Here is a 112,648-nt window from a genome sequence, read left to right on the forward strand (position 1 = left end):
GCCCGCCATGTTGCCGAGCGCCTGCTTGACCGCCTGGCCGAGCGCGATGCCGGTGTCTTCGGTGGTATGGTGGTAATCAATGTGCAAATCGCCCACCGCCTTGACCGTGAGGTCGATGCGGGAATGGCGGGCGAGGAGATCGAGCATATGGTCGAAAAAGCCGATGCCGGTCGCGATATTGGCCACGCCGGTGCCATCGAGGTTCACGGAGACCTCGATGTCGGTTTCCTTGGTCTTGCGCTTGATCGTCGCGGTGCGCATTGAAACTAGCTCTCATCCTGGCTCGGGGCCGAAAACGCCGGTCTTTTAACAGCCTAATGACGCCTTCGCTACCGCGGGATCGCCTTGGCTGGGCGGCACTTCCACCTATGGTGAGCGAATTGGGGCCGGAGCGGCCCGTTGTGCCCAGGTTGTCCCCTTGCCTCCGACCGCCTAAATCAGGCCGGACAACGAGGTACCTCATGCAGGATTCCAAGAACAGCTCGCCGGGCTGGCACGGCACCACGATCTTGACCGTCCGCAAAGGCGGCAAGGTGGTGGTCGGCGGCGACGGCCAGGTCTCGATCGGCCAGACCGTGATCAAGTCCAACGCCAAGAAGGTCCGGAAACTCGGCAAGGGCGACGTGATCGGCGGCTTTGCCGGCGCGACCGCCGATGCCTTCACGCTGTTTGAGCGGTTGGAAGCCAAACTCGAGCAATATCCGGGGCAGCTGACCCGGGCCGCGGTCGAGCTGGCCAAGGACTGGCGCACCGACCGTTATTTGCGGCGGCTGGAGGCCATGATGATCGTGGCCGACAAGGACGTCTCGCTGGTGCTGACCGGCACCGGGGACGTGCTCGAACCCGAGGCCGGCGTGATGGCGATCGGCTCCGGCGGCAATTACGCGCTGGCGGCGGCACGGGCCCTGCTCGACACCGACAAGGACGCCGAGACCATCGTCCGCCGCTCCCTCGACATCGCCGCGGATATTTGCGTCTACACCAACCGCAATTTGACCATCGAGAGCTTGACGGCCGGATAGGACGGAGTGGGACGGACTCGACCCGCGTTCCGATGAAGGTGCGTTCCCTCCCCCTTGTGGGGGAGGGTTAGGGAGAGGGGTAGCCCAGGAAAAGGTGCCGGTGATGATGCACCGAGTGCAGTCGTGCGACTCGAAAGAATCCCCGTGTGATACCCCCCTCCCTGCCCCTCCCCCACAAGGGGGGAGGGAACGGAGAGAGCGCTATTGCCGCTTGGACTCAATTCGACTTCAGCTAGTCACGCCTTAAACTATGGCTGTTACCTACACCTTCCGCTCCATGACCACCGCCGACCTGCCGCTGGTCCGGCGCTGGCTGCGTGAGGCGCATGTGCGGGAATGGTGGGGCGATCCGGACGGGCAATATTCGCTCGTCAGCGGCGACCTCGACGAGCCGGCGATGGACCAGTTCATCGTGTTGGCTGGCGACACGCCGTTCGGCTACATTCAATGCTACCAGCTCACCGCCTGGAATACGGGCTTCGGGCCGCAACCGGAGGGCACGCGTGGGATCGACCAGTTCATCGGCGAGAGCGGCATGATCGGACGCGGTCACGGCTCGGCCTTCATCCGTCAATTCGTCGATGAGCAGTTTCGCAGCGGCCGGCCCCGCATGGTCACCGATCCGGATCCGCTCAACGCGCGCGCGTTACGTGCCTATGAGAAAGCGGGCTTTGTCCGCGACCGCATGGTCGAGACGCCGGACGGGACAGCGCTGTTGATGGTGCGCGAGCCGTGACGTTGACGAGCACGCACGAAAGCAAGGTCGCGGTCCCGCCGCTCGCCTGGGCAGGCATCGCGCTGTTGCTGCTGGCGCTGCAGGCCGCGATCCTGTTCGGCATGGGGCGGGTGCCGATCTGTACCTGCGGTTATGTCAAGCTGTGGCACGGCGTGGTGAACAGCTCGGAGAATTCGCAGCATATCGCCGACTGGTACACCTTCTCGCACATCCTGCACGGTTTCCTGTTCTACGGCCTGACCTGGCTGCTGTTCGTGCGGCTGCCGTTCCTGTCTCTCTCCTGGCCGGCACGGCTGATCGTCGCGATGCTGATCGAAGGCGCCTGGGAGATCGTCGAGAACTCGCCCTTCATCATCGAGCGCTACCGCGCCGGCACGATCTCGCTGGATTATTTCGGCGACAGCATCGTCAATTCGGTCTCCGACAATCTGGCCATGAAGCTCGGGTTCCTCGTCGCGCGCGTTCTGCCCGTATCAGCGACGATCCTGATCGGCCTCGCCTTCGAGGTCATGCTGGCGCTGCACATTCGCGACAATCTGACGCTCAATATCCTGATGCTGATCCATCCGATCGAGGCCGTGAAGCAATGGCAATCCGGCCCGCCCATCATCTGAACCTAAAAAGCGACTTGTCCTTGACCGCCTCCCGCCCTAGCTAGACAGACATGACAGACTTCTCTCCCCGTGAAATCGTTTCCGAACTCGACCGTTTCATCGTCGGCCAGGCCGACGCCAAGCGCGCCGTCTCGATCGCGCTGCGCAACCGCTGGCGCCGGCAGCAGCTCGAAGGCTCGCTGCGCGAAGAGGTGCTGCCGAAGAACATCCTGATGATCGGCCCCACCGGCGTCGGCAAGACGGAAATCGCGCGGCGGCTCGCCAAGCTCGCGAATGCGCCGTTCCTGAAGGTGGAAGCGACCAAATTCACCGAGGTCGGCTATGTCGGTCGCGACGTCGAGCAGATCGTGCGCGATCTCGTCGAGGTCGCGATCGCCCAGGTCCGCGAGAAGAAGCGCAAGGACGTGCACGCCCGCGCGCAGCTCGCCGCCGAGGAGCGCGTGCTCGATGCGCTGGTCGGTGCCAATGCCAGCGCGGCGACGCGTGAATCCTTCCGCAAGAAGCTGCGTGCCGGCGAGCTCAACGACAAGGAAATCGAGATCGAGACGCAAGGCGGCGGCAGCGGCATGCCGATGTTCGAGATCCCGGGCATGCCGGGCGCGCAGATGGGCGCGATCTCGATCGGCGACATCTTCGGCAAGTTAGGGGGCCGCAGCAAGACGCGGCGGCTGACGGTCGAAGGCTCACACGAGATCCTCGTCAACGAGGAGTCCGACAAGCTGCTGGACACCGATCAGCTGACGCTGGAGGCGATCAACGCGGTCGAGAACAACGGCATCGTGTTCCTCGACGAGATCGACAAGATCTGCGCGCGCGAGGGCCGTGCCGCCGGCGACGTCTCGCGCGAGGGCGTGCAGCGCGATCTGTTGCCCTTGATCGAGGGTACCACGGTCTCGACCAAGCACGGCGCGGTCAAGACCGACCACATCCTGTTCATCGCCTCCGGCGCCTTCCACGTCGCCAAGCCGTCGGACCTGCTGCCGGAATTGCAGGGCCGGCTGCCGATCCGCGTCGAGCTGCAGGCGCTGACCCGCGACGACATGCGCCGCATCCTGACCGAGCCCGAGGCCTCGCTGATCAAGCAATATGTTGCCTTGATGCAGACCGAGGGCGTGACGCTCGACATCACCGACGGCGCCATCGACGCGCTCGCCGACGTCGCGGTCGCCGTCAACTCCACCGTCGAGAACATCGGCGCGCGGCGGCTGCAGACCGTGATGGAGCGGGTGCTCGACGAGATCTCCTTCACCGCCCCCGACCGCAGCGGCGAGACCGTCAAGGTCGATGCCGATTTCGTCCAGAAGCACGTCGGCGACCTCGCCAAGAACGCGGATCTGAGCCGGTTCATTTTGTAATTCTGGGCGGTCACGCTATTGATGCGGCGTGACCGTACGCATCCTGCAAAATCCCTGGCGACTCCTGCTCGCGATCAACGCGGCGGTCATCGTCGGCGTGTTCATTCACAAGATCCAGCTGCCGCCTTACGTCCCCTACATCCACCTCCTGGTCGACTACCATTTCGGCTTCATCAAGCGCGCGCTGATCGGAGCCATCGTCGCGCTGGTCACGGACAAGGTGCCGGTCTGGTCGGTGTTCGCGATCGGCGGGGTGACGTGGCTGGTGACGCTGGCCCTGTACGCAAGGCTGTTTCAGAAGAGCTTTGGCTTCACCGCGAAGACGCTGCCGCTGTTCGTCTTCATCGCGGGCTCGCCGTTCTTCCTGAAGAACTTCATGCACACGCTCGGCCATTTCGACATCTATGGCTGCGCGCTGGCGATCGTGCTCTTGCTGATGCCGGCGGGGTCGCTGCTGTTCGTGGCTTTGGCTGCGCTGTTCTCGATCGTCCTCGTGCTGATCCACCACATTCATCTGCTGATGTATGTGCCGACGATCGCCACCATCGTCGTGGTCAGGCACTATCTCGCTTGCGGGCTCAATCGCAGCAACGTCGCCTTCGGCATCGTCGTCCTGCTCATCGTCGCGGTGCTGTTCTTTGCGGCGCAATTTTGGGGAACGATGCCGATCCCCGAAGCGGACTTCGTCGCCTATCTGAAGAGCCGGATGGCCGATCCCTCGCGCACCGACCTGCTGCAATTCGCCTACATCTGGTACCAGCCGCTGGCGAAGGAGGTTTCGGACACCTGGGGACGCTTGCCGCACAACCTCCTCGGCGTGCCCGTGTTCGCGCTGCTGATCTGGCTGCACACGCCGCTGTGGCGCTTCTTCGCGAACCTGATCGGCGCGCTCGCAAGCGAGACGCACCGCCGCCTGGTGCTCGCGGCGCTGACCGGAATCAGCCTCGCTTATCTCGTGATGTTTGCGATGGTATTCGATTATTCGCGCTGGATCTCGAACTGGGCGGTCTGCATGTTCCTGATCCTGCATGCGGTCAAGATGCTGCCGGCCGCGCGGGAGATCTCACCGATTCCGTCAGAGGATCGGAAGACCAATATCTTCGGCCTGATCCTCACGCTGATCCCGCGCGTCGGAATCATCCGGCCGTTTTAAAACCTCGCCCGCCTGATCCGCACATACAGCGCGCCCTCGCCGCCATGGCCGATATGCGCCGTCTCGAAGCCGACGACGAAAGCGCGGAATTCCGGCAGGCTCAGCCATTCCGGCACCAGGCGGCGCAGCACGCCGCTTTCGCCGCCGCTGCGGCCCTTGCCGGTGATGACGAGCACGAAGGTCAGGCCGTCGTGATGGGCGCGGTGCAGGAAGCCGGTCAGGGCACGATGCGCGCGCGTCTGGGTCATGCCGTGCAGATCGAGCCGCGCCTCGATCTCGCTGCGGCCGCGCGACAGTTTGGTGCGCTCGCGTTTGCCGAGCGGCGCCAAGGGCGGGACGGCCGGTTTAGCGGCACGCGGCGCCGGTGCAGCCGCAACCGGCCGTGGCGATGACGCAGGCCGCGTGACGGGTGCTGCGGGCAAAGGCTCGGTGCGCGGAGCGGCATGCGCCTTCGTCGCGCGGTGCTTCCTCAGCGGCTTGACCTGTTTGGCAACGACCTCCCACAGCGCGCGCTCCTCCTCGCTCAGCGCGCGGCGGCGCGGCGAGGGGCGAGGCTCCAGCACGGGCGGACGGGACGATCGCTTCATTGCTGCCGATGGGGACGTTTCTTCGCCGGCCGCTGCGGTTCGGAAGCAGGCTCGATCACGGGACGCGGCGCCGGCAGCGGGACTGGACCCGCGATGGCGACCGTGTCGCTCTTGGTTTCCACAGCGCCGGCGGCCGCAGCCGGCTTCGCCGTCCCCTTCCCGGGATCGGTTTGCGGAAACAGCTTTGCGATCTTCTCCGAGGGGCGCGGATCAGGCACCGGCAACCGCGCGCCGCGTGCCGTGGGATCGAGGCCCTTCGGCACCAGCATCACGAAATGCATGGGATGGCGCAGCCGGCCGGAGATACGGCCGGCATCCGCGCCTGCGCCGAAGAACAGATCGGCGCGCGCGGGCCCTATGATGGCAGAGCCGGTGTCCTGCGCGATCATCAGTCGATGGAACGGCGTCTTGGCGCGCTCGGACTCGATCGGCAGCTCGCCCTCGATGAAGAATGGCGTGCCGTAGACATGCAGCGCCTTGTCGACCGCGATCGAGCGTCCCGCCGTCAGCGGGATGCCCTGCGCGCCCACCGCCTCGTCCTTGTCGGAGAGGTTGACCTCGCGGAAGAAAATATAGGCGCGGTTCTGGCGGCGCAGATCCTTGGCACCGTCAGGATTTTGCGCCATCCACTCCCTGATCTTCTGCATCGACATCTCTTCCTTCGGAATGATGCCGCGCTCGATCAGGACGCGCCCGACGGCGGTGTAGGGATAGCCGTTATAGGCGTCGTAGTTCAGCCGGACCGTGCCGCCGTCATCGAACTTGATCCGCGCCGAGCCCTGGATCTGCGCGAACAGCAGGTCGGTCGGATCCTTCAGCCAGGCGATCTCGAGCCCGCGGCCGGCGATCTTGCCGTCCTCGATCTCGCCGCGATCGTAATAGGGCACCAGCTTGCGGCGGCCGATCTTGCGATAGACCGGGCCCTTGTTGGGCAGGCTGACCGAATCCTGCTTGTAGCCGCGCACGAACAGATTCGAGGGACGCCGGTAGACCGGAACATTGTAGACGTCGGTCTGCGTGCGCGATCCCTCCAGCACCGGCTCGTAATAGCCGGTGACGAAACCGTCGGGCTCGCCGAGGCGGGAGATCCGCAGCGGCGCGAAATTCTCCTCGAAGAAGCTCTTTGCCTTGGCGTCGTCGGTGAGATCGAGCGATTTCGCCGCCCGGCAAGGTTCGCTTAGCGAGCCTCCCAGCGCCTTCGGTTCAGTCGTGCCGGTTTGTGCATTGATCGGCTTGCAGCTGGCGCGAAACGTCTTGTACGCCGCGAGATGATTGTCATCACCCCAACCCTTCACGTCCGCCCAGGCCAGCGGCAGATATTGCGCGCCCGGAATTTCGAACGGCAGCGGAAGCTGCGGATAGGGCAAGGCCCGCGGCGGAGCGGCAGGCAATTGCGGGGGATGATGGTGATGGCTGCGATAGTGGCGCCGCGCCGCCTCGGCGCCGAGCGAAAACGACGACAGCACGACGGCACCTGCGCAAAGCGCCGTCGCGCCGGTCTTCAGATAGACCTTAATTCGCGCTTCCGGTGCCAACCAGCTTCCAGTTCGGATCGCGAGAGGTGATGTCGCGGGCGAAAGTCCAGATGTCGGTGATGTCGGCGACCGTGTCGGCGCTGCCGTCGACGATGTTGCCGGCCTTGTCTCGGGTGGCCGAGATCATCTGCGAGACGAAGCGGATCGTGAGCTGCGCGGTACGGTCGCGCAGCTCGGCGCCGACGAGCTCAGCCTTGTCGATCGAGACGAAGCGGGTCTCGGTCTTCTGCTCGTTCTTCTCGCGTTCCCTGATCGCGGCTTCGAAGCTGTCATAGACCTCCGACGACAGCAGGTCGCGTAGCGCGCGGCGGTCGCCATTGGCAAAAGCCAGCACGATCATCTCGTAAGCGCCGCGGGCGCCCGAGATGAAATGGCGCGGGTCGAACGTGGAATCCTTGTCGACGATGGCATCCAGGCCCTGCGCCAGCGCGGTGCCCGGCTCGGTCAGGCCCTTCCAGCGATCGGAAGGCGGGGTCGGCTCTGCGGTCGGCGCCAGCGGGGCCTGGTCGATCACCTTGCCCGGCATGGTCACGACGTTGTTGTCCTGGGCACCCCCGAGCGCATTGCGGGCGGCAGTCCGATCGAACGGCGGCCGCTCGTTGCCTGTCCGCTGCCCAAGCACGCTGCGCAGCCGCAGAAAGATGAAGACCGCCAGCGCCAGGAAGATGATGGTGTAGATGTCCACGTCGGATTCGCTTTCTGGTCTTTGCTCTGGGTCTTCGCTGTGGGTCGTCGCCGGGAAAATCAATCCGGCCAGTAGACCGTTCCATACGGGAACGGCAAGTCTACATCGCCATTTTAGGTCCGCGTCAGGTCCGTGGGATGTAGGCACGAAATCTTGCCCGGCCAATGGCGCCTTTTGGCACAGCACCGAGTGTAGCGCGTTTTATGCTTAAGGGGAAACCCGATCCTGCCCGGAAATCGCGCATCTTCAATCATTTAAGGCGCAGTTTTGCGGAAAAGGCGGGATGAACGCGACAGTTGCAGCGCGGCCGGAATCCCGCCTCCGGGACCGTTCGTCCTTGTGGAATGAGGCGGCCCTATGTTAGCCAACCGCCGCGAAATTCAGCCCAAATCGGGTAAGGAGAGACTCTCATGACCAACGGTAACGGCACCCCTCCCGAGGCGGCCCAGGCCCCCCAGCTCAACGTGCTGGCGCAATATACCAAGGACCTTTCGTTCGAAAATCCGAACGCGCCCAGCTCGCTCCAGCAGCAGAGCCAGCCCCCCCAGATCAACATCCAGATCAATGTCAGCGCCAACAACCTCAGCGAACAGGAGTTCGAGGTGACGTTGTCGGTCGAAGGCAAGGCCGAGACCGCGGGCAAGATCATGTTCTCGTTCGAGCTTGCCTATGCCGGCGTGTTCCGCATCGCCAATGTGCCGAAGGAGAATCTGCATCCGCTGGTCATGATCGAGTGCCCGCGGCTGCTGTTCCCGTTCGCCCGCGAGATCATCGCAACCGCAGTGCGCGACGGCGGGTTCCCGCCCCTGATGCTGGACCCGGTCGATTTCGTCGGTCTCTATCGTCAGAACATGGAGCGACAAATGGCCGCCCAGCCGAGCGGCCAGGCCTAACCAGACGGAGGAGCTGGAGCGGGCAGAAACTCGTTCCAGATCGCCTTGTCGCCCAGCGTTGCGATAAAGGCCCGGTGGGCCTCGCGCTCAGCATCGGAAACCCGCGGCACAAGCGGCACCAGGCGCTGCCGCCGTGGCGCATCGCCAGCCGCATTGAGGCGAATTTCCTGAGCGTCCGACGCCAGGAGCAGCTGCGACTGCCGCGCCCCGACCAGATCGACATAGACCTCGGCCAGCAGTTCGGCGTCCAGCAGCGCGCCGTGCTTGGTGCGGCGTGAATTGTCGATCGCATAGCGCGAGCAGAGATCATCGAGCCGGTTGGACACGCCGGGATGCTTGCGGCGCGCCAGCAGCAGCGTATCGACCAGCCGTTCGCGCGGGATCGCCGCGCGCTTGATCTTGTCGAGCTCGGCATTGATGAAGCCGATGTCGAACGAGGCGTTATGGATCACCAGCGGCGCATCGCCGATGAACTCCAGAAACGCATCGACGACCTCGTGGAACAGCGGCTTGGTCGACAGGAATTCGGCTGACAGCCCATGCACCGCGAACGCTTCCGCCGGCATGTCCCTCTCGGGATTGATATAGACGTGATACGTCTGCCCCGTCGGCATGCGGTTAAGGATCTCGACACAGCCGATTTCGACCAGACGATCGCCGCGAAGCGGATCGAGGCCGGTGGTTTCGGTATCGAGAACGATTTCGCGCATGTCTTGAGATCAGTCGCTTGAGAGCCGTGTGAGACGGCGAATCAGGCTCGCCGCTGCGGCATCTTAACGACCTCGGCCAGGATGTGGGCGATTTGGGCGCGCACCGGGTCAAGTCCGTGTGACGTATCCACCACGAAATCGGCCCGCTTGCGCTTCTCGGCGTCGGGCGTCTGCTTGGCGATGATCGCGTCGAGCTTGGCTTCGTCCATGGTGCCGCGCGCCAGCACCCGCTCGCGCTGGAGTTCCGGCGTGGTCGAGACCACGACCACCGCGTCGACCCGCTTCTCTCCACCGGTCTCGAACAGCAGCGGGATATCCAGCACCACCACTGGCGCCTTGGCAGCTTCCGCCTCGGCGAAGAACTTTTGCCGGGACGCACCAAGCATCGGATGGACGATCTGCTCGAGCTGCTTGATGGCGGCGGGATCATGCACGACGCGCGCCGACAGCTTTGGCCGGTCCACCTTGCCGTTCACCGTGGTGCCGGGGAAGGCGGCCTCGATCGCGGGCGCGGCTTCGCCCTCATAGAGCTGATGCACGGCGGCATCGGCATCGTAGACGGGCACACCGGCCTCCGCGAACAGTTTCGCGGTGGTGGATTTTCCCATCCCGATCGAGCCGGTCAGTCCCAGGATCCGCATCAGCGCTCAGCCATGTCTGTCATTCACACCGCAACTAGCCGTTCGCGTCGCAGGAACGCAAGCAGCGGCAGCAGCGGCAGGCCGAGAATGGTGAAATGATCGCCCTCGATCCGCTCGAACAGATGGATGCCCAGGCTTTCAAGCTGATAGGCGCCGACGCTGGTGGTGACGGCGTCGCCGGCAGCGTCCAGATAGGCTGAAAGCTCGTCCTCGGTCATCTCGCGCATGGTCATGCGGGCGACCGAGACGTCTTCGAAAACAATCTTGCCATCATGCGCCACGGCCACGGCGGAGTTCAGCTCATGACTGTTGCCGGCGAGATCGCGCAACTGGGCCAATGCCTGCGGACGACCCGCGGGCTTGTTGAAAAGACGATTGCCAAGAGCCAGTGTCTGATCGGCCCCGATCACGTAGCTCCCGGGATGACTGGCTGAGATCGCCTTGGCCTTTTCGCGCGCCAGCAGCAGAGCGATCTCGCGCGGATTTGAAAGCGCAGAAGCTAATTGAATACCGCGCTCGTCGATATCGGCGGTAACAGCCTTGAACTCCAGCCCGGCATTGGCCAGCAGCATTTTCCGGGCACTGCTCTGCGAGGCCAGAATCAACGGATGTTTGCCGAGCCACAGACCCATCGCGAAGACTATCCGGAAGGCCGGTTACGCTGGCGATCGCTATAGAGCTTCATGATCGCCGCCGCGGTTTCCTCGATCGAGCGACGCGTGACGTCCAGCAGCGGCCAATCGTGCTTGGCGCTGAGCTTGCGCGCAAACGCGACCTCCTCGGTGACCGACTGCCTGTCGGTATAGGTGTCGTTGCCGGAGTCGGTCCCCATCGAGAGCAGGCGATTCTGACGGATCTGGATCAGGCGTTCCGGCGTCGCGTGCAGGCTGACGACCAGCGGCCGTGTCAGCGTCTCCAGTTGCGAGGGCACCGGAATGCCGGGAACCAGCGGCACGTTGGCGGTGCGGATGCCGCGATTGGCGAGATAAATCGACGTCGGCGTTTTCGACGTTCGCGACACGCCAACGAGCACCACGTCGGCATCGTCGAGGCCTTCGACGTGCTGGCCGTCGTCGTGAATCATGGTGTAGTTCAGCGCGTCGATGCGTTTGAAATATTCCGCGTTGAGGACGTGCTGGGCGCCGACGCGGCCCGTGGTCGCAGCCCCGAGATAAGCTTCGAACAGCTGCATCACCGGGCCGATGATCGATAGGCTCGGAACATTGATCCCCTTGCACTTGTCCTCGAGCCTGGAGACCAGATCCTTCTCCAGCAGCGTGAACAGCACGATCCCCGGCGCTTCCTCGATCTCGTCGAGCACGCGGTCGAGCTGCTTCTGGCTGCGCACCAGCGGATAGACGTGCTCGACCGGCGTCACGTTGGCGTATTGGGCCGCAACCGCCCGTGCCACGGTGATTAGCGTCTCGCCGGTGGAGTCGGAGACCAGGTGCAGATGGAAATAATTGTTCGAGGTTGGCACAAAATCTCTTTGTATGGAGTCGGTGTGGATTGTGGATTTCTGTGGAGCTTAACCCCTCGGAAAGGGTTGCGCGACACCAGGGGCGGGACAAGTGCCAATTTTCTTCACACCGCTGCCCGTCAGGACAAGTCCGGCGGCCCTGCCGATTGGGAAACGGGATTGCGCGGACAACTCCCTTGATAAGCTGCCGACAGAAAGGCGCAAGCCTTTGAAGCTGACCGACTTATCGCAAGTCGCCAGATCGATCAGGGATATGTTGATGGATGTGAACAAGCGCGCGTGAACGTGCGGACGGAATCTTGTGAGTCAAATCCACGGTCACATAGACTCAAACCTTAAGAATCTAAGATTCTAGATTTGAGGAAGGCGCTTCGGACGGATATGTGTGCAGGCAAGACCTTAACGAGTTCTTACTATCCCCAGCGTTCCCTCGGCTGGGTCAGAAATCCGGACGCAGAAAATGTTTGAAGACGTCTATCTCTGGATCAAGGCGCTGCATGTCATCGCCGTCATCTCCTGGATGGCGGGCATGCTCTATCTGCCGCGGCTGTTCGTTTATCACAGCGAGGCCGAAATCGGCTCGAAGCAGTCCGAAACGTTCAAGATCATGGAACGCCGGCTGCTCAAGGCCATCATCAACCCGGCCATGATCGTCACCTGGCTCGCCGGGCTCTATCTCGCTTGGTCCGGCCACTGGTTCTCCTTCGGCTGGCTGCACGTAAAACTGGCACTGGTCCTGGTAATGTCGGCGGTACACGGCTTTTTTTCCCGCTGGCTGAAGGATTTCGCCGCTGACCGGCGCCCGCGGAGCCAGAAATTCTATCGGATTATCAATGAGGTGCCGACCGTTCTGATGATTCTCATCGTCATCATGGTGATCGTGAAGCCGTTCTAGGCAAGACGCGCGACGATTAGCTCAGCGCTTCTGCTTGCGGAGCGGGGAGCGATTTTCTATATTGTCGATATCCCACCCAACGCAGGCGGATGTGGTTGTGTCTGAGCTTTCCAGAGGCCGGACACCGCATCAGGTTTGAAGCCTCATCGGCACTTAACCTTGCCAGACCTGCGGACTTCATCTTCTCACGTCCGCATTTCAGAGCCTCCTCGCACCCCCTCCCAAGGTTACCCCACAGGACCACCCCAATGCGGGAAATTAAACTCGAAGACCTCAAGTCCAAAACGCCGGCCGAGCTCGTCTCGTTCGCGGAGGAGAATGGGGTCGAGAATGCCAGCACCATGCGCAAGCAGGAGCTGCTGTTCGCCATCCTCAAGCAGCTCGCGCTCGCCGAGACCGATATTGTCGGCCAGGGCGTCGTCGAGGTTCTCTCCGACGGCTTCGGCTTCCTCCGCTCGCCCGATGCGAATTATCTGCCGGGCCCGGATGACATCTACGTTTCGCCCTCGCAGATCCGCCGTTTCGGCCTGCGCACCGGCGACACCATCGAAGGCCACATCCGCAGCCCGAAAGAGGGCGAACGCTATTTCGCGCTGCTGAAGGTCAACACGCTCAATTTCGAGGACCCGGAAAAGGCCAAGCACAAGGTCAATTTCGACAACCTCACGCCGCTGTTTCCGAATCAGCGTTTCCGCATGGAAATCGACGATCCGACGCGGAAAGACCTTTCTGCACGCGTGATCGACATCGTCGCGCCGATCGGCAAGGGCCAGCGCGCATTGATCGTCGCGCCGCCGCGTACGGGTAAAACCGTGCTGATGCAGAACATCGCGCACTCGATCACGCACAATCACCCCGAATGCTATCTGATCGTGCTGCTGATCGACGAGCGTCCGGAAGAAGTCACGGACATGCAGCGCTCGGTGAAGGGCGAGGTGGTGTCGTCGACCTTCGACGAACCGGCGGTGCGTCACGTCCAGGTCGCCGAGATGGTGATCGAGAAGGCCAAGCGCCTGGTCGAGCACGGCCGCGACGTCGTGATCCTGCTCGATTCGATCACGCGCCTCGGCCGCGCCTACAACACCGTGGTGCCGTCATCCGGCAAGGTGCTGACCGGCGGTGTCGACGCCAACGCGCTGCAGCGCCCGAAGCGCTTCTTCGGTGCCGCGCGCAACATCGAGGAGGGCGGCTCGCTGACCATCATCGCGACCGCGCTGGTCGATACCGGCAGCCGCATGGACGAAGTCATCTTCGAAGAGTTCAAGGGCACCGGCAACTCGGAGCTGATCCTGGACCGCAAGGTCTCGGACAAGCGCACCTTCCCGGCGATCGACATCTCGCGCTCCGGCACCCGTAAGGAGGAGCTCATCACCGATCCGCAGGTGCTCAAGAAGATGTACGTGCTTCGCCGCATCCTCAACCCGATGGGCACGATGGACGCGATCGACTTCCTGCTCGACAAGCTGCGGTCGACCAAGAGCAATTCGGAGTTCTTCGACTCCATGAATACCTGAGTGCAGTGCAATAAGAAATTTGAGGGCGCCTTCGGGCGCCCTTTTTCGTTGTGCGGCTTTGCTGCGGCGTAGATGCAGCATGAAGCTGGTGTCGAAGCGCAGATCCAGATTTATCGTAAGATGTTGATATACCCACAGAATGCTTGACATTGGCTGACGGACATCCTGCCAAGCGGCGAGATTTTTGCAGCAAAGTTCCCGGTCTATATTGCGCTGCAACATGGTCTTTGCTGCGGCAAAGGCGCAGCAAAACGGACCCGCCGCGGTCCTGGGAGCGGCCCATTTGCGTTTTCGTCGCGAGCCGGACAAATAGGCCATGCATCCGCGAGACCAGACCATCTTTGCGCTCTCGTCCGGCCGGACGCCGAGTGCGATCGCCGTGGTGCGCGTCTCGGGTCCGCAAGCCGGTCTGGCGCTGACGACCTTGGCGGGGAAGCTGCCGGCGCCGAGGCAGGCCAGCCGCCGGCTGCTTCGTGACGGTGCTGGCCAGCCAATCGATGATGCGGTCGTGCTGTGGTTTCCGGGGCCGGCCAGCGCGACCGGCGAGGACGTCGCCGAATTCCACGTTCATGGCGGCCGCGCCGTGCTCTCGGTGCTGTTCGCCGAATTTTCGGTTGTACCGAATACGCGAGCCGCCGAGCCGGGCGAGTTCACGCGGCGCGCGTTCGAGAACGGCAAGCTCGACCTGACCGAAGCCGAGGGTCTCGACGATCTCATCCACGCCGACACCGACCGCCAGCGGCGCCAGGCGCTGCGCCAGTTGCAGGGCCTGCTCGGTGACCGCGCGCGCGACTGGCGCGAGCGCATCATCGAGGCGTCGGCGCTGATCGAGGCCGGCATCGATTTTTCCGACGAGGGCGATGTGCCGGCGGAATTGAGGTCGCCGGCGGTGAAAGCGATCCAGGCCCTGCGCGACGAAATCACAAAAGTCCTTGCGGCACAGGGACATTCTGAACGGCTGCGTGAGGGCCTGGTGGTTGCGATCGCGGGCGAGCCGAATGTCGGCAAGTCGACGCTGATGAATCAGCTCGCGCGCCGCGAGGTCGCGATTGTCTCGCCGCATGCCGGGACGACGCGCGACGTGATCGAGGTCCAGCTCGATCTCGACGGCTATCCCGTCACGGTGATCGACACCGCCGGCATCCGCGAGACCGATGATCCGGTCGAGCAGGAGGGCGTGCGCCGCGCGAGAGCGCGGGCCGAGGACGCCGACCTCGTGCTGTGGCTGGTGGAGGGGGAGCAAGCCGTCAATCCGGACGCGCTGCGTTCCCTTCGGAAATCCGAAGGCGGCGATCGGTCGGCGGGGTCCGTCTGGATCGTCCGTAACAAGATCGATCTCGGGGGCCGGGGTATCAAGCCGGGCGGCGAGTTCGGGATCTCGGCGAGTCGGGGTGATGGCATCCCCGAGCTGGTCGATGAGTTGGTAAAATTCGCTTCCGAATTTTTCGGAACCACCGAGGGCGCGCTGGTGACTCGGGCTCGCCAACGGGAACTGTTGGTCCGGACGTCAGAGAGCTTGCGCCGGAGCCTGGACCTTGTAGAAGACGGCGAGGAGCTTGCAGCCGAAGAGCTGCGCGCCGCCGCTTATGCCTTGGGCCGGTTGCTGGGCCGGGTGGATGTCGAAGACGTCCTCGGCGCCATCTTCCAAAAGTTCTGTATCGGAAAGTAAGGCTAGTTCTTCATTGTAGAACTAGCGCTTGTTCCATTCCTTGTGTTTCACGTGAAACAGCTCCACCGCCCGTGTTAAGCTTGATATTGATCGGGGAACCCCGCTTCGGAGTCGGGGGGCGCGAAGCGTGATCTGGAACCTCCGGCTTCTTCGCCCGGCTCGAGCCGGCCTTGCCTGCCCGGATGTTCACGTGAAACTGCCTGTGGCGACCAGCGGATCCAACATCCACCAGGCGTCACCTTGCCCGGTGGAATGCCGATTTCGTTTCACGTGAAACACGAAGCAATTCAATGGCCATTCTACTGTGCATGGGGTTGTTTTCGCAAAATCGCTTTCGGCCCCTGGTCCGTGTTTCACGTGAAACATCGCCTCGCCAGTTTCTACTTCCGGCTTTCCCGACACTGAGCTAGAAGTTCGCCCCATGCGAACAGAGCGAGAGAGCTTCGACGTCATCGTGATTGGCGGCGGCCACGCCGGCTGTGAAGCCGCGGCTGCGTCTGCCCGGATGGGTGCGGCGACGGCTCTGGTAACGCACCGTTTCGCTACCGTCGGCGCGATGTCCTGCAATCCGGCGATCGGCGGCCTCGGCAAGGGACATCTGGTTCGCGAAGTCGATGCGCTGGACGGTCTGATGGGTCGCGTCGGCGATGCCGGCGGCATCCAGTTTCGCGTGCTCAATCGCCGAAAAGGTCCCGCCGTCCGCGGTCCTCGGGCCCAGGCTGACCGGAAGCTCTACGCTGCAGCGATGCAGGCTGCGATCCGTGAGACCCAGGGTCTTGCTGTCATCGAGGGCGAGGCCGACGAGCTGATCGTGGTCGAGGGACGGGTCACCGGACTGCGCCTGGCTGACGGCCGGGAGCTTCGGGCAGGGGCTGTGGTTGTCACCACCGGCACCTTTCTCCGTGGTCTGATCCATCTCGGTGAGAAGAACTGGCCGGCCGGCCGCGTCGGTGAGGCGCCCGCGATGGGTCTTTCCGGCTCCTTTGAGCGCGCCGGCTTCACCCTTGGACGGCTCAAGACCGGCACTCCGCCGCGTCTCGACGGCACCACGATCGATTGGTCGGCGGTGGAAATGCAGCCCGGGGACGAGCCACCGGAGCCGTTCTCGGTCATGACCGAGCGGATTACGACCCCGCAGATCCAGTGCGGCATCACCCGGACCACCTCCGCGACCCATGAGGTGATCCGGGCCAACGTCCATCGCTCCCCGATGTACTCCGGTCAGATCAAGAGCTCTGGTCCCCGCTACTGCCCCTCGATCGAGGACAAGATCGTCCGCTTCGGCGACCGCGATGGTCATCAGATCTTCCTGGAGCCGGAAGGGCTCGACGACAGCACGGTCTATCCCAACGGCATCTCGACCTCGCTGCCGGAGGAGGTCCAGCTCGCAATCCTCGCCAGCATCCCTGGCCTTGAGCGAGTGAAGATGGTCCGGCCGGGCTATGCCATCGAATACGACCACATCGATCCCCGCGAGCTCGACCCGACCCTGCAGACCAAGCGCCTCCGCGGCCTGTTCCTGGCCGGGCAGATCAACGGCACGACCGGATACGAAGAGGCTGCCGGGCAGGGCATCGTGGCCGGCCTGAACGCGGCACTGGCTGCGAGCGGGGCCGCATTGACGGTGTTCGACCGAGCCGACGGCTATCTCGGTGTGATGATCGACGACCTCGTCACCCGCGGGATCAGCGAGCCTTATCGGATGTTCACCTCGAGGGCCGAGTATCGCCTGACGCTGCGAGCTGACAATGCCGATCAGCGTCTGACCGAGAAGGGGATTGCCCTCGGTTGCGTCGGCAGTGCCCGGACCCGGCATCACCGCGCCAAGATGGACGCCCTGAACGCGGCTCGAACACTGTCGAAGTCGCTGACCATCACCCCGAACGAGGCGATCAAGCACGGATTGTCCCTGAACCGGGATGGCCAGCGCCGGTCGGCATTCTCGCTGATGGCCTATCCGGATATCGGCTGGAGCCAGGTCCGCGCGATCTGGCCGGAGCTGTCCGCCATCGATCCCGTTATCGCCACCCATCTCGAGATCGACGCCAAGTACGATGTCTACCTCGAGCGCCAGAGCGCCGACGTCGAGGCCTTCCGGCGCGACGAGGGGATGGCGCTGTCGGAGGTCGATTACCAGCAGGTGCCTGGGCTCTCCAACGAGGTGCGCGCCAAGCTGGAGAAGGCACGGCCGTTCACCGTCGGGCAGGCTGGCCGGATCGACGGCATGACGCCGGCCGCGCTCGGCATCCTTGCGGCCTATCTCCGCCGCGAGGCACGGAAGACCTCCAAGGCAATCGCATAGGCGTTTCACGTGAAACAGCGCGGACCGGGCGGGGATAGACCGCTAACGCGGCGACCAGGGACAGGTGAGGGCGCGCATCGTCGATCTGAACCGGGACCGGCCAAGCCCAAGCTCGACAAAGCCAGTGCCAACGATCAGTCGCTCGATTCGGTCATCGCTGCCGACAAGCGTGAGGCGCTGAAGCTCGCCCCCGTTTCACATGAAACGGAAGCCCGGCTCGATCGCTACATCGCGCTGCTGCGGGAGTGGCAGGCCAAGACCAATCTCGTCGCGCCCTCGACCCTGCCAAACCTCTGGACCCGGCACATCGCCGACTCGCTCCAGCTCGTCGATCTCGCGCCCGCTGCAAAGCGCTGGGCGGATCTCGGCAGTGGCGGTGGCTTTCCCGGCGTCGTGCTCGCCTGCGCGATGGCCGGAACTCCAGGCACCAGCGTCCATCTCGTCGAGCGAATCGCCAAGAAGGCTGCATTTTTGCGCGAAGCGATTCGCGTCACCACATCTCCGGGAGTCGTACATCTCGCTGAGATCGGGGATAATGTGGATAGAATCACCGGCCCCGTCGATTGCGTCACCGCGCGTGCGCTGGCTCCGCTACATCAACTCATCGGCTTTGCGGAGCCGCTGATGCGCCAGGGCGCAAAGGCGTTGTTTCTTAAGGGTCAAGATGTAGAGGCTGAATTGACCGAAGCCGCTAAATATTGGAATATCGAGTCTCGGCTCCACCATAGCCGCACGGGCGACGGCTGGATCGTGGAGCTCGATGCCGCCGAACGGCGCAGTTGAGGCTCAGGGGTTGAGTGGGGAAATTTCGATGACCGTGATTGACGAGCCGCAGCAAGAGCAGACCCAAGAACCGACCCAAGAACCGACCAGCGAGGTGCCGCACGGCCATCCGCGCATCCTGGCGCTGGCGAATCAGAAGGGCGGCGTTGGAAAAACAACCACAGCGATCAACCTCGGCACGGCACTCGCCGCGATCGGCGAGCGTGTGTTGATCGTTGATCTCGATCCGCAGGGCAACGCCTCGACCGGTCTCGGCATCGATCGCCGCAACCGCTCCTGCTCGACCTATGACGTGCTGATTGGTGAAGCCCCGCTGCGCGAGGCCGTGGTCTCGACCGCGGTGCCGCGGCTGCACATCGCGCCCTCGACCATGGATCTCTCCGGCCTCGAGCTCGAGCTCGGCACCACGCCCGGCCGCGCCTTCAAGCTGCGCGACGCGATCGGCGCGCTCAACAACAACGTCTCGCCGGATGCCGACTACACCTATGTTCTGATCGACTGCCCGCCCTCGCTCAACCTGCTCACGGTGAACGCGATGGCGGCCTCCGACGCGATCCTGGTGCCGCTGCAGTGCGAGTTCTTCGCGCTCGAAGGTCTGTCGCAATTGCTGCAGACCGTGGAGCAGGTGCGCTCGACGCTCAATCCGAACCTGTCGATCCACGGCATCGTGCTGACCATGTTCGACTCGCGCAACAATCTCTCCAACCAGGTCGTCGCCGACGTCCGGCAGTTCATGGGCGAGAAGGTCTACAAGACCATGATCCCGCGCAACGTGCGTATCTCGGAAGCGCCGTCCTACGGCAAGCCGGTGCTGGTCTACGATCTCAAATGCGTCGGCAGCGAAGCCTATTTGCGGCTCGCCACCGAGGTGATCCAGCGCGAGCGCGAGCTGCGCGTCACGCATTGACGAGGCCGCAGTCCGTAGGGTGGGTTAGCCGAGGGCGTAACCCACCACTGTCTATCTCCGCGAAAACAGAAGAGGTGGGTTACGCCGAGCAGATGCGAGGCGCATCTGCAGGGCTAACCCACCCTACGATTCGAAATTCAGTTCTGGAGTGCTGCACCGTGAATCCAAGGGAGCTGGCGATGGCCGACGAAGCGCGTTCGCGACTGGGCCGGGGTCTTGCAAGTCTGATCGGTGACGTCGGCGGCGAGGCTCAACATGTCGATCGGCCGCGCGCGCAGCGCAAGGTGCCGATCGAGTTCATCAAGGCCAATCCGCGCAATCCGCGCCGCACCTTTTCGGACACCGAGCTGAAGGAGCTCAGCGAGTCGATCAGGCAGCACGGCGTGATCCAGCCGATCGTGGTGCGTCCGGTGAAGGGCGCACAGGACCGCTTTGAGATCATCGCCGGCGAACGGCGCTGGCGCGCCTCGCAGATGGCCGGCCTGCACGAAGTGCCGATCGTCCCGGTCGACATCAGCGACAGCGACGCGCTGGAGTTCGCGATCGTCGAGAACGTGCAGCGCGAGGACCTCAACCCGATGGAAGAGGCGCAGGGCTATCATGCGCTCGCCAACGAGTTCAAACGCAGCCAGGACGACATCGCAAAGGTCGTCGGCAAGAGCCGCAGCCACGTCGCCAACATGATGCGACTGACGAAGCTGCCGGCCGAGGTGCAGGCCTTCATCGCGACCGGTGAGCTGACCGCAGGCCACGCCCGCGCGCTGATCGGCGTGCCCGATCCGCTGGCGGCCGCCAAGCGCATCGTCGAGGAGGGCCTCAACGTCCGCCAGGCCGAAGCGCTCGCGCACGAGGAAGGCGTACCGGAGCGCAAGCCGCAAAAGGCGCGCAGCACCGGCGGTAAGGAAAAGGACCCCGACACGATCGACCTGGAGAAGCGCGTCAGCGATGCGCTCGGCCTCAAGGTCACCGTCAATCACCGCGATCCCGGCGGCTCCGTGCAGATCAGCTACAGCAACCTCGATCAGCTCGACGAGGTGATGAAGCGGCTGGCGAAGGGCGCGATTTAGGCGCAGACCTCGCTGTCGTCCCCGCGAACGCGGGGACCCATACCGCGTGATCTCTCGATTGATCAGGTCGCAGTATGGCCTGCCAGTTTTCGCTAAACCGCTTCCTGTGATTCTGGGTCCCTGCGTTTGCAGGGACGACAGTGGAATGCGTGGCGCGCATCGGCCGCCACATCGTCATTGCTTCGTCGCTTGCGCTCCTCGCAATGACGTGGAGAGAGTTGTGCGCGCCGGACGTTGGAGCGAACGTCGGCCTATCCCCGCCGCTTCGCGTTCGCGGCGATCGCCATCAATGTGCGCTGGGCGATGGCGGCGGCTAGCGTGGATTGCTTGCGGGTGTCGAGCGCCGCGGTCGCGAGCTGCTCGATGATGGCGGCGAGCCGCGCCACGCTGAAATTTCGCAGCGCCGTTTCGACCGCGGGCTTCCGTGAAAAATGCAGGCGCGGATAGCCGCCGTCGAGCACGGCGGAGGCAGGCTGGCCGTCGGCGATCGCGAGCGCCGATTTGTGCAGCCACGCAGCCTGACGCTGCGCGGCGGAGATGATCACGCCGGGATAGGTGCCGGCGATCATGGCCTTTGCGAACTCGGTCTCGACGATGTCGGGCCGTCCGGCAAAGGCCCCGTCGACGATCGGGTCGAGCTTGAGCTCGGACGCATCAGCGACCACGGCCATCACGTCGTCCAGCGTGACCTCGCCTTTGCCGTGGGCGTAGAGCGTCAGCTTGCGCAGCTCGTTGCGCGAGGCCTGGCGGTCGCCGCCGAGGAACGACATCAACGCCGCGCGGGCGTCCTGAGCGATGCGCAAATTCGCGATGCGCAGCTCGTCCTCCATCAACTTGGCGAGGTCGCGCTCGGTGTCGGGATAGCAGCCGATCGCCACGGCCGTCTTGGCGCGCTCGCAGGCCTTGCGCAGCGGCGATTCCGGGCGGAGCTCGCCGGCCTCGATCACGATGCGGCAATCCCTCACGTTCATCTCAGCCAGCGTGTCGATGCCGCTGGCAAAGCTGCGCGACCCGGCGCGAATGCGGATGGCACGGCGGCCGCCGAACAGCGGCACCGTCATGGCTTCGTCGACGAGGCGCGAGGGCTCGGCGGAGAGCTCGTCGCCGTCGAGCTTGACCAGCGAGAACGGATCGTTGGGATCATCGACGGCAGAGGCGATCAGCGCATTGGCGCGTTCGCGCACGAGGCCGGCATCGGGACCGTAGAGCAGGATGATCGGACGGCCCGCATCGGGGCGGGCGAGGAAGGCGTCGATCTCTTTTCCACGCAGCGCGACCATGGTCCAGATCGTCATTCCGGGGCGCGCATCGCGCGCACCCGCAATCCAGAGGTTTGGGATCGAGATTCCGGGCTCACGCTATGCGTGCCCCGGAATGACAAGAGCATTAAGTGCCCGCGGTGAAAAACGAGGCGAGCCGGGTGGTGATGTTCTCGGCGATCTCGTTGGCGGCACGATCCTCCGCGTCGCGTACGGCGCGGGTGCGGGAGAAGCGCTGATAGGACCCGGGCATGTCATAGGACACGCGCGAGAACGTGGCGCCGGTCATCACCGACTTGCCGGTCGCGACCTCGATCAGATTGTACTGGGCATCGATGCCGAGATTTTCGCTGGTCGGCAATCCCGTCGTGGCGCTGACGATCAGCGAAGAACGGCTGGTGGTGAAGCGGATGTCCAGCCGATGGGTCGGCGGCATGCCCGTCGCGGAGCCGTAAAGCTTGAAAGCCAGCGCGTTGCGGATTTCGACGCCGACGCGAGCCTCGCGGGAGGCATTGGGCTTGCTGATCGGGGGCAGCTCGATGCCCATCAGCTTCTCGCGCAGGCCGGGGGTACCGTCACTCCGCTCGGCGTACATCGGCTGGAAGCAGCCGGCCGTCAGCGCGGCCAAGGCGGCGACCGCCAGCAAGCGGGCTGCGATGCGGATCCTAGCCGACAACATTTACGATCCTCTTGGGGACGATGATCACCTTGCGGACGGGCTTGCCGTCCAGGGCCAGCTTTACCGCATCGAGGGCCAAAACGGCAGCCTCGATTTCCGGATTCTGGGCCGCTGTTGCAACTGTGACGTCACCCCGCTTCTTGCCGTTGACCTGCACCACGAGGGTCACGCTGTCTTCAACCAGCAAATCGCGTTCGATTTGCGGCCAATTGGCCTCGGAAACCAGCCCGCTTTGGCCAAGACCATTCTTAAGGAGAGCCTGCCAGCACTCTTCGGCAAGGTGCGGCATCATCGGGGAGAACAGCTGGACCAGGATCTGACTGGCTTCCCGGATTGCCCAAGCCAAATCTGGAGCCAAATCTGGAGCGGGTTGGCCGGGTCGCTGCAAGATCTCCGAGAAGGTATTGGCGAATTCGCGGATATGGGCCAGGCAGACGTTGAAGTGCAGCCGCTCGATCCCGGTGGTGACCTTGTCGAGCGCGCCATGGGCGGCCTTGCGCAAGGCGGTCGCGTCCGGGCCGAAGCTGGCCGGCCGGGCCGCCGGGGCGGCTTTGCCGAGCTCGACGGAATCGTTCACCAGCCGCCATAGCCGCTGCACGAAACGCGAGGCGCCCTGGACGCGCTCGTCGCTCCAGATCACGTCGCGGTCGGGCGGGGAATCCGACAACATGAACCAGCGGGCAACGTCGGCGCCGTAGGTCTCGATGATGTCGTCGGGGTCGACCGTGTTCTTTTTCGACTTCGACATCTTCTCGATCGGGCCGATCTGGATGTCTTCGCCCGACGTCAGCAGCGTCGCGCGCCGGCCGTTGCCGCCAACCTCGACCTTCACCTCGGCCGGCTGCACATAGGTGCCGTCGGCCTTCTGGTAGGTCTCGTGCACCACCATGCCCTGGGTGAACATGCCGGCGAACGGCTCGTCCAGCGCAATGTGCCCGGTCGCCTTCATCGCGCGGGTGAAGAAGCGGCTGTAGAGCAGATGCAGGATCGCGTGCTCGACGCCGCCGATATATTGGTCGACCGGCAGCATCCGGTTGGCGACAGCGGGCGTCGTCGGTGCGTTCTCGTTCCAGGGATCGGTGAAGCGCGCAAAGTACCAGGACGAATCCACGAAGGTGTCCATCGTGTCGGTTTCGCGTTGGGCCTTGCCACCGCATTTCGGGCAGGTGACATGCTTCCAGGTCGGGTGATGGTCGAGCGCGTTGCCCGGCTTGTCGAAGGTCGCATCGTCAGGCAGCGTCACCGGCAAATCGGCATCCGGTACCGGCACCACATCGCATTTCGGGCAGTGGATGACGGGAATCGGGCAACCCCAATAGCGCTGGCGCGAAATGCCCCAGTCGCGCAGGCGGAAATTCACTTGGCGCTCGCCGACCGGGACGTTGCCGCGCAGCTCGCCCTCGAGACGCTTGGCCACCTCTTCCTTGGCCTGCTCGATGGTCATGCCGTCGAGGAAGCGCGAATTGATCATGCGGCCGTCGCCGTCATAGGCGGTGTCGGTGATGACGAACGACTTCGGGTCCTGGCCCTCGGGGCACACCACCGGCGTGTTGCCGAGGTTGTACTTGTTGACGAAGTCGAGGTCGCGCTGGTCATGCGCCGGACAGCCGAAGATCGCGCCGGTGCCGTATTCCATCAGCACGAAATTCGCGACATAGACCGGCAGCTTCCAGGACGGATCGAACGGGTGCACCGCGCGGATGCCGGTATCGAAACCCTGCTTCTCCGCGGTGTCGATGATCGACTGCGCGGTGCCGATCTTCTTGATGTCGGCAATGAACTCCGCAAGTTTTGGGTTCTTCGCGGCGGCGGCCTGAGCCAGCGGATGATCCGCTGAGATCGCCATGAATTTCGCACCGAACAGCGTGTCCGGGCGCGTCGTGAAGATCTTCAGCTCGCTCTCGCCGGCGGGCGTCGTCGCCTGATCCAGCGCGAAGCGGACCAGTAGCCCTTCCGAGCGGCCGATCCAGTTGCGCTGCATCAGCCGCACCTTGTCAGGCCAGCGATCGAGCCCGTCGAGCGCGGACAGCAGCTCCTGCGAGTACTTCGTGATCTTGAAGACCCATTGGCTCATTTCCCGTTGTTCGACAACGGCGCCGGAGCGCCAGCCGCGGCCGTCGATCACCTGCTCGTTGGCGAGCACGGTCATGTCGACGGGGTCCCAGTTGAGCTTGCGCTTCTCACGCTCGGCGAGGCCGGCGCCGAGCATGTCCAGGAACATCTTCTGCTGATGCTTGTAGTAGCTGGGGTCGCAGGTCGCGAATTCGCGTGACCAATCCAGCGACAGCCCGATCGAGCGGAGCTGCTTCTTCATCGCGGCGATGTTGTCGTAGGTCCAGGCTTTCGGCGCGACCTTGCGCTCGATCGCGGCGTTCTCGGCCGGCAGGCCGAAGGCGTCCCACCCCATCGGGTGCAGCACGTTGAACCCCTTGGCGCGCATGAAGCGGGCCAGCACGTCGCCGAGCGTGTAATTCCGGACATGGCCGATATGGATGCGCCCGGACGGGTAGGGGAACATCTCGAGCACATAGTATTTCGGCCGCGAATCGTCGTTCTTGGAGACGAAGATCGCCTGTTCGTCCCAGAGGCGTTGCCAGCGCGGTTCGGAGTCGCGGGCGTTATAGCGTTCGGAGGTCATGGAATCGTTGGGGTTTTCGTGGGTTCGGCCGTCTCAAGACGGCGGACTAGGCCATAGAAGTCCTTAGGGGGTCAATGGGTTGCCGCAGTTTGGAACTTTGTCCGCGCCTCCGCATAACTACGAAGGTCGGCGTTGGGGTGTGATTAAGGGGTCAATGCCAATTTGCGGCCCGACGAGACCGCATGAGTGCGATGGATTCCAGCTTCGACGAGCCCGATTACGACTATGCCGCGTCCATCGCCGGACGGGCGATGCGGAGCATGGCCGAACAGCGGATTGCGCCGACCCCGGCCAATTTTGCCGTCTGGTTCCTGTATTTCGCGGGCGGCCATGACGATCTGCGCAATGCGATCGATCTCCTGATCGACCACAATCGTCCCTTCGACGCCCGAACCAATCAGGACCTGTTCAAGACCTATGTTGCGCCCCAGGTCAGTGCCGCCGTGGTCGACACGTCCGAGCGGCTGCAGGCGCTCATGGGGGCCGCGAAGGAGTTTCTGGCGACCGCGATCGCCGACAATCATTCGCAAATGCAGGTCATCAGCGAGGTGGCGGACCAGGGCAAGGCCGGCGTCGATCCGAAGGCGCTGGTTGCCCAGCTCATGAACGAGCTGGCGCGGGCCGCCACACGGGCGACACGGCTGGAAGCAGGCTTTGCGGAAAAGACCCGCGAGCTCGACGTGATCCGCGATTCGCTATCGAGGTCCGAGGAGCGCGCCCGGACCGACACGCTGACGGGTCTCGCAAACCGGCGGGCGCTCGACGAATTCCTGCGCAAGGCGCTGGCGACCGCGGCATGGGGCGAGTCGCTCAGCGTGCTGATGCTCGACATCGACCACTTCAAGACTTTCAACGACAATTTCGGCCACGGCGTCGGCGACCAGGTGCTGCGCCTGATGGCGAAGGTGCTGCGCGAAAAGGTTCGCGAGCAGGATCTGCCGGCCCGCTATGGCGGCGAGGAGCTGATCGCGGTGCTGCCGGATGCCGATCTCGCCACCTGTGCCGAGATCGCCGAGCGCATCAGGCACGCGCTCGCCGAGTGTACGATCACCCGCCGCTCGACCGGCGAGGTCCTGCCCAGCATCAGCGTGTCGATCGGCGTGGCGCAGTACCGGGCCGGCGAAGCGATCACCGATCTCATCGAGCGCTGCGACCGCGCGCTCTATCTTGCCAAGGGCAGCGGCCGCAATCGCGTGGTGACGGAGACCGAGCTCGATCGCGCGGGGGCCGTGGGGTAGCCTGTTGCGGGGCGTGGTGACGACGACGTTGGCCTTGGCTGACGATCAGCCAGCCATCATCATTTCGGCGGCGCCGGTCTCGATCGCCTGCACGCCGTGCTCGACCACATTGTTGCGGCCGCGGTGTTTTGCGGCGTAGAGCGCGGCGTCGGCGGCTTCGATCAGGTCGCCGGGACGCAAGGCCTCGTTGGGCTTCGCTGCGGCAACGCCGATCGAGACGGTGACGATCATGTGGGCTGAGGTGATGTGCGGCAGGCACAGCTTCAGCACGGCCGCGCGGGCCAGCTCGCCGATTTCCACGGCGCGGTTCACATCGGTGTTCGGCAGCAGCAGGCAGAATTCCTCGCCGCCATAGCGCGCCGCAAAGCCCATCGTGTCGGCGGCGATGCCGGACAGCGACTCGCCGAGCCTGGTCAGGCAGGAATCGCCTTCGAGATGACCATAGGTGTCGTTGAACAGCTTGAAATGGTCGACGTCGATCATCAGCAGCGCGAGGTCGCTGCCATATTGCTGCGCGCGCATCCACTCGAAGTCGAGCCGGCTCTGGAAGCCGCGCCGGTTGGCGAGCCCCGACAGCATGTCGATCGAGGCCATCACCGTCAGCCGGTCGTTACTCGCGATCAGCTCGCGCTCGCGCTGGCTCAGCTGCGCCGCCATCGCGTTGAACGCGCGGGCCAGCGGCACGAACTCGGCCGGCAGGCGATTGCGCGCCGCGCGGGCCGACAGATCGCCCTCGCCGAGACGCTTGGCCATGTCGACGAGCATCTCGATCGGCTTGATGACGAGCTTTTCGGCGGCAATCAGCGCGCCGAGCAGGACGAACACGACGACGAAGGCGAGCTGGAGATAGGCGGTGCGGATGTCGCGGTTGACCGCCGCGGACACCTTGTCTTCGTCGATGCTGGCGATCAGGCGGGCGTTGGTGCCGGAGATGCGGATGTAGCTGACCGCGCGGCGCGAGCCGTCGGCGGCGAGGAAAGACAGTGAGCCTTCATCCTGGTCGGAACGCAGCGCCCTGTCGGCGATCGCCGACATCAGCGGCATGTTGTCGAGCGGACGGCCGACCGCGCTGTGCTGATCGGCCGGAGCGGCCAGCACGGTGCCTGCGCTGTCGACCAGCACGGCGGTGATGCCGGCGCGGCCGCCCAGATTGCTCATGACCTTCGACATCCAGTCGAGATTGACCGTAGCAAGGACGACGGCATCGGATACGCCGCTGAAGGCGGACACCGGATAAACCGCCATCACGGTCGGCGTCGCCACGGGCCGCGACAGGATGAAATCGCTCAGCACGAAACGGCCGCTGGTTTGGGCCTGCTGAAAGTAGGGCCGGTCGCTCAGGTCGAGGCCGACATACATGTTGTTCGTCGCGCACTGGATGCGCCCGTCTACGCCCGCGATCAAAAGCGTGCGGATCCAGGGCAGGTTCGACGGCAGGCTTGCGCGCAGCACGTCGCAGCTCTTGCTGACGCCGCCGGCGGAGGCGCGAATGAAGGCCTCTGATTTCAGGATGGTCTCGACCGACGAGATCACCTCGCGCTGCGCATCGGCGCTGTGCCGCGCGACGGTGGTGAATTCAACGGTGGCCTGCGCGATCTGCCGGGTGCGGGTGTCTTCGAGCGAACGGATGCGCTCGAGCATCAAGGGCGCCACCAGAATCACCGCGAGCAGCGCAAGGCGCGCCCGGATTCCGAGAACCTGCTTGAGTTTCGCTCGTTTGCGGTTGAGACTGACGCTTGCCATCTTCGCTACCCACCCCGTCGGCCAAGGTAAAGCGAAGGGTTCAAAAACTCTTTCTTGAACTCGGTAAAATTGGACTTACCCAGGTTACGACCTTAATCAATCGACGTCATGACAGATGAAAACGATGGGCCGGTAACCGGCCATTCACCAAACGCGCTCGCCGCGGTCGAAGCCGAAATCGCCCGCGCCTGCAAGGATGCGCGACGCGATCGCGCCTCCGTGACGCTGATCGCGGTGTCCAAGACTTTCGCCGCGGATGCAATTACGCCGGTTATCGACGCCGGACAGCGCGTATTCGGCGAGAATCGGGTGCAGGAGGCCAAGGGCAAGTGGCCTGCGTTAACGTCTGTTTACTCGGGCATCGCGCTGCATCTGATCGGACCGCTGCAGTCCAACAAGGCGAAAGAGGCGGTCGCGCTGTTCGATGCGATCCATTCGGTCGACCGCCCGAGCATTTGCCAGGCGTTAGCCAAGGAAATCGAATCCCAGAACAAGCACCCGCAACTCTTCGTCCAGATCAACACCGGCGAGGAGCCGCAGAAGGCCGGCATCGCGCCCGGCGATGCCGACGCCTTCCTCGCCAGCTGCCGCGATACCTATGGGCTGACGATCTCCGGGTTGATGTGCATCCCGCCGGTCGACGAGCCGCCGGCGGCGCATTTCGCGCTGACCGCCAAGATCGCCGCGCGTAATGGATTGACGAATCTCTCGATGGGCATGAGCGCGGATTTCGCCAACGCCATCATGCTAGGTGCCACCCATGTGCGGGTGGGCAGCGCGATCTTCGGGCACAGGTGATTGCTGTCGGCGGGGGCAGTCTGGATTGCCTCGAGCCGGGACCCAGAGCAACACCGTACAGTGCGGCGAAATGGGCCCGGCTCTGCAGCGCACCGCCAAGGGCGCTGCGCTGCGTCCGGGGCACGAGCAGCGAAGCGCTGCGCTCGCAATGACGGTGGAGGGAGCCGCGCTTACACGAACCCCACCGACACTCTCCCCAGCACCCCAAAGTCCACCGCGAACTGATCGTCGGCGTGGATCGGCAGCGGTGGATGACACGTGCCTGTGGTCACCACCTCCCCTGCCCGCAAGGTCAGTCCGAGGCTGCGCAGCTCATTGGCAAGCCAGGCGAGCGCGGCGCGGGGATCGCCGAGCACGTTCTTGCCGTGGCCGACATAGCGCTCGCCGCGCAGCGTGATCTGTGGCCGCTCCTCGACGAGATCCATCGCACGCCAGTTCGCGGTCGTCGCCGCGCCCAGCACGAACAGATGCGCGCAGGCATTGTCGGCGATCAGCTGCGCCTCGCCCGCTCCGGCGAAATCGGCAAAGCGCGAATCCGGAATCTCGATCGCAGGATGGAAACTGTCGACGGCGGCGAGCACCTCGTCGACAGTGTAGGGCGTTGCACGCGGCGGCAGATCGCGTCCCATGCGGAAGGCGAATTCAGGTTCGCCGACGCGCATCTCGTTGCCCTTCATCGACGCAGTCCCGCCGTCGGCGATCACGGTGTCGCTCATGATGCGACCGGCCAGCGGACCCGTGACGTTGATGTGCTTCTGCCCGGAGACGCTCGTGGCCGCGATCTTCCAGCCGAACAATTTTCCACGCGACAATGTTTCGAGGCCGGCCTGGATGGCGTAGCCCTCAGTGCGGCTCTGTGGCCGCAGCCGCGGCTCCAGCGCGTCGAGCTTGGTGCCGTCGCGCCAATGTTGAAAGAGGATGCGCGAGGCGGCGGCGGTCTGATCCTTGTCGAGCATGTGCCTTCACCCGATGATGATTCTTGTTCGTGGTCCCAGCCGTCGCAGCAATTGCAGCATCGCAGATTTCGTCATGGAGACGCAGCCCGCGGTCGGGCCGAAATTGTCGCGGGCCAGGTGCAGAAATACCGCGCTGCCGCGGCCGGCGATCCGCGGTCGCGTGTTGTGGTCGATTTCGATGATGAAGTCATAGAGATGGTCGGCACGCTTGAGCCGGTCGCCGCCCTGCCCCTCGTCGAGCCGGATTCCCTGGTTGTAATGGCGGTCCCTGGGATCCTCGCACCAGGCGTCCTCTCCGGTGATGGTCCGGGCCGGCAGGAAGCTCCGCGGACGGCTGTGCCGGTCGCCGCGCCACCACAAGCGCCTGGGGCGGAAGCTGCCCTTGGGCGTACCGCCGTCGCCCTCGCGCTTGTTGGCCAGGATGCCGCCGCGCCCCAGCGCGACCGGTAGCGTCAGCGATCCCGCCGTCAGCCAGCCCCGGCGCGGATTCCCGGCCGCAGGCTTAACGCGGATCGCGGAGAGCGGTCCGGCGCTCCGGTTCTTGGTGTAACCAACTGAAGCTGCTTTATTTTTCATGTGAACGTGCAATGTCGAATTCATTACAGGACATTCATCAAACCGGCCTGCTATTCTGAGTTAGAGTGCTTCCGGCTTGTGAATCGGTAACAGCCCACTACTTCAACACGAACAACAATAACAACAGCGACCCCTAAACTTCCCTCACGGCTGGGTGCAGCATGGATGCGCGCCGAGTCGGACCCCAAAAGGATGACCCCCTATGGCCAATGCCCGCAAGATCCTGATCGTGGATGACGATACCGATCTGCGCGATACGTTGGTGGAGCAATTATCGCTACACGAAGAATTCGAAGCCTCCGCGGTCGATACCGGCGCCAAAGGCGCGAGCGCTGCCAAGGCCAATGCTCCCGATCTCGTCCTGATGGACGTCGGCCTGCCCGACACCGACGGCCGCGAAGTGGTCCGCTCCTTGCGCAAGGGCGGCTTCAAGGCTCCGATCATCATGCTGACCGGGCACGACACCGATTCCGATACGATTTTGGGGCTCGAATCCGGCGCCAACGACTATGTGGCAAAGCCCTTTCGTTTCGCCGTCCTGCTGGCCCGCATCCGCGCCCAGCTGCGCCAGCACGAGGCCAGCGAGGACGCGGTGTTCTCGGTCGGCCCCTACTCCTTCCGGCCCGGCTCCAAGATGCTCACCGCCGCCAATGCGCGCAAGGTGCGGCTGACGGAGAAGGAGACCGCCATCCTCCGCTTCCTCTACCGCGCCGGCCAGATGCCGGTCTCGCGCGAGACCCTGCTCCAGGAGGTCTGGGGCTATAATTCCGGCGTTACCACCCACACGCTGGAAACCCACATCTACCGCCTCCGTCAGAAGATCGAGAAGGATGCCGCCAACCCGGAAATCCTGGTCACGGAAGCCGGTGGCTACAAGCTGGTGCCGTGATACGCTTGAAGAGCGTGCGAATCGTTTTAGATCGCATGCCTTTGAGCCTCGGATCTGAATGTCAATCGACGACGACGTAGCGCTTCTCGAGCGTGTCCCGACATTGCGCCTGTTGGGAGATGCCTCGTTGCGCATGCTGGCGATCGGCTCCGAGCAGCGCAATTTCGTCCGCGGCGACACCCTGTTCAATCTCGGCGACGACGCCGATGCCGGCTTCGTGGTCCAGCGCGGCGCCTTCCGGGTCGATGACGGCGCCGGCGCTGAGATGATCGCAGGTCCCGGCGCGCTGATCGGCGAGCTTGCGCTGGTGGTGCCGATGAAGCGGCCGTCGAGCGCGATCGCGCTGGAGCATTCCTCCGTCATTCGCGTCGCGCGCAGCCTGTTTCAGCGCGTGCTCGAAAGCGATCCCGCCGCCGCGGTTCGGCTGCGCGACGAATTCGCGGTCCGCTCAAGCCAGATTGCCAGCGATATCCTGATGGCGGGTGCGAAGCTGACGTCGTAGCTTCCCGTCGTTCCAGGCGCGACTTCGTCGCGCCTGGAACGACGGCGGGGCTCACACCTCCAGCGTCACAGTAACAGGCACGTGGTCCGACGGCCGCTCCCAGCTCCGCGCATCGCGCAGAATCCTGAAATCGCTGACCGCATCCTTCAACGCGCGCGAGACCCAGATGTGATCGAGCCGGCGGCCGCGGTCGCCGACGGTCCAGTCGGCGGAGCGGTAGCTCCACCAGGTGTAGACTTTCTCCGACATCGGAATCCGATCGCGCGCGACGTCGACCCATTCGCCCGCGGCCAGCGCGGCCTGCAGCTTTTCGGTTTCGATCGGCGTGTGCGAGACCACCTTCAGAAGCTGCTTGTGCGACCACACGTCGTTCTCGTGCGGGGCGACGTTGAGATCGCCAACCAGGATGTGGCGATCCTCGCCGCGTGGATGCAGCGGCTCGCACGCCTTCATCTCGTCGAGGAAGCGAAGCTTGTGATCGAACTTCTCGTTCAGCGCGGGATCGGGAATGTCGCCGCCGGCGGGCACGTAGAAATTATGTATCACCAACGGCTTGGCGATATTGGCCTTCTCGCCGAACGATACCGAGATATGACGCGAATCCACCTTGTCGCAGAAGGTGCGGATGTCCGTGGATTCGAATGGGATCTTCGAGACGATGGCGACGCCGTGATAGCCCTTCTGCCCGTTCAGCGCGACGTGCTCATAGCCGAGCCGCTTGAAGCGCTTCAGCGGAAAGGCATCGTCGATGCACTTGGTCTCCTGCAGGCACAGCACGTCAGGCCGCGCGCTCTTGAGGAATTTCGCGACCAGATCGATGCGCAGTCGCACCGAATTGATGTTCCAGGTTGTCAGGGAAAAACGCATGGGGGATGCGTCTTAGCATGGATTGGCGCGGGGAAAATGCTTGTCCACAGGGCCGAATTCGTAGGGTGGGTTAGCCGAAGGCGTAACCCACCACGGTCTATTTCAGCGGAAGTGGAAGTTGGTGGGTTACGCTGCGCTAACCCACCCTACGCGCCGTCAACCCGGCGCCGGGCCGTAATTGGTGAAATCGATCTTGAACATGCCGGGATCGAGCTTCTTGCTCGAGTCCAGATTGTAGACCGCGATCGTGGTGTCGTAGCCCTGCGGATCGGTGACGGTCCACTGCTTCAACTGGCCGTCCTTGGCGCCGAACATCAGCAGCAGGCGGCTGGTGCCGACCAGCGCCTGCTTCTCCTCGATGGTGACGCTGACGAAGACGTCGTCGGCCGAGACGTTGACGACATTGGTGTCCTTCATCAGGTCGATGCGATCCGACAGCAGGAAACGCAGCGGCGTCTGCGACAGCGGATAGACGTCCTGGGTCGCGAGCTTGCGGTCGCGCACCACCAGCGAGGATCCGTCGGCGACGATGTCGATCGGGCTCGGCGCGTCGTATTCGAAGCGCACCTTGCCAGGTTTCTGGATGTAGAAATCGCCCTGCGTCTTGCTGCCGTCGGGGCCGACCTGGACGAAATTCCCGACCAGCGTCGACAGCGACGACAGATAGGCACTGACCTTGGCCGCCTGCGCCTTCTGGTTGGCATCGAAGGTCTGGAAGATACTGCTCGGCACGTTGCGGCGGGGATCCGGGATCACCGGATTCGGCGGTGTCTGCGTTGCGCCGGTGACAGCGGGCCCGCCGCTGGCTGCACCGCCATCGCGGCCCTTCGGCGCGGGTTTCGGCACGGGCACGGTCTGCGCGAACGACGACGCCGTCACCATCGCGGCGGTGACGAGCAGCACGCCGGCCACGCGCGCGCTTCGCGCAGCGACGGTGGCAGCAAATCGAATGTCCGGATGTCTGATCAACGCGTCGTCCTAACGTGGCTGGGCGTCTTTTAGCGTGATTTCGGGCAAAAGCAGATAACGATTTCGCGTGGAATGATGTCTGGAGGCGGCTGCCTCACATATGGCTGTCTTCTTCCTCGACCAGAATCTCGCGCTTGCCGGCGTGGTTGGCGGGTCCGACGATGCCTTCCAGTTCCATGCGCTCCATCAAGGATGCGGCGCGGTTATAGCCGATCTGCAGGCGGCGCTGGATGTAGCTGGTCGAGGCCTTGCGGTCGCGTTTGACGATGGCAACCGCCTGCTGGAAGAGGTCGCCGCCGCCGTCGCCGCCCATGCCGGTGGCGTCGAACACCGCGCCGTCCTCGTCCTCGGTGGGCTCTTCGGCCGTGACGGCCTCGAGATATTCCGGCTGGCCCTGCGTCTTGAGGTGACGCACCACCTTCTCGACTTCCTCGTCGGAGGCGAAAGGTCCGTGCACACGGCTGATGCGGCCGCCACCGGCCATGTAGAGCATGTCGCCCTGGCCGAGCAGCTGCTCGGCGCCCATCTCGCCCAAAATGGTGCGGCTGTCGATCTTGGAGGTGACCTGGAAGGCGATGCGGGTCGGGAAGTTCGCCTTGATGGTGCCGGTGATGACGTCGACCGACGGACGCTGCGTCGCGAGGATCACGTGCAGGCCGGCGGCGCGCGCCATCTGCGCGAGGCGCTGCACCGCGCCTTCGATGTCCTTGCCGGCGACCATCATCAGGTCGGCCATTTCGTCGACGATGATGACGATGTAGGGCAGTGGGTCGAGCGAGAGCTTCTCTTCCTCGTAGATCGCCTTGCCGGTCTCCTTGTCGAAGCCGGTGTGAACGGTGCGCGTCGGCTCTTCGCCCTTGGCCTTCAATTCGAGCAGGCGCGTGTTGTAGCCGTCGATGTTGCGCACACCGAGCTTGGCCATGTTCTTGTAGCGCTCTTCCATCTCGCGCACGGCCCATTTCAGCGCGACCACCGCCTTCTTCGGGTCGGTCACGACCGGCGTGAGCAGATGGGGAATGCCGTCATAAACGGAGAGCTCGAGCATCTTCGGATCGACCATGATCAGGCGGCACTGGTCCGGGCGCAGCCGGTAGACCAGGCTGAGGATCATGGTGTTGATGGCGACCGATTTGCCGGAGCCGGTGGTGCCAGCGATCAGCATGTGCGGCGTGCGCGCGAGGTCGATGATGACGGGGTCGCCGCCGATGGTCTTGCCGAGGCAGAGCGGCAGCTTCGCCACCGTCTCGGTGGCTTCCTTCGCGATCAGCAGCTCGCGCAGATAGACCTTTTCGCGATGCGCGTTCGGCAGCTCGATGCCGATGGCGTTGCGGCCGGGCACGACGGCGACGCGCGCCGACAGCGCACTCATCGAGCGGGCGATGTCGTCGGCAAGTCCGATCACGCGCGACGATTTGATGCCGGGCGCCGGCTCCAGCTCGTACAGCGTAACCACGGGGCCCGGATTGGCTTTGACGATTTCGCCGCGCACGCCGAAGTCCTGGAGCACGCCTTCGAGCGAACGCGAATTGGCTTCGAGCTCGGCCTTGCTGAGCGGCTGGCGATCGCCGGCCTTGGGCGCGGCAAGCACGGAGACGGACGGAAGCTCGAACTTGTCGGAGGATTTCTTGGCAGCAGCCTTCGGGGCAGCCTGCTTGCGCGGGGCGCGAGCGGCGGGCTCCTCCTCTTCCTCCTCGTCTTCTTCCTCTTCCTCGTGCTGGTCCTCTTCGTCCTCGTCTGCGGACTGCGGCGAGATCGAGGGCGCGGCGCGGCCGCCGCCGAGATTCGGCTCCTGGCGGCTGAATGCGACGGCCTTGGTCTTCGGGCCGCTCGAGACCAGCGAGCGGTAAGCGGCACCACACAGCCAGATCAGCCGCGCCTTCGTGCTCATCAGCGCATGGAACAGCCAGCCGAGCGACACCGAGCCCCGATCGTTCTCCTCGTCCTCGTCGAGCGGCTTGTCGTCATCCTCGATCTGCGCCAGCTCGTCGTCGTGCTCGCGGGCGCCAAGACCGCATGCGATCAGGAAGGTCGCGGCCATCGCGGCGAACAGGATCGTGCCCAGCACGATGCGATAGATCGTGCCGGCCGGGCCGAAAATCACTGCGGGCGCGCGCACCAGCGCATCGCCGACCACACCGCCGAGGCCGGTCGGCAACGGCCATGCGCCGCCATGCGGCCAGCAGCTGACGAAGCCCGCCGCGATCACGGTGCAGAGAATCCAGCAGCCGAGCCGCAGCGCTTCGCGGTCGAACGCGCGATGGGTCATCATCCGCCAGCCCCAGACCGCGACGGTCAGGACCAGCATGATGGCGCCGAGCCCGAGGATCTGCATCGCAAGGTCGGCGCCGATCGCGCCGGCGTAGCCGAGAATGTTGCGGATCGGCCTTGAGGTCGCGTGGCTCAGGCTGGGATCCTGCACCGACCAGGTCGTCAGCGCTGCCGAGGCAACGCCCGACAACGCGATCAGGCCGAAGCCGGTGAGCTCGCGCACGCGCCGTGCCAGCCCCTCGCGAATCGAGAGCGGCAGATGGCCGACCAGTGGAATGACACGTTCGATTGCCGACATGCTCATGGGCCCCGCCTAACCCAGAGTCTCGACCAGCCGGTGCAACGCCTGCGCCGTGGTCTCGCCATCCTGCACTAGCGCCAGGCGAATGTAGCCTGCACCGGGATTGAAGCCCTCGGGCTGTTGCCGTGCCAAGAAGCTGCCGGGCACCACGCGCACGCCTGCTTCCTTGAACAATTTCAGACACACCGACACGTCGTCGCCGATCTCGGACGTGTTGAGCCAGACGCAGAAGCCGGCGTCGGGCCGGCGATAGCCGTAGCGGTTGCCGATGATCTGGTCGGCGAGATCGAACTTGATCCGGTAGAGCCTGCGGTTCTCCTCGACATGCGCTTCGTCGCCGTAGGCAAAGGTCGCGACATGCTGCAGCGGCACCGGCACCTGAGGCGCGGCGATGTTGCGCAGCTCCAGGAACATGCCGATGAATTTCTTGTCGCCGGCGGCGAAGCCGACGCGCAGGCCCGGAAGGTTCGAGCGCTTCGACAGTGACTGGAACGCGGCCACGCGGGTGAAATCGGGGCCAGCGCATTCGAGCGCACTGCCCGGCGCTTCGCGAGTGTAGATCTCCGAATAGCACTCGTCGCTGAGGATCATGAAGCCGTGGCGATCGGCGAGACTCTTCAAGCGCGTGAAGTAATCGCGCGAGGCGACCGAGCCCTGCGGATTGGCGGGTGAGGCCAGATAGAACGCGACCGTGCGCGCCAGTGTCGCCTCGTCAATGGCATCGAGGTCAGGCAGGAAGCCGTTCTCGACGGTGGTCGGCAGATAGACGGGCTCGCAGGCTGCGGCACCGGCGCCGGCGCCATAGACCGGATAGAACGGATTCGGCATCAGGATGGCGGGTTTGCCGGGGCGCGGGCCGACATAGCGCGCTGCTGCGATCGCGGCGAGGAACAGCCCTTCGCGGCTGCCATTGAGGACGAGAATCTCGCTTTTGGGGTCGAGCGGCCGCGGCAGCTTGAAGCGCGATGATAGCCAGGCGCTCGCGGCTTGGCGGAACGGCTCGGTGCCCTGGTTCATCGGGTAACGGCCGAAATCGGCGATGTGCTTGGCCAGCACCGGGCCGACGAAATCAGGCACGGGATGCTGAGGCTCACCGACGGCGAGCGAAATCAAGGGCTTGCCGGGTTGATGCGGCGCCAGCAGCTCGTTCAGCCGGACGAAGGGCGAGCGTTCGGTAGCGGAGCTTCCACTGGCCTGCGGCGCACGGGATGAAGCGGTCATGACCATTCTGGGCGCCAGCACTCTTGGAACAGCCGGTCGCGCGAAGGCACCGGCGGGAAGCGGTTCAGTTCACCATAGATAGGGCGAGGTTAAGACGCGATTAACCATCGGCCGCCGCCTCCGTCCAGAGCAGGAATAATGAAGCCGGATAACAACGGGATGGTTCTCACCTCTCCCGCTTGCTGGAGAGGTCAGCGCGCTCGAAGAACGTTGCGGGTGAGGGCTCTCTCCTTTTGGGGAACCCCGCGGTGGAGACACCCTCTCCCCGACCCTCCCCGCATGCCGGGGAAGGAGCGCACCGTCATCGGGGCTTCAGCGCCCCGGCAGCCTCTCGAACGTCGCCATGCCCGCGGGGATCGCATGAAAGTCCTGCATGTCGCAGGTGTAGATCGCCATCTGCGGCTGGAATTGCTTTGGCTCGTCCAGTGTGCCGACCTTCACGACCACCGCCGGCAGGCCCGGAACCATGGTCACCAGATGGGTGCCGCACTCGGCGCAAAATTCGCGCGTGACGGCGCGTTCGAGATCCTTGCGGGTGAACTGCTTGGGCTGCCCCAGGATGTAGCTGAAGCCGGCCACCGGCATCGCGATGAAGGTGTTGGGCGCGCCGCCCGAGATGTACTGGCACTCGCGGCAATGGCACTGGGCCTGCATCATCGGGTCGCCTTCGGCCACGTAGCGCACTTCGCCGCAATAGCATCCGCCTTCCAAACGCATGACGACCTCCCCGATTATTGTTTCTTGTGGTCGATATTTCTGCGCCGCCAGTGCGGAATGGCAATCTTTTTCTTCGCTGCGAAATCAAAAAGAACGCTGCCAAAAAGAAAGGGGCTCCAACTTGCGCTGGAGCCCCTCAACGGTCAGGGCATTGCCGGGTATGTGCCCGAACCGTAGTTCTGAGCGCGATCTCCGGGGAGACCGCGCCCGGGAGGAGACTTACATGTTGTAGGCGCGCTCGGTGTGCTCGGTGATGTCGAGGCCTTCACGCTCGCTCTCGACGTTGGTCCGCAGGCCAACGATCACGTCGACGACCTTGTAGAGGATCGCCGAACCGATGCCCGACCACACCAGCGTGGTGCAGACGCCCCAGAGCTGGGCGATCATCTGCGCCGCGAAGTCGTAGTCGCCGACCTTCGGCGGAATCGCGGTGTAGTCCATGACGCCAGCGCCACCCAGAGCCGGGTTGACGAGGATGCCGGTGCCCAGAGCGCCGACGATGCCGCCGATGCAGTGCACGCCGAACACGTCGAGGCTGTCATCGTAGCCGAGCGCGTTCTTCACGACGGTACAGAAGAACAGGCAGACCACGCCGACGATGAGACCGAGGACGATCGCGCCCATGACGCCGGAGTAGCCGGCCGCGGGGGTGACCGCCACGAGGCCAGCGACCGCGCCGGAGATGACGCCCAGCACCGACGGATGACCCTTGATGATCCACTCCGCGAACATCCACGACAGCGCGGCGGCTGCGGTGGCGACGAAGGAGTTGGTCATGGCGAGCGCAGCGCCGCCGTTGGCTTCCAGGTTGGAGCCGGCGTTGAAGCCGAACCAGCCGACCCAGAGCAGCGAGGCGCCGATCATCGACATGGTCAGCGAGTGCGGAGCCATCAGCTCCTTGCCGTAGCCGACGCGCTTGCCGATCAGGAGAGCGCCGACGAGACCTGCGATGCCGGCGTTGATGTGCACCACGGTGCCGCCTGCGAAGTCGATCGCGTCCTTCTTGAAGATCCAGCCTGCGTCGGCCTTGATCTCGGCGAGCTTGGCCTCGGCCGCGGTCTTGGCCGCCGCGTCAGTGGCGGCTGCGAGCGCCTTGGCCGCATCCTGGATCAGGTCCGGACCCTGCCAGTACCAGACCATGTGCGCGATCGGGAAGTAGATCAGCGTGACCCAGAGCGGGATGAACAGAGCGATCGCCGAGAACTTCATGCGCTCGGCGAAGGCACCGACGATGAGGGCGGGCGTGATCGCCGCGAAGGTCATCTGGAAGCACACATAGATGAGCTCCGAGATGTTGGCGTCGACCGAGAAGGTCGCGGCCTTCGTATCGGTGGTGACGCCCATCATGAAGGCCTTGGAGAAGCCGCCGATGAAGTCGGAACCGCCGGTGAAGGTGAGGCTGTAGCCGTACACGGCCCAGATCACGGTGACGACGCAGACGGTGTAGAACACCTGCATCAGGACGGAGAGCATGTTCTTGGAGCGGACGAGACCGCCGTAGAACAGCGCGAGGCCGGGGATCGTCATCAACAGCACCAGCACTGTCGATGTCAGCATCCAGGCGTTGTCTCCCTTGTTGACCGTTGGCTCGGCGTAGGCTGCGGTCGCAGCGAACAGGCCGACTGCGAGAGCCGCCAATCCCGCGCCATAGGGACGCTTGAACGTCATATTATTCACTCCTGATTGGATAAAGGTTGAGCGCGAAATCAAAGGGCCGCGGCATCGGCCTCGCCGGTGCGGATGCGCACCGCGTGGTCGAGGTTGATGACGAAGATCTTGCCGTCGCCGATCTGTCCGGTTTTCGCGGCGGACGTGATGGCGTCGATGGTCTTGTCGACCTGGTCGGAGGCGACAGCGACCTCGATCTTGATCTTGGGCAGGAAGCTCACGGCATATTCGGCGCCGCGATAGATTTCCGTATGGCCCTTCTGGCGGCCATATCCCTTGACTTCCGTCACCGTGAGACCGTGAACGCCGATGGCGGTCAGGGCGTCACGGACTTCTTCCAGCTTGAATGGCTTGATAATCGCCATAACAATTTTCATGGGTCCTATCCCCGCTTGGGCCCGGTCCGGACGTGGCCGGGCGTTCTCGACTGGTTCGCCACGAGGGAGAAAGTTCACTACGCGGGCACAGCCAGGACCCTTAGAATCAAATGCCGTGCCAGATCGGGCGCGTTGCCTAACGGACTATGAAAACGGGGGTTTTCGCGGTGGACGGGTATTGCGGTGCAGTGCGCTATTCCGTCGCGCCCAAAACGTGGTCAGGCCTGCTCAAAATGCGAGCATGACAGGCTGCCGACACAATATTGCTCATGCGTCGGGCAGCTCAGAGGTAATTACGTAGCGCCGCCGCTTATTGCAGGGCTTCGCCGTGCTGCGAAATATCGAGCCCCTCGAGCTCGTGCTCACGGGATACGCGCAAGGGCACGAACAGGCCGACCAGCTTGAGCAGGATGAAGCTCACGCCGGCCGACCAGACGAAGGTGACGGCGACGCCATAGAACTGGATCAGGAGCTGCTGCGGGTGACCCTCCAGCAGGCCGGCGGTGCCGCCGATGGCGCTGGTTGCGAACACGCCGGCGAGCAGGGTCCCGGTCAGGCCGCCGATGCCGTGGACGCCGAACACGTCGAGGGAGTCGTCATAGTTGAAGCGGTGCTTCAGCCAGGTGCAGGCCCAATAGCAAACCGCACCGGCAATGATGCCGATGACGATACCGTGCCAGGGCGCCACGAATCCGGAGGCCGGCGTGATGGTGCCGAGCCCGGCCACCGCGCCGGAGATCATGCCGAGCACGGAGGGCTTGCGCCGTGTCGACCATTCGATCGCGCCCCAGGTCAGCGCACCGGCGCAGGCGGCAAGATGGGTGGCGATGATCGCCATCACCGCGCGTGAATTGGCCGCGCCCGCCGAGCCGCCGTTGAAGCCGAACCAGCCGACCCACAACAGGCCGGTGCCCATCACCGCGAGCGAAAGATCGAACGGCGAGAGATTTTCGGAGCCGTAGCCGTGACGGCGCCCCATCACCTTGGCGGCGACGAGGCCAGCGGTGCCGGCCGACAGATGCACCACGAGGCCGCCGGCGAAATCCAAGACGCCCATGCTGTTGAGGAAGCCGCCGCCCCACACCCAATGCGCCAGCGGAATGTAGACGAAGATGAACCAGGCGACGGAGAACAGGAGATAGGCGGAGAACCGCATCCGGTCGGCGACCGAGCCCGCGACCAGCGCCACCGTGATGATGGCAAACGTCATCTGGTACAGCATGAACAGCGATTCCGGGATGGTCTTCGCGGCCGGATTGACACTGTCCATGGTCATGCCGGCGAGAAACCAGCGGTCGAGCGTGCCGATCCACGGGCCGTCGCCGACGAAGCACAGCGAATAGCCGAACGCGACCCAGAGAATGGAGATGATCGTCACCGCGGCGAGGCTTTGCGCCATGGTGGCGAGCACGTTCTTCTTGCGCACCATGCCGGAATAGAACAGCGCGAGCCCCGGGATCGTCATCATCAGCACCAGCGCGGTGGCGACGATCATCCAGGCGGTGTCGGCGGTGTTGATCTCGGAGGCCGCGGCGCGCGCCGGCGAAGCCATGATCGACACAAGTCCGATCGGCGCAGCCATGGCAGCTGCGCGGCGCAAATATCCCGCCATGTCGTTCCCCCCAGCATAGAAATACGTCGCACGCTGTGGCGTCGTTGCCCGGCGCGATCGAAGAAGATGTATCAGGGCGTTTTCGAGCGAAGCGGATACCGGTTCGCGCCGGGAAAACGCGTCAAAACAATAATCTAGAGCGCGTCGCTGTCGGTTTCGCCGGTGCGGATGCGCAGCGCGTGGTCGATCGGCGTGACGAAGATCTTGCCGTCGCCGATCTGCCCGGTGCGCGCGGTCGCAGTGATCACGCTGACCGCCTTGTCGGCGACGTCGGAGGCGACCGCGATCTCGATGCGCAGCTTCGGCAGGAAGTTCACGACATATTCGGCGCCGCGATAGATCTCGGTGTGGCCCTTCTGCCGGCCATAACCCTTCACTTCGGTCACGGTCATGCCGTGGACGCCGATCGCCGTCAGGGCCTGGCGGACCTCATCGAGCTTGAAGGGTTTGATGATCGCGACGACGAGTTTCATGGTCAGGCCTATTCCCCGGGATGCGCCGCGCCGTATGTCCCCGGCGCAGCGTCAATCTGGCATCTTTCCGGGCAAATGGCATAAAAAAGTTGCAGACTGAAGCGGAAAAACGTCTGGCCATGTGAACGGCCGCCTCTGTACAGGGCAGCCGTTCATCCTTCACAATGCATTTTTGGCATGGATGCGGTGAACCCAAGCGTCCCGGCCGGTACAAACGTATGTTTGAGGGGGACGCTTCATGGCGAGTTGGTTCTACGCATCCGAGGGCAAGCAGCAGGGGCCCTTTCCGGAAGGGCAATTCCGCGATCTCGTCGCCCAGGGCGTCGTGCGCCCGGATACGCTGGTATGGTCCGAGGGCATGGCCGGCTGGCAGAAGGCTGTCGAAATCCCCGGCCTGATCGGCGGCGGCGGTGCGCCCCCGATGATCCCGGCCGGCGGCCCGCCGATGATGGGCTCCGGTGGCTATGCCGGCGGCGGAGGCGGAGGGTCGCTGTCGGTCGATTTCAGCATTCTCGAGTTCACCTGGCGCACGCTCGTGCTCGTGATCGGCTCCTGCTTCGTCATCCCGGTGCCGTGGCTGTTCGTCTGGTACACGAAATGGATCGTGCCCTGCATCAAGGTTCCCGGACGGCCCAATCTCAGCTTCACCGGCAACGCGATGACGCTGGTGCCCTGGTTCTTCGGCTTCATCGTACTGGCGATCGCGCTCGGCTTCGTCGGCAGCCAGCTGCTCTCCAATCTGCTGTTCATCGTCCAGATCGTGCTCTACTGGCTGCTGATCAAATGGATGATCGCAAACCTTGCTTCCAACGGGCAGCCGCTCGGTCTCAGCTTTACCGGTTCGGTCTGGGCCTATGTCGGCTGGAACCTGCTGTTTGCGATCTCCATCATCACCATCATCGGTTGGGCCTGGGTTGCCGCGGCCCAGATGCGCTGGTTCTGCCGCAGCATCGAAGGCACGCGGCGCGAGATCGTCTTCAAGGGCAGCGGTCTCGACATCCTCTGGCGCGGCATCGTGGCTGCGATCCTGTGCAGCCTGATCATCCCGATTCCTTGGGTGTATCGCTGGATCATGAACTGGTTCGCGTCGCAGACCGAGCTCGCTCCGCGGGGCGCGCAGTCGCGCATGTAACGGCTGCTGGCTTTCGGTAGCGAGCAGCCAAGATGTCCAATCGAATCTGGTTTCACGCATCTGAAGGCCAGCAGAAGGGTCCGTTTCCGGAGGCGCAGTTTCGCGATCTGATCGCGCGGGGAATCGTGCGATCGGATACGCTGGTCTGGGCCGAGGGGATGACCGGCTGGCAGAAGGCCGGCGCGGTCCCCGGTCTCGTGCCCGGCGCATCACCGGCGGTGGCTTCGAGCGGCGACGCGCGAGGCCGGCTGTCGGTCGACCTGCCGCTGTGGTCGTTCCTGGGATGGTGCATCCTGCTGGTGGTCGGCAACGCCGTCGTGGTGCCGGCTCCCTGGATCGCCACCGGCTACTACCGCTGGCTCTTTCCGCGCGTCCACGTTCCGCAGCGGCCGAACATCAGCTTCACCGGCCAGGTCGGCGATATCTGGTACGTCTTCGTCGCGCTGGCGCTGGCGGGCTATGCAGGTCTCGTCCACGACCTCTTTCAGCTTGCGGCGATTCCGCTCCAGGCCTTCTTGTCCTGGATGGTCATGCGCTGGGTGGTTGCCAATCTCAGCTCGAACGGTCAGCCGATTCCGATGACGTTCGACGGCAGCCCCTGGGCCTTCATCGGCTGGCAGCTCCTGATGTTTCTCGCCATGTTCACGATCATCGGCTGGGCCTGGGTCATGGCCGCATGGATGCGCTGGATTTGCCGAAACATCGCGGGAACGCGGCGCGAGATGATATTCGTCGGCACGGGCCTTCAGCTGCTGTGGCGAACCCTCGCATTCGGTTTCGGCTGCCTTCTAATCATTCCGATTCCGTGGCTGCTGCGCTGGTACTTCACGTGGACCATGGCGCAATTCGAGCTCGTCGAGCGCGCGAGGGCAATGGCCTAGGATTTGCGCTCGCGCACCGAGCCTTCCTGCGCGACGGAGGCGACCAGCGTGCCGTCGGGCTTGAAGATCGAGCCGCGGGTCAGGCCGCGGCCGCCGCGCGCGCTCGGCGAATCCTGTGCGTAGAGCAGCCATTCGTCGGCGCGGAACGGGCGATGAAACCACATCGCATGGTCGAGGCTGGCGGGCATCATGCGCTTGTCGAACAGCGTGCGGCCATAGCGCGCCATGATCGCATCCAGCAGCGAGAAGTCCGAGGCGTAGGCGAGCGCGCACATGTGTAGCGCTGGATCATCGGGCAGCTTCGCGGCGGTCTTGATCCAGACGTGAATGCGGCCGTCGTCAATCTTCTGGCCGAAATAGCGGCCGAGCTCGACCGGGCGCAGCTCGATCGGGCGATCGGATTCATAGTAGCGGCGGATAAACTCCGGCATCTCCTTGAACATCGGCTGCTTCGCCACCTCCTCCGCCGTGAGCTTCTCCGGCGGCGGCACGTCGGGCATCTTGTCCTGATGGTCGAACGCACTCTCCTCTTCGGCGTGGAACGACACCATGATCGAGAAGATCGCGTTGCCGTGCTGGATCGCGGTGACGCGGCGGGTCGAATAGCTCTTGCCGTCGCGCAGGCGTTCGACCTGGTAGATGATCGGGATCTGCGGATCGCCCGGCAGGACGAAATAGCAGTGCAGCGAATGCGGCAGCCGGCCCTCGACCGTGCGGCAGGCCGCGACCATCGCCTGCCCGATCACCTGGCCGCCGAACACCCGCTGCCAGCTGGTCTTCGGGCTGTTGCCGCGGAACAGATTCACCTCGAGCTGCTCGAGGTCGAGGATCGATATCAGGTCGATCAGGCTTTTGGACATGGAGTGAGCTTTCTCGCCGTCATTCCGGGCGGATGCTCCGGAATGACACAATGGGGCCGTTCCGCCCTTGTTTCACCGCACTGTTTCGCCCACCTCAAGTCTGCTAGCAAGACCAGGATTTGACCGGGAATTTGGGTATGTCGGTACAGGGTAGCATTGTCATTGGGGGCGGCGCGTTTGCAGGGCTTGCGTTGGCCCTGGCGCTGCGACAGGGGCTCGGGCCCGAGATTCCCGTGATCGTCGCCGACCCCGCGCTCGCCACCCGGCCGAGCCGCGACCCCCGCGCCACCGCGATCGTGGCCGCCTGCCGCCGCCTGTTCGAGGCGATCGGCGCCTGGGACGACGTCAGGGGCGAGGCGCAGCCGATCCTCGACATGGTCGTCACCGATTCCAAGCTCGAGGATGCCACCCGTCCGGTCTTCCTCAATTTTGCCGGCGATGTCGCGCCGGGCGAGCCCTTCGCGCATATGGTCGAGAACCGCCGCCTGATCGATGCGCTGGTGGTGCGTGCCGAGGCCGAGGGCATCGATCTGCGCGCCACCACGGTCGCATCCTACGATGCGCGCGCCGAGGGCATCGACGTGACGCTCGGGGACGGCAGCGTCATCGCGGCCAGCCTGCTGGTTGCCGCCGATGGTGCAAGGTCAAAGCTGCGCGAGCGCGCCGGCATTGCCACCCATGGCTGGGAGTATGACCAGTCCGGCATCGTCGTCACGGTCGGCCATGAGCGCGATCACGAGGGCCGCGCCGAAGAACATTTTCTGCCGGCGGGCCCGTTCGCGATCCTGCCGCTCTCGGGAAAGCGCTCGTCGCTGGTGTGGACCGAGCGCCGGGCCGAGGCCGCGCGCATCATTGCTCTCAGCGACGAAGAGTTTCACGCCGAGCTCGAGCAGCGCTTCGGTCTGCATCTCGGCGAGGTGAAGGCGCTCGACAAGCCGCGCGCGTTTCCGCTGTCCTATTTCGTCGCGCGCTCGTTCATCGCCACCCGCCTCGCGCTGGTCGGCGATGCCGCACACGTCATCCACCCCATTGCGGGCCAGGGCCTCAACATGGGGCTGAAGGATGTCGCCGCGCTGGCCGAAGTCGTCGTCGATGCCGCGCGGCTCGGCATGGATCTCGGCGCGGCCGACGTGCTCGAGCGCTACCAGCGCTGGCGCCGCTTCGACACCATGGCGATGGGCGTTGCCACCAACTCGCTGAACTTCCTGTTCTCCAACCAGTCGACGCTGCTGCGCACCGTCCGCGACATCGGCCTCGGCCTCGTCGACCGCGCTCCGCCGCTGAAGAACCTCTTCATCCGCCAAGCCGCCGGGCTCACGGGCGAGGTGCCGCGGCTGCTGAAGGGCGAGGCGTTGTAAGGGCGCTGGCGCTAATCTCCGCTGTCGTCCCGGACAAGCGAAGCGCAGATCCGGGACCCATAACCACAGGGAGTGGTTTGGCGAAGACTCGGAGTTGTCACTTCGCTCCGCAACCGCTTTCTGTGGTTATGGGGTCCCCGCGTTCGCGAGGACGACCCCGAGTGTGTTGCGCGGTCATCGCGCAACAACGGCCTACCCGCCCCGTTCTCAATCGATCTTGCGCGCTTCTTCCGGCAGCATGATCGGGATGCCGTCACGGATGGGATAAGCCAGCTTGGCGCTGCGCGAGATCAGCTCCTGCTTTGCAGAATCGAACTCGAGCGGGCCCTTGGTCAGCGGGCAGACCAGAATCTCCAGCAATTTGGGATCGACGCTGGCTTCGGGACGTTCGGTGGGCGCGTTCATTGGAGTCTCCGGCAATCGGTTGCCTCTAGCACAGAAATCCGCGCCCGCCCATCGCGGCTGCCAAAGCGTTTTCCAGCGAAGTGGGTACCGGTTCGCATAAACAAAACGCGTCAAAATTAGAAATCTAAGCGGAGACCATCGTCAAGAGCTCGTCGAGCAGGGCCTGCAGCCGTGCTGCCGGCCCGGGCGCGCCCGACAGGGCGAAGCCGAGGAATGTCCAATACAGGATCTGCGCCCGGGCCTGCGCGGTTGCCGGGGTGAGCCCACGTTTTTCCAGCAGCCCCTCGATATAGTCGAGCCGGCGCCGGTCGATCGCGCGCACTGCGCCCTGCGCTGCCGCATCGAAGGCCGCCCAATTGCGCACTGCGCGCTCGAGCTCGAGCCGCGCACCGAACGATCTCCGCAGCAGCGCCTTGAGCGGATCGTCGCTGGCGGCTTCGACATCGGCGATGATCTGCTCGGCCGCGATCTCGCGCCAGCGTTTCAGCACCGCGGCCTGGAACGCGCCGAGATCGGCGAAATGCCAATAGAAGCTGCCGCGCGACACGCCCATGGATTTTGCCAGCGGATCGGCCTTGAGGGCGGTGAAGCCGCTTTTGGCGAGGGCCTTGAGACCTTCCTTGATCCAATCGTCGGCGGAGAGCTGCTCGGTCATGTCGGGTTCCCGGAGACGAGCCATACACTAGTGTATTGACAGGCCGCGGGCCAGCGCCTATGTCACCATACACAGATGTATGGACGAGCCTTCGGGAGCCCCGACGATGCGTGATCTGTTGCTCCAGTGCGCCGGCGTGCTGACGATCGTCGTGGCCCTCATCCACGGCTACCTCGGTGAGGCCAAGGTGTTCGCCCGCGCGACAATCGAGCCCGCACGGCTTCGCACCCTGATCCGCCTGGTCTGGCAGGCCTCGACCGTCGCCTGGATCGGCGGCGGCGTGCTCCTGATCGCGGCGCCCTGGATGGGCTCGGAGACGGCGCGCCATTGGATCGTCATCACCATGGTCTGCGTCTTCGGCTTCTCCGCGCTCGCCAACGCGTGGGCGACGCGCGGCCGGCATTTCGGTTGGATGGCACTCAGTGCTGTCGTCGCGATGGCGATGGCCGGCTACTAGCAATACGCACCGTCTGTGAGGCGTAAGGCCGCAGCGAGGTATTGCGCACGGAGAGCACTCAGCTTTTGGCCGCCGTTAGAACTTATCTAAACGGCCCATGCCCGAACCGGATTGACTTCAACCCCTCCTTTGCTTCCTTCGGTGCCGCTCGCGGCTCGCGTAGCGCGCACGACAGAGGAGGAGACGTTCGTGAAGGTCATTCGTGTTGTTGCCACTGCACTGACGATTGGGATGGGCATGGGGTCGGCTGCCATGGCCGACGGTTTCAAGGATTGCACCAAGCTCGACAAGGCGTCGTGGAAGCCGGCCAGCGAGGCCGAAGCCAAGGCCAAGGCACTCGGCTACGAGGTGCGGCGCTCCAAGATCGAAGGCTCCTGCTATGAGGTCTACGGCGTCAAGGAAGGCAAGCTTTACGAGCTGTTCTACAGCCCCGAAGATCTCAGCCTGAAGCACACGATCGCCAAGTAAACTGCGAACGCAACCTGCGAAGTAAACTGCGCGAATTGATCCGCGCAAAGCAAGGCTTGAGGATGGTCTTCGCTTGATCGAAGAAGCGATGCCAAAAGCGCGCGGGGTGTCCGACCGGACCCCCGCGGATCGAACCGCTTCGCGGACGGTCGCAGTCTGGGACCTCCCGCTGCGCCTCTGGCACTGGATTCTCGCGGCCTGCGTTCTGGCCGCGTGGTTCACGCCGACCGTTTATGACAGTCTTCACCGCATCGTCGGCTATGCGGTGCTGGGGCTTCTCGCTTTGCGCCTCGTCTGGGGCTTCCGGGGAAGCCGCTATTCGCGCTTCCGGATGGTCGGCGTCAGGCTTCGCGCGGCGCCGCGCTATCTCTGGAATCTGCGGCGCGGCATCACCGGCCGCTATATCGGGCTCAATCCCGCCGGCACGTTGATGCTGGTGGCGCTGCTGGCCTCGCTCGCCGTCTCGACGATCACGGGCGCAATGTCGGTCACCGTCACCTTCTTCGGCGTCTGGTGGGTCGAGGACACCCACCACTATTCATCGGACGCAGTCATCGTCCTGGTCGTGCTCCACGTCGTGGGCGTGGTGCTGATGGGGCTTCTCCAGCGCGAGAACCTGATCCGCGCGATGATCACGGGGCGCAAGCGCATCCGTGGCCATCACTAGCAGGACCGGTTCAGTTCCAACGGATGCAGCCACAGGCTCGCTCAACCGCGTGGTTTCACGGAACAAGAACCATCTTAACCCGCATAAATACCGCCAACTTGCGTCATTTGCCGGGAAGCATTTACCTCGCGATAGGCATGCAACTGGGCATTGTGGAAAATTAACGCGGAGAAAGCCCGATCGGATCAATTCTCGATAGTATTGACGAGGGAGCGACATTGCATGTTCCGCGTTTTTACCTGCCTCACGGCGGAGCACGACTGGCGGCTCGTCATGCTCGCTGGCCTCGTGTGCTTCGTTCAAAGCATCGTCGCGGTCAGCATCTTTCATCGGGCGATCGCCTCGCGAGCCTGGGCGCGGCTGATCTGGATTGCGATTGCCGGCGCGGCCATCGGCTACGGAATCTGGGCAACGCACTTTGTCGCAATGCTCGCCTACGAGCCCGGCGTCCCGATCGGTTACGGCCGCGTGCTGACAGCGCTGTCGCTCGCTGCGGCGATGATCTTGACCTCAGGCGGGTTTGGCGTTGCCGTCAACAATTCCGGCCGTTGGCGCGCAGCTGCCGGTGGCGGCATCATCGGCGCCGGCATTGCAAGCATGCACTATATCGGCATGTGGGCCCTCGAGGTGCCGGGTCGTGTCACCTGGTCGCCGGGGCTGGTGTTCATCTCGATCGTCCTCGGCATGGTCCTGAGCTACGTCGCGCTCGCGGTTGCCTTGGGCCACAAGAGCAAGTCGGGGACCTTGGCCGCGGCGCTGCTGCTGACGCTCGCCATCGTGTCGCATCATTTCACGGCCATGGGGGCCGTGCAGATCGTCCCAGACCCGACGCTGGCAAACGACACGTTGTCGCTTTCGCCGACCTTCCTTGCCGTGGCCATTGCGGGCGTGGCCCTGTCGGTGCTCGGGATGAGCTTCGTCGGTGTGCTGGCGGATCGTCGCCTTGCGACCAGAACCAGCAGATTCGAGGAAATCATCAGAGAACTTTCGCGCGCCAGGCAGCAGGTGGAAGATTCGCAACAGGAGATCCAGGACCAGAAGCTCAGGCTGGATACGGCCATCAACAACATGGTCGAGGCTCTCTGCATGTTCGATGCGGAGAGGCGACTCGTGGTCTGCAACGAGCGCTATGCCCGGCTCTATCGGTTGCCGCCGGAACTGCTGAGAACGGGGACCCTGCACGCCGACATCATCAGGCACCGCGTCGTGACCGGAATTCTCAAGAGCGACACCAGCGAGGGTGCAGCCGAACAGTTCCTGTCGAAATTGGCCGCGTTGCCGTTCGATACAGTCTCGAGCAGAATCGACGAGTTCGCGGATGGCCGGTTGATCTGCGTGACGCGACAGCCTATGGCCGGCGGCGGGTGGGTGGCCACGCATCTTGATGTCACCGAGCAACGCCGGTCCGAGGCCAGGATCGCTCATATGGCGCAACACGATGCGTTGACAGATCTGCCAAATCGCGTGCTGCTCAGAGAGCGGATGGAGCACGCCATTGCGGTTACGCGCAACGGCGGCGTTGATCTGGCCGTGCTCATGCTTGACCTCGATCGGTTCAAGGAAGTCAACGACACGCTTGGACATCCGGCAGGGGATTCCCTGCTGCGCGCCGTTTCTGCGCGTCTGCGCGAGTGCACCACGGAAACCGCGCTGATCGCTCGACTGGGCGGCGACGAGTTCGCCGTGATCGACTACGTGACCAACCCGGCCGTCGAGGCCGCCACCCTTGCCGAGAACATCAGAAAGGCGCTTTGCGAACCCTTTGATCTCGGCGATCACCGGGTCACGGTGGGCACCAGCATCGGCATTGCCATCGCGCCGCGCGATGGCAGTGATTCCGACGTGCTCATGAAGAGCGCGGATCTCGCCCTCTACTCGGCCAAGAGTGGTGGGCGTGGTGCATTCCGCTTCTTCGAGCCGGAGCTCGACGAGCTCATGCATGCGCGACGCAACCTGGAGCGCGACATGCGGGATGCGCTTGCCGGCCGCGAATTCGAGCTGCACTACCAGCCGTTCGTCAATACCGCGACCGGCGAGATCCGCGGCTTCGAAGCCTTGCTGCGCTGGCATCACCCGCGGCGAGGTCTGGTCTTGCCCGGCGAGTTCATTCCGCTCGCGGAGGAGGCCGGCTTGATCGTGCCGCTGGGAGAATGGATCTTGAGGACGGCGTGTGCGGAAGCCGCCAAATGGCCTGCCCATCTCAGGATCGCGATCAACCTTTCTCCCGCTCAATTCAGGAGCAAGGAGCTTGTTCCGGTCATTGTCGATGCACTGGCGAGCTCGGAAATTGCGCCACACCGGCTCGAGCTCGAGGTCACCGAGACGGTGATCATGCATGACAGCGAAGCTGTATTCGCAGCACTTGGTCAACTGCGCGAGCTCGGCGTGCGAATCGCCCTGGACGACTTCGGCACCGGCTATTCATCGCTGAGCTTTCTGCAAAGATTTCCATTCGACAAGATCAAGGTCGACCGCAGCTTCGTCAACGAACTGTCCAGCGCGAGGGCAGACGCGCACCATCTCGCCCGAGCCGTCGTTCGCTTCGCAGTCAGCCTCGGCAAGACGACGACCGCCGAAGGCGTCGAAACGAAGGAGCAGCTGGACGTGCTCCGTGAAGAGGGCTGCGTCGAAACGCAAGGCTACTATTTCGGTCGGCCGATGCCTGCATCCAGCATTGCGAAGATGCTGAGGCGAGGTGCCAAGCGAGGTGACAAGGCAGCCGTCCGGGCTGCGTGAGCACCCGCATCCTCACTGCAACGGCGGATCGCCGCTGGTGCGTTTCTTGGCGAGGTCCATCTCGGTCACCGCGATCAGAATCTCGGCGCGGGTCTTCAAGTCAGGCGCTTCCAGCATGGCCTGCTTTTCCGCGGGACCATATGGCGACATCATCGCCAGCGCGTTGACGAGGGCTTCGTTGGGCGCGCTTTCGACGCCTTCCCAGTCGACCTTGAGATTATTGGCCTTCAGAAAGTCCGCCAGCACGGCGAGCAGCGCCTCTCGGTCGACCTCGTCCTCGCCCATGCGCGCGGTGAAGTCATCGACGAAGGCGAAGAAATCCACCTTGCACTGCCGGTATGCGGTGAGCACCTCGAGCTCCTCGACCACCTTGAAGCGCGAGACGCCGGTGAGCTCGAGGATGTAGCGGCCGTCGCCGGATTCGGCGAGCTGGGTGATGCGGCCGACGCAGCCGACGCGGAACAGCGTCGGCTTGTCGGAATTCTTCGGCGAGTGCGCGACATCGGGCTGGATCATGCCGATCAGGCGATGGCCGTCGCGGAAGGAATCGTCGACCATCGAAAGGTAGCGCGGCTCGAAGATGTTGAGCGGCATCTGGCCGCGGGGCAGCAGCAGCGCGCCCGGCAGCGGAAACACCGGAATGATCTCCGGGAGGTCGGCGGGTCCGCGATATTCGATGTTGATCGGCATCTGGTCCCGGTCCCCGCTGACTTGGTCAACCACGCCTACGAAAACAGGATCGTCGACAAGCGCTTGCGTCCCTCGACGGTTGCATCATCCGTGCCGCCCCAGGCTTCGAAGAACTGCACCAGCTGCTTGCGGGCGCCGTCGTCGTTCCATTTGCGGTCGCGCTTGACGATCGCGAGCAGCTGCTCGGTGGCGGCCGCACGGTTGCCTTGCGCGTTCAGCGCGGTCGCGAGGTCGAATCGGGCCTGATGATCGAGCGGGTTTGCGGCGACTTTCTGTTCCAGCTCGGCCACTGGCCCCAGCGATTGCGCCTGCTCGGCGAGATCGATCGCGGTTTGCACGGCTTTCACCGCGGGGTCGTTGCGCTTGGATTCCGGCACCATGGCGAGCGTCTGCTTGGCCTGCTCCATCGCGCCGGAGACGGCATAGCATTTTGCGAGGCCCGCGAGCGCCGCGATGTTGGTGGCATCGTGCTGGAGCACCTCGGCGTAAATCTGCGCAGCCGCAGCCGCATCGCCCTCGGCGAGCACGGCTTCGGCCTCTTGCAGGATCTCTGCGATATTGGGCTCGCCCGGCGCGGTCACGCCCTTGGTCAGCTTCTCGATGAAGGCGTTGAGCTGGCTCTCGGGCACCGCGCCCATGAAGCCGTCGGCCGGCTGGCCGTTGACGAAGGCGATCACGGCCGGGATCGACTGGATGCCCATCTGGCCCGGGATCGCCGGATGCTGGTCGATGTTCATCTTGACCAGCTTGACCTTGCCCTTGGCCGCCTTGACCGCCTTTTCGAGCACGGGGGTGAGCTGCTTGCAGGGGCCGCACCACTCCGCCCAGAAATCAATCAGCACCGGCTGGCGCTTCGATTCCTCGATGACGTCCTTCACGAAGGTCTGGGTGGTGGTGTCCTTGATCAGATCGGCCGCAGCCGGGCCCGCCGCTCCGTTACCCTGGTCGATGATCGTCACGGGGATCCCCTCGTCTATGTCCGGAATGGCGGGTCTTTAGCATGCCGCCGCTCCTTATGCTCGCTGTCGGCTCCTAAATTGGGCCGCGACGGCCGAATTTCAATCCATTGCGGCCGATTCGCCGGTTCCGGGGCACTTTCGGGCCATTTCGCCGCATTCAGGGTCCATATGGGGTCCCAAGAACCGAATCTATGCCGCCGGTAGCTGTTGCATTCCCCTCCCGCTTTTGGCATACGACAGCCGTTGCCGGCGCGTCACGCGACCGACACAGGATGCGGGTGTAGCTCAGTGGTAGAGCACGACCTTGCCAAGGTCGGGGTCGAGGGTTCGAGCCCCTTCGCCCGCTCCAAATTTTCCCAAAGCATCCAGCCGATCCGGACGGAAATGTGGTTCGCCACGCCGCTGGCGGCTGTCCTGGGTTCGCAATGACAATCCTGGTTACGGGCAGCGCAGGCCACCTCGGGGAAGCCATCCTCCGGACGCTTCGTGGGCGCGGTTCCCTTGTGCGCGGGATCGATCTGAAGCCATCGCCTTTCACCGATGCCGTCGGCTCGATCGTCGACCCCCACTTCGTGCGGCGGCAGATGGACGGCGTCAGCGCCGTGATCCACACCGCGACGCTGCACAAGCCGCATGTGGGGACCCACAGCAAACGAGACTTCGTCGACACCAACGTCACCGGCACGCTCAACCTGCTCGAGGCGGCGGCGAGCGCCGGCGTGCGCAGCTTCGTCTTCACCAGCACCACCAGCGCGTTCGGCTCGCAGCTCCGCCCCGAGGCGGGACAGGCGGCCGTGTGGGTCACCGAGGATCTGGCGCCGGTGCCGAAGAATATCTACGGCACGACCAAGCTGATGGCGGAGACTCTGTGCGAGCTGTTTTTTCGCGAACGTGGTCTGCCGGTCGTCGTCTTGCGGACCTCGCGCTTTTTTCCGGAGGACGATGACGATCCGGCGATGCGGTCGGCCTATCCGCTGGACAACGCGCAGGCCAACGAGCTGCTCTATCGCCGGTTGGACATCGCGGACGCCGTGAGCGCGCATCTGCTCGCTGTCGAGCGCGCGCCTGACATCGGCTTCGCTCGCTACATCGTCTCGGCCACCAGCCCGTTCGAGCCGCGCCATCTCGCCGCGCTGGCGCGCGATGCGGCCGGTGTCGTGCGCGAGCTCCATCCGGAGTGCGCAGAGCTCTATGCGGCGCGGGGCTGGCACCTCTTCCCCAAGATCGACCGCGTCTACGTCAACGGACGCGCGCGGCGTGAGCTGGGATGGCGGCCTGAATTCGACTTCGCGCATGTGCTGAGCTGCCTTCGCGCGGGCCGCGATTTTCGCAGTGCGCTGGCGCGCGAGGTCGGCGCGAAAGGCTATCATGATGCGGTGTTCGACGACGGGCCTTACCCCGTCGCCCCATAAGCGCCGCGTTCGTCATTTTGTTCGATGCATCAAATGCCTGTCCGGCGTCACCGCGTGCAACCCACCCGAGCCGCTCTACTGTGCATGGGGTTGTTTTCGCAATTTTTGGTTTGGCCCGTCTCTCGTGCTGTCCGAAGGCGAGCCGCCTGCCGGTCTGATTCCGCGCTGCAGCGAGGCGCTGTCGTCGCGGTGTTCGCGCTCATTGACACTCCGTCTCAATTTTTAATGAGCGCAACTGCAGCCCATGCGATGCTCTTCTCAGCGCTCGCAGATGTGCTAGCCTTTTTAGGTCTGCCTCTCGGCAGACCCCAAACTTCGCCTCTCGACTAGCAAAACAAAATAAATCGCAGCCCTGGCGGCTGCCTTAGGGGAGTGACGCGATGACATCGATGTTCCATCGATCCGTGTTGGCGCTTGCGGCCGTGGCCCTTCTCGCGGGGACCAGCGCTGTCAATGCGCAGGACAAGAGCAAACCGCTGAAGAAATACGAATCCGGCACCAAGGAGTTCTGGACCCATCCGCCCGATGACTGGTTCCTCGGCGACGAGACCGAGGCGCAGAAGGGTCTTGCGCCGCCGTCGGGTCCGCCGACCGGCGCCTCCGATGCCGAGCTCGCCAACATCGTCAAGAAGGTCAAGCTGCCGCCGGGATTCAAGATGGAGGTCTATGCCTCCGGCGTGCTGGCCGCGCGGCAGATGGCCTGGGGTGACAAGGGCACGCTGTTCGTCGGCTCGTTCGGCCTCGGCAACGTCTATGCCATCAAGGACAACAACGGGAAGAAGGAGGTCAAGACCGTCCTCAAGGGCCTGAACATGCCCACCGGTCTCGCCTTCAGGGACGGCGCGCTCTACGTCATCGCCGTCGACAAGCTGATCCGCTACGACAACGCCGAGGCCAATCTCGACAAGCTCGGCGACGGCAAGGTGGTCTATGACGATATGCCGTCCTATGCCGCGCATGGCTGGAAGTACATCGCGGTCGACAAGGAAGGCTGGTTCTACATTCCGTTCGGACCGCCCTTCAACATCGGCGTCCCGCCGACCAGCGTCTCGCAGATCCGCCGCGTCGATCCCAAGACCGGCAATGCCGAGATCTACGCGCTCGGTGTCCGCAACTCGGTCGGCGGCGACGTCGATCCGCGCACCGGCAAGTACTGGTTCACCGAGAATGCCCGCGACTGGATCAGCGATGATCTGCCCAGCGACAAGCTGAACATGATCAACAAGATCGGCGAGCATTTCGGCTATCCCTATTGCCACCAGGGCAATCTGCCGGACGACAAGTTCGCGATGGGCCACAAATGCTCCGAGTTCACGCCGCCCGTGCTGAACCTCGGCGCCCACGTCGCTCCGCTCGGCATGAAGTTCTATACCGGCGACCAGTTCCCCGCCGAGTACAAGAACAACATCCTGATCGCCGAGCACGGCTCCTGGAATCGCCACAAGTACCAGGGCGGCCGCATCATGCGCGTGATCGTCGGGCCGGATGGCAAGAACCCCAAGCAGGAGGTGTTCGCCTCCGGCTGGATCGAGGGCGACCAGGGCTATCTCGGCCGTCCCGACGACATCATCCTCGCCAAGGACGGATCGATCCTCGTCGCCGACGACTGGGCCGGCGCGATCTATCGCATCAGCTACAGCAAGAAGTAGCGCGTACACGATAAGAGGCTGCGGTGGCCGGAAGGTGCCGCAGCCTCTTTGCTGACAACCTGGATGCTGTCGTTCCGGATTCCGCGCACCGCGAATCCGGAACCCATGACCACGAAGAGAGGTTATGGATTGCGGCTCGCGCCCAACGGGCGCGCCCGGAATGATGAGCTCGATAGAACGGATTCTCCATCATGCGCCGGCAGTTCATCTCGCACGCAATCAGCGCGATTGCGCTCCTGACGCTCGGCGCCCTTCCCCTAGGCGCAGCCGATAGTCCCGCGATCAAGGAGAAGGCCTCCGCCTGCGCCGGCTGTCACGGCGAGAACGGCGTCTCGCAGACCGAAAACATCCCCTCGCTCGCCGGCCAGCCCGATCAATTCCTGCAATGGCAGCTCGTGTTCTTCCGCGCCGGCTCGCGCAAGAACGAGCAGATGAAGCCGATCGTCGAGGAGCTCACCAACGAGGACATCCGCAATCTCGGCGCCTATTTCTCGCAGCTGACGCCGCCGAAGGGACCGGAGGACGGGGATCCCGACCTGTCGAAGAAAGGCGCTCAAGTTGCCGCCGGCCGCCGCTGCGCCTCATGCCATACGGACAGCTTCGCCGGCACCAAGGGAGTGGCGCGACTGGCTGGCCAGCGCGAGGAATATCTGGTCAAGGCGCTGCACGACTACAAAGCGGGCCAGCGCGTCGGCGGCGGCGTCGCCGCGATGGCCGATGTCGCCTATCGCATGAGCGACGAGGAAATCACGGCCGTCTCGCACTATCTTGCGCATTTGAAATAGCAGCGGAGTTAGTTGCGGCAATCTCCGCTGTCGTCCCGGACAAGCGCGCCTCAAGCGCGCGCAGATCCGGGACCCATAACCACAGGAAGATGTGGTTACGGGGACTCGGAGTGACGACGTCGCGCACAATGTAGTCTTGTGGCTATGGGTCCCGGATCTGCGCTTACGCTTGTCCGGGACGACACCGAGGGTATGGCTGGGTGTTACCCCGCCCGCTGCTTCTCATACGCCTTCAAATGCGTGTAGGCGATGCGCAGCTTCGGCACCGGCACCTTGGCGGCATCGGCGCGTGCGATGAGGTCGCCGATGACATGGTCGGCTTCGACCGGCAGGCCCGCCTTGATGTCGCGGAACATCGAGGCCGTCATCGGCGAGCCCTCGGTGGTGAGGTTGCCCTTCACCCGCTCGAAGAATGGCCCGCCCGGCGTATAGCCCGACGCGGTGGCGATCGCGCTGGTCTCGTCCAGCATGCCGAGCAGGAAATCCCGGCCGCCAGGGGCCGCGAGGATGTTGCCGACGGAGGTGCGCATCAGGCTGGTGGAGGCCGCGAGCGAGGACAGGAACACCCACTTCTCCCACATGTCCTGCATGATGTTCTGGCTGGCGGTGGCACCATTGATGCCGCTCTTGAAGGCCTCGTCGATCGCCTTGACGCGATCTGACAGCGTGCCGTCGCGCTCGCCGTAACTGATGGCCTGCATCGGCTGGAGCTGCGCCACCTCACGCTGCTCGTTCAAGGTCGCGGCGATGGCGCAGAGACCGCCGAGCACGCGCTCCTTGCCGAACTTGTCGTCGAGGATATCGAGATGCTTCATGCCGTTGAGCATCGGGATGATCGCCGTGTCAGGTCCGACCGCCGGCGCAAACGACTTGATGGCGTCGCCGAGGTCGAACGCCTTGCAGCTCAAGAGCACGACGTCGAACTTGTCCGTGAGCCCGTCGGCCTGCACGGTCGGCGGATTCTTCAGCGTCACGTCGCCATTCGGGCTCTTGATGACGAGGCCGGCGCTTGCGAGCTCGCCGGCGCGGCGCGGCCGGACCAGGAAGGTGACGTCGCGGCCGGCCTGCAACAGCCTGCCACCAAAATAGCCGCCGATGGCGCCGGCGCCGACCACGAGGATACGCATGGGATGCTCCATTGTTGCTCTTGATTATTGCTCTTGGCGGCTACTTATAATTGTCATTGCGAGCGAAGCGAAGCAATCCAGAATGTTGCCGCGATCACATTCTGTCGCCGGAGAATGAGCGGCTACGTCCCGAGCACCATCTCCTCGACCTCGCGCAGCTGCTCCTTGCCGAAGAACATCTCGTTGCCGACGAAGAAGGTCGGCGAGCCGAACGCGCCGCGGACGACGGCGTCCTCGGTGTTCTTGATCAGCTTGGCCTTCACCTCGGGCTCCTGGCTGCGGGCAAACAGCTTCTGCGCATCGAGCCCGGAGGACGCCAGCGCCTTCGCCGCGATCTCAGGGTCGTCCATCTTCTTCGGCTCGCGCCACATGTGGTGGAAGGCGGCCTCGACATATTTCTCGAACACGCCCTCGGCTTGCGCCGCGATCGCCATGCGCATCAGGTTCAGTGTGTTGACGGGAAAGTGCGGATTCCAGACATAGGGCTGGACATGGAAGCGCTTGATGAAGCGCTCGGTCTCGACGTGCTGGAATTCACGCTTGTTCTTGACGCCCGCGAGCGTCTCGGCGGGCGACTTGTTGTTGGTCGACTTGAAGATGCCACCGAGCAGGATCGGCACATATTCGAACTTGACGCCGATGCGCTGCTCGATCGCGGGGATCGCGAGGTGGCTGAGATAGGCATTCGGGCTGCCGAAATCGAACAGGAATTGCGGGGCTGTGCGGGTCAAAATCGGTCTCCCTGACCTAACTTCTTGATCTGGCTTTTCTCGCATTGTGACGCAGCGTGCTCTGCAGGTCCACCGTTTAATGATGATCATAATACTCTGAGAATCAGACCAGCCGCCGGATCGCCCGCTTGCGCCAGACCATCAGGTAATAGCCCATCTGCAAAACGAACATGGCGCAGAACACGACGGGATAGGCGGCCCACACGCCCGCAAGGCCGATCGTGTGGCTCAGGATCACCGCGGCAGGCAGCTCGATCGCGAGAATCGCGAAGATCGCGAGCAGCATCGGCATCAACGCGACGCCGGCGGCGCGCATGGCACCCGAGAACACTGTGGCCAGGCCGAACGGCACCGAGCTCCACAGGGCGATGTCGAGCAGGCCTTTTGCCAGATTGAGCACGGCGGCATCGGTGATGAAGATGCCGAGGATCGCGCGCGGCGCGAGATAGATCAGCGCCACGAGCCCGCCGGTCAGAACGAGGTTGAAAGCGAGCCCGGTCCGCACGATGCCGTCGAGCCGGGCCCTGTCGCCGCTGCCGACAGCCTGCGCGCCGAGGATCGAGACCGCGATCGAAATCGACATCGCCGTGAACTGCGTGTAGCCCATCACCTGGTTGACGGCGCCATAGGCCGCCGTCGCGTCCGATCCAAAGCCGTTGACAAGGCCGAGCAGGACCAGCTCTGCGACCGCCATCACCACCATACCGATGGCGCTCGGCAATCCGATGCCGAGGATTTTTCCGAGCATGGCGCCGTTGAGCCGCAGGTGACGCAGCAACGCGGCGTCCGGCGCGAGCGCGTGCTTCTTCCGCAGCAGATAGAGTGCCAGCGCGATCAACGTGAGTGCGTTCGAGATCGCGGCCGCCCATGCCGGGCTGGTGATGCCGGCCGCCGGCAGTCCGAACGACCCGCGGATCAACATCGGCGTCAGGATCAGACCGGTCGCGGTCGACAACGCCAGCGCCAGCAGCGGCGTCAGCGCGTCGCCGACGCCGCGGATCATCGCCGTCATCAGCAGGAAGACGAAGCCGAGCGGCATCGTCAGCAGCATGATGCGGGCATAGGCGCTGGCCTGTTCGAGAATATCCGCGGGTGTGGCGAGCGCCATCATCAGTTGACGGCTGAAGAGCCCGCCGATCAGCGCCACTGAGATTGAAAGCAGAAGGCCGACCGCGAGCGTCGTGCCTACGACGCTCCTGATCCGGCCGTGCTCGCCTGCGCCAAAGGCCTGGCCGATCAGCACGGTCGCGCCGGTGCTCAGCCCCATGACGAAGGCGAACAGGAAGAACATCACCGGGAAGAACGCCGACACCGCCGCGAGCGCGTCAATGCCGATCATCTGGCCGAGATAGACGTTGCTGACGGTGCCGAACAGCGATTGCAGCGCGTTGCTCAGCATCAACGGCGCGAGGAAGCGGAGGAATGTGGTCCAGAGCGGCTTGGGGGCAGACATGGATTAGCCTTTCATCAGGGCGTGCAAAGCCGTTGCCGCGCGAAGCACGCGCGGCTCGGCCGTCGATGGAGGTTGTGAAGAGCGGCGCGCTTTAAGCGCGGTCGCTGTAGGCGAGCTTGACGATGTGGTCGCGAATATCGGTCGGCCAGTCCGCGATCAATCCGGTGAAGCGTCGCCGGTCATCGGCAAACAATGCGCGCGAGGCTTCCTCGAACTGCGGCAGGTTGCCCGCCATGGTCGACATGAAGTGATAGGCCGCATCGCGGGCCTGCCGCTCGCGGTCCTTGTCGCCGCTGGCGCGCCTGGCCTCGTCGACGAGTTTTCGCAATGCGACCGAGGCACCTCCCGGCTGCGCGCCGAGCCACTCCCAGTGCCGTGGCAACAGCGTCACCTCGCGCGCGACCACGCCGAGCTTCGGCCGGCCGCGCCCGCGCGGCTCGCTCGGTGGCGTGCTCTCCTCGACCGGCGGCGGAACAAGCTTGGCCAGGCGCGCCAGCACCTCGCGATCCCCGCCGCGCAGATCGAAGTCGATCGATCGCCCCGTGCCGTCCTCGAAGATGATGATGGGCTCGTCTGGCCGCGTCGCCACCCGCTTGACGACCAGCGCGACCTCGCCTGCCGGCCCGGATACCAGGCGGCGCTGCCCCTGGAAAGCGGTGAAAATCTTCTGCATTGGAATCATTGCCATTTTGACGATGTTGGACTATTTAATACCCGGGTAAATTATCGGCGTCAATATACCCGGGTGAAAACATCCGTCCCGACGGCTCGACATTGCGGTCCCGGGCTGGCAGGTACGCGGCCGACGACCACGCCCAGCCACCACGCCTAGCCCCGGGGACCTCGCCGATGCTGACCGTTCACCACCTCAACAATTCCCGCTCGCAGCGCGTGCTGTGGCTGCTCGAAGAGTTGGGCGTGCCCTACGAGATCGTGCGCTATCAGCGCCAGCCGGACATGCGCGCGCCGAAGGAGCTGCGCGCCATTCATCCGCTCGGCAAGTCGCCCGTCATCACCGACAACGGCAACACCATCGCCGAGTCGGGCGCGATCATCGAATATCTCGTCGCGACCTACGGCAACGGCCGGCTGATCCCGCCGCCGAACACGCCGGAGCGGCTGCGCTTCACCTATTGGCTGCATTATGCCGAAGGGTCTGCGATGCAGCCGCTGCTGTTGAAGCTGCTGTTCACGCTGATGCCGAAGCGCGCGCCCGCGCTGCTTCGTCCGCTGGTGCGCAAGGTCTCGAACCAGGCGCTGACCACGCTGGTCAATCCGCAGCTCAAGCAACACATGGATTACTGGGAAGGCGAGCTTGCGAAGAGCGAGTGGTTCGCCGGCAACGAGTTCACCGCCGCCGACATCCAGATGAGCTTTCCGCTGGAAGCTGCGCAAGCGCGCGGCGGGCTCGAGCAGGGCCATCCCAAGGCGATGGCATTCCTCGAGCGCATCCACGCGCGGCCGGCTTATGCGCGCGCGCTGGAGAAGGGCGGACCGTATCAGGTGGGGCGGTAGTTCTCTTCATCGTCATTCCGGGGCGCCTGAAGGGCGAACCCGGAATCTCGAGATCCCGGGTTCGGCTCTGCGAGCCGCCCCGGGATGACAGTAACAATCAGTGCGCGTGCAGCACCCGCCCGCGTGTTTCCGGCAGCGCGAAGGCGGCGATGAAGAACAGCGCGTAAGCGACCACCGCGAAGATCGCGATCGCATTCGCAAGCGAGGTCGACGCCGACAGCGCGCCGACGAGGAACGGAAACAGCGCGCCGATGCCGCGGCCGAAATTGTAGCAAAAGCCCTGGCCGGAGCCGCGCAGCCGCGTCGGATAGAGCTCGGTCAGGAACGCGCCGATGCCGGAGAAATAGCCCGAGGCGAAGAAGCCGAGCGGAAAACCGAGCAGCCAGAGGATCTCGTTGGTGAGCGGCAGCTGCGTATAGAGCAGCACCACCGCCATGGCGCCGATCGAGAAGATCAGAAACAGGTTGCGCCGCCCGATCCGGTCGGCAAGCCAGGCGCCGGTGAGATAGCCGATGAAGGAGCCGATGATCAGCGTCGACAGATAGCCGGTCGAGCCGACGATCGAAAGATGCCGCTCCTTGGTCAGGAATTGCGGCACCCAGAACGTGACGGCGTAGTAGCCGCCCTGGCAGCCCGTTGCCATCAGCGATGCCAGGATCGTGGTCTTCAGGATCGGGCCGGAGAAGATCTCCCAGATCGCCGGGCGATCGCCGCTCGCGGCCTGCCTGGCGCGGGCCTCTGCCGCGATCTCCGGCTCGGTGACGGAGCGGCGGATGTAGAACACCAGAAGCGCCGGCAGCGCGCCGATCACGAACATCCAGCGCCATGCCGTCTCCGCCGGCAAGACCGAGAACAGGATCGCTTGCGACAGTACTGCGAGGCCCCAGCCGACCGCCCAGCCCGACTGCACCGAGCCGACCGCGCGCCCGCGATATTGCGGCCGGATCGCCTCGCCCATCAGCACGGCGCCCGCCGCCCATTCGCCGCCGAAGCCGAGGCCGAGCACGGCACGTGCAATCAGGAGCTGGTCGAAATTCTGCACGACGGCGCAGACCAGCGAGAAGAACGAGAACCAGATGATGGTGATCTGGAGCGTCCTCACCCGCCCGATATGGTCGGAGAGATAGCCGCCGAGCCAGCCGCCGATCGCGGAGGCGAGCAGCGTCACCGTGCCGGCAAGGCCAGCCGAGGCGGCATCGACCTTCCACAGCGCGATGATGGTGCCGATCACCAGCGGATAAATCATGAAGTCCATGCCGTCGAGCGCCCAGCCCGCCGCGCACGCCCAGAACGTCCGGCGCTCGGCGACGTTCATGTCGCGATAGAAGGCAAGAAGGCTGGTGTCTTCGATCTCCGCGCGCTCGATGCGCTGGTTCGGATCGGTCGTCGTCATGTGCGTTTCCCCGGCAGTTTCTTGAAAGCTGCGCTTTGGTAACACGCGTGGCAGCGAGAGCTAGCGGATCCACGCTCCCGTGCCATGCAAATGACGTCGTTACTGCCCCGCTGCTTCTGCGCCCCGCGTGCGGGGATCGGGCGCGCCGAGCGGTCCGTTCGGCGTCACGACAATCGAATTGGCCGACGTCTGCCCCATCGGCTCGACGATGAAGTGGCCCATCGCCTTCAGCTCGCCCAGAACATCGCTGGGAAAGCCGCCCTCGACACGCACTTCATCCGGCAACCATTGGTGATGCAGCCGTGGCGCGGCGACGGCTGCCGCAACATCCATCTTGTAGTCGAGCACGTTGACGATGACCTGCAGCACGCTGGAAATGATGCGGCTGCCGCCGGGCGAGCCCGTCACCAGCACCGGCTTGCCGTCCTTCAGCACGATGGTCGGCGACATCGACGACAGCGGCCGCTTGCCGGGGCCGGGCAGATTGGCCTCGAAGCCGACCAGACCGTAGGCATTGGAGGCGCCGATTGCGGCGGTGAAATCGTCGAGTTCGTTGTTGAGCAGCACGCCGGTGCCGTCGGCAACGAGGCCGACGCCGTAGCTGAAGTTCAGCGTATAGGTGTTGCTGACGGCGTTTCCGCTGGAATCGACGACGGAGAAATGCGTGGTGTTGCTGCCTTCGCGCGGCGAGGGAGCCGTGGAAACGAGCTCCTTCGACGGCGTGGCGCGTTCGGCGGAGATGCCGGAGCGGAGCTTGGCGGCGTAGTCCTTCGCGACGAGCGTCTCGATCGGCGCGTTGACGAAGGCGGGATCGCCGAGATAGCGCGCGCGATCCGCATAGGCGCGCTTCATGGCCTCGATCAGGAGATGCAGCGACGCCGGTGAGCCCTGCTTCGAATCGGCAAGCTGAAAGCCCTCGAGGATGTTGAGCGTCTCCACCAGCACGACGCCGCCCGACGAAGGCAGCGGCATCGACACGATGTCGTAGCCGCGATAGGTGCCGCGCATCGGTGCGCGGATTACGGCCTGATAGGCCTTCAAATCGGCTGGCGTCATGATGCCGCCCGCGTCGGTCACGGCTTTGGCGATTTTTTCCGCGACCGGTCCCTCATAGAAGCCGCGTGGCCCCTGTGCAGCGACCGCCGACAGCGTTTCAGCGAGATCGCCCTGCACCAGCCAGTCGCCTTCGCTCAGCGGAGTGCCATCGGGCCGCGAGAAGATTTTGGCCGAAGACGGCCAGCGTGCCAGCCGCCGGTGCCAGCCCGGCATGGTGTCGGCAATGTCGTCGCTGGCGGCGAAGCCGTCGCGGGCGAGCGCGATCGCGGGCGCCAGCAATTGCGCCAGCGTGAATTGCCCCGAGCCGTATCTCTCCAATGCCAGGGCGAGGCCCGCAACCGTGCCGGGCACGCCGACGCCCAGCGCGGAATCCCGCGACTTCGCAATATCGGGCTTGCCGTCGGCACCGAGGAAGATCTGCGGCGTGGTCGCCGCCGGCGCCGTCTCGCGGTAATCGATCGTGATGTCTTCGTTGCGGTCCGCGGAATGGATCACCATGAAGCCGCCGCCGCCGATATTGCCGGCACGCGGATAGGTCACGGCCATCGCAAAGCCGGTCGCGACGGCAGCATCGACCGCATTGCCACCGCTCCGCAGGATATCGGCACCGATCTGCGCAGATATCTTCTCCTGCGCGACGACCATGCCGTGCTCGGCGGCGACGGCGCGTACCGTGTCAGGCGCGGCCGGGACATAGGCCCGTCGCGCATCCTGGGCGGCTGCCGGCGACAGACCAAAGGCCAGAGTGGCTATGAAGGCGAAAAATGTCCGCCTTGTCGAATATGACGATATCATCAGGCTTTCGCCGTGGCTTCGAACCAGTTCACACGCCTCGCTGCAATGCTATACGGTTTGCCCAGAGAGAGGCAAAACTGTTCGTGATGAGGACTGCGTGATGACGACGATCGCCCAGGATGCGCGCATGGCCGGCGTGTCGCGGACCTATCCGCCGCGCGCTGCCGTCGTCAGCTGGATCTTTTTCGACTGGGCCGCGCAGCCCTATTTCACGCTGATCACGACCTTCGTGTTCGCGCCCTATTTCGCCACCAGCATTGCGCCGAACCCCGCCACCGGCCAATCGCTGTGGGGATTTGCGATGGCGGCTGCGGGCCTTGCGATCGCGTTGATGTCGCCGGTGCTGGGCGCCATCGCGGACGCCTCGGGCCGCCGGAAGCCGTGGATCGCGGGCTTCGGTGCGCTGCTGGTGGTTGCATCCTGCACGCTATGGATCGGCAAGCCCGGCGATCCCTCCATCATTCCGCCCCTGCTCACCGCAGTCGCGCTCGCCAGCGTCGGCGCGGAATTCGCCACCCTCTTCAACAATGCGATGATGCCGACGCTGGTGCCGCCGGAGCGGATCGGACGGCTCTCCGGCACCGGCTGGGCCACCGGCTATGTCGGCGGAATCGTCAGCCTGATCATCGTGCTCGGCTTCCTCGCGGCCAATCCGCAGACCGGCCGCACATTACTCGGCTTAACGCCGCTGTTCGGGCTCGATCCGGTCAGCCATCAGGGCGATCGCATCGTGGGGCCGCTGACCGGACTGTGGTTCATCGTGTTCGTGACACCGTTGTTCCTGTTCACGCCGGATTATCCGGCGAAGCGCCCGGTGCGCGAGGCGTTGCGTGAGGGGCTGTCGGAGCTGAGGCAATCGATCAGAAGCCTGCCGCAGCAGGGATCGCTGGCGGCATTTCTGCTCGCCAATATGATCTATACGGATGGTCTGGTGTCGCTGTTCGCCTTTGGCGGCATCTATGCCGCGGGCACCTTCGGCTGGCACACAATTCAGATCGGCACCTTCGGCATCATGCTCGCGATTGCCGGCGCGTTTGGCGCATGGTTCGGCGGCAAGCTGGACGATCGTCTCGGGCCGAAGCGCGTCATCGCCGGCAGCATGCTCGTGCTGCTGCTGTCCGTGGCGGCAATTCTCCTGGTCGACAAGGACAGTGTACTGTTCATCAAGGTCGCGCCGCCGCAAGCAGACGCTCCCTTGTTCTCGAGCGCGGCCGAGCGCGCCTATCTCGTGCTCGGCTGCCTCATCGGCGCGGCCGGTGGTCCACTCCAGGCGGCCTCGCGCACGCTGCTGATCCGCCTCGCGCCGAAAGACCGCATCGCCCAGTATTTCGGCCTGTTCGCGCTGACCGGGAAGGTGACGTCCTTCATCGGTCCGCTCCTGATCGGTGTGATTACTGCGGCAACAGCGAGCCAGAAGGCCGGCATGGCCGTGCTGGTGGTGTTCTTCGTCGCGGGGCTGGGATTGTTGATGCGGGTGCGGGATTAGACCGCAATTCCCTGTCATTCCGGGGCGCGCGAAGCGCGAGCCCGGAATCTATCGTGCAGCGTGTCACGCGGAGAAATGGATTCCGGGCTCGCGCCAAGTGGCGCGCCCCGGAATGACGGTGAGCTCAGTGCCTGAAATGCCGCGTGCCCGTGAACACCATGGCGATGCCGTGCTCGTCGGCGGCTTTGATCACCTCGTCGTCGCGCATGGAGCCGCCGGGCTGCACCACCGCGGTGGCGCCAGCCTCGATGCAGGCGAGCATGCCGTCGGCGAACGGGAAGAACGCATCCGACGCCACCACCGAGCCCCTGGTGAGCGGCTCGGCGAGCTTCAGCTCGTTCGCCGCATCCTGGGCCTTGCGCGCCGCTATCCGCGCTGAATCCACCCGGCTCATCTGGCCGGCGCCGATGCCGACGGTGGCGAGGTCCTTGGCGTAGATGATGGTGTTGGACTTGACGTGTTTTGCCACCCGGAACGCGAACTTGAGGTCGCGCATCTCGGCGTCCGTGGGTGCGCGCTTGGTCACGATCTTGAACGTCATGTCGTCGACCACGGCGTTGTCGCGGCTCTGCACCAGCAGGCCGCCGGCCACGGTCTTGGCGGTGAGGCCGGGCGCGCGCGGATCGGGCAGGCTGCCGGCGAGCAGCAGCCGCAGGTTCTTCTTGCCGCCGATGATGGCGATCGCTTCCTCAGTGGCGTCGGGCGCGATGATCACCTCGGTGAAGATTTTTGTGATCTCGCGGGCCGTATCTGCGTCCAGCGGACGATTCATCGCGATGATGCCGCCGAAGGCCGAGGTGGAATCGCAGGCGAGCGCCCTGCGATAGGCTTCGACGAGGTTCGATCCCTCCGCGACGCCGCAGGGGTTGGCGTGCTTGACGATGACGCAGGCCGCGGTGCGCTTGGCGTCGAACTCGCCGATGCACTCATAGGCGGCATCGGTGTCGTTGATGTTGTTGTAGGAGAGCTCCTTGCCCTGGAGCTGCCGCGCGGTGGAGACGCCCGGACGCTTGTCGGGCGTCGCATAGAACGCCGCGGTCTGGTGCGGGTTCTCGCCGTAACGCAGCGACTGGATCAGCTTGCCGCCGAAGGCGCGGAAGTCGGGCGCGTCGATCTCGAGCTGGCGATTGAACCAGTTCGAGATCGCGGCATCGTAGGCGCCGGTACGCGCATAGGCCTTCGCGGCAAGGCGGCGACGCAGTTTCAGCGTGGTCGCGCCCTTGTTGGCGGCGAGCTCGTCGAGCACCGCCTTGTAGTCATCTGCCTCGACGACGACGGCGACGTCGTCATGGTTCTTGGCGGCGGCGCGGATCATCGCGGGGCCGCCGATGTCGATGTTCTCGATGCAATCCTCGAAGCCGGCGCCTTTGTCGACCGTCGCCTCGAACGGATAGAGATTGACGACCAAAAGATCGATCGGCGCGATGCCGTGCGCCTTCATCGCGTCCACATGTTCCTTGTTGTCGCGGATCGCGAGCAGGCCGCCATGTACCTTCGGATGCAGCGTCTTGACGCGGCCGTCCATCATCTCGGGGAAGCCGGTGAGGTCGGAAACGTCCTTCACCTTGAGGCCGGCCGCGGCGATCGCCTTGGCGGTGCCGCCGGTCGAAACCAGCTCGACATCATGCGCGGCGAGCGCCTTTGCGAATTCGATCAGGCCGGTCTTGTCGGAAACGGAGAGCAGGGCGCGGGTGACGCGGCGGGGATGGTCAGTCATGAGCAAGATCCTCTGTTCAGGGAGTGTCTATGCCCAGGCGCGCGGCTTCTATGTCCCGCGCTTCCCGATGGTGCTCCATCCAAGGTCGCCAGTCGCGCGAGCGAGGGCTCGATAGCAGTTTTCGGCGTGCTTCACAACGATCAGATCGGGCCGAAACCGCGCGTTTACAGCGGAAGTTCCGGTTCGCGCCGGGCGTTGCGGCGGGCATTGGTGACGGTCGGCGATGCCGTGGAGCGGACAAAGCTCCAGCGGATCGAGGGCGCCTGCCGCGCGTCCTGCCGGATCACGATCTGGGCGGTGCGGCGCGGCCCGTCATTGCCGGCCAGGAACACGCTGTCCTCGAGGTCGACCTTGTCGTCGAGCGCCTCGAAGGTCCAGACATCGCGGTTCGGCAGCACCAGCATGACGCCGCGCGCATCCGACAGCCGGCTCGCCTTCACCGCCGGATGCAGATGGAAGCGCAGCGCGAAATCGGCATCCGCGCCCTTGAAGCGTCCGCCCTGCGGCGGCGACAGCGTGTCCTCGCCGTCGATGCGCGCGCCGTCATTGGCGATCATCAGCACGCGGCGGTGGATCGCGCCGAATTTGGCGAGATAGCCGTCATGCGAGGTCGTGAGCAGCGTGCCGTTCTGCACGATCTCGCGATAGCTCTCGACCTCGACCGGCCCGCTGGTAACAGGCGAGCCGTGCAAGAGCCGCTTCATCGCCGACATCTCCACGAACTGGCATGACGAGGTGTCGTGATAGGTCAGCGTCGAATGCGCCGCCGTGCCGCGAGCGAACGGCCGCCAATTGTCGCGGCCCGTGGTCGGCATGCCGCAATTGGTGACGATGCGGCTGATGCCGGAGGACAGTTCGAACGACAGGCAGCCGGCATGGGCGTCGTGACTGACGCCGGCCGGCGGCGGCGGGCCGGTGTCGATGATCACAGTGGTCTGGCCGGCATCGAGGCGCTGAAAGCCGGTATGCGGCATGTTCGCCATCGGCGCGCCGTGGGTGTCGTCATAGGCGAGCAGCGTGGCGAGCAGGTCCGAGGACGTCGCGCTCATGCCGTTGAACAGCGCGAAATTGCCGTCGCCGTGCCGGAAGAAGCGCAGCATCGGCATCATGCGGTCGATCGCGTTGAGCAGCGCCGGCGGTGGCGCGATGTTGCGCGCAGCAAAGGTCTGCCGCAGCGGCAGCAGGTCGATCAGGAGTTCGATCAGCGCGCCGGGATTGCGCGAGATGTGTCCGCCGTCGGGCAGGATCTGCCGCTGCAATTCGTCCGAAAGCTTTTTCGAAGCGCTGCGAATCTGGCCCGCCTGGTTGGCGAGGCACAGCGCCGCGTAGCACAGCGCGATCAGCACCTGGAGCTTCGGCACCCCGTCGGGAATGTTGACCATGGTGTAGCGCAGGAAGCGGATCTCGCGCGCGAGCGCGCGCAGGTAACGGCGGTAGAACTTGTTGTCGGTCTCGCCCAGCACCAGCGGTGCCTGCGACAGCAGCGAGATCACGCGCCGGGCCAGCACATCGGCGCGGCGCGCGACCGGGCGGCGCTTGTTGGCGGGGTTGGCGATCCAGTCCTCGATCAGCGCGCGCGCATTCGCCCGTGTCAGCGCAGTGTCGGCGGCGCGCAAATGGCGCAGCCAGCCGAAGCCGAGCAGCGCAACCTCCCAATCCTCCGACGGCGGATCGAGATCGAAGATCGAACGGCCGTGGCAATTGACGATCTTGCCGGCGAAGACGAAGCGGCCGGCATAGATTTCGGCGGCGCGAGTGGCATCCGCGGTGCGCAGATCGTGCGGCGCGATGATCAGCCGATCGGTGCGGCCGGGCCAGACCCGCGATAGCGCAACGGAACCGCCGCTCGCGCGCGCGAGCATGTTCCGCGCGAAGCGGTTCATGACCAGCGTCGAGATACGTCTGCGTTGAGCGACCGACACGCTTTGCCTTGAAGGGGGAGAGGATTCCGACGAATCCCTATTAATCCCAAAATCGGACGTCTGACACCACCTTGAACGTGTGCGAATCAGCGTCGCGGTCGCAAAATCCGGTGCAAAATCAGGATTTAACGAGCCGGGTCGCGAAAAATCCGTCGAGCCCGCCGAGCTTGGGATCGGCGTTCGGCAGATGGCTGGGCAGGGTACGCAGATCGCCGTCCCCTGTGATGATTTCGTCCAGGCCCGCGACCTCCGCGGCCTCGATCGGGACGCGGCGAAGCGCAGGCTCGTTCGCCAGCAGCGTTGCCACGGCCTGCTCGCCCTCTTCGGGTTCCAGCGAGCAGGTGCAGTAGACCAGCGTGCCGCCCGGCTTGAGCAACGACACCGATTTTCGCAGCAGTCGCTGCTGGAGCACGGTCATGGCGGTGACATCGGATTCCTGCCGCAGCCATGCCACATCGGGATGACGGCGGATCGTGCCGGTCGATGTGCAGGGCGCATCGATCAAAATACCGTCGAAGCCTTCGGCAGGGCCGGCCCATTCCACGGCGTCAGCGACGACGGTCTCGGCCTGGAGCGACAGCCGCGCCAGGTTTTCACGCAGCCGCGTCACCCGGGCCGGCGAGCGGTCGATCGCCGTGACATGCGCGCCGGCATGCGCCAGTTGTGCGGTCTTGCCGCCGGGGGCGGCGCAGAGATCGGCAATGGACTTGCCCTTGACGTCGCCGAACAGCCGGGCCGGCAGCGCGGCGGCGGCGTCCTGCACCCACCATTGTCCCTCGGCGAAGCCGGGCAGCATGGTCACCGAGCCGTGCAGCAGCATCCGCACCGTTCCGGTCGGAAGCGTCTCGCCGTGCAGGCGGCTCGCCCATTGCGCGGCATCGGACTTCACGGTGAGATCGAGCGAGGGTTCGTGGCCGAGTGCGAGCGCCATCTCCCTTGCGGTTGCTTCGCCATAATGCGCGCTCCAGCGCGCGAGCAGCCATGGCGGCAGGTCCAGCGATTGCGCGGCGACCTCTTCGACCAGCGCCGTACCCTCGCGCGCGCAGCGGCGCAGCACGGCATTGACGAGGCCGGCATAGCGCGCGGCGCGCCGGTCGGATTGCACCAGGCGAACGGAGAGGTCGACGGCCGCGTGGTCCGGCACGTCCATCCAGAGGATCTGTGCCGCGCCGATCAGAAGCGCACTCTGCGCGCGCGGTGCTTCGGAGGGGATGCCCTTGTCGAGCAGGCGGGACAGCACATGGCCGAGCGTGCCGAGCCGGCGCAGCACGGTGGCGACCAGGCGCCGCATCAGCGCGCGGTCGCGGTCGGCCAGCGTCTTCAATCCGGGATGGGCGCCGCTGCCGTCGAGTTGGTCGTCGAGCGTACGGTGCTTGTGCAGCACGCCGTCGACGATGTCGGCGGCGATCCGTCGCGCCGCGAGACCGGGCACTTCGGACGGAGGGGCAAAACGTTGAGATGGCATGCGGAAGCAAGGTTCTGAGCGAGCGGCAGTTCCGCCGCAATGGGCGCATGCCTTGAGAAGGTGATCTCTGGCACGCGAATATGCCAAATGTAAGAATCGCTTCCGGCTTTTTCAGCCCTTCCGGGCCGATTTCAGGAATGCGTTATTGGACATCGCGTTGCGGCTCGTCCTGCGCTAGAAAGCCTGGCGATGAGTGACCAGCCTCCCGTTCCCGACCGCAAGCAGCTCACGCCGGCAGCCCAGCGCGCGCTGGCCGAAGCCGAGGCGCGCCGGCAGGCCGCGGCCGTGCAGGCCCAAGAGGCCGGCAAGGCGGCGCCGAAGGAGTTGCAGGGGCCCAAGGGACCCGAGCCGACCCGCTACGGCGACTGGGAGCGCAAGGGCATCGCCTCCGACTTCTGAGCGATCGCCGGTCCGGGAAGGCGTCCACTCCCGCCACTACAGATAGTGATTGTCCCTGAGATAACGGATGATGCGCTCGCAGGCCGCGTCGCTCGACAGGTCCGACGTGTCGATGGTGATCTCCGGCGCCTGCGGCATCTCGTAGGGCTGATCGATGCCGGTGAACCCCGGCAGCTCTCCCGCCCGTGCCTTGCGATAGAGCCCCTTGGGATCGCGATGCTCGCATTCGGCGAGCGGGGTCGCGACATGGATCTCGATGAACTCGCCTGCCTCGACCCGCTGGCGCGCCAGCTCGCGCTCGCTGCGGAATGGTGAGATCAACGCGACCAGCGCGATCATGCCGGCATCGACGAACAGTGCGGCGATTTCCGCGGCGCGCCGGACGTTCTCCGCCCTGTCCGCATTGGAAAAGCCGAGGTCGCGGTTGATGCCGTGGCGGAGATTGTCGCCGTCGAGCAGCGCGGCGTGGCGTCCGAGTTCGGCAAGCCTGCGGTCGACGAGATCGGCGATCGTCGATTTACCCGCCCCGCTCAGGCCTGTGAACCAGAGCACGCAGGGGCGCTGCTGCTTCAACCGCGCCCGCACCGATTTGTCGACGGCAAGCCGCTGCCAATGAATATTGGTGGCGCGGCGGAGCGAAAGGTCGATCATTCCCGCGGCGGCGGTGCGGTGGCTGATCGGATCGACGAGAATGAAGCTGCCCATGTCGCGGTCGTCGCGATAGGCCTCGAACACCAGCGCCCGGTCGAGGCTGAGATGGGCGTAGCCGATCTGGTTGGCGTCGAGCGTGGCGGCGTCTTCATGCGCCATGGTGTCGATGGCGATGCGGTGCTTGAGCGTCGTGATCACCGCGCCGGTCGAGGCCGCGCCGCATTTGAGCAGATAGCGCCGGCCCGCGACCATGGCCTCGTCATCGAACCAGACGAGGTGAGCGGCAAGCTGATCCGAGACCTGCGGCGCGGGCCCCGCCGTCAGCACGTCGCCGCGACTGACGTCGATCTCGTCGGTCAATGTGAGCGTGACCGATTCGCCCGCCGCCGCCCGATCGCGCTCGCCGCCGGGCGTGAGAATGCGCGCGACGCGCGTGTGGCGGCCTGATGGTTGCACGGCGATGGTCTCGCCGGTCGTGATCGTTCCGCTGGCGATCCGCCCGCAGAAGCCGCGAAACTCCGCATGCGGCCGGTTGACCCATTGCACCGGCAGCCGGAACGGCCGCTGCGAGACATCCCCGGAAACATCGACCGATTCCAGATAGGCCGTGACGGTCGGCCCAGTGTACCAGGGCATCCGCGCGCTGGCGGCGACGATGTTGTCGCCGTCGGGCGCCACGACCGGAATGCACTGGACCTGCGAGATCCCGAGCTGCCCGGCCATGGTCAGATATTCGGCAGTGATCGCCGCAAAGCGATCCCCGTCGAATCCGATCAGGTCCATCTTGTTCACGGCGAGCACGACGTGACGGATACCCAGCAGCGACAGGATGTGGCTGTGGCGCCGCGTCTGCGTGATCACACCCTTGCGGGCATCGACCAGCACCACGGCGAGATCGGCGTTGGAGGCGCCGGTCGCCATGTTGCGGGTGTACTGCGCATGTCCCGGCGTGTCGGCGACGATGAAGCGGCGCAGCTTGGTGGCGAAGAAGCGGTAGGCGACGTCGATCGTGATGCCCTGCTCGCGCTCGGCCTGCAAGCCGTCGACCAGCAGCGCGAAATCGAAATCGCCGCCGGTGGTGCCGACCGTCCGGCTCTCGGACGCCAGCGCGTCGAGCTGGTCGTCGAGCAGCGTCTTGGAATCGTAGAGCAGCCGGCCGACCAGCGTGCTCTTGCCGTCGTCGACGCTGCCGCAGGTGACGAAACGCAGCGTCGGACGGTCGTCCTGATCCAGCCGCGGCGCATCGGCGGCCGCGATCGTGGGGGCCTCGTGATAGGACATCAGAAGTAGCCTTCCGCTTTCTTGCGCTCCATCGATGCGGGACTGTCCCGGTCGATCATGCGTCCCTGCCGCTCGGAGGTGCGCGAGGCCATCATCTCGCGCACGATCTCGGGCAGCGTCGCCGCGGTCGAGACCGTGGCGCCGCTGAGCGGATAGCAGCCCAGGGTGCGAAACCTGACGGAGCGCCATCGCGGCTCTTCGCCTGCATGCAGCGGCATCCGTTCGTCGTCCACCATGATCAGCGCGCCGTCGCGCTCGACCACCGGGCGCGAGGCGGCCAGATAGAGCGGAACGATCGGGATGTCCTCGAGCAGGATGTAGTCCCAGACGTCGAGCTCGGTCCAGTTCGACAGCGGAAACACCCGCATGCTCTCGCCGGGCGCGAGCATCGTGTTGTACAGGCTCCACAGCTCGGGCCGCTGGTTCTTCGGATCCCAGCGATGCGCCGTGCTCCGGTGCGAGAACACGCGCTCCTTGGCGCGCGATTTCTCCTCGTCGCGCCGTGCGCCTCCGATCGCGGCGTCGAAGCCGTGGAGGTCCAGCGCCTGTCGCAACGCCTGCGTCTTCATGACGTCGGTGTAGCGGGCCGAGCCGTGGGTGAAGGGGTCGATGCCCTGGCTCAAGCCGTTATTGTTGGTATGGACGATCAGGTCGATGCCGAGTTCGCGCGCGCGGCGGTCGCGAAACGCGATCATCTCGCGGAACTTCCACGTCGTGTCGACGTGCAGCAGCGGAAACGGCGGCTTGCCGGGATGAAAGGCCTTCATCGCCAGATGCAGCAGCACCGAGGAGTCCTTGCCGATCGAATACAGCATGACCGGCTTGCGGAATTCGGCCGCCGTCTCCCGCAGGATGTGGATGCTTTCCGCCTCCAGGCGCCGAAGATGGCCGGCGGCGTGAAGCTGCTCGCCACCGGTTCTTTCAAGGAAGGCGGATTCGGCGCTCGTGGGATTGTCCAGCATGCGGATCACGCGGCCTCAGCGAACCAGTCGCCGAACAGATGCGCCGAAATTGCCGCATTCAGGCCGAGATCGCGGACGCACGCCGCGACCGAAGCTCGATAGGCGTCATTGACGCCGCAGCGCTCCAGGATCTCCAGCTGGGCTTCGCTCACCGAGCCCGTCGCGCGGCGCTGGTAGCGATAGGCGCTATCGGAGGTGTGCAGATTGGGCACCTTGTAGATCGTCGCTTCGCTCGGGAAGATGACGCGCGCGTTGTTTGCCTGCACGCCTCCCGGTTCCCGCCATGACGTCACGGCATTCTCGGTAAAGCTGCTCGAAAGGCCGAGGCGGTCGAACAAGACGCGCACCGACGACAACGCCTCCTTGCTCACCTCGTAGACGTAGTGCGTGACGGGAACGCCTTGTTGCTGGGCGTAACTTGCGACGCGGGCCGCGCTGAGTGCGGCGACGACATAGTGCCGCAGCAATGTATCTTCGGGCGCGCGCGAAATCAGCTTCTCGAGCCATGACGCCAGCGAACTCGCCGGCTCGCGATCGAGCATGATGAGATGCAGACGGTGCCGCGGATAGCCTGCGTCGACCAGGAGCTGCAGCGGATTGAACAAGCTCTCGGCGAGCACGTAGGGCCCGATCGTTTCCTTGCTGAAGATGTGCGGCTCGTCGCTCGCCGAGGGGATGACCCAGGGCGTCAGCGGACGGCCGACGAGCGCTTCGCGCAGGATCGCCTTCAGCGGTTGATAATATGAAGGCATGCCGGTCATGCCGAACAGATTGCTGAGGGCGGTCGATCCGACCCTGGCCTTGCCGCATGCAAAATAGAGCATCGGAAAGTCCTGCGCCGGGCGATGCTGGAAATCCTCGGCGAGGCAGTCCGTCACTTCACGCATCAACGTCGCGAGCGTGACGGCTCTGGTCTGGAATTCGCCCACAGGGGACAGCAGCACGGTGTCGAGGGAACTATGCTGCTGCCGAACGAGGTCGGCCATTCGTTCGAGCGAATCGGCTGAAATTGCATCGATGGTCATGTCGGGGGGGCCCACTGCAGGGAGTTCCACGAGCGATTGCTCGTTGGATCATTTCCAACCTACAGTTGCCGACGCTGCCGGACAATTCCGGGGAATCCCGGAGGCGCTGTCCGTGTGCAACGAGCATCGATGATATGCTCGTCGCCGCTATGCAGTTTCATGCCGCGCGCACGGTGTTGAGGAACTTCTCGACTTCCGTCTTCAAGAGGCTGCTTTCGCCCGACAGTGAGCGCGCCGATGCCAACACCTGCCCCGACGCCGCGCCGGTCGCGCTCGCGCCATGACTGACCTGGGCGATCTTGTCCGCGACTTCGACGGTTCCCTTGGCGGCTTCGCTGACGTTGCGCGCAATCTCGGCCGTCGCCGCACCCTGTTCTTCGATCGTCGCGGCAATGGTCGACGAAATGTCTGAAATGCGGGCGATGGTCGCGCCGATTTCCTTGATCGCTCCGACGGAGTCCTCGGTTGCCGATTGCATGCCGGCAATCTGCGCGCTGATCTCTTCGGTCGCTCGCGCGGTTTGCGCCGCGAGTGCTTTCACCTCGCTCGCCACGACTGCAAAGCCGCGGCCGGATTCGCCGGCGCGCGCCGCCTCGATCGTTGCGTTCAGTGCCAGGAGGTTGGTCTGTTCTGCAATCGCAGTGATCAACTTGACGACGTCGCCAATTCGGCCCGCCGCCTTGAGCAGTTCATTGATCCGGACGTCGGTGCGCTCGGCCTGCCTGACCGCTTCGCTGGCGATGCGGCTGGAATCGTGGACCTGGCGGCCGATCTCGACGACCGAGGTGCTCATTTCCTCGGCGGCGGACGCGACCGCTCCGACATTGGTGGACGCTTCCTCGGAGGCCGCCGCGACCATTCCGGAGAGCTGCTGAGTCTCTTCTGCGGTTCCCGACAACGTACCGGCGGCTGCCTCGAGCTGTTGGGAGGCTGCTGACACGGAGTCGATGATGCCGCCGACCGCGGCTTCGAACACGCCGGCGAGCTGGGCCATCTCTTCCTTGCGCTGCGCAGCCGCAGCGGCTTCCTGATTCTTCTGCTCGGCCTCCATCTGCTCGATACGGATCAGGTTTTCCTTGAAGGTCTGAGCCGCGCGAGCGTTGTCGCCGACTTCATCGCTACGACGCGTGTAGGGAATCTCGATCGCCTTGTTGCCGCCGGCGAGCTGGAGAAGCACGTCGCCGATGCGCCGGATCGGCCGGGCAATGTTCGACACGGAAAAGACGGCGGACCCGATCAAGGTCAGAACGACGAAGACGCCGACGATCAATGCGAAGTTGGCAACGCGGTCCAGTTCGGCCAGCATCTCGCCCTTGCGGCGCGCGGCGAATTCGTTGGCAACGCCGACCAGATCGTCGATCCGTTTGCTGACTTCCAGGGCGGCCGGACGCATACGCTCTGCGAGAATGCTGGCCTTCGTCGACTCTGCCGCAGTCCTGGCGCCGCCAGAGGGGGCGCCAATGACGGTCTTTTGCGCCCCCGCCAGTTCAACGCCACTGGCCAGATACGCATCGACGAATTTCTTGGTCTCACGATAGGCGTCCTGGGTGACCTTGCGGGTCGCCCGGTCGGTCGCCGCGTCGATTTCCGCACCGGCTTCGCCTGCGCGCGCACGGAGACTCTCGAGGAGCTTGTCAACCTCTCCGGCTGACGAGGCGGAACCGATCTCGAGAGCTGCGAGCTGGGCCCGCGCCATCGCCGTCTGCGCCGCTTGCGCATTGCCTTTGTTGAGATAGTTGATCGTGACGAGGCGATTGGATTCGGCAATCGACCGGTTGCCGAGCATCTGGTTGGTCAGCATGCCGCAGACCAGCACGATGCTCACACCCGTCACGACGCCGAGCTTTGTCCCAATGCGAAACCTGAATGACCCCACCGCAATCTCCCTCGCGCTGCCGTATAACAGGTATTCGCAACCAATGATTGAGATTTGGGAAATATTCGCGGATCTCCAGTAGAACTACGGCTGACATATTCGACGATGGAATTTTCCTGCACGCTTGCCAGTGGATCTGGTTCCGCTATGTGCGCGCCCGTGCTTTGAGTTCCCCCCGACTCTGTCCTAGCGTGAGGTCATGCGCTTCCAGGATCGACCCAATGCCTATCGGCCGCAGTTCGGCGGCTCGCCGTTCAGCCGACTCTTCTCCGGCTTATTGCCGTGGATGTTCGTGGTGGGCATCGTGCTGGCGGTCGTGCTCACCTTTCGCCATGGAATGAGCTGGCTTGTTCCGGACACCGATGGCGACCGCACGCGGAATGCCGAGATCGTTCTCGAGCAGGCGGGCCATCCCGATGTTCGCGAGCCGGTCGACGTCATTCGCACCATCGACGGCGACACCTTTCTCGCGCGTGTTCGTCAGCGCGACGGCCGCGATCTCGTCGTGCGTGTTCGGTTGCGCGGCATCGACGCGCCCGAGATGAAAGCGTCCTGCCAGGACGAGCAGGACAAGGCGGAAGCCGCGGCGCGCGCATTGCGCGATCTGCTCGGCCAGGGCGGCGTGACGATCACCAATCTCGGCCCCGACAAATACGGCCGCGTTCTCGCCGACGTCGCGACCCGGCGGACTGCGAGCGTTTCGGCGGCGTTGCTCGCCGGCGGTTTTGCGCGAAGCTACAATGGCGGCCACCGCGACGGCTGGTGCGCCCGCAGCTGGCGCTTCTGGTAACAAAAAAGCCGCGTCCGGGGACGCGGCCTTTTCCTGTCTTGCCTTGATCCCGGCGATCAGCGCGTCACGACCACCGTGGTGCCGACGGAGACGCGGCCATAGAGATCGGTGATGTCGTCGTTGAGCATCCGGATGCAGCCATAGGAGACGAAGCCGCCGATCGAGCCCGGCACGTTGGTGCCGTGGATGGCGTATTCGCCGCCGGCCAGCGTCATCGCCGCAACGCCCATCGGGTTGCGCGGCGAGCCGCCCGGAATCATGTCGGGAATGCTCGGCTTGTCACGCTTGACCTCGGCCGGCGGTGCCCAGGCCGGGTTGCGATATTTCCCGTCGATGCGGGTGGTGCCGGCCCACTGCTTGCCGGACTTGCCGACGCCGACCGGATAGCGCACGGCGTGGCCGTTATCGAGGATGAGATAGAGCCGCCGCTCGCTGGTTTTGACCACGATGGTGCCCGGCGAATAGTCGGCCAGATGCGCCCCCACCATTTCCGGGCGCGCCTGCGCCGCCGTCGACATCAAGACCCCTGCCCCGATGGTGGCGGCCAGTGCCGCCGCAATCCTTATCGACATCGATTTTCCCCTAGCCCGAACGGATCGTCCAAAATTACGCAGCACCGGCAATCGCCAGCTTGCCAAGTCCTTGTCCAAGTCCTTGTTAGGGACATTCTTAACCGCGCCCGTTAACCGGTTGGTTTCCACGCACGGCCGCCAAGGGCCAGCCAGCAGGGGGAACAAAGGAAATGTTCGAAATAAAGTAAATGACCTGAAAACAACACTCGGCGGGAAAGATGCGGCCGCACCGGCACGCGCGCTGACGAGTGCGTGAGGATGTGAACGGCTGTTGTTTACCGGAGGCTCGACGACAAACGCGGTCTCGTGTCCCGGACAAGGCGCGGCGCGTCGCGCCGCGACGCAGAGCCGGGAGGACCCAGTTCTTTGCGCTGGGATGGATGGGCCCCGGCTCAGCAGCGCAACGCGACGTGCGCGCTGCGCTGCGTCCGGGGCACGAGAGCAAGCTTACGCCGACTTCTTGTTCTGCCGGTTCCTGACGAGATCATCGACCACGGCGGGATCGGCCAGCGTCGAGGTATCGCCCAGGCTGCCCGGCTCGTCCTCGGCGATCTTGCGCAGGATGCGGCGCATGATCTTGCCGGAGCGGGTCTTGGGCAGGCCCGGCGCAAACTGGATCTGGTCCGGGGATGCGATCGGGCCGATCTCCTTGCGCACCCAGGTGACGAGCTCCTTGCGCAGGTCCTCGGTCGGCTCGATGCCGGCCATCAGGGTGACATAGGCGTAGATGCCCTGGCCCTTGATGTCGTGCGGGAAGCCGACCACGGCAGCCTCCGAGACTTTCTCATGCGCCACCAGCGCGCTCTCGACTTCCGCGGTGCCCATGCGATGGCCGGAGACGTTGATGACGTCGTCGACGCGGCCGGTGATCCAGTAATAGCCGTCGGCATCGCGGCGGCAGCCGTCGCCGGTGAAGTACTTGCCCTTGTAGGTCGAGAAATAGGTCTGCTCGAAGCGGGCATGGTCGCCGTAGACCGTGCGCATCTGGCCGGGCCAGGACCGCGTCAGGCAGAGATTGCCCGAGGTCTCGCCGTCCAGAACCTTGCCGTCGGCGTCGACGATCTCAGGCACCACGCCGAAGAACGGCTGCGTCGCCGAGCCCGGCTTGAGCTTGGTCGCGCCCGGCAGCGGCGTGATCAGGATGCCGCCGGTCTCGGTCTGCCACCAGGTGTCGACGATCGGGCAGCGATCGTCGCCGACGACGCGGTGATACCACTCCCACGCTTCCGGATTGATCGGCTCGCCGACCGAGCCGAGCAGGCGGAGCGAGGCGCGCGAGGTCTTCTTCACCGGCTCGTCGCCGCCCTGCATCAGCGCGCGGATCGCGGTCGGCGCGGTGTAGAAGATGTTGACCTTGTGCTTGTCGATGACGCTCCAGAACCTGGAATTATCCGGGTAATTCGGCACGCCTTCGAACATCAGTGTGGTCGCGCCGTTCGCCAGCGGCCCATAGAGAATGTAGCTGTGGCCGGTGACCCAGCCGACGTCGGCGGTGCACCAGTAGATGTCGCCGTCGTGATAGTCGAAGACGTATTGATGCGTCATCGAGGCGAACACGAGATAGCCGGCGGAGGTGTGCAGCACGCCCTTGGGCTGGCCGGTCGAGCCCGAGGTGTAGAGGATGAACAGCGGATCCTCGGCGTGCATGTGCTCGACCGGGCATTCCGTCGTCACCATCGCCGCCGCCTCGTGATACCAGAGGTCGCGCGTCGGGTTCATGTCGATCTTGCCGCCGGTGCGCTTGACCACCACGACCCAGTCGACGTCGTCGGCCTTGGCGAGCGCGGCGTCGACGTTGGCCTTCAGCGGCACCTTCTTGCCGCCGCGCAGGCCTTCGTCCGCGGTGATGATGATCTTGGATTTGCAGTCATTGATGCGCTGGGCGAGGCTGTCCGGCGAGAAGCCCGCGAACACCACGGAGTGGATCGCGCCGATGCGCGCGCAGGCGAGCATCGCATAGGCCGCTTCCGGAATCATCGGCAGGTAGATGGTGACGCGGTCGCCCTTCTTGACGTTGCGGGTGCGCAGGATGTTGGCCATCCGGCAGACCTCGTCGTGCAGCTCCTTGTAGGTGATGTGCTTGGACTGCGAGGGATCGTCGCCTTCCCAGATGATCGCGGTCTGGTTGCCGCGCGTATGCAGATGCCGGTCGATGCAGTTGTAGGCGACGTTGAGGATGCCGTCCTCGAACCATTTGATCGAGATGTTGCCGGGTGCGAAGGAGACGTTCTCGATTCTGGTCGGCGCATGCATCCAGTCGATGCGCTTGGCCTGCTCCGCCCAGAAACCGTTCGGGTCCGAGATCGAGCGAGCGTACATTTCCTTGTACTTGGCCTGGTCGACCCAGGCGCGCTTCGCCCATTCCGCGGGGACGTCGTAGATCTTCTCGGACATGCTTTCCCTCCACATACGGCAGGCCGAACGCTGGTGACCGGCGAGCCGACTTGATCATTGACTGATTATGCGTCGGGCTAACCGGGCCCGACAAGGAGCACAAGCTGGACCTTCGGCGGGCCGCCGGCCATGCGGAGGATCAAGGCCGCCTGCTGCGACTGTCGCAGATCTGAAACAAGCCGGCGGGCGGCTTTCGGAGGCTCTCCTCGAAGGTGCGGAACGGGGTGGCGCAGCGTCCTCATGCATCCCCAGCGGTATTTGGAAACCACCTTTCACTGATTCGGGACTCGCAATACGGTTCGGAACACCCTAAATGGCCAACCCGGGTCCCAAGAGACCCTTCGGAACAAAAATCAGAACACCGGCATTGACCGATAACAGACAGGGCTAAGGCATAAGGCTATGATGGATCAGCAGAATCTCGGGACGATACGGCCCGCTTCAGCCGATCCTGCGGCCATTGCACTGGCAAAGGCCCTCGGACAATGGCCGAAATCGGCCCCTTTCAGGCGTCCGAGCCCGAAGAAGACCTTCGACACGGCGCCTGCGGCGACGGTCGAGGCGCTCGCCAAGGAGCTCGGCCTGCGGCTCGGCGACCAGAACGAGCTGACCATCCGCCGCGTCAAGCGCGGCAAGGGCTATTCCTTCGTCCGTCCCAACGGCGCACACATCCGCGACGCCCGCACCATCCGCCGGCTACACGCCATGGCGGTGCCGCCGGCCTATCGCGAGGTGCGCTACTCGGCCGATCCGAGCTTGCATCTCCAGGCCGTGGGCCGCGATGCCGCGGGCCGGCTGCAATATCGCTATCACGCCGATTGGGAGAAGGTCCGCGAGCACCGCAAGGCGCATCGTCTGGAAAAGCTCGTCGGCGCGCTGCCAAAGATCCGGCGCAAGGTCTCGGCGTTCCTGTCGGGCGACGAGGCGACGCGTGAATTCGCGCTCTCGGCCGTGATCGAGCTGATCGCGCGCACCGCGATCCGTCCCGGCAACGAATCCTATGCCCGCCTCAACGGCACCCGCGGCGCCACCACGCTGCTGAAGTCGAACGTCACGCTGGAGGACGACAGCTTCGTGCTGACCTTCAAGGCGAAGGGCGGCAAGGCGGTGCGCAAGGAGTGCGACGCGGCCAAGCTGGTGCGTGCCATCGGCATTTTGCAGGGCGTCCCCGGCAAGCGCATGTTCCAGTATCGCGATGCTTACGGCATCGTGCGCGCGGTCAACACCACGCAGGTGAACGCGTTCTTGCGTGAGATCGCCGGCATCAAGATCTCGCTGAAGGATTTCCGTACGCTGATGGCCTCTGCTGTCGTCGTGGAATCGCTGTCGCGGATCACGCCGGCGACCAGCCAGCGCGGCCGCAAGAAGCAGGTGCTGGGCGCGATCCGCGCCGCAGCCGACAAGCTCTCCAACACGCCGGCGATCTGCCGCAAGAGCTACGTCCACGACACCATCGTCACCGCGTTCGAGGACGGCATCCTCGAACGCTTCGCCGCGACCATGAAGGGCCAGCGCTCGCAGGCGAGGCGCGAGCAGCTTCTGGCGCAGGTGGTGGCGACAGCCGCGGTGTAACGACACTGCCGTAGGGTGGGCAAAGCGAAGCGTGCCCACCATTTGCTCATGGTGAAAGATGGTGGGCACGGCGCAAGTGCGCCTTTGCCCACCCTACGAGACCTATGTCTTGTCTGAAACACCCCTGTCCGGTCCGGGATCGCCGCCCGCGGCTGCGGTCGTGAGCCGTTCAATATAATGCGCCCACCCCGTTGCGTGTGCGGCCGCCTGCTCGGCGGTCGGCAAGCCACTATGGGTCATGCGCAGCAGCGTGCCGCCGTCGCGCTCGATCAGGTCGATCTCGATCAGACTCGAACCGGGCGGCACTTCCTGGCCGCCTTCCCATCCGAACGTGTAGGCCAGACGGTGCACCGGCACGACCTCGCAGAAGGCGCCGCGGGCGACGCCGCCGCGGGGGCCGATGCCCTTGAGCAGATAAAGCCCGCCGGGATGCGGCTCCGTGGTCGCATCGGAGCCCATCCAGCTTAGGATCTTCTCGGGGTCGGTCAGGTAGGCGAAAACGGTGGCGCGTGGTGCGGCGATCTGGGTCTCGCGTCGCACTATGAACGGTTCGGTCATCGGCGATCATCCATTCCCTGACGTTGGGACATGGCGGCGCCGAAGCGGCCCGTCAAGGATTGCCCGTGACAAAGACGGCCCGCCTTCGCCATGATCGAGTCATGCAGTTGTCGCCGACGCTCGCCTGGCTTGTCGATGCCGCCTCGGATAGTTCCGGGGCGGACCGCCTGCTTGCGGAACTCGGCGCCCATCTGGCCGCCGATGGCGTGCCGCTTGCCGCGGGCGCCCTGACGCTGGAGGTGCCGCATCCGCTGATCGCGAAGCGGACCTGGTTGTGGCGTGCCGACAGCGGCCAGGTGATCGAAGCACTCGGCTTCGCGCCGGGCGGATTGGCGCCCGATTCGCCCAACGATGCCGGTCGCCGCTGGCTGCGCGACATCGCGCGCGGCGAGGTGCACGAAGACATCGTCGGACGTCCAGATGGGCCGCAGCTTTGCTGGATCGGGCCGCGTCCGTTCACCGCGGACGACATCGGGCAATTGCGCCAGGCCGCGCGCTTTGCCGCGACGCCCCTCGCCGTGCTCGCCGCGCGCGCCACGTTGCGCGCGACGTTAGATGCTTATCTCGGCAAGCGCAGCGCGGAACGGGTGCTGGCGGCGCCTCTGCGGCGCGATCTCGGCGAGACCATTCAGGCGGCGCTGCTCTATGCGGATCTGCGCAACTTCACGACGTTGTCGGAAACCTCTCCGCCTGCACAAGTCATCGCCGCGCTGGATGCCTGGTTCGACCGCATCGCCGGCGCTGTCCACGCCTTCGGCGGCGAGGTGCTGAAATTCATCGGCGACGGCGTGCTCGCGATCTTTCCGGTAGTCGAGGCATCGGCCCGCCGCGCCTGCGAGGCCGCCCTGCGTGCCGCAGGCGCGGCCGAGGCCGGCATGGTCTATCTCAACAAGGAGCGCGGCGCTCAAGGGTTGCCGCCGCTGGCATTCGGTGCCGCGCTCCATCTGGGCCAGATGCTGTGGGGCAATATCGGCGCCGCCAACCGGCTCGACTTCACGGCGATCGGCCCCGCCGTCAACCTCGCCAGTCGGCTCGAAGGCTTGTGCAAGCCGCTCGGCAGGACCGTGCTGGTGTCGGGTGCGCTTGCCGCGGAAACGGACGTGCCGTTGATCTCGCTTGGATCGCATTCGCTGCGCGGCATTGCTGCGCCATGCGAGGTGTTTGCGCTGCCGGAGATGCCGGGTCGGATGTCGTAGCCCGGACGGAGCGAAGCGTGATCCGGGGCGTGCTACATGAAGTCCTTCCCGGATTGCGTTGCGTTCCATCCGGGCTACGGCAGCAACGCCTAAACCCCGCCCATCTTGCAGACGAGCTTCCATTCCTCGGCCGTCACCGGCTGCACCGACAGGCGCGAATATTTCACCAGCGCCATGTTGGCGAGCTTCTTCTCGCCCTTGATCGCGGCCATCGTCACCGGCGTCTTCAACGGCTTGTCGGCCTTGATATCGACGCAGACGAATTTCTCGGTCTTGTCGGTCGGATCGGGATAGGCCTCCTTGATGATCTCCGCGATGCCGACGATCTCCTTGCCCTCGTTGGAATGATAGAAGAACGCCTTGTCGCCCTTCTTCATGGCGACGAGGTTCTGGCGCGCGGTGTAATTGCGCACGCCGGTCCAGGCCTCGCCCTTGGCGCCCTTTTCCACCTGCTGGTCCCAGGACCACACCGACGGTTCGGATTTCACCAGCCAGTACGCCATGCCTATTCCTCTGCCTTGAAGGGGCGCGTCATCAGTGCCGAGATCGCGGCGTCGATCGTGCTCCGGCCGCTCAGGATCGACGCGACAGCTTCTGATACCGGCATCTCGACGTTTTGCGAAGCTGCGAGTTCGATCAGCACCGGCGCGGTGAACTCGCCCTCGGCAAGCTTGCCCGCAGGCGGCTGCTCGCCGCGGCCCAAAGCAAGGCCAAGGGCGAAATTGCGCGATTGCGGGCTCGAGCAGGTCAGGATCAAATCGCCGAGGCCAGACAGGCCGGTGATCGTTTCGCTGCGTGCGCCGAGCGCGCGGCCGAGGCGCGTCAGCTCGGCAAAGCCGCGGGTCGTCAGCGCGGCCTGGGCGGAAGCGCCGAGCTTGCGCCCGACCGCGATGCCGACTGCGATCGCCAGCACGTTCTTGGCCGCGCCGCCGATCTCGATGCCGCGGATGTCCGTGGAATGATAGGGACGAAACGTCGGTGAGCCCAGCGCCTGCACCAGGCTGCTCGCCAGCGCCTCGTCCTTCGCCGCCAGCGTCACCGCCGTCGGCAATCCGCGCGCGACATCGTCGGCAAAGCTCGGGCCCGACAGGATCGCCGGCTGGGCGTGCGGCGCGGCCTCCGCGATCACGTCGGTCATGAATTTGTGAGTGCCGTGCTCGATGCCCTTGGCGCAGGCGACGATCGGCATCGGCCTTGTGAGATGCGAGGCCAGCATGTTGACGGCGCCGCGCAAATGCTGCGCCGGTGTTGCGATCAGCAACATGTCGGCGCGTGCGGTGAGCGCCAGATCGCTGGTCACGACGATCTCCGGCGCGATCTGCACGCCGGGCAGTCGCGGATTATCGCGTGTCGAGGCGATCCGCGCGGCATGCTCGGCATTGCGTGCCCAGAGCGTGACGCTCCGTCCCGCCCGCGCCGCCACGGTCGCCAGCGCCGTGCCCCAGGCGCCCGCCCCGATCACCGCGACGGATTGGAACGTGGTCATGGCTAAAATCCCGCCCGGGTCTTGCCGTAGCCGGCCGGCGCCATTGCGTTGGCATCGAGCAGCCAGCGCGCGCGGGGCTGCGCTTCCATCGTGTCGGTCAGGCCGAGCGCGAGGCGTTCGGCGCCGGCCCAGGCGATCATCGCGCCGTTGTCGGTGCAGAGCGCCGGTGGCGGCATGATCAGTTGCGTCCCGGCTTGCCGTGCGACGTCATCGAGGGCGCCGCGGATCGCCTGATTGGCGGCGACGCCGCCGGCCGCGACCAGGGCGCGCGGCGCGCCGAATTTTTCGCGGAACAGCTTGAGGCCGACGCTCAGCCGGTCGGCGGTCGAATCGAGCACGGCGGCCTGGAAGCTCGCGCAGAGATCGCTGATGTCCTGCGGCGTGATCTCGACCAGCCGGCTCGCTTCACTGCGCACTGCCGTCTTCAATCCCGACAGCGAGAAATTGGCGTCGGGGCGCCCCTGCATCGGCCGCGGAAACGCAAAGCGCGTGGCATCGCCGCCTGCCGCCGCGCGCTCGACCTGCGGGCCGCCGGGATAGGGCAGGCCCAGCATCTTCGCGACCTTGTCGAAGGCCTCGCCGATCGCGTCGTCGACGGTGGTGCCGAGCCGTACATACTGACCGACGCCGGTGACCGCGACGATCTGGGTATGGCCGCCCGAGGCGAGGAACAGGCAATAGGGAAATTCGATTCCGTCCGTGAGGCGCGGCGTCAGCGCATGCGCCTCCAGATGGTTCACCGCGACCAGCGGGGTGTTGTGCACCATCGCGATCGCCTTCGCGGTGGTGAGCCCGACGATGACGCCGCCGATCAAGCCCGGCCCCGCCGCGGCCGCGACGCCGCCCAACTGGGCGAAGCCGACGCCGGCCTCCTGCATCGCGCGCTCGATGATGCCGTCGAGCAGGTCGACATGGGCGCGGGCGGCGATCTCCGGCACCACGCCGCCGAAGCGGGCGTGCTCCTCGATCTGCGACCGCACGATGTTGGACAGGATCCTGCCGCTGCCGTCAGGCGCGCGCTCGACCACCGCCGCGGCTGTCTCGTCGCAGGTTGTTTCGATGCCCAGTACCAGCATTGGCGAATTGTTATCCAATTTGCGCCCTTGCGCTCATCCGCAAAGCAGAGTTCTGGTACGTCCGGTAGCATTCCGGGGCCGGATTGCGCAATCGTCACGCGCAGCCGTCCTCGTCATGCACCACCGCCACGTGGTTCGGGAACACCAGCGATGTCCATTCTTGTCACACGGCCGCATCCCGACAATGAGGCGACGGCGGAAAGTCTGCGCGCGCGGGGGCTTGCGGTGCTGCTTGCGCCGGTGCTCAAGCTCGAGCCGGTCGCCTTCCATGACGAGAGTGAAGCGCCCTACGGTGCCATCCTCGTCACATCGGCCAACGCGATCCGTGCCGTCGCGCCACAATTGCGGGATCTTGGTCTCCTCAAGCTGCCGTTGTTTGCGGTCGGCGAGCATACGGCTGCTGCGGCGCGCGACGCCGGCTTTGCCGAGGTGATCGTCGCCGGGGGCGACGCCGCGTCCTTGCGCGACAAGGTGATGCAGAGCGCACGCGACAAGGTGCTGAAGAAAAAGAGCACGCTGCTGTATCTCGCAGGCGCGGATTTGTCGCGCGACCTCGGCGGTGAGCTTGGTGCGGAGGGGTTTAGCGTGGTCACGCAGACGACCTATCGCATGGCGCCGGTCAAGCATCTGCCGCGCGAGGTCTGCGAGGGCTTTGCCGCTCACGGTGTCGAGGCGGTGCTGCACTACTCCCGGCGCAGCGCCCGGGCGTTCCTGGATGCCGCCAGGGACGAAGGCGTCGAAATCTCGGCGCTGGCCATACCGCAATGCTGCCTGTCCGAGGCCGTTGCCAGCGTGCTGCGCGATGCCGGCGCGTCGCAGGTTCTGGTGGCTGCGACACCGGACGAAAATGCCTTATTTACCACCTTGGAGCGTGCGTTGCGCACCCGTTTGGCGTAAGAGGTCGGGCCGAATCCGACGTAATCGGGGCCGTCCCGAGTATGGAAGTGTGAGGAACCGTCACGATGGCCGACGACAAGCCTGAAGACGCAGGATTGGCTCCTGAGTCCGGCCGTGCCAAGCGCACTCCGCCCACCATCGACCTCGAAGCCACCGAAGTCTCGACCCAGCCGCAGGAAACGGCTGTCGAGCCGGAGGCTCACTCGGAGCCCGAGCAGGCCGCACACGAGCAGACCAGGGTCGAGGAAGCCGAGTCCGGAGAAATCAAGTCCGAAGGGATCAAGTCCGAGTCGCAGCCTGAACGCGCCGAGGAACGGCCTTCCGTCGCGTCCGCGCCGATTTCGCCCTGGGTTATTGCGCCGTTCTCCGGCGCTGTCGCAGCGGCGGTCGTGATCGCGGTCGGCTGGATGCTGGGCTGGCCCGCCGTACAGGCGCCGCCGGCCGCCCCGCAAGTCACGAGCGCGACGGTCGATGCGCTGAGCGGTCGCGTTGCGGCAGTCGAAGCCAAGGCCGGCAAACCCGCCGCCGATCCCGCCATGGCGGGGCGGATCGACGCGCTGGAGAAATCCGCAAATGCCTTGCGCAGCGACGTCGCCAATCTGCGCGCGCAGTTCGACAAGACCGCGAGCACATTGAACGATGCGAAATCGGCGCCGCGTGCTGCCGCGCCCGACCTCGCCGCTCTGAACGAGCGCATCGCCCAGCTCGAGCGTGCCAGCAAGACCGAACGCGCCGAGCTCGCGCAGCAGGGCGAGAAGATCGCCGATGCGAAGACGATGGACGACAAGCCGCTGCGCCATGTGGTGGCGGCGGCCCTGCTCGACGTCGCCGTTCGTCACGGCGATGCTTACGAGTCGCAACTGGCCGCAGCGCGGGCGATGGCGGCAAAGCCCGATATGCTGAAGCCGCTCGACACCTTTGCCGCGTCAGGCATCCCGACGCCGGTGGCGCTGAGCCGCGAGCTCCTCAACATCGTGCCGAAGCTGTCGCCGCCGGCGGAAGCCCAGGCCAGCGGCACGGGCATCGTCGAGCGTCTCCAGGCAGGAGCGTCAAAGCTCGTCCGCATCGAGCGCACCGACGGGGTCGGCAACGATCGTGGCGCCATCGTCGCGCGGGTGACGGCCGCGGCGCTTCGCAATGATTTCGTGGAAGCGCGGCGCGAGCTCAAGACGCTGGCCGAGGCCGATCGTGCACCGGCACAGGCCTGGCTCGACAAGGCCGATGCCCGCGACGCTGCGCTCGCCGCTTCCCGCAAGTTTGCCGACGATGCCATGGCGGATCTCGTCAAGCCTGCTCAATAAAGCTTCGCGCAACAATCAGCGCGTATAGGGATCGTCATGCTTCGCATCGTCCTCTTCCTTGTCCTGATCGCGCTGGCGGCGGCCGGCGCGGCCTGGGTTGCCGATCAGCCCGGCGATCTCGTCCTGACCGCCGGCGGTTTCCGCGTCTCGACCACGCTCCCCAGATTCGTGTTCCTGCTTGGCCTGTTTGCCGCCGCCGTCGTGCTGGTCTGGAGCATCCTGACGACGATCTGGCGCACGCCGGGGCGTCTGCGCCGCCGCCGCCACGACAAGCGCCACGCGCGGGGCCGCCACGCCATCACCCACGGCCTGCTCGCGATCGGTCATGGTGACACCGCGCTCGCCCGCCGTCACGCCGAGGCGGCGCGGCGGCATGCCCCGAATGATCCGCTCGCGCTGCTCCTGCATGCGCAGTCGGCGCAGCTCGAAGGCAATCGCGACGAGGCGCAGCGCGTCTTCCGCGCCATGGCCGAGCGTGAGGACACGCGCCTGCTCGGCCTGCGCGGCCTGTTCATCGAGGCGCAGCGCGCCGACGATGCGGTCGGCGCCGTGATGATCGCGGAGGAAGCGATCAAGCTGTCGCCGTCCTCGACCTGGGCCTCGCATGCGGTGCTCGGCTTCCGCTGCGCGCGCGGCGACTGGAGCGGCGCGCTCGCGATCCTCGATTCGAATTTGTCCGCAGGCCTGATCGACAAGCAGGCCTATCGCCGGCAGCGCGGCGTGTTGCTCACCGCACGCGCGCTGGAATTGGCAACCATGGACCGCGACGTCGCGCGCGAGAGCGTGATGGAGGCGATCAAGCTGGCACCGACGCTTGTGCCGGCGGCCGTGCTCGCCGCAAAATTCGAGAGCGAGGCGCATCAGGTGCGCCGTGCCATGAAGCTGGTCGAAGCCGCCTGGCTCACCAATCCGCATCCGGATCTCGCGGAAGCCTACGCGCATGTGAAGCTCGGCGATTCCGCGCGGCAGCGCCTGCAGCGGGTCGAGACGCTCGCGGCCAAAACGCCTGCCGACAAGACCGGCCATGTCGAGGGCCAGCTCGCGATCGCGCGCGCCGCGATCGACGCCTCCGAGTTCGCCCGCGCGCGCGAGGTGCTGGCGCCCTACGTCAACGATCCGACCCAGCGCGTCGCGCTGCTGATGGCCGAGATCGAGCGCACCGAGCACGGCGACGGCGGTCGCGCCCGCGCCTGGACCCTGCGCGCGGTGCGCGCCCGTCACGATCCGGCCTGGACCGCGGACGGTTATGTCAGCGACCGCTGGCGCCCGGTCTCCCCGGTCACCGGCCGCCTTGATGCGTTCCAGTGGCAGACCCCGGTCGCGAGCCTGCCTTCGGACAAGGGGACCACGATCGAATCCTCGGCCTTCGAGGAGGCCATGCTGGCGGCCCCGCCGCCGAAGCGGGTGACGGTGGCTGCCAGCGAAAGCCAGGCGGAACCGCCCGTGACAGCACCAGCACCGGCGACAGTGCCGGCGGCGCAGGACAATGCGCCCCCAATGGCCAAGGAAGAGCCGGCAGTTGCGACCGCCGAACCGGCCCAGCCGGCCCCTGAGCCCGCCGAATCATCCCCGCCGGCGGCGACACCCGTGTTCCGGAGCCGCGCCGATCTCGGCAAACCCGCGGCAGCGCCGATCCCCGCGGTCATCCCGATCGTCCGGGCCCCCGACGATCCCGGGATCGACGACGAGGGTCCGAGCGATGAATTTACGGAACAAATCGGCACGCCCAAGGCCCAGGCCGGCGGCTGGCGCGGATTCTGGTCCCGCTGGGGCGCGTGAGCCGCATTTCGAACCCGGCTTGTCCTTGCCAATTCGGGCCATGCCCGATATCAGGAGCGCGCGTATCGGGGCCGGCATCGCCTTGGCCCCGGCAGGGTTCGCCGCAATAGCTCAGTTGGTAGAGCACGTCATTCGTAATGACGGGGTCGGGGGTTCGAATCCCTCTTGCGGCACCAGCGCCTCATTTGTCCAGGCCGAAGACATGGGTAACAGGTCGTACCTAAGACATGGGTGACAACCTCGTGCCGAGCTAGCCGCGTCCGAATTGACAGGGCGGGCATTCACCGCAACTACTTCCGGTCAGGGGGCAGTCGCAGTGATGCACGATATCCTGGTTGTCGGGCTCTTCGTATCGATGTGCGGAGCCATCGGCCTGCCGTTCTCCCTGCTTCTGCCGTCGCAACGTTTTGCCGTCCGCTGGGCGCTCGCGCCGCCGCTCGGCTTCGGCCTGCTCGCGGCCGCAACCGCCATCCTGTATCTGTCCGGCGTTGCGCCATGGGTCACGCTGCTGGCGATGGCGGCCGCCGGTCTCGTCGTTGCAGCCGCAATGATGGTTCGGGTCGGACAGTGGCGGCGGAGGATATCAGCCGGAGCATGGCCGGCCATGGCCATCGTTGCGGTCGTTGCGATTCTCTGTCTGGCACCCGGATGGACCGGTGGTCCACGCTTCCGCGTCTTCCAGGCGAATGTCTACGATCAGCTGCTCTATGTGGGAGCTTCGATTTCCTACCGAACGCTCGACTACGCAACTCTGGTCGTCCAGGGCGTAGAGGGTACGCAGTCCGATCCCCTGGCTGTCGCGGCGTTGTGGTTCATCGACTGGCGCAGCGCCGTATCCATGATGCACGCAGCCTTCGCCGGCGTGAGCCGCGGCCATGTCGTCGATTGCACCTACCCGTACATGGTCGGCATGCAGCTCAACATGCTGTTTGCGGCGCTGTTCGTCTTCGTCAACGCGCTCGCGATGCGGCGCTGGCCGGCATGGATCTGTGCCTCGGCGCTTACGGTCGGATTTTTCGAGCAGTACGTATTCGACATCAACGCGTGGTCTCAGCTTGCGGCGCAACCCATCTTCCTGCTCCTTCTCGCTTTCGTCGCGCTGGCCTTCGACAAGGATCGTTTTGGGCAGGTCCCGGGTTCGATTGTCCGGCTGGGAGCCATTTTTGCCGCGCTGATGACGGGCGTGTTCTTTCTCTATCCGGAATCGCTGACGGTCTACGGACTTGCCGCCATGGTCATCGTCGTGATGGCGATCGGCCATCGGACATCGCGGCAGGCCCTGCCTGTAGCTGCTACCGGCCTGGCGGCAGGTATCGGAGCATCGCTGCTCGCATGCATTCCACATTGGTCAGGCACGGCCGCCTACGTCGTTCGCCAGCTGAGCCACGCAGCAGCCTATCCGCCGGACTGGTGGAAGTATTTTCAACTCTACCTGTTCGGCGGTGAAGCGAATTTCCTCGAGATCATTGCCGGTCCCGACAGCCGCCTCGGAGAACTGGCAAATGCGTATTTCTCGCTGCCCGTCGAGGCAGCGGTCGCCGGCCTCGGCTTGTATGCGGTGCTCCCCTCCGCAGGTTGGCCTGTCGCAATCGCGTTCGTGTGGAAGCTGCTGCTCTACGGTTTCCTGTTCGTGCTGGTGAGGAGCGTTGCCGGGGCGGTCTGGACGATCTGGCGTTCCGAGCCTGACGGTAGCGCCGCGCGCCTCCTGGCCGGCAGCCTGGCAGGCTGCCTCGTGCCGATTGCCATTCTTGCGGCTGGTCACGCCTGGGCAGCAGGCAAGGGCCTCGCCATGGCGGCACCGATGCTCTTCACCCTCATCGTTGCCCCCCTGGTGGCAGCGCAGTGGCGATCCAGCGCCGTCGTTGCCAGCATCATCGTCGTGGTCGCTCACCTGATCCTCGGCGCGTTGCGACCGCTGTTGGTCCTGCAAGCGCTAGGTGCAGGCATTCCGGGTCTTCCGACGTCCGCCGCACAGGTCAATGCGCAGAAGGCGTCGCTCGATTGGGATTACAATCGCCTGTCCGCCGAGTTCGGAAGCTGCAATGGAATCGTCATCGATGTCGCTCATCCCATGATGAATCACGTGTTGCGCAGCCTCGCGGCCGATCACGGCATAGCCTGGGCGTCGCCGAATGTCTTCATGTGGTCCGGCAAGACCGGGCGCGCCTATTTGCCGACCGGTTGGGACAAGTTCGACTGTCTCGCGTCGGCCGACCGGCTGACCGCCAATCCAGGACAGCGATTGGTATCGGTGGCGACAGATCGCTCTTCACGGGAGTTTCTGGAGGGCCGCCGCGACGTTCTCGAGATTGGCGTCGAAGTCCCGCCAGGGATCGCAACACGTGGCCTGTTCGGCAAGGAATCGACACCAGGTGGAGCGCTTCGATGGGCATCACCGGCCGCGTATTTCGATGTCCCGAACAAGCCGTCGGCGCCGGCGCGAACGTTGCGGCTGGCGTTGTGGCCAATGCCGATCTCAGGCAGCGAATTCCTCGTCAAGATCAATGGCCGTGAGATCTACAGGGGAAGCGTTCCGGCGGGACCCCTGTCGTTCCCGCTCGACGAGCTTGCGGGCGAGGAGACGTTGACTGTCGAGCTGGCGACGAATTCCGTCACGCGCTTTCCCGGCGATCCCCGCGATCTTGGATTTGCGATCCGCGAGCTGAGTGTTCGGCGCTAGCGAAGCAGCGGGCGAGACCAGGGCATTTGTGAGCCCGGTCACATCGAGTGGCGTCCGTCCCCCGTAATGTCCCGGGCACGCCAACACGGGGAGATTTCACATGCGCAAGATCATTCTGGTTGCCGCCATGGTCCTGGCTTCCGCCTCTGCCCAGGCAGACGGCTCCCGCAGCCTGTCGCTGTCCGCGGCGGGCGCTCAGGCTCCCGCTCCACTGACCACGCCGACCGCCGCCACGGCGCAGGTGAGCGAAGTCGCGCCAGCCGCGGAGGCGCCGAAATATTCCGATCGTCCGCCGGCAGTGTCGCTCTCTGCGCCGGCCGCCACGGTCACGCCGGCGACTCCCGCGGTGACCACGCCCACGACCACCCCGGCGCCGGTCGCGACAACCAAGCCCGCCACCAAGAAAACGGCAAGGGCGGACAAGTCGAAGTCCAAGCGCTGGACCGAGCGCCGCATCATCAGCGAGCTGCACCGCCACGGCATCTATTGGTGAGCCGCTCGCCAGAAGCAAATGGCCGGGCAAAAGCCCGGCCATGACGCTAGACTTTGGATCGGATCGCTGGCGTTTACTGCGACACCGTCTGCACCACGCTTCCAATCGGACGCGTGTTCGTGCTCGCGGTCGGCACCTTCATATCCTTCATGATGGCTTCGTCATATTCCGGCAGCGTCTGCAGCGTCGTCTTGGCCTTCATCTGCACGACCTTGTAGCCGCCGGCCTTCAACCGCGCGAGCAGCGTCGGCAGGGCCAGTCCGGTATTCTTCTGGAAATCGTGCATCAGGATGATGCCCTTGCCGAGCTTGTCCAGCCGGGTCATCACCGTCTCGATGATCTTCTCCGGCGTGGCGCCCTTCCGGAAGTCGAAGGAGTCGACGTCGGTCGAGAACATCGCGACATTGCGGGTGCCGAAATAGCTCACGATCGCCGGATTGTGCTGGAGCTGCGGGAAGCGGAAGAACGGCGCCGGGTTGGCACCGAGCGCGAATCTCACCGCGCTGACACCCTTCTCGACCTCGTCCTTGGCCATCTGCTCCGTCATCTTCTTGCCGTTCAGATTGACGTGCGACCAGGTATGCGTGCCGACCGTGTGGCCCTGGGCCAGCACCTGGCGCAGGATCTCCGGATGATAGGTCGCATGCTTGCCGACCGAGAAGAAAAGGCCCTTGGTGCATTCATCCGCCAGCGCCTTCAGCACATTCGGCGTGTTCACCGGCCAGGGACCGTCGTCGAAGGTCAGCACGACTTCCTTGTCGGTGAGGAAGTCGAACTGCTTGAAATGATCGAAGCCGAAGCCGGGGCCGCCGGTGGTGTCGATCTCGACCACGCGGGAGACGCCCAGCGCGTTCGGATTGGCGCAGGTCGATTTCTGCTGGACGGGCATGGCCGGGGCGGGCGCGGGTGCCTGAGCAACTGTCGTCGGCCTGGCCGCGATCGTCGCGGTGGTCTCGACGTCATCCCTGGCGGCGAGCTTCGCCGGTGCCGGCAATTGATCGGTGGCACGGGCAGCAATTGTCTTGGGGGCGGCCTGGTCGGCGCGCGAGGAATAATAAAACCAACCGCCTGCGGCGATCACGACCGCCGCAACTACACTGGCCAGCATCAGGCCCAACGCATTACGCATCGCTACTCTTTCCAATTACGCAACCAAACCGGCGGAATTTCCCGCGCGACGAGCCATTAATGCGAAGTAACAGTTAACGTGACACCAACACGACGGCGGTTGTGGAGGAATTTCAGGGAGGTGCGCCAAAGTGACCGACGTCACAGTCGGGGTACGGCCCGTGACCGTCATCACAGTGGAAACGGTTTTGCTGGAGCATCGTAGCTCCCATCAACAACGGGCACCGTTGCGACGGCGCCAATGGGAGCTTCAAATGACCAAGTCTCTTAACACCAAGTCCTTCTCTGCCAGTATCCGCGACACCAGCCTGGCCCTCGGCTTTGCCGCCATTGTCTCGCTCGTCTCGACGACCTCGAGCTTCGCCTTCTCGGCGGAGGCGCAGCAGCAGTGCACCGGCGACGCCTTCCGCCTGTGCTCGTCGGAAATCCCCAACATCCCGAAGATCACGGCCTGCATGATGAAGCATCGCTCGGATCTGAGCGTCGGCTGCCGCGCGGTGATGGACAAGGATCTCGCCAAGGGCGCCTCGCGCAAGGTCGCTGACGCCCAGGACAAGCAGTAAGAGCACGCAACACCGTCATCGTTGCGTCGGTTAGCTCCCCTCGCGATACGCCCCGGCATCAAGCCGGGGCAACGCGGCGGCGCCATGCGGCCCGCCAATAAAGCCGTTGCGGCTGAGGGATCGTCGCACTAGCTTCGCCCGCACATTCTTCCGGGTAAGAGGCATTACGCGATGACCAGATTTCTTTTCATTCTTCCCTTGCTGCTCGGCGCGTCGGTCGCATCCGCGCAGCAGCAGCCGGGCCACGATGCCTGCGCGCGCGATGTCACCCGCTTCTGCCGCGCCGTGATGAACAATGGCGATGGTGCCGTGCTCGCCTGCCTGAAGCAGAACCGCACCAAGCTGAGCAAAGGCTGCGACAAGGTGCTGACCGAGCACGGGCAGTAGTGATTCCCGTAGCCCGGATGGAGCGAGGAAACCTACGTGCTGCTCCCAGCCGCGGTCGCGACCACCGGCAGCACCTCGGCGCTCGCACGATCCGGCGTCTCATCCTTCCAGCGCACCGAGCCGAACGGACGCTCCAGCATGCGGCGGATCCGCACCGGCTCGGGACCGATATGGAAATCGATCGCCTGCTGATGCAGCGCACGCTCGGATTGCGTCGAGCGGTTGCGCTGGCGCAGATAGTCGAACCAGGTCGGGCAATGATAGCGCTCGGTCCACAATTCCGGATCGGCGATGTCGCGGGCGATCGACCAGCCATAGGCGCCGTTACGTTGCCGTGAGAGCTGCACGTCCTGCATCACGTTGTGGAACGCGCGCGCGTTCTCCTGTGACACGCGGTATTCGATCTCGACCACCAGCGGTCCGCTGCGGCCGGTGATCGACAGCTTCACCTCGGGATCGGCCAGCACGTCGGCATCCTCGTTGCGGGCACCGACGCGCGGCATCGTCAGCCAGATCCCGAGCAGCGGCGAGATCAGCATCAGGCCGGCCGCGGTCAGCAATGCGATCTCGACGCCGGCATAGTCGGTGAGATGGCCCCAGCCCCAGGCACCGATCGCGATGCCGCCGGAGATCGAGGCCTGGAATGCCGCGAGCGAGCGACCGGCGACCCAGCGCGGCGCCGAGAGCTGCACGCCGATATTGAACAGTGCGATCGCGGCCATCCAGACCGCGCCGGCCAGCACCAGCGCAGTTGCCGTCAGCACCGGCTCGGTGCTCAGGGCAAGCGCGGCCATCGCAAAGGCCATCGAAATGGTGCAGGCGCGGATCGCGGCCTCGCCGCTCATGCGCTTGCGCAGTTCGTGGATGTTGAGCGCACCGACCACGGCGCCCATGCCGAAGGCACCCAGCATGATGCCGTAGGTCTGCGCACCGCCATGCAGGAGGTCGCGCGCGACCAGCGGCATCAGCGCCATGATGGCACCGCCGATCAGGCCCATCACCAGCGTGCGCAACAGCACGATCTTGATCGGCGGTGAATTGGTGATGTAGCGGAAGCCCGAGACCATGGCGCGGTTGAGCTTTTCCCGCGGCAGGCGCGAGGGCTCGGTGTTGCGCCGCCACAGCAGCAGCACCACCAGCAACGGCAGATAGAGGATCGCGTTGCAGGCGAAAGCGGCGACCGCGCCGAGCGCCGCGACGATGACGCCGCCGACTGCGGGCCCAAAACTGCGGGCGATGTTGTAGCTGATGCCGTTCAGCGCGACGGCCGAAGGCAGCGCATCGGGCGGCACCTGTTCGTTGACCGAAGACTGCCACGCCGGGCCGAACAGCGCGTTGCCGCTGCCCACCACGAAGCAGAAGGCGAGCAGCGTCTCCGGGCTGATGAGATTGAACCCGGCCAGCACGGTCAGCGCGGTTGCGCCGGTGAGTGCAATCATCAACGAGACCAGGGTGACGATGCGGCGGTCATACATGTCGGCGATGGCGCCGGCCGGCATCGAGATCAGCATGATCGGCAGCATCAGCGCGGTCTGCACCAGCGCCACCTTGTCTGCCGAGGCCGCCATCTGCGTCATCGCCCAGGCTGCGCCCACGCCCTGGATCAAGAGGCCGAGATTGGAGAGCAGGCTGGCGAGCCAGATGCGCCGGAACACGGTGTACCGCAGAGGCGCGGTGATGCCGTCGGCGGCGATTCTCTGGCGGTTCGTCTGCTCGGTCATATCCCCTTCCAAACGTGCTGGCAGAATGGTCTTGGAGTGATCTTGGGCGATTCCGGCAAATTCAGTGATGCCTGCGAAAGTCCTTCGCTGTCCAGTGGTTAGGCCGCTATAAGCGGTGCAAAGAGTTGGGTTGCCGGGAGGAACACATGAAGCTGTCGCGACGGACGATCCTGCAGGGGGCGGGCAGCTTGCCTTTCGCAGTTGCGAGCTTGCGGACGGGCGCATGGGCCCAGACCGCGCCCGCCGCGGCGCCTGGCACCGAGGTGCCGCCGATCCTGTTCGTCCACGGCAATGGCGACTACGACGCGCTCTGGATGACGACGCTGTGGCGGATGGAATCCAACGGCATCGCGCGCGATCGCATGATGGCGATCAATTTCACCGATCCCAATGCGCGCACCGACGACAAGGTCGAGCAGGCGAACCGCTCCTCGACCGAGGACCAGCGCCGCGAGCTCGCCGCTGCCATTGTCGAGTTGAAGCGCCGCACCGGCGCGGCGCGCGTGGCGCTGGTCGGCAGCTCGCGCGGCGGCTATGCGATCCGCAATGTCATCAAGAACGGCGGCGCCAGCGATGTCAGCCATGCCGTCCTGTGCGGCACACCCAATCACGGCGTGTTCGCGACCGACGACCAGCCGAACAGCGAGTTCAACGGCCGCGGCGCGTTCCTGCGCAGCCTCAACGAGGGCGAGAGCGAGGTGACGCCGGGCGTTGCCTTCCTCACATTGCGCAGCGACGGCATTGACAAATACGCCCAGGCCGACGGCCGCTTCATCGGCAAGCCCGGCACGCCGACCGGTGTCACCAATGAAGGGCCGGAGCTGAAGGGCGCCACCAATCTCGTGCTCGGCGCACTCGATCATCGCGAAGTGGCGTTCCATCCGCGCGCCTTCCGCGAGATCTACAAATTCATCGCCGGGCGCGAGCCCGCGCGCATTGCGATCGTGCCGGAGCCAACCGTCCGGCTGAGCGGCCTCGTCACGGGGACGCCCGGCGGCGTGCCGACCAATCGCCCGGTGGCGGGCGCAACCGTCGATATCTTCCGCGTCGATCCTGAAACCGGAGAGCGCAAGGGCGGTGCGCTGCACAGCGCGAAGACCGGCGCCGACGGCCGCTGGGGGCCGGCGCAGGTCGATCCCGCCTGGTCGCTCGAATTCGTCCTGGCATCGCCCGAGATGCCGACGACGCATATCTACCGCTCGCCGTTCCCACGCTCATCCGACGTCGTGCATTTGCGCGCCGCGCGTCCGCTCGGGCCGGCCGACAAGGACGCAGGAGCTGTCGTGATCATGTCGCGGCCGAGGGGCTATTTCGGCCTGCCGCGGGACGTGGTGCTGTTCGACGGCAAGGAGCCGGCCGACGTCAAGCCGGGCGTGCCCACGGATGCGGCAGCAACCCTGCGGCTTCCCGCCAGCGAGGTTGGGCGTAACATCGTGGCCGAGTTCGGCGAAGAACGAATTGTGGCGCGCGCCTGGCCCGCCCAGGAGAACAGGATTGCGGTCGCCGAGCTGACTTACTAGCTATTTGCCTGCGTCACATCTTGCGGGAGAGCGCCATGAACATCGCCAGCGTGCGCAGGCCCATCATCCCCCCGGCTCCCCCGCGTGCGCCCGACGACATGTCGTTCTTCGGCCGGCTTGCCGTGATCCGGCACAACATGATCGCAACCTGGGGGCAGCCCGCCTATGAGGAAGAGGTCATCAAGGGCCGCTTCTTCCTCCGCAACAGCTTCATCCTGAACCAGCCGGATGCGATCCGGCACGTCCTGCTCAACAATTACGAGAACTATACGCGCACGCCGGCGGGCATCCGCATGCTCCGCCCGGTGCTGGGCGACGGACTTTTGATCGCGGAAGGTCATTCCTGGACGTTCCAGCGCCGCACGCTCGCGCCGGCCTTCACGCCGCGCGCCACCGCCAACCTCGTGCCGCACATGACGGCGGTGCTCGACGAGACCATTGCGAAGCTCGATACGCAGACGGGCGCGCCGGTCGATCTGCGCGAAATCATGCAGCGCATGACGCTGGAGATCGCCGGGCGCACGATGTTCTCGTTCGGCATGGACCGGCACGGCGCGACCTTGCGCAATTTCATCATGGAATATGCGTCCCGGCTGGGACGGCCCTACTTCCTCGACATGCTGCTGCCGGTGTCGTGGCCGAGCCCGATGGATTTTGCCCGCGCCCGTTTCCGCAAGCGCTGGACCGAGTTCGTCGCGATGCTGATCGCCGAGCGGCGCGCTGCCGGCAAGAAGGACGGCGCGCCGCCGCGTGACCTGTTCGATCTCATGGACGCGGCGCGCGATCCGGAAACCGGCAAGGGCTTTTCCGACGAGCAGCTCGTCGACGAGGTCGCGACCATGATCCTGGCGGGTCACGAGACCACGGCGACGGCGCTGTTCTGGGCGCTCTATCTGCTCGCGCTCGATCCGGACACGCAGGAGGAGGTGGCGTCCGAGACAAGCGGCGAGCATCTCGACAGCATGGCCGACATCGATCGCCAGAAATTCACCCGCGCGGTGATCGACGAGACCATGCGGCTCTATCCTCCGGCCTTCCTGGTCGCGCGCGCCGCACGCGAAAAGGACAATGCGGCCGGCGTCGAGATCGGCAAGGGCGACATCATCATGATCGCGCCCTGGCTTTTGCACCGGCACGAGAAGCTGTGGGATCAGCCGAACGCGTTCATTCCAAAGCGCTTCATGTCGACGGAGGCGCCGGATCGCTTCGCCTATCTGCCGTTCGGCGCAGGTCCGCGCGTCTGCATCGGCGCGCCGTTTGCCCAGGCTGAATCCGTGCTGGCGCTGGCCCGGCTGATCGGCGCGTTCCGCGTCGAGCTCGCCGATCAGGCGAATCCCGTGATCCCGCTCGGTGTCGTCACGACCCAGCCGGACCACTCACCCATGTTCCGTATCACCCGTCGGTGACAGGCGATTGCCTGGCCGATGGCGTGATTCAACCAGCAGAGTCCCGCCATGAGCGACATCCAGGCCCAGTTCTCCGTTCTGAAGCAGACCGCTGACACGAAGGTGGTCGATGCGATTGCGCGTCTGATCGAGAACGGCGAGGATCACGAGCTCAACCGCGTCAATGTCCTCGACTTCGCCACGCAGCATGCCGTCGACGAAGAGCGCGCGATCTCGGCCTTCCTGCACGCGGCGCGGCTCGGGCTGTTCGATCTCGGCTGGAACGTGCTGTGTCCGGGCTGCGGCGGCGTGCTCGGTGCCCACACGACGCTGAAGGCGCTCAAGCCCGACGACTATCACTGCGCGCTCTGCGCATGCGGCTACAAGGCCTCCGTCGACGATCAAGTCGAGGTCTCCTTCACCGTGAATCCGCGCGTCCGGCGCATCGCGGCGCACGATCCCGATACGCTGCCGGTGTGGGAGTATTTCAAGCAGGTGTTCTGGAGCTCCGGCGTCGACTTCAACAAGGACTCGTTCGCGACCCTGGCGAACGAGGTGACGCTGGATACGATGGAGTTGCCGGCCGGTGAGAAGGCGACCATGTCGCTGCAGCTGCCGAGCGACTTCGTCATCATCTTCGAGCCGGTCACGCACGCGGCCCATTTCATCGACGTCCAGGGCGAACCGACCAGGGATCGCCAGCAGCTCGCCATCATGTACAACAAGGTGCAGGCCCCGACCGGGACCACGACCATGCGGCCGGGCCCGCTGCGGCTGTCGCTGGAGAACCAGGCCGGCGTGCGCGTGCTGCCGTCGGTGTTCATCGCGGCCGAGGCGCTCCACCATCTGATCGGCAAACGCAAGCCGTTCCTCACCGCCAAGCGGATGCTGTCGAACCAGACCTTTCGGGATGTGTTCAAGGCGGACAATCTCAGTCTCGACCAGCGGCTCCAGATCACGTCGCTGACCTTCCTGTTCACCGATCTGAAGGGCTCGACCGCGCTCTACGAGCGCGTCGGCGATCTCGCCGCCTTCGATCTGGTGCGCGCGCATTTCCATGCGCTGCTCGAGATCATTTCCTCCGAGAAGGGCGCGGTGGTGAAGACGATCGGCGATGCCGTGATGGCGACCTTCGTCCGTCCCGAGCATGCCATCGTCGCGGGCCTGCGGATGCGCTCGGCGATGGACGAGCTCAACAAGCGGCGCGGCACCGACGATCTCATCGTCAAGATCGGCATCCATGAAGGCCCCTGCCTCGCGGTGATGCTCAACGAGCGGCAGGATTATTTCGGCCAGACCGTCAACATTGCCGCCCGCGTGCAGAGCCTGTCGACCGCGCAGGAGATCCACATCACCGGCCCGGTGCTCGATGCGCCCGCGGTTGCCGAGGTGCTGGAGCAGCGCGCGATCAAGCCGATCCAGAAACAAGCGGCACTTCGCGGCATCGCCGACAAGATGGTGGTGTACGAGATTCCGTGAGCCTCAGGCGGTCATTCCGGGTTCGCGCTTTGCGCGCCCCGGAATGACCGTGAACAGATTGCCGAAACGTAATGCAGCGCGCGGAACTGACGCACGTTGCGCCGGTTGAGTTTCCTGCTCATATAATGCTAACGGCCGCGCCTCGCGGCTGTATCGATTTCGGTAGGACCTTATGCTCGACGGCCTGCGCCAATTCATCGCCGACATTGTCGCCCCCCATGACCAGAACCGCACGTTCGGGGACAGCGATTATCGGTTGGCGGCCACCGCGCTGCTGGTCCACGTGGTCTCGCTGGACGGTCAGCCGAGCGCGGCCGAGCAGCGCAAGCTGCACAGCCTGATCGAAAGCCATTTTGGGCTCGATCGCGGCACTGCGGATCGTCTGATCGCGGACGCCACCCAGGTCGAGGGCGAGGCGGTGGACCTCTATCACTTCACCAGCGTGATCATGCGCTCGCTCGACGAAGAGGGCCGCAAGCGCATCGTCCGGATGATGTGGGAGCTGGTCTATGCCGACGGCCAGGTCTCCGAATTCGAAGACAACGTCGTCTGGCGCGCCTCCGATCTGCTCGGGATCTCCCAGCGCGACCGGATCGACCTGAAGCATACGGTGGCGGAGCACGCCGGTGGTCAGGTGAAGGACAGCGCCGTCGGCGGCTGATCCGCGCAAGCCGGCGGACCGCCGGTTGTACGGATCACATGACGAAACTTTAATGTACGTGCCGGCAGTCCGGATTCGTCCGTAAATACCCGGTTTTTCTGCTCCCCCTGTCGCCCGCTCAGGCCGCCATGCGGCCGACGCCGCTTGCCTGACGCGCACGGCTTATGCTCTCGTTCCGTCATTGCGTGGCCAAAAACTTCAATTCAAGAGACTTCGATCGTGGCTGAGCGGGTAACGTTGATCACCGGTGCTTCGGCAGGCATAGGTGCGGAGCTGGCGCGCGTGTTTGCCGCCAATGGACATCGCCTCGCATTGACGGCGCGGCGCGCGGATCGATTGGAGGCGCTCGCGAACGAGCTCGCCGCCAAGGGCGGCAAGAAGCCGATCGTGATCGCCTGCGATCTCAGGAACCCGGACGCCGGCGAGACGATCGCGGCCGCGCTCGCCGCTGAAGGCGTCGAGCTCGACCACCTCGTCAACAATGCCGGTTTTGGCGTGTTCGGCGACGCCATCGAGCGCGATCGCGACGAGCAGGTCGGGATTGTCGATGTCAACGTGCGGGCTCTGACGGATTTGTCGCTGCGTTTCGCCGATCAGCTCATCAAGAACAAGGGCGGTCTTCTCAACGTCGGCTCGGTCGCGGGCTTCCTGCCTGGCCCCGGCATGGCCGTCTATTATGCGTCCAAGGCCTACGTGATTTCCTTCACCGAAGCGCTGCGGGCGGAGCTCGCGCCGCGCGGCGTTCGCGTCACCGTGCTTTGCCCGGGTCCGGTGCCCACCGAATTCCAGGCACGCGCCGGCGTCGGCTCCGGACATGATACGGCCCTGCTCAATGTTTCGGCCGCCGATGTCGCGCAGGAGGCCTATCGTGGCCTGATGGCCAACAAGCGGGCAGTGCTGCCCGGTCTGGGCATCAAGATTGTGCCCTTTGCGCTGCGCTTTTTCCCGCGAGGCTTCATCCTGGCCGCCACCAGTCGGTTCCAGAGGCAGAGGCATTAGATCTCGAGGCTCCCGTATTGGCCCGGAGCTTGCTTCGGTTTCGATGTGTGCGCGAACTCACACGAAATTAACGATCGCTTAGTTATGCTGGCGGTCTGAACCGATAGCACTCGCAGAGGCCATGTCGTTCCGGACGGACAGGTTTGGTGGCGCAGAGGTGGTGCCCTTCCCGAGAAGGACGCCAAGCGCCGTCGCCTCCGAAACCCAATTGCCGGTTCTGATCATCCTGCACCAGGAATCCTCGACGCCGGGCCGTGTCGGCAATGCGCTTCGTGCGCTTGGCCATCGGCTGGACATCCGCCGTCCCCGCTTCGGCGATCCCCTGCCCGAGACGCTCGATCAGCATGCCGGCGCGGTCGTCTTCGGCGGTCCGATGAGCGCCAATGATTCCGACGCCTATATTCGCCGCGAGATCGACTGGATCGAAATTCCGCTCCGCGAGCAGCGGCCGTTCCTCGGCATCTGCCTTGGTGCCCAGATGCTGGCGATGCAGCTCGGCGCCCGCGTCGCGCCCCATGCGGATGCGCTGACCCAGATCGGTTACTACCCGATCCGCCCGACCGCCGCGGGCCACGCGCTCTGCCCGGCCTGGCCGGCCCATGTCTATCACTGGCATCGCGAGGGATTCGAGCTGCCTGTCGGCGCAGAGTTGCTTGCAGAAGGTGACGATTTTCCGGTGCAGGCGTTCCGCACCGGCAACGCCTTCGGCGTGCAGTTTCATCCCGACGTGACCTACGCGATGATGCATCGCTGGACCACGCGCGGTTATGACGGCTTCAGCGCGCCCGGTGCGCGGCAGCGACATCATCATTTCGCCGATCGTGCCGTATACGATGTCGCAGAGCGCGCCTGGCTCGACCATTTCATCAACGGCTGGCTGGCGCGCCGGCCGGTGCTGGCGCAAGCCGCCGAGTGATCCGCGCGTTCGCGCGAAGCCCTTGCCTCATCCCTGAATATGCTAGGCTCGCTCCCAACGAGCGCGCGCGAAATTGCGCCGGAAAGCAAAGGGAGAGCGTCATGGCCTACGAGCACATTCTTTATGAGGTCAGCGACAAGATCGCGACCATCACGCTCAATCGTCCCGACCGCATGAATGCGTGGACGCCGACCATGGAGCGCGACGTGCGCCATGCGATGGAAGCGTCGAGCGCCGATGACAATGTCCGCGTCATCATCATCACCGGCGCGGGCCGCGCCTTCTGTGCCGGCGCCGACATGGATGCGCTGAAGGGGCTCGATCCCGATGACGTCCGGCGCGCGTCGAACCTGCCGCCGTTCGACATGAACCGGCGTCCGGACTGGCAGACGCGCTACGGGTTCTATCCGTCGATCAAGAAGCCTGTGATCGCCATGCTCAACGGTGCCACGGCCGGCATCGGGCTGGTGCACGCGCTCTATTGCGACCTGCGCTTTGCCGCCGACAACACGGTGTTCACGACGGCCTTCGCGCGGCGCGGCCTGATTGCCGAGCACGGCATCAGCTGGATGCTGCCGCGCATCGTCGGTCATGCGAACGCGATGGATCTGCTGCTCTCGGCGAGGCGCGTGCCGAGCGACGAGGCGTTGCGGATCGGCCTGGTGAACCGGCTCTGCCCGCCTGACAAGCTCCGCGAGGAGACCTATGCCTATGCACGCGATCTCGCCGATTTCGTCTCGCCGAGCGCGATGGCCGTGATCAAGCGCCAGCTCTACGAGGTGCCGTTCCAGACGCTCGCGGAGGCAACGATCGAAGCCAACCGGGAGATGATGGTGGCGCTGGGTGGCAGCGATTTCCGGGAGGGGGTGGCGAGCTTCATGGAGAAGCGGCCGCCGAGGTTTACGGGGAGGTAGGGGGATTGTTCCTCAACCAGTCCGTCTTCGCCCTTTGGGCTTCGCCGGACACCACGCTTCACCCTTCGGGCTCCTCGTGGCTGCGCCACGCGTAGCCCGAAGGGCGAAGCGTGGTGGAGCCAGGCGGGATCGAACCGCCGACCTCGTCATTGCGAACGACGCGCTCTCCCAGCTGAGCTATGGCCCCGTTTGCTGGCCACTCTGGTGAATGCGGCCGACAACCGGGCGCCATTTAAGTCTCCGCCAAGGTCAAGTCAAGGACGGGTGTAAGGCGGTTTTAGCCATTCGGGGTGCCGACTTCCCTTGTTTGGGCGGGGGGGAACCGATATCTAGCAAAAGGCGTCAATCCCGACCGCAGCCAGCGTTTCAAAAGCCAGAGTCTTCAAAAGCCAGAGCCCTGAAAAATCATGCGTGCCGTTCTCGACATCGTCATCATCGTGCTCGACCTCTACGTCTGGCTGCTGATCGCCTCCGCGATCCTGTCCTGGCTGATCGCTTTCAACGTCGTGAACACCCGCAACCAATTCGTGTCGGCGGTGGCGGAGTTCCTGTACCGGATCACCGAGCCGGTGCTGGCGCCGATTCGCAACTTCCTGCCTAGTCTCGGCGGTCTCGACATCTCGCCGATCATCCTGATCCTGCTCATCATGTTCATCGAGCGGGTGATCCTGTACTACATCTACCCGAACGTGATCTGAGCGGGCTGGAGCCCTTGGTTGCCAACGAAGCTTGCAAGGAACCCTGGCGTTACTCGGCCGCGGGAATCAGCATCGCGCTGCGGGTGACGCCGCGCGGCGGTCGCGACGGCATCGACGGAATCGAGCAACTGGCCGACGGCCGCAGCGTGCTCAAGGTGCGGGTGCGCGCCATCGCCGATGGCGGCGAGGCCAACAAGGCTGTTTTGGTCCTGCTGGCGAAATCGCTGGGCGTCCCCAAGGCCGGCGTAAAGCTCCTGTCCGGAGCCACCTCGCGGCTGAAGCAGATCGCGATCGACGGCGATCCGGCACGGCTCGGCGAAGCCCTGCGCCAGCTCGTCTCGGCCCAATCGAAAGACTGAGGGAACTGACATGACCGCCAAGATTATCGATGGAAAAGTCATCGCCGCGGAACTTCGGGCCCGCGTCGCTGAGGAGGTCGCCCGCGTCAAGCGCGAGCACAATCTGGTGCCGGGGCTCGCGGTCGTGCTGGTCGGCAGCGACCCCGCCAGCGAGGTTTATGTCCGCTCCAAGCACACCCAGACCCAGGCCGCCGGCATGGCCTCGTTCGAGCACAAGCTGCCGGCCGACGTCTCGCAGGCAGATCTCCTGGCACTGGTTGCAAAGCTCAACCGCGATCCGGCCGTGCACGGCATTCTGGTGCAACTACCGCTGCCGAAGGGGCTGAACACCGAAGCCGTCGTCAACGCCATCGACCCCGCCAAGGACGTCGACGGGCTGCATCCGAACAATGCCGGCCGGCTCGCCGGCGGTTTCGAGGCGCTGTCGCCCTGCACGCCGCTCGGCTGCATCATCCTGACCAAGAGCGTGCACGCTTCGCTGGAAGGCAAGAATGCCATCGTCATCGGCCGCTCCAACCTGGTAGGCCGCCCGCTGGTGCAATTGCTGCTGAACGAGAACGCCACGGTGACGATCGCGCATTCGCGCTCGCGTGACCTGCCCGGGCTCGTGAAGCAGGCCGATCTCGTCTATGCCGCGGTCGGAAGACCTGAGATGGTGCGCGGCGACTGGCTGAAGCCGGGTGCGACCGTGATCGACGTCGGCATCAACCGGATTCCAAAGGACGACGGCAAGACGCGCCTCGTCGGCGACGTCGCCTATCAGGAAGCGCTTGGGGTTGCCGGCGCGATCACGCCGGTGCCGGGCGGCGTCGGTCAGATGACGGTGGCGTGCCTGCTGGTCAACACGCTGCGTGCGGCCTGCGCGATCGCCGAGCTGCCGAAGCCGGCGGTGTAGCCAAACTCTCGTGCCTCGGACGCAGCGCAGCGTGAAACGATGCGCTGCGGAGCCGGGGCCCAGCGGCAGCATGGGTCCCGGCTCTGCGACGCGTCACACCGGACGATGCTACGCATCGCCGGGACATGCCGCATCGCGTCCGGGACACCAAAGCTCAGCCCTTCTTCTTCTTCTCGCGATCCATGCCTTCGAGGATCAGCTTGTGCGCATCCTCCGGGCCGCCCCAGCGCAGGATCTTCACCCATTTGCCCTTCTCGAGATCCTTGTAGTGCTCGAAGAAGTGCTGGATCTGCTGCAGCGTGATGTCGGGCAGGTCGGAGTACGACTTCACCTTGTCGTAGCGCTGCGTCAGCTTCGACGACGGCACCGCCAGAATCTTCTCGTCGCCGCCGGCTTCGTCTTCCATGAACAGCACGCCGACCGGGCGCACGCTCATGACGGCGCCGGGAATGATGGCGCGGGTATTGATGATCAGGACGTCGCAGGGGTCGCCGTCATCCGACAAAGTATGCGGGATGAAGCCGTAGTTACCGGGGTAACGCATCGGCGTGTAGAGGAAGCGGTCGACCACCAGCGTGCCGGCTTCCTTGTCCATCTCGTATTTGATCGGTTCGCCGCCCACGGGGACTTCGATGAGGACGTTGACTTCGTGTGGTACGTTTTTCCCGATCGAGATCGCATCGATACGCATTGAAGGCTCCGTTGTTGCCGAGGTAAAATCGCGCCCGGCAGCGATTTTGGCGCTGTCATACGCGGGCTTGGCCCGCTGATCCATCGCGTTTTTGTGAAATAATGAATCCGGAAATCACCGGCTCAAAGGCAGCGGTATCGACGGAAGGGAAACGCTGCCAGATCAGCTTTCAGCAGCTCAATTGGTCCAAGCGAAGGCAACCTTGTCGAGCGATTTCGGCCCGAACCGCTCCGAGGAGCGCGCCACCATACGGCCCCCCAGCGCCCGGTAGAACTCGGTCGCGGGGTCGTTGTCCGAGAGCGCCCACACCACCATGCTCTTCAGTCCGCTCTGCATCAGGTCGCGGCGGGCAGAGGCGAACAGGCGGCGGCCGAAGCCGAGGCCCTGAAATTCGGGACGTAGGTAAAGCTCGTAGATCTCGCCGTCGAAATGCAGGCTGCGGGCACGGTTGCGGCCGTAATTGGCGTAGCCCGCGATCTTGTCGCCGAACACCAGCACGCTGACGCGGCTGCCCTTGCGGATCGCGCTGTCCCACCATTGCGGGCCGCGGCGGTTGATGAGCTTTTCCAGCTCGGCGCCGGGAATGATGCCCTGATAGGCGGAGCGCCAAGCCTCGTCATGAGTAGACGCCACCGCAGTTGCATCTGCAGCTTTGGCCGGCCGGACCTCGATCAGGGTTGTGCTCATGGGCGCAATCAAACCAAGTCGCCGCGCCGGCGGCAAGACCTATCGTTAATTATCGGTTAACGTGTGGACTTTGTGCATCAGTATCTGAACCATGTTGTACCGAAAAAAGACAGGACGCCGACTCGAGTGGCACAGGCGTGCCCTGCGTCGGTGCAAAACTCCCACTGCGGCAACGAATGAACGGCAATGGCAACGCAGAAAGTCCGCCGATACTGATTCGTTCCTACTAGTCTGATTGTCGCTGTTCTCGCCTCCGGCCATTCATGCGGCTCCTCAACATCCTCGCGCTCCTGACTCTGCTGGCCTTGCCGACTGCGCCGCCTCTGTGCGCTCAGGTCACGTTTGGTCCATCGGGCGAGGAGGGCGAGCCGCTTCGCCGACAAGCGTGGCTTGTGCCGTCGCCGGATACCGACATTGCTGCGCGTGCCCTTCTGTTTCGCCCCGCCGGCGCAGGGCCGTTCCGGCTTGCGGTCGTCGCACACGCCTCGACGCAGAACGTATTGCGTCGAGCGCAAATGCCGCAGCCGGAATATCGTCCGCTCGCCGCCTATCTCGTCGCGCGCGGTTTTGCCGTGCTGGTGCCGGAGCGGCTCGGCCATGGTGCGACCGGCGGCCGCTATGTCGAGGACCAGGGCGGCTGTGACGAGGCGGACTATGCCCGTTCGGGCCGTGCGACGGCCGAGCAAATCCGGCTCGCGCTGGAGTTCTTGCGAAAGCAGGATTTCATTCGCAAGGAGACCGCCATCGTGATCGGCCATTCCGCCGGCGGTTGGGGCGCGCTGGCGCTCGCCAACGCCGATCCGCAAGCGATCTCCGCGATCACGGTGTTTGCCCCCGGGCGCGGCGGCCATGCCAATGACGAGCCGAACCGGATCTGCGCGCCACACACGCTGCTTGCTGCTGCAGCGGAGTTCGGCAAGGCGGCGCGCATTCCCGTCACCTGGCTCGTCGCGGCCAATGACAGCTATTTCTCGCCGGCATTTTCGAAGAGTCTGGCGGACGCGTTTCGCGGTGGCGGCGGCAAGGTCGACTTCCGCATCCTGCCGGCCGTCGGCAGCGAGGGCCATTGGATGATCGAGACTGAAGCTGGTGTCAAAGGCGCAAGGACTGAGCTCGATCGTGTGCTGAACCAGCCTACGGCGCCTGTGATGCGACGGGATAGCCGCTGATGCCTAGATGGCCCGATGACGACGTGATCCTGTTCGACGGCGTCTGCATCTTCTGCTCGCGCTGGGTCCGCTTCGTCGCGCAGCGCGACACGGTGAAGCGGTTTCGCTTCACGCCGATCCAGTCGGCGTACGGAGCCCGGCTCGCGCGGACGTTCGACATCGATCCCGATGATCCCGACACCAACGCGGTCGTCCACGGCGGCGAAGTGTTCATGAAGTCAGACGCCGCGCTGACCGTGCTCTCGCTGCTTCCCGGCTGGGGCTGGGTGTGCGCGTTGTTCGCCGTGCCGAAACCGCTGCGGGACTTCGTTTACAGCCTCATCGCCCGCAACCGCTATCGCATCTTCGGCAAGTATGACGCGTGCTTCGTGCCGGATGCGGATTTGCGAAGCCGGGTGATCGAGTAGCCACGTCATTGCGAGCGCAGCGAAGCTACAGCTTCCCGATTGCCGCCAGTACTTCCTTCGCCGCCCGTTCGCCGCTGTCGCGCGCGCCATGCGCGGTCGTGAAGAATTCCGGCGATGTCGCTTCTCCCGCGAAGAACAACCGTCCATCCACCGGCGCGGCCAGCACGGCGCGATCGCCGGCGTGGCCGGGCAGCGCATGCGAATAGGAGCCTCGCGCGAACGGATCATGCGCCCAGCGCGACTCCGCGAGCGGCTTCAGCTTGCGGCGGATGTCGTTGCCGAGAAAGCCGGCAATCTCGTCGATGCTGTGCGCGGCGATGGCGCCGTCGCCGGAATCTTCCAGCGCGCGTGCAAAGCTGCCGCCGAAGAAGCCTTCGACGCAGGGTTGGCCGAATGGGCGGATGTGGTAGGTGCCCATCGCGGTGCGCATGGTGGCGCCGCGTAAGTTTGCTTCCTTGGGAAAGGCTTCGGCGTCATCGAGCGCGAGCGTCACCTTGTCGTCGACGCCGAGCGGCAGGCCGGCTGCTGCGTCGACCTTGGACGGTAACGGCGGCGAAAAGCGGATCGTCTCATCGGCGATCAGGTTGGTCGGCACGGTGACGATCACCTTGTCCGCGGTCAGCGTGCCCTGCGAGGTTTCGAGGCGGATGCGTCGGTCGGCATGATCGATCAGCGCGACGTTGCAGTTCAACGCCACCGGGCAGGGCGCGCCGTAGGCGGCGACCAGCGCGCCATAGCCGCGGCGGACGCGCCAGTTGAGACCAGAGTCCTCATAGGCGTCCCAGTCCAGCGTCGACATGTCCTTGAGTTCGCAGCCGTTGATGTAAGTCGAGATCGCGTCGATCATGGGATTCCAGCGATTGCCCACCTCGAGGCTCCGGCTCGCAGGCTCGTCCTTGCCCTTCTGCGCGGCTTCCCAGAGGCGCTCATAGAACTCGTCCATCGCACGCATGAAATCGTCGCGCTCGCCCTGCGGAAACGCGTTGCCATAGGCGCGCTCGCGCCAGG

104 protein-coding genes, 3 tRNA genes and 1 riboswitch (2 of these 108 cut by a window edge) are annotated in these 112,648 nt (G+C 64.8%); of the genes, 54 read left to right on the forward strand and 53 right to left on the reverse strand.

Annotated elements, in window-relative coordinates:
- Positions 1-261: the beginning of an imidazoleglycerol-phosphate dehydratase HisB gene (hisB, locus tag AABA84_RS20820; protein ID WP_018323527.1), read on the reverse strand. Its footprint begins 333 nt before the window's first position; the window shows 261 of its 594 coding nt (coding positions 1-261); the start codon lies at positions 259-261; its stop codon lies off the left edge, out of view.
- Between the two features lie 200 nt (positions 262-461).
- On the opposite strand from hisB, the gene hslV reads away from it, so the two are divergent.
- From hslV to AABA84_RS20845, 5 genes are all read left to right on the forward strand, one after another.
- Positions 462-1,022 carry an ATP-dependent protease subunit HslV gene (hslV, locus tag AABA84_RS20825; RefSeq protein ID WP_212243277.1) on the forward strand — a complete coding sequence of 187 codons (561 nt, stop codon included), beginning with the start codon at positions 462-464 and terminating at the stop codon, positions 1,020-1,022.
- Positions 1,023-1,272: 250 nt separating this feature from the next.
- The gene (locus tag AABA84_RS20830) at positions 1,273-1,758 is read left to right on the forward strand and encodes a GNAT family N-acetyltransferase (protein ID WP_212243275.1); all 486 of its coding nucleotides are present in this window, start codon (positions 1,273-1,275) and stop codon (positions 1,756-1,758) included.
- Positions 1,755-2,372 (forward strand): DUF2585 domain-containing protein, encoded by a 618-nt coding sequence (locus AABA84_RS20835; protein ID WP_338312947.1) that lies wholly within the window; start codon positions 1,755-1,757, stop codon positions 2,370-2,372. The genes AABA84_RS20830 and AABA84_RS20835 overlap by 4 nt, the downstream gene beginning before the upstream one ends.
- A gap of 50 nt (positions 2,373-2,422) precedes the next feature.
- Entirely contained in the window at positions 2,423-3,727 is a 1,305-nt protein-coding gene (gene hslU / locus AABA84_RS20840) for an ATP-dependent protease ATPase subunit HslU (RefSeq protein WP_028139383.1), read from the forward strand.
- Positions 3,728-3,755: 28 nt separating this feature from the next.
- Positions 3,756-4,880, forward strand: coding sequence for a hypothetical protein (locus tag AABA84_RS20845; protein ID WP_338312948.1), 1,125 nt, complete (start codon positions 3,756-3,758; stop codon positions 4,878-4,880).
- Here AABA84_RS20845 and AABA84_RS20850 read toward each other — a convergent pair.
- The 3 genes from AABA84_RS20850 to AABA84_RS20860 are packed head-to-tail and all read right to left on the reverse strand — an operon-like array spanning position 4,877 to position 7,687.
- Positions 4,877-5,467 carry a Smr/MutS family protein gene (locus AABA84_RS20850; RefSeq protein ID WP_338312949.1) on the reverse strand — a complete coding sequence of 197 codons (591 nt, stop codon included), beginning with the start codon at positions 5,465-5,467 and terminating at the stop codon, positions 4,877-4,879. The genes AABA84_RS20845 and AABA84_RS20850 overlap by 4 nt on opposite strands.
- On the reverse strand, positions 5,464-7,002 hold the full coding sequence (gene mltA, locus AABA84_RS20855; protein WP_338312950.1) for a murein transglycosylase A: 1,539 nt from the start codon (positions 7,000-7,002) through the stop codon (positions 5,464-5,466). Before mltA ends, AABA84_RS20850 begins: the two co-directional genes overlap by 4 nt.
- Positions 6,980-7,687, reverse strand: a complete 708-nt coding sequence (locus AABA84_RS20860; protein ID WP_212243268.1) for a Tim44/TimA family putative adaptor protein — start codon at positions 7,685-7,687, stop codon at positions 6,980-6,982. The genes mltA and AABA84_RS20860 overlap by 23 nt, the downstream gene beginning before the upstream one ends.
- A 410-nt stretch (positions 7,688-8,097) precedes the next feature.
- Between AABA84_RS20860 and secB the strand changes: the two genes are divergently transcribed.
- Positions 8,098-8,580 carry a protein-export chaperone SecB gene (gene secB, locus AABA84_RS20865; RefSeq protein WP_018323536.1) on the forward strand — a complete coding sequence of 161 codons (483 nt, stop codon included), beginning with the start codon at positions 8,098-8,100 and terminating at the stop codon, positions 8,578-8,580.
- Here the strand turns inward: secB and dnaQ are convergent.
- The 4 genes from dnaQ to AABA84_RS20885 are packed head-to-tail and all read right to left on the reverse strand — an operon-like array spanning position 8,577 to position 11,411.
- Positions 8,577-9,290 (reverse strand): DNA polymerase III subunit epsilon, encoded by a 714-nt coding sequence (dnaQ, locus tag AABA84_RS20870; protein ID WP_338312951.1) that lies wholly within the window; start codon positions 9,288-9,290, stop codon positions 8,577-8,579. The genes secB and dnaQ overlap by 4 nt on opposite strands.
- 41 nt (positions 9,291-9,331) lie before the next feature.
- Positions 9,332-9,931, reverse strand: coding sequence for a dephospho-CoA kinase (gene coaE / locus AABA84_RS20875; protein WP_212243265.1), 600 nt, complete (start codon positions 9,929-9,931; stop codon positions 9,332-9,334).
- A gap of 23 nt (positions 9,932-9,954) precedes the next feature.
- Positions 9,955-10,563, reverse strand: a complete 609-nt coding sequence (locus AABA84_RS20880; RefSeq protein ID WP_338312952.1) for a Maf family nucleotide pyrophosphatase — start codon at positions 10,561-10,563, stop codon at positions 9,955-9,957.
- An 8-nt stretch (positions 10,564-10,571) separates the two neighbouring features.
- Positions 10,572-11,411: a pyruvate, water dikinase regulatory protein gene (locus tag AABA84_RS20885; RefSeq protein WP_212243263.1), complete on the reverse strand. Its 840-nt coding sequence runs from the start codon at positions 11,409-11,411 to the stop codon at positions 10,572-10,574.
- A 460-nt stretch (positions 11,412-11,871) separates the two neighbouring features.
- Here AABA84_RS20885 and hemJ point away from each other — a divergent pair, with 460 nt between their 5' ends.
- From hemJ to AABA84_RS20920, 7 genes are all read left to right on the forward strand, one after another.
- The gene (hemJ, locus tag AABA84_RS20890) at positions 11,872-12,306 is read left to right on the forward strand and encodes a protoporphyrinogen oxidase HemJ (RefSeq protein WP_338312953.1); all 435 of its coding nucleotides are present in this window, start codon (positions 11,872-11,874) and stop codon (positions 12,304-12,306) included.
- Positions 12,307-12,554: 248 nt separating this feature from the next.
- The gene (gene rho / locus AABA84_RS20895) at positions 12,555-13,820 is read left to right on the forward strand and encodes a transcription termination factor Rho (protein WP_008133567.1); all 1,266 of its coding nucleotides are present in this window, start codon (positions 12,555-12,557) and stop codon (positions 13,818-13,820) included.
- Between the two features lie 316 nt (positions 13,821-14,136).
- Positions 14,137-15,489, forward strand: a complete 1,353-nt coding sequence (gene mnmE / locus AABA84_RS20900) for a tRNA uridine-5-carboxymethylaminomethyl(34) synthesis GTPase MnmE (protein WP_338312954.1) — start codon at positions 14,137-14,139, stop codon at positions 15,487-15,489.
- 421 nt (positions 15,490-15,910) lie between these two features.
- Positions 15,911-17,791: a tRNA uridine-5-carboxymethylaminomethyl(34) synthesis enzyme MnmG gene (mnmG, locus tag AABA84_RS20905; protein WP_338312955.1), complete on the forward strand. Its 1,881-nt coding sequence runs from the start codon at positions 15,911-15,913 to the stop codon at positions 17,789-17,791.
- Positions 17,792-17,944: 153 nt separating this feature from the next.
- Complete coding sequence (rsmG, locus tag AABA84_RS20910; RefSeq protein ID WP_338313016.1) at positions 17,945-18,574, forward strand: 16S rRNA (guanine(527)-N(7))-methyltransferase RsmG; 630 nt, start codon at positions 17,945-17,947, stop codon at positions 18,572-18,574.
- A 28-nt stretch (positions 18,575-18,602) separates the two neighbouring features.
- A complete protein-coding gene (locus AABA84_RS20915) occupies positions 18,603-19,481 on the forward strand; it encodes a ParA family protein (protein WP_018323546.1) in 879 nt (292 codons plus the stop codon).
- 179 nt (positions 19,482-19,660) lie between these two features.
- Entirely contained in the window at positions 19,661-20,548 is an 888-nt protein-coding gene (locus AABA84_RS20920) for a ParB/RepB/Spo0J family partition protein (RefSeq protein ID WP_212243257.1), read from the forward strand.
- Between the two features lie 251 nt (positions 20,549-20,799).
- Here the strand turns inward: AABA84_RS20920 and holA are convergent, their stop codons facing one another.
- From holA to leuS, 3 genes are all read right to left on the reverse strand, one after another.
- A complete protein-coding gene (holA, locus tag AABA84_RS20925) occupies positions 20,800-21,828 on the reverse strand; it encodes a DNA polymerase III subunit delta (protein WP_212244106.1) in 1,029 nt (342 codons plus the stop codon).
- A gap of 106 nt (positions 21,829-21,934) precedes the next feature.
- Positions 21,935-22,486 carry an LPS assembly lipoprotein LptE gene (gene lptE / locus AABA84_RS20930; RefSeq protein WP_212243256.1) on the reverse strand — a complete coding sequence of 184 codons (552 nt, stop codon included), beginning with the start codon at positions 22,484-22,486 and terminating at the stop codon, positions 21,935-21,937.
- Positions 22,473-25,124, reverse strand: a complete 2,652-nt coding sequence (gene leuS / locus AABA84_RS20935; RefSeq protein WP_212243254.1) for a leucine--tRNA ligase — start codon at positions 25,122-25,124, stop codon at positions 22,473-22,475. Before leuS ends, lptE begins: the two co-directional genes overlap by 14 nt.
- Positions 25,125-25,315: 191 nt before the next feature.
- Between leuS and AABA84_RS20940 the strand changes: the two genes are divergently transcribed.
- Positions 25,316-26,362 carry a GGDEF domain-containing protein gene (locus AABA84_RS20940; RefSeq protein WP_338313018.1) on the forward strand — a complete coding sequence of 349 codons (1,047 nt, stop codon included), beginning with the start codon at positions 25,316-25,318 and terminating at the stop codon, positions 26,360-26,362.
- 45 nt (positions 26,363-26,407) lie between these two features.
- On the opposite strand, the gene AABA84_RS20945 is transcribed toward AABA84_RS20940, so the two are convergent.
- On the reverse strand, positions 26,408-28,105 hold the full coding sequence (locus tag AABA84_RS20945; protein WP_212243252.1) for a diguanylate cyclase domain-containing protein: 1,698 nt from the start codon (positions 28,103-28,105) through the stop codon (positions 26,408-26,410).
- 108 nt (positions 28,106-28,213) lie between these two features.
- On the opposite strand from AABA84_RS20945, the gene AABA84_RS20950 reads away from it, so the two are divergent.
- Positions 28,214-28,903 carry a YggS family pyridoxal phosphate-dependent enzyme gene (locus tag AABA84_RS20950; protein WP_338312956.1) on the forward strand — a complete coding sequence of 230 codons (690 nt, stop codon included), beginning with the start codon at positions 28,214-28,216 and terminating at the stop codon, positions 28,901-28,903.
- Positions 28,904-29,073: 170 nt separating this feature from the next.
- Here AABA84_RS20950 and AABA84_RS20955 read toward each other — a convergent pair whose 3' ends face one another.
- The gene (locus AABA84_RS20955; protein ID WP_338312957.1) at positions 29,074-29,859 is read right to left on the reverse strand and encodes a 2-keto-4-pentenoate hydratase; all 786 of its coding nucleotides are present in this window, start codon (positions 29,857-29,859) and stop codon (positions 29,074-29,076) included.
- Between the two features lie 6 nt (positions 29,860-29,865).
- The gene (locus AABA84_RS20960) at positions 29,866-30,435 is read right to left on the reverse strand and encodes a L,D-transpeptidase family protein (RefSeq protein WP_338312958.1); all 570 of its coding nucleotides are present in this window, start codon (positions 30,433-30,435) and stop codon (positions 29,866-29,868) included.
- 202 nt (positions 30,436-30,637) lie between these two features.
- Between AABA84_RS20960 and AABA84_RS20965 the strand changes: the two genes are divergently transcribed.
- Both AABA84_RS20965 and AABA84_RS20970 read left to right on the forward strand, forming a co-directional pair.
- The gene (locus AABA84_RS20965; protein ID WP_007598630.1) at positions 30,638-31,324 is read left to right on the forward strand and encodes a response regulator transcription factor; all 687 of its coding nucleotides are present in this window, start codon (positions 30,638-30,640) and stop codon (positions 31,322-31,324) included.
- A 58-nt stretch (positions 31,325-31,382) separates the two neighbouring features.
- The gene (locus AABA84_RS20970; RefSeq protein ID WP_018323556.1) at positions 31,383-31,826 is read left to right on the forward strand and encodes a cyclic nucleotide-binding domain-containing protein; all 444 of its coding nucleotides are present in this window, start codon (positions 31,383-31,385) and stop codon (positions 31,824-31,826) included.
- A gap of 51 nt (positions 31,827-31,877) precedes the next feature.
- Here the strand turns inward: AABA84_RS20970 and xth are convergent, their stop codons facing one another.
- The 9 genes from xth to AABA84_RS21015 form a co-directional block, all read right to left on the reverse strand.
- Positions 31,878-32,693, reverse strand: a complete 816-nt coding sequence (xth, locus tag AABA84_RS20975; protein WP_338308695.1) for an exodeoxyribonuclease III — start codon at positions 32,691-32,693, stop codon at positions 31,878-31,880.
- 156 nt (positions 32,694-32,849) lie between these two features.
- Positions 32,850-33,605, reverse strand: a complete 756-nt coding sequence (locus AABA84_RS20980; protein ID WP_338313020.1) for an outer membrane lipoprotein carrier protein LolA — start codon at positions 33,603-33,605, stop codon at positions 32,850-32,852.
- A 151-nt stretch (positions 33,606-33,756) separates the two neighbouring features.
- The gene (locus AABA84_RS20985) at positions 33,757-36,234 is read right to left on the reverse strand and encodes a DNA translocase FtsK (protein ID WP_338312960.1); all 2,478 of its coding nucleotides are present in this window, start codon (positions 36,232-36,234) and stop codon (positions 33,757-33,759) included.
- Positions 36,235-36,243: 9 nt separating this feature from the next.
- The gene (locus AABA84_RS20990) at positions 36,244-37,458 is read right to left on the reverse strand and encodes an aminotransferase class I/II-fold pyridoxal phosphate-dependent enzyme (protein WP_338312962.1); all 1,215 of its coding nucleotides are present in this window, start codon (positions 37,456-37,458) and stop codon (positions 36,244-36,246) included.
- Between the two features lie 306 nt (positions 37,459-37,764).
- The gene (locus tag AABA84_RS20995; protein ID WP_212243229.1) at positions 37,765-38,169 is read right to left on the reverse strand and encodes a GFA family protein; all 405 of its coding nucleotides are present in this window, start codon (positions 38,167-38,169) and stop codon (positions 37,765-37,767) included.
- A gap of 219 nt (positions 38,170-38,388) precedes the next feature.
- Entirely contained in the window at positions 38,389-39,837 is a 1,449-nt protein-coding gene (locus AABA84_RS21000) for an ammonium transporter (RefSeq protein WP_338308691.1), read from the reverse strand.
- A 38-nt stretch (positions 39,838-39,875) separates the two neighbouring features.
- Positions 39,876-40,214, reverse strand: coding sequence for a P-II family nitrogen regulator (locus AABA84_RS21005; protein ID WP_008142813.1), 339 nt, complete (start codon positions 40,212-40,214; stop codon positions 39,876-39,878).
- 310 nt (positions 40,215-40,524) lie between these two features.
- Complete coding sequence (locus AABA84_RS21010) at positions 40,525-41,826, reverse strand: ammonium transporter (RefSeq protein WP_212243226.1); 1,302 nt, start codon at positions 41,824-41,826, stop codon at positions 40,525-40,527.
- 134 nt (positions 41,827-41,960) lie between these two features.
- Complete coding sequence (locus AABA84_RS21015) at positions 41,961-42,299, reverse strand: P-II family nitrogen regulator (RefSeq protein ID WP_028176997.1); 339 nt, start codon at positions 42,297-42,299, stop codon at positions 41,961-41,963.
- Between the two features lie 238 nt (positions 42,300-42,537).
- Here AABA84_RS21015 and AABA84_RS21020 point away from each other — a divergent pair, with 238 nt between their 5' ends.
- Positions 42,538-43,431: a DUF4339 domain-containing protein gene (locus tag AABA84_RS21020; protein ID WP_338308689.1), complete on the forward strand. Its 894-nt coding sequence runs from the start codon at positions 42,538-42,540 to the stop codon at positions 43,429-43,431.
- 32 nt (positions 43,432-43,463) lie between these two features.
- Complete coding sequence (locus AABA84_RS21025; RefSeq protein ID WP_338312965.1) at positions 43,464-44,312, forward strand: DUF4339 domain-containing protein; 849 nt, start codon at positions 43,464-43,466, stop codon at positions 44,310-44,312.
- Here AABA84_RS21025 and tesB read toward each other — a convergent pair.
- Complete coding sequence (gene tesB, locus AABA84_RS21030; protein WP_018323567.1) at positions 44,309-45,172, reverse strand: acyl-CoA thioesterase II; 864 nt, start codon at positions 45,170-45,172, stop codon at positions 44,309-44,311. The two genes, AABA84_RS21025 and tesB, sit on opposite strands and share 4 nt — an antisense overlap.
- Before the next feature lie 137 nt (positions 45,173-45,309).
- Here tesB and AABA84_RS21035 point away from each other — a divergent pair, with 137 nt between their 5' ends.
- Positions 45,310-46,530, forward strand: coding sequence for a ubiquinone biosynthesis hydroxylase (locus tag AABA84_RS21035; protein ID WP_212243221.1), 1,221 nt, complete (start codon positions 45,310-45,312; stop codon positions 46,528-46,530).
- Between the two features lie 207 nt (positions 46,531-46,737).
- Here the strand turns inward: AABA84_RS21035 and AABA84_RS21040 are convergent, their stop codons facing one another.
- The gene (locus AABA84_RS21040) at positions 46,738-46,935 is read right to left on the reverse strand and encodes a Trm112 family protein (protein WP_007598651.1); all 198 of its coding nucleotides are present in this window, start codon (positions 46,933-46,935) and stop codon (positions 46,738-46,740) included.
- A gap of 124 nt (positions 46,936-47,059) precedes the next feature.
- Complete coding sequence (locus AABA84_RS21045; RefSeq protein ID WP_338308685.1) at positions 47,060-47,590, reverse strand: TetR/AcrR family transcriptional regulator; 531 nt, start codon at positions 47,588-47,590, stop codon at positions 47,060-47,062.
- Between the two features lie 106 nt (positions 47,591-47,696).
- Here AABA84_RS21045 and AABA84_RS21050 point away from each other — a divergent pair, with 106 nt between their 5' ends.
- The 4 genes from AABA84_RS21050 (at position 47,697) to AABA84_RS21065 (ending at position 51,918) form a co-directional block, all read left to right on the forward strand.
- On the forward strand, positions 47,697-48,047 hold the full coding sequence (locus tag AABA84_RS21050) for a hypothetical protein (RefSeq protein WP_338308684.1): 351 nt from the start codon (positions 47,697-47,699) through the stop codon (positions 48,045-48,047).
- A 189-nt stretch (positions 48,048-48,236) separates the two neighbouring features.
- Positions 48,237-48,515, forward strand: coding sequence for a PepSY domain-containing protein (locus tag AABA84_RS21055; RefSeq protein WP_212243218.1), 279 nt, complete (start codon positions 48,237-48,239; stop codon positions 48,513-48,515).
- Between the two features lie 73 nt (positions 48,516-48,588).
- A complete protein-coding gene (locus tag AABA84_RS21060; RefSeq protein WP_212243216.1) occupies positions 48,589-49,182 on the forward strand; it encodes a cytochrome b/b6 domain-containing protein in 594 nt (197 codons plus the stop codon).
- Between the two features lie 222 nt (positions 49,183-49,404).
- Positions 49,405-51,918, forward strand: a complete 2,514-nt coding sequence (locus tag AABA84_RS21065; RefSeq protein ID WP_338312967.1) for an EAL domain-containing protein — start codon at positions 49,405-49,407, stop codon at positions 51,916-51,918.
- A gap of 12 nt (positions 51,919-51,930) precedes the next feature.
- On the opposite strand, the gene AABA84_RS21070 is transcribed toward AABA84_RS21065, so the two are convergent.
- Positions 51,931-52,608 carry an LON peptidase substrate-binding domain-containing protein gene (locus AABA84_RS21070; RefSeq protein WP_018323574.1) on the reverse strand — a complete coding sequence of 226 codons (678 nt, stop codon included), beginning with the start codon at positions 52,606-52,608 and terminating at the stop codon, positions 51,931-51,933.
- Positions 52,609-52,643: 35 nt separating this feature from the next.
- On the reverse strand, positions 52,644-53,567 hold the full coding sequence (gene trxA / locus AABA84_RS21075; RefSeq protein ID WP_212243212.1) for a thioredoxin: 924 nt from the start codon (positions 53,565-53,567) through the stop codon (positions 52,644-52,646).
- A gap of 274 nt (positions 53,568-53,841) precedes the next feature.
- Between trxA and AABA84_RS21080 the strand changes: the two genes are divergently transcribed.
- The 4 genes from AABA84_RS21080 (at position 53,842) to AABA84_RS21095 (ending at position 57,413) form a co-directional block, all read left to right on the forward strand.
- A tRNA-Gly gene (locus AABA84_RS21080) sits at positions 53,842-53,916 on the forward strand.
- Between the two features lie 76 nt (positions 53,917-53,992).
- A complete protein-coding gene (locus AABA84_RS21085) occupies positions 53,993-54,979 on the forward strand; it encodes an NAD-dependent epimerase/dehydratase family protein (protein WP_338312968.1) in 987 nt (328 codons plus the stop codon).
- A 380-nt stretch (positions 54,980-55,359) separates the two neighbouring features.
- Entirely contained in the window at positions 55,360-56,628 is a 1,269-nt protein-coding gene (locus AABA84_RS21090; RefSeq protein ID WP_338308678.1) for a PQQ-dependent sugar dehydrogenase, read from the forward strand.
- 191 nt (positions 56,629-56,819) lie between these two features.
- Positions 56,820-57,413, forward strand: a complete 594-nt coding sequence (locus AABA84_RS21095; protein WP_212243205.1) for a c-type cytochrome — start codon at positions 56,820-56,822, stop codon at positions 57,411-57,413.
- Positions 57,414-57,616: 203 nt separating this feature from the next.
- On the opposite strand, the gene panE is transcribed toward AABA84_RS21095, so the two are convergent.
- The 4 genes from panE to AABA84_RS21115 form a co-directional block, all read right to left on the reverse strand.
- Positions 57,617-58,540 (reverse strand): 2-dehydropantoate 2-reductase, encoded by a 924-nt coding sequence (panE, locus tag AABA84_RS21100; RefSeq protein WP_338312969.1) that lies wholly within the window; start codon positions 58,538-58,540, stop codon positions 57,617-57,619.
- A 122-nt stretch (positions 58,541-58,662) separates the two neighbouring features.
- On the reverse strand, positions 58,663-59,271 hold the full coding sequence (locus AABA84_RS21105) for a 2-hydroxychromene-2-carboxylate isomerase (RefSeq protein WP_338312970.1): 609 nt from the start codon (positions 59,269-59,271) through the stop codon (positions 58,663-58,665).
- A 103-nt stretch (positions 59,272-59,374) separates the two neighbouring features.
- Positions 59,375-60,724 carry an MATE family efflux transporter gene (locus AABA84_RS21110; protein WP_338312972.1) on the reverse strand — a complete coding sequence of 450 codons (1,350 nt, stop codon included), beginning with the start codon at positions 60,722-60,724 and terminating at the stop codon, positions 59,375-59,377.
- Between the two features lie 91 nt (positions 60,725-60,815).
- Positions 60,816-61,412, reverse strand: a complete 597-nt coding sequence (locus AABA84_RS21115; RefSeq protein WP_212243196.1) for a DUF2239 family protein — start codon at positions 61,410-61,412, stop codon at positions 60,816-60,818.
- Between the two features lie 161 nt (positions 61,413-61,573).
- Here AABA84_RS21115 and AABA84_RS21120 point away from each other — a divergent pair, with 161 nt between their 5' ends.
- Positions 61,574-62,239, forward strand: coding sequence for a glutathione S-transferase family protein (locus tag AABA84_RS21120; RefSeq protein WP_063198664.1), 666 nt, complete (start codon positions 61,574-61,576; stop codon positions 62,237-62,239).
- Between the two features lie 97 nt (positions 62,240-62,336).
- On the opposite strand, the gene AABA84_RS21125 is transcribed toward AABA84_RS21120, so the two are convergent.
- Complete coding sequence (locus AABA84_RS21125; RefSeq protein WP_212243194.1) at positions 62,337-63,632, reverse strand: MFS transporter; 1,296 nt, start codon at positions 63,630-63,632, stop codon at positions 62,337-62,339.
- 99 nt (positions 63,633-63,731) lie between these two features.
- Positions 63,732-65,483: a gamma-glutamyltransferase gene (gene ggt / locus AABA84_RS21130; protein WP_338312973.1), complete on the reverse strand. Its 1,752-nt coding sequence runs from the start codon at positions 65,481-65,483 to the stop codon at positions 63,732-63,734.
- 100 nt (positions 65,484-65,583) lie between these two features.
- Between ggt and AABA84_RS21135 the strand changes: the two genes are divergently transcribed.
- Complete coding sequence (locus AABA84_RS21135) at positions 65,584-66,969, forward strand: MFS transporter (RefSeq protein ID WP_338312974.1); 1,386 nt, start codon at positions 65,584-65,586, stop codon at positions 66,967-66,969.
- A 124-nt stretch (positions 66,970-67,093) separates the two neighbouring features.
- Here AABA84_RS21135 and purH read toward each other — a convergent pair whose 3' ends face one another.
- The 3 genes from purH to AABA84_RS21150 form a co-directional block, all read right to left on the reverse strand.
- Positions 67,094-68,686 carry a bifunctional phosphoribosylaminoimidazolecarboxamide formyltransferase/IMP cyclohydrolase gene (gene purH / locus AABA84_RS21140; RefSeq protein WP_338308669.1) on the reverse strand — a complete coding sequence of 531 codons (1,593 nt, stop codon included), beginning with the start codon at positions 68,684-68,686 and terminating at the stop codon, positions 67,094-67,096.
- A 24-nt stretch (positions 68,687-68,710) separates the two neighbouring features.
- A riboswitch (ZMP/ZTP riboswitch) is annotated at positions 68,711-68,792 on the reverse strand.
- 58 nt (positions 68,793-68,850) lie between these two features.
- Complete coding sequence (locus tag AABA84_RS21145; protein WP_212243187.1) at positions 68,851-70,569, reverse strand: heparinase II/III family protein; 1,719 nt, start codon at positions 70,567-70,569, stop codon at positions 68,851-68,853.
- A gap of 157 nt (positions 70,570-70,726) precedes the next feature.
- Positions 70,727-72,073, reverse strand: coding sequence for an RsmB/NOP family class I SAM-dependent RNA methyltransferase (locus AABA84_RS21150; RefSeq protein WP_212243185.1), 1,347 nt, complete (start codon positions 72,071-72,073; stop codon positions 70,727-70,729).
- Between the two features lie 189 nt (positions 72,074-72,262).
- Here AABA84_RS21150 and AABA84_RS21155 point away from each other — a divergent pair, with 189 nt between their 5' ends.
- Positions 72,263-72,472, forward strand: coding sequence for a DUF1674 domain-containing protein (locus AABA84_RS21155; protein ID WP_338312975.1), 210 nt, complete (start codon positions 72,263-72,265; stop codon positions 72,470-72,472).
- 36 nt (positions 72,473-72,508) lie between these two features.
- On the opposite strand, the gene cysC is transcribed toward AABA84_RS21155, so the two are convergent.
- From cysC to AABA84_RS21175, 4 genes are all read right to left on the reverse strand, one after another.
- Positions 72,509-74,404 carry an adenylyl-sulfate kinase gene (gene cysC / locus AABA84_RS21160; RefSeq protein WP_338312977.1) on the reverse strand — a complete coding sequence of 632 codons (1,896 nt, stop codon included), beginning with the start codon at positions 74,402-74,404 and terminating at the stop codon, positions 72,509-72,511.
- Positions 74,404-75,366 carry a sulfate adenylyltransferase subunit CysD gene (gene cysD, locus AABA84_RS21165; RefSeq protein ID WP_338312979.1) on the reverse strand — a complete coding sequence of 321 codons (963 nt, stop codon included), beginning with the start codon at positions 75,364-75,366 and terminating at the stop codon, positions 74,404-74,406. The genes cysC and cysD overlap by 1 nt, the downstream gene beginning before the upstream one ends.
- 5 nt (positions 75,367-75,371) lie before the next feature.
- On the reverse strand, positions 75,372-76,391 hold the full coding sequence (locus AABA84_RS21170; RefSeq protein WP_338312980.1) for a sulfotransferase family protein: 1,020 nt from the start codon (positions 76,389-76,391) through the stop codon (positions 75,372-75,374).
- Positions 76,392-76,548: 157 nt separating this feature from the next.
- The gene (locus AABA84_RS21175; RefSeq protein ID WP_246549932.1) at positions 76,549-78,087 is read right to left on the reverse strand and encodes a methyl-accepting chemotaxis protein; all 1,539 of its coding nucleotides are present in this window, start codon (positions 78,085-78,087) and stop codon (positions 76,549-76,551) included.
- Positions 78,088-78,466: 379 nt separating this feature from the next.
- Between AABA84_RS21175 and AABA84_RS21180 the strand changes: the two genes are divergently transcribed.
- Positions 78,467-79,057, forward strand: coding sequence for a thermonuclease family protein (locus AABA84_RS21180; RefSeq protein WP_338312982.1), 591 nt, complete (start codon positions 78,467-78,469; stop codon positions 79,055-79,057).
- Positions 79,058-79,113: 56 nt separating this feature from the next.
- On the opposite strand, the gene AABA84_RS21185 is transcribed toward AABA84_RS21180, so the two are convergent.
- Both AABA84_RS21185 and acs read right to left on the reverse strand, forming a co-directional pair.
- On the reverse strand, positions 79,114-79,629 hold the full coding sequence (locus tag AABA84_RS21185; protein WP_028139328.1) for a L,D-transpeptidase: 516 nt from the start codon (positions 79,627-79,629) through the stop codon (positions 79,114-79,116).
- 447 nt (positions 79,630-80,076) lie between these two features.
- On the reverse strand, positions 80,077-82,023 hold the full coding sequence (gene acs / locus AABA84_RS21190) for an acetate--CoA ligase (RefSeq protein WP_212243161.1): 1,947 nt from the start codon (positions 82,021-82,023) through the stop codon (positions 80,077-80,079).
- A 402-nt stretch (positions 82,024-82,425) separates the two neighbouring features.
- Between acs and AABA84_RS21195 the strand changes: the two genes are divergently transcribed.
- Positions 82,426-83,595, forward strand: coding sequence for a DNA topoisomerase IB (locus tag AABA84_RS21195; protein WP_338312983.1), 1,170 nt, complete (start codon positions 82,426-82,428; stop codon positions 83,593-83,595).
- 102 nt (positions 83,596-83,697) lie between these two features.
- On the opposite strand, the gene AABA84_RS21200 is transcribed toward AABA84_RS21195, so the two are convergent.
- On the reverse strand, positions 83,698-84,153 hold the full coding sequence (locus tag AABA84_RS21200; protein WP_338312984.1) for an SRPBCC family protein: 456 nt from the start codon (positions 84,151-84,153) through the stop codon (positions 83,698-83,700).
- 101 nt (positions 84,154-84,254) lie between these two features.
- On the opposite strand from AABA84_RS21200, the gene AABA84_RS21205 reads away from it, so the two are divergent.
- Positions 84,255-85,349, forward strand: a complete 1,095-nt coding sequence (locus AABA84_RS21205) for an adenylate/guanylate cyclase domain-containing protein (RefSeq protein ID WP_338312985.1) — start codon at positions 84,255-84,257, stop codon at positions 85,347-85,349.
- Between the two features lie 89 nt (positions 85,350-85,438).
- On the opposite strand, the gene AABA84_RS21210 is transcribed toward AABA84_RS21205, so the two are convergent.
- The 3 genes from AABA84_RS21210 to tsaD are packed head-to-tail and all read right to left on the reverse strand — an operon-like array spanning position 85,439 to position 87,911.
- The gene (locus tag AABA84_RS21210; protein ID WP_338312986.1) at positions 85,439-85,852 is read right to left on the reverse strand and encodes an EVE domain-containing protein; all 414 of its coding nucleotides are present in this window, start codon (positions 85,850-85,852) and stop codon (positions 85,439-85,441) included.
- A gap of 2 nt (positions 85,853-85,854) precedes the next feature.
- Positions 85,855-86,835: an NAD(P)H-dependent glycerol-3-phosphate dehydrogenase gene (locus tag AABA84_RS21215; RefSeq protein ID WP_338309174.1), complete on the reverse strand. Its 981-nt coding sequence runs from the start codon at positions 86,833-86,835 to the stop codon at positions 85,855-85,857.
- A 2-nt stretch (positions 86,836-86,837) separates the two neighbouring features.
- The gene (gene tsaD, locus AABA84_RS21220) at positions 86,838-87,911 is read right to left on the reverse strand and encodes a tRNA (adenosine(37)-N6)-threonylcarbamoyltransferase complex transferase subunit TsaD (protein ID WP_338312988.1); all 1,074 of its coding nucleotides are present in this window, start codon (positions 87,909-87,911) and stop codon (positions 86,838-86,840) included.
- A gap of 150 nt (positions 87,912-88,061) precedes the next feature.
- Between tsaD and AABA84_RS21225 the strand changes: the two genes are divergently transcribed.
- The 6 genes from AABA84_RS21225 to AABA84_RS21250 all read left to right on the forward strand — a co-directional run bounded on the left by AABA84_RS21225 (position 88,062) and on the right by AABA84_RS21250 (position 95,061).
- Positions 88,062-88,808, forward strand: a complete 747-nt coding sequence (locus AABA84_RS21225; RefSeq protein ID WP_338309176.1) for a uroporphyrinogen-III synthase — start codon at positions 88,062-88,064, stop codon at positions 88,806-88,808.
- 65 nt (positions 88,809-88,873) lie between these two features.
- On the forward strand, positions 88,874-90,109 hold the full coding sequence (locus AABA84_RS21230; RefSeq protein WP_338312989.1) for a COG4223 family protein: 1,236 nt from the start codon (positions 88,874-88,876) through the stop codon (positions 90,107-90,109).
- Positions 90,110-90,145: 36 nt separating this feature from the next.
- On the forward strand, positions 90,146-91,888 hold the full coding sequence (locus tag AABA84_RS21235; protein ID WP_338312990.1) for a heme biosynthesis protein HemY: 1,743 nt from the start codon (positions 90,146-90,148) through the stop codon (positions 91,886-91,888).
- Positions 91,889-91,988: 100 nt separating this feature from the next.
- Positions 91,989-92,064 (forward strand) — tRNA-Thr (locus tag AABA84_RS21240).
- 143 nt (positions 92,065-92,207) lie between these two features.
- Entirely contained in the window at positions 92,208-94,568 is a 2,361-nt protein-coding gene (locus AABA84_RS21245) for a hypothetical protein (protein WP_338312991.1), read from the forward strand.
- A 100-nt stretch (positions 94,569-94,668) separates the two neighbouring features.
- Positions 94,669-95,061: a hypothetical protein gene (locus AABA84_RS21250; RefSeq protein ID WP_212243128.1), complete on the forward strand. Its 393-nt coding sequence runs from the start codon at positions 94,669-94,671 to the stop codon at positions 95,059-95,061.
- A 73-nt stretch (positions 95,062-95,134) separates the two neighbouring features.
- On the opposite strand, the gene AABA84_RS21255 is transcribed toward AABA84_RS21250, so the two are convergent.
- Positions 95,135-96,190: a polysaccharide deacetylase family protein gene (locus AABA84_RS21255; protein WP_212243127.1), complete on the reverse strand. Its 1,056-nt coding sequence runs from the start codon at positions 96,188-96,190 to the stop codon at positions 95,135-95,137.
- 253 nt (positions 96,191-96,443) lie between these two features.
- On the opposite strand from AABA84_RS21255, the gene AABA84_RS21260 reads away from it, so the two are divergent.
- Both AABA84_RS21260 and AABA84_RS21265 read left to right on the forward strand, forming a co-directional pair.
- The gene (locus tag AABA84_RS21260; RefSeq protein ID WP_212243126.1) at positions 96,444-96,752 is read left to right on the forward strand and encodes a hypothetical protein; all 309 of its coding nucleotides are present in this window, start codon (positions 96,444-96,446) and stop codon (positions 96,750-96,752) included.
- 171 nt (positions 96,753-96,923) lie between these two features.
- Positions 96,924-97,139 carry a cysteine rich repeat-containing protein gene (locus AABA84_RS21265; protein ID WP_212243125.1) on the forward strand — a complete coding sequence of 72 codons (216 nt, stop codon included), beginning with the start codon at positions 96,924-96,926 and terminating at the stop codon, positions 97,137-97,139.
- 32 nt (positions 97,140-97,171) lie between these two features.
- Here the strand turns inward: AABA84_RS21265 and AABA84_RS21270 are convergent, their stop codons facing one another.
- Positions 97,172-98,860 (reverse strand): MFS transporter, encoded by a 1,689-nt coding sequence (locus AABA84_RS21270; RefSeq protein ID WP_212243124.1) that lies wholly within the window; start codon positions 98,858-98,860, stop codon positions 97,172-97,174.
- A gap of 146 nt (positions 98,861-99,006) precedes the next feature.
- Here AABA84_RS21270 and AABA84_RS21275 point away from each other — a divergent pair, with 146 nt between their 5' ends.
- The 7 genes from AABA84_RS21275 (at position 99,007) to AABA84_RS21305 (ending at position 106,734) form a co-directional block, all read left to right on the forward strand.
- A complete protein-coding gene (locus AABA84_RS21275) occupies positions 99,007-100,380 on the forward strand; it encodes a hydrolase (protein WP_338312994.1) in 1,374 nt (457 codons plus the stop codon).
- 35 nt (positions 100,381-100,415) lie between these two features.
- The gene (locus tag AABA84_RS21280) at positions 100,416-101,786 is read left to right on the forward strand and encodes a cytochrome P450 (protein ID WP_212243120.1); all 1,371 of its coding nucleotides are present in this window, start codon (positions 100,416-100,418) and stop codon (positions 101,784-101,786) included.
- Between the two features lie 48 nt (positions 101,787-101,834).
- Positions 101,835-103,244, forward strand: coding sequence for an adenylate/guanylate cyclase domain-containing protein (locus AABA84_RS21285; protein WP_212243119.1), 1,410 nt, complete (start codon positions 101,835-101,837; stop codon positions 103,242-103,244).
- Positions 103,245-103,416: 172 nt separating this feature from the next.
- Positions 103,417-103,905 (forward strand): tellurite resistance TerB family protein, encoded by a 489-nt coding sequence (locus AABA84_RS21290; protein WP_212243115.1) that lies wholly within the window; start codon positions 103,417-103,419, stop codon positions 103,903-103,905.
- A gap of 219 nt (positions 103,906-104,124) precedes the next feature.
- Positions 104,125-104,904 (forward strand): SDR family NAD(P)-dependent oxidoreductase, encoded by a 780-nt coding sequence (locus tag AABA84_RS21295; protein ID WP_212243113.1) that lies wholly within the window; start codon positions 104,125-104,127, stop codon positions 104,902-104,904.
- Positions 104,905-105,025: 121 nt separating this feature from the next.
- Entirely contained in the window at positions 105,026-105,820 is a 795-nt protein-coding gene (locus tag AABA84_RS21300; RefSeq protein WP_212243111.1) for a glutamine amidotransferase, read from the forward strand.
- Positions 105,821-105,921: 101 nt separating this feature from the next.
- Positions 105,922-106,734, forward strand: a complete 813-nt coding sequence (locus AABA84_RS21305; RefSeq protein WP_212243109.1) for an enoyl-CoA hydratase — start codon at positions 105,922-105,924, stop codon at positions 106,732-106,734.
- A 111-nt stretch (positions 106,735-106,845) separates the two neighbouring features.
- Here the strand turns inward: AABA84_RS21305 and AABA84_RS21310 are convergent.
- A tRNA-Ala gene (locus tag AABA84_RS21310) sits at positions 106,846-106,921 on the reverse strand.
- 220 nt (positions 106,922-107,141) lie between these two features.
- Between AABA84_RS21310 and AABA84_RS21315 the strand changes: the two genes are divergently transcribed.
- The 3 genes from AABA84_RS21315 to folD are packed head-to-tail and all read left to right on the forward strand — an operon-like array spanning position 107,142 to position 108,686.
- Positions 107,142-107,432 (forward strand): YggT family protein, encoded by a 291-nt coding sequence (locus AABA84_RS21315; RefSeq protein ID WP_007598721.1) that lies wholly within the window; start codon positions 107,142-107,144, stop codon positions 107,430-107,432.
- 14 nt (positions 107,433-107,446) lie between these two features.
- Positions 107,447-107,791: a DUF167 domain-containing protein gene (locus tag AABA84_RS21320; RefSeq protein ID WP_338312998.1), complete on the forward strand. Its 345-nt coding sequence runs from the start codon at positions 107,447-107,449 to the stop codon at positions 107,789-107,791.
- Positions 107,792-107,801: 10 nt separating this feature from the next.
- Positions 107,802-108,686, forward strand: a complete 885-nt coding sequence (folD, locus tag AABA84_RS21325; protein WP_212243105.1) for a bifunctional methylenetetrahydrofolate dehydrogenase/methenyltetrahydrofolate cyclohydrolase FolD — start codon at positions 107,802-107,804, stop codon at positions 108,684-108,686.
- Between the two features lie 154 nt (positions 108,687-108,840).
- Here the strand turns inward: folD and ppa are convergent, their stop codons facing one another.
- Both ppa and AABA84_RS21335 read right to left on the reverse strand, forming a co-directional pair.
- Positions 108,841-109,377 carry an inorganic diphosphatase gene (ppa, locus tag AABA84_RS21330; RefSeq protein WP_018318963.1) on the reverse strand — a complete coding sequence of 179 codons (537 nt, stop codon included), beginning with the start codon at positions 109,375-109,377 and terminating at the stop codon, positions 108,841-108,843.
- A gap of 177 nt (positions 109,378-109,554) precedes the next feature.
- A complete protein-coding gene (locus AABA84_RS21335; protein ID WP_018318962.1) occupies positions 109,555-110,064 on the reverse strand; it encodes a GNAT family N-acetyltransferase in 510 nt (169 codons plus the stop codon).
- Positions 110,065-110,327: 263 nt separating this feature from the next.
- On the opposite strand from AABA84_RS21335, the gene AABA84_RS21340 reads away from it, so the two are divergent.
- On the forward strand, positions 110,328-111,233 hold the full coding sequence (locus AABA84_RS21340) for a dienelactone hydrolase family protein (protein ID WP_338313000.1): 906 nt from the start codon (positions 110,328-110,330) through the stop codon (positions 111,231-111,233).
- Positions 111,233-111,640: a thiol-disulfide oxidoreductase DCC family protein gene (locus AABA84_RS21345; protein ID WP_338313001.1), complete on the forward strand. Its 408-nt coding sequence runs from the start codon at positions 111,233-111,235 to the stop codon at positions 111,638-111,640. Before AABA84_RS21340 ends, AABA84_RS21345 begins: the two co-directional genes overlap by 1 nt.
- Before the next feature lie 25 nt (positions 111,641-111,665).
- Here AABA84_RS21345 and AABA84_RS21350 read toward each other — a convergent pair whose 3' ends face one another.
- A protein-coding gene (locus tag AABA84_RS21350) for a flavin monoamine oxidase family protein (RefSeq protein WP_338313002.1) crosses the window boundary here: on the reverse strand, positions 111,666-112,648 show its 3' portion. It continues 265 nt past the right edge of the window; the window shows 983 of its 1,248 coding nt (coding positions 266-1,248); the start codon falls outside the window, past its right edge — the gene reads right to left on this strand; the stop codon is at positions 111,666-111,668.

This window comes from Bradyrhizobium sp. TM239 (assembly GCF_036247985.1).
GTDB classification, from domain to species: Bacteria; Pseudomonadota; Alphaproteobacteria; order Rhizobiales; family Xanthobacteraceae; genus Bradyrhizobium; species Bradyrhizobium ottawaense.

What these genes read in the sequence shown, in the direction of transcription:
- hslV (WP_212243277.1), top strand. Translation starts at nt 462, where the DNA reads ATGCAGGATTCCAAGAACAGCTCGCCGGGCTGGCACGGCACCACGATC.
- AABA84_RS20830 (WP_212243275.1), top strand. Translation starts at nt 1,273, where the DNA reads ATGGCTGTTACCTACACCTTCCGCTCCATGACCACCGCCGACCTGCCG.
- hslU (WP_028139383.1), top strand. Translation starts at nt 2,423, where the DNA reads ATGACAGACTTCTCTCCCCGTGAAATCGTTTCCGAACTCGACCGTTTC.
- AABA84_RS20850 (WP_338312949.1), bottom strand. Translation starts at nt 5,467, where the DNA reads ATGAAGCGATCGTCCCGTCCGCCCGTGCTGGAGCCTCGCCCCTCGCCG.
- secB (WP_018323536.1), top strand. Translation starts at nt 8,098, where the DNA reads ATGACCAACGGTAACGGCACCCCTCCCGAGGCGGCCCAGGCCCCCCAG.
- dnaQ (WP_338312951.1), bottom strand. Translation starts at nt 9,290, where the DNA reads ATGCGCGAAATCGTTCTCGATACCGAAACCACCGGCCTCGATCCGCTT.
- coaE (WP_212243265.1), bottom strand. Translation starts at nt 9,931, where the DNA reads ATGCGGATCCTGGGACTGACCGGCTCGATCGGGATGGGAAAATCCACC.
- AABA84_RS20880 (WP_338312952.1), bottom strand. Translation starts at nt 10,563, where the DNA reads ATGGGTCTGTGGCTCGGCAAACATCCGTTGATTCTGGCCTCGCAGAGC.
- hemJ (WP_338312953.1), top strand. Translation starts at nt 11,872, where the DNA reads ATGTTTGAAGACGTCTATCTCTGGATCAAGGCGCTGCATGTCATCGCC.
- rho (WP_008133567.1), top strand. Translation starts at nt 12,555, where the DNA reads ATGCGGGAAATTAAACTCGAAGACCTCAAGTCCAAAACGCCGGCCGAG.
- mnmE (WP_338312954.1), top strand. Translation starts at nt 14,137, where the DNA reads ATGCATCCGCGAGACCAGACCATCTTTGCGCTCTCGTCCGGCCGGACG.
- mnmG (WP_338312955.1), top strand. Translation starts at nt 15,911, where the DNA reads ATGCGAACAGAGCGAGAGAGCTTCGACGTCATCGTGATTGGCGGCGGC.
- AABA84_RS20915 (WP_018323546.1), top strand. Translation starts at nt 18,603, where the DNA reads ATGACCGTGATTGACGAGCCGCAGCAAGAGCAGACCCAAGAACCGACC.
- AABA84_RS20920 (WP_212243257.1), top strand. Translation starts at nt 19,661, where the DNA reads ATGGCCGACGAAGCGCGTTCGCGACTGGGCCGGGGTCTTGCAAGTCTG.
- holA (WP_212244106.1), bottom strand. Translation starts at nt 21,828, where the DNA reads ATGGTCGCGCTGCGTGGAAAAGAGATCGACGCCTTCCTCGCCCGCCCC.
- lptE (WP_212243256.1), bottom strand. Translation starts at nt 22,486, where the DNA reads ATGTTGTCGGCTAGGATCCGCATCGCAGCCCGCTTGCTGGCGGTCGCC.
- leuS (WP_212243254.1), bottom strand. Translation starts at nt 25,124, where the DNA reads ATGACCTCCGAACGCTATAACGCCCGCGACTCCGAACCGCGCTGGCAA.
- AABA84_RS20940 (WP_338313018.1), top strand. Translation starts at nt 25,316, where the DNA reads ATGGATTCCAGCTTCGACGAGCCCGATTACGACTATGCCGCGTCCATC.
- AABA84_RS20945 (WP_212243252.1), bottom strand. Translation starts at nt 28,105, where the DNA reads ATGGCAAGCGTCAGTCTCAACCGCAAACGAGCGAAACTCAAGCAGGTT.
- AABA84_RS20950 (WP_338312956.1), top strand. Translation starts at nt 28,214, where the DNA reads ATGACAGATGAAAACGATGGGCCGGTAACCGGCCATTCACCAAACGCG.
- AABA84_RS20955 (WP_338312957.1), bottom strand. Translation starts at nt 29,859, where the DNA reads ATGCTCGACAAGGATCAGACCGCCGCCGCCTCGCGCATCCTCTTTCAA.
- AABA84_RS20960 (WP_338312958.1), bottom strand. Translation starts at nt 30,435, where the DNA reads ATGAAAAATAAAGCAGCTTCAGTTGGTTACACCAAGAACCGGAGCGCC.
- AABA84_RS20965 (WP_007598630.1), top strand. Translation starts at nt 30,638, where the DNA reads ATGGCCAATGCCCGCAAGATCCTGATCGTGGATGACGATACCGATCTG.
- AABA84_RS20970 (WP_018323556.1), top strand. Translation starts at nt 31,383, where the DNA reads ATGTCAATCGACGACGACGTAGCGCTTCTCGAGCGTGTCCCGACATTG.
- xth (WP_338308695.1), bottom strand. Translation starts at nt 32,693, where the DNA reads ATGCGTTTTTCCCTGACAACCTGGAACATCAATTCGGTGCGACTGCGC.
- AABA84_RS20985 (WP_338312960.1), bottom strand. Translation starts at nt 36,234, where the DNA reads ATGAGCATGTCGGCAATCGAACGTGTCATTCCACTGGTCGGCCATCTG.
- AABA84_RS20990 (WP_338312962.1), bottom strand. Translation starts at nt 37,458, where the DNA reads ATGGTCATGACCGCTTCATCCCGTGCGCCGCAGGCCAGTGGAAGCTCC.
- AABA84_RS20995 (WP_212243229.1), bottom strand. Translation starts at nt 38,169, where the DNA reads ATGCGTTTGGAAGGCGGATGCTATTGCGGCGAAGTGCGCTACGTGGCC.
- AABA84_RS21000 (WP_338308691.1), bottom strand. Translation starts at nt 39,837, where the DNA reads ATGACGTTCAAGCGTCCCTATGGCGCGGGATTGGCGGCTCTCGCAGTC.
- AABA84_RS21005 (WP_008142813.1), bottom strand. Translation starts at nt 40,214, where the DNA reads ATGAAAATTGTTATGGCGATTATCAAGCCATTCAAGCTGGAAGAAGTC.
- AABA84_RS21010 (WP_212243226.1), bottom strand. Translation starts at nt 41,826, where the DNA reads ATGGCGGGATATTTGCGCCGCGCAGCTGCCATGGCTGCGCCGATCGGA.
- AABA84_RS21015 (WP_028176997.1), bottom strand. Translation starts at nt 42,299, where the DNA reads ATGAAACTCGTCGTCGCGATCATCAAACCCTTCAAGCTCGATGAGGTC.
- AABA84_RS21020 (WP_338308689.1), top strand. Translation starts at nt 42,538, where the DNA reads ATGGCGAGTTGGTTCTACGCATCCGAGGGCAAGCAGCAGGGGCCCTTT.
- AABA84_RS21025 (WP_338312965.1), top strand. Translation starts at nt 43,464, where the DNA reads ATGTCCAATCGAATCTGGTTTCACGCATCTGAAGGCCAGCAGAAGGGT.
- tesB (WP_018323567.1), bottom strand. Translation starts at nt 45,172, where the DNA reads ATGTCCAAAAGCCTGATCGACCTGATATCGATCCTCGACCTCGAGCAG.
- AABA84_RS21035 (WP_212243221.1), top strand. Translation starts at nt 45,310, where the DNA reads ATGTCGGTACAGGGTAGCATTGTCATTGGGGGCGGCGCGTTTGCAGGG.
- AABA84_RS21040 (WP_007598651.1), bottom strand. Translation starts at nt 46,935, where the DNA reads ATGAACGCGCCCACCGAACGTCCCGAAGCCAGCGTCGATCCCAAATTG.
- AABA84_RS21045 (WP_338308685.1), bottom strand. Translation starts at nt 47,590, where the DNA reads ATGACCGAGCAGCTCTCCGCCGACGATTGGATCAAGGAAGGTCTCAAG.
- AABA84_RS21050 (WP_338308684.1), top strand. Translation starts at nt 47,697, where the DNA reads ATGCGTGATCTGTTGCTCCAGTGCGCCGGCGTGCTGACGATCGTCGTG.
- AABA84_RS21065 (WP_338312967.1), top strand. Translation starts at nt 49,405, where the DNA reads ATGTTCCGCGTTTTTACCTGCCTCACGGCGGAGCACGACTGGCGGCTC.
- AABA84_RS21070 (WP_018323574.1), bottom strand. Translation starts at nt 52,608, where the DNA reads ATGCCGATCAACATCGAATATCGCGGACCCGCCGACCTCCCGGAGATC.
- AABA84_RS21085 (WP_338312968.1), top strand. Translation starts at nt 53,993, where the DNA reads ATGACAATCCTGGTTACGGGCAGCGCAGGCCACCTCGGGGAAGCCATC.
- AABA84_RS21090 (WP_338308678.1), top strand. Translation starts at nt 55,360, where the DNA reads ATGACATCGATGTTCCATCGATCCGTGTTGGCGCTTGCGGCCGTGGCC.
- AABA84_RS21095 (WP_212243205.1), top strand. Translation starts at nt 56,820, where the DNA reads ATGCGCCGGCAGTTCATCTCGCACGCAATCAGCGCGATTGCGCTCCTG.
- panE (WP_338312969.1), bottom strand. Translation starts at nt 58,540, where the DNA reads ATGCGTATCCTCGTGGTCGGCGCCGGCGCCATCGGCGGCTATTTTGGT.
- AABA84_RS21110 (WP_338312972.1), bottom strand. Translation starts at nt 60,724, where the DNA reads ATGTCTGCCCCCAAGCCGCTCTGGACCACATTCCTCCGCTTCCTCGCG.
- AABA84_RS21115 (WP_212243196.1), bottom strand. Translation starts at nt 61,412, where the DNA reads ATGGCAATGATTCCAATGCAGAAGATTTTCACCGCTTTCCAGGGGCAG.
- AABA84_RS21120 (WP_063198664.1), top strand. Translation starts at nt 61,574, where the DNA reads ATGCTGACCGTTCACCACCTCAACAATTCCCGCTCGCAGCGCGTGCTG.
- AABA84_RS21125 (WP_212243194.1), bottom strand. Translation starts at nt 63,632, where the DNA reads ATGACGACGACCGATCCGAACCAGCGCATCGAGCGCGCGGAGATCGAA.
- ggt (WP_338312973.1), bottom strand. Translation starts at nt 65,483, where the DNA reads ATGATATCGTCATATTCGACAAGGCGGACATTTTTCGCCTTCATAGCC.
- AABA84_RS21135 (WP_338312974.1), top strand. Translation starts at nt 65,584, where the DNA reads ATGACGACGATCGCCCAGGATGCGCGCATGGCCGGCGTGTCGCGGACC.
- purH (WP_338308669.1), bottom strand. Translation starts at nt 68,686, where the DNA reads ATGACTGACCATCCCCGCCGCGTCACCCGCGCCCTGCTCTCCGTTTCC.
- AABA84_RS21145 (WP_212243187.1), bottom strand. Translation starts at nt 70,569, where the DNA reads ATGAACCGCTTCGCGCGGAACATGCTCGCGCGCGCGAGCGGCGGTTCC.
- AABA84_RS21150 (WP_212243185.1), bottom strand. Translation starts at nt 72,073, where the DNA reads ATGCCATCTCAACGTTTTGCCCCTCCGTCCGAAGTGCCCGGTCTCGCG.
- AABA84_RS21155 (WP_338312975.1), top strand. Translation starts at nt 72,263, where the DNA reads ATGAGTGACCAGCCTCCCGTTCCCGACCGCAAGCAGCTCACGCCGGCA.
- cysC (WP_338312977.1), bottom strand. Translation starts at nt 74,404, where the DNA reads ATGTCCTATCACGAGGCCCCCACGATCGCGGCCGCCGATGCGCCGCGG.
- cysD (WP_338312979.1), bottom strand. Translation starts at nt 75,366, where the DNA reads ATGCTGGACAATCCCACGAGCGCCGAATCCGCCTTCCTTGAAAGAACC.
- AABA84_RS21170 (WP_338312980.1), bottom strand. Translation starts at nt 76,391, where the DNA reads ATGACCATCGATGCAATTTCAGCCGATTCGCTCGAACGAATGGCCGAC.
- AABA84_RS21175 (WP_246549932.1), bottom strand. Translation starts at nt 78,087, where the DNA reads ATGGCGCGGGCCCAGCTCGCAGCTCTCGAGATCGGTTCCGCCTCGTCA.
- AABA84_RS21180 (WP_338312982.1), top strand. Translation starts at nt 78,467, where the DNA reads ATGCGCTTCCAGGATCGACCCAATGCCTATCGGCCGCAGTTCGGCGGC.
- AABA84_RS21185 (WP_028139328.1), bottom strand. Translation starts at nt 79,629, where the DNA reads ATGTCGATAAGGATTGCGGCGGCACTGGCCGCCACCATCGGGGCAGGG.
- acs (WP_212243161.1), bottom strand. Translation starts at nt 82,023, where the DNA reads ATGTCCGAGAAGATCTACGACGTCCCCGCGGAATGGGCGAAGCGCGCC.
- AABA84_RS21195 (WP_338312983.1), top strand. Translation starts at nt 82,426, where the DNA reads ATGATGGATCAGCAGAATCTCGGGACGATACGGCCCGCTTCAGCCGAT.
- AABA84_RS21200 (WP_338312984.1), bottom strand. Translation starts at nt 84,153, where the DNA reads ATGACCGAACCGTTCATAGTGCGACGCGAGACCCAGATCGCCGCACCA.
- AABA84_RS21205 (WP_338312985.1), top strand. Translation starts at nt 84,255, where the DNA reads ATGCAGTTGTCGCCGACGCTCGCCTGGCTTGTCGATGCCGCCTCGGAT.
- AABA84_RS21210 (WP_338312986.1), bottom strand. Translation starts at nt 85,852, where the DNA reads ATGGCGTACTGGCTGGTGAAATCCGAACCGTCGGTGTGGTCCTGGGAC.
- AABA84_RS21215 (WP_338309174.1), bottom strand. Translation starts at nt 86,835, where the DNA reads ATGACCACGTTCCAATCCGTCGCGGTGATCGGGGCGGGCGCCTGGGGC.
- tsaD (WP_338312988.1), bottom strand. Translation starts at nt 87,911, where the DNA reads ATGCTGGTACTGGGCATCGAAACAACCTGCGACGAGACAGCCGCGGCG.
- AABA84_RS21225 (WP_338309176.1), top strand. Translation starts at nt 88,062, where the DNA reads ATGTCCATTCTTGTCACACGGCCGCATCCCGACAATGAGGCGACGGCG.
- AABA84_RS21230 (WP_338312989.1), top strand. Translation starts at nt 88,874, where the DNA reads ATGGCCGACGACAAGCCTGAAGACGCAGGATTGGCTCCTGAGTCCGGC.
- AABA84_RS21235 (WP_338312990.1), top strand. Translation starts at nt 90,146, where the DNA reads ATGCTTCGCATCGTCCTCTTCCTTGTCCTGATCGCGCTGGCGGCGGCC.
- AABA84_RS21245 (WP_338312991.1), top strand. Translation starts at nt 92,208, where the DNA reads ATGCACGATATCCTGGTTGTCGGGCTCTTCGTATCGATGTGCGGAGCC.
- AABA84_RS21250 (WP_212243128.1), top strand. Translation starts at nt 94,669, where the DNA reads ATGCGCAAGATCATTCTGGTTGCCGCCATGGTCCTGGCTTCCGCCTCT.
- AABA84_RS21255 (WP_212243127.1), bottom strand. Translation starts at nt 96,190, where the DNA reads ATGCGTAATGCGTTGGGCCTGATGCTGGCCAGTGTAGTTGCGGCGGTC.
- AABA84_RS21260 (WP_212243126.1), top strand. Translation starts at nt 96,444, where the DNA reads ATGACCAAGTCTCTTAACACCAAGTCCTTCTCTGCCAGTATCCGCGAC.
- AABA84_RS21265 (WP_212243125.1), top strand. Translation starts at nt 96,924, where the DNA reads ATGACCAGATTTCTTTTCATTCTTCCCTTGCTGCTCGGCGCGTCGGTC.
- AABA84_RS21270 (WP_212243124.1), bottom strand. Translation starts at nt 98,860, where the DNA reads ATGACCGAGCAGACGAACCGCCAGAGAATCGCCGCCGACGGCATCACC.
- AABA84_RS21275 (WP_338312994.1), top strand. Translation starts at nt 99,007, where the DNA reads ATGAAGCTGTCGCGACGGACGATCCTGCAGGGGGCGGGCAGCTTGCCT.
- AABA84_RS21280 (WP_212243120.1), top strand. Translation starts at nt 100,416, where the DNA reads ATGAACATCGCCAGCGTGCGCAGGCCCATCATCCCCCCGGCTCCCCCG.
- AABA84_RS21285 (WP_212243119.1), top strand. Translation starts at nt 101,835, where the DNA reads ATGAGCGACATCCAGGCCCAGTTCTCCGTTCTGAAGCAGACCGCTGAC.
- AABA84_RS21290 (WP_212243115.1), top strand. Translation starts at nt 103,417, where the DNA reads ATGCTCGACGGCCTGCGCCAATTCATCGCCGACATTGTCGCCCCCCAT.
- AABA84_RS21300 (WP_212243111.1), top strand. Translation starts at nt 105,026, where the DNA reads ATGTCGTTCCGGACGGACAGGTTTGGTGGCGCAGAGGTGGTGCCCTTC.
- AABA84_RS21305 (WP_212243109.1), top strand. Translation starts at nt 105,922, where the DNA reads ATGGCCTACGAGCACATTCTTTATGAGGTCAGCGACAAGATCGCGACC.
- AABA84_RS21315 (WP_007598721.1), top strand. Translation starts at nt 107,142, where the DNA reads ATGCGTGCCGTTCTCGACATCGTCATCATCGTGCTCGACCTCTACGTC.
- folD (WP_212243105.1), top strand. Translation starts at nt 107,802, where the DNA reads ATGACCGCCAAGATTATCGATGGAAAAGTCATCGCCGCGGAACTTCGG.
- ppa (WP_018318963.1), bottom strand. Translation starts at nt 109,377, where the DNA reads ATGCGTATCGATGCGATCTCGATCGGGAAAAACGTACCACACGAAGTC.
- AABA84_RS21335 (WP_018318962.1), bottom strand. Translation starts at nt 110,064, where the DNA reads ATGAGCACAACCCTGATCGAGGTCCGGCCGGCCAAAGCTGCAGATGCA.
- AABA84_RS21340 (WP_338313000.1), top strand. Translation starts at nt 110,328, where the DNA reads ATGCGGCTCCTCAACATCCTCGCGCTCCTGACTCTGCTGGCCTTGCCG.
- AABA84_RS21345 (WP_338313001.1), top strand. Translation starts at nt 111,233, where the DNA reads ATGCCTAGATGGCCCGATGACGACGTGATCCTGTTCGACGGCGTCTGC.